At 67.8% G+C, this 112,327-nt stretch carries 110 protein-coding genes and 1 tRNA gene (1 of these 111 cut by a window edge); 47 read left to right on the top strand and 64 right to left on the bottom strand.

Annotation, left to right across the window (positions count from 1 at the left end):
• Window positions 1–284, bottom strand: partial view of an SPOR domain-containing protein gene (locus BM162_RS13245; protein WP_093422764.1) — the start only. It extends 547 nt beyond the left edge of the window; only the first 284 of its 831 coding nucleotides appear in the window; it begins with the start codon at window positions 282–284; the stop codon falls past the left edge of the window.
• Window positions 285–477: 193 nt separating this feature from the next.
• Here BM162_RS13245 and BM162_RS13240 point away from each other — a divergent pair.
• A tRNA-Ser gene (locus BM162_RS13240) sits at window positions 478–567 on the top strand.
• A 236-nt stretch (window positions 568–803) separates the two neighbouring features.
• Here the strand turns inward: BM162_RS13240 and BM162_RS13235 are convergent.
• Window positions 804–1,469: a lysozyme inhibitor LprI family protein gene (locus BM162_RS13235; protein ID WP_093422762.1), complete on the bottom strand. Its 666-nt coding sequence runs from the start codon at window positions 1,467–1,469 to the stop codon at window positions 804–806.
• Window positions 1,470–2,227: 758 nt separating this feature from the next.
• Here BM162_RS13235 and BM162_RS13230 point away from each other — a divergent pair.
• The 3 genes from BM162_RS13230 to BM162_RS13220 all read left to right on the top strand — a co-directional run bounded on the left by BM162_RS13230 (window position 2,228) and on the right by BM162_RS13220 (window position 6,050).
• Window positions 2,228–3,382: a glycine cleavage T C-terminal barrel domain-containing protein gene (locus BM162_RS13230; RefSeq protein WP_093422759.1), complete on the top strand. Its 1,155-nt coding sequence runs from the start codon at window positions 2,228–2,230 to the stop codon at window positions 3,380–3,382.
• Between the two features lie 203 nt (window positions 3,383–3,585).
• Window positions 3,586–4,404: an enoyl-CoA hydratase gene (locus BM162_RS13225; RefSeq protein ID WP_093422756.1), complete on the top strand. Its 819-nt coding sequence runs from the start codon at window positions 3,586–3,588 to the stop codon at window positions 4,402–4,404.
• Complete coding sequence (locus BM162_RS13220; protein ID WP_093422754.1) at window positions 4,401–6,050, top strand: acyl-CoA synthetase; 1,650 nt, start codon at window positions 4,401–4,403, stop codon at window positions 6,048–6,050. The genes BM162_RS13225 and BM162_RS13220 overlap by 4 nt, the downstream gene beginning before the upstream one ends.
• Before the next feature lie 68 nt (window positions 6,051–6,118).
• On the opposite strand, the gene BM162_RS13215 is transcribed toward BM162_RS13220, so the two are convergent.
• From BM162_RS13215 to paaG, 24 genes are all read right to left on the bottom strand, one after another.
• On the bottom strand, window positions 6,119–7,645 hold the full coding sequence (locus BM162_RS13215; RefSeq protein ID WP_245759265.1) for a class I adenylate-forming enzyme family protein: 1,527 nt from the start codon (window positions 7,643–7,645) through the stop codon (window positions 6,119–6,121).
• On the bottom strand, window positions 7,642–8,628 hold the full coding sequence (locus BM162_RS13210; RefSeq protein WP_093422751.1) for an NAD(P)H-dependent flavin oxidoreductase: 987 nt from the start codon (window positions 8,626–8,628) through the stop codon (window positions 7,642–7,644). The genes BM162_RS13215 and BM162_RS13210 overlap by 4 nt, the downstream gene beginning before the upstream one ends.
• A gap of 17 nt (window positions 8,629–8,645) precedes the next feature.
• On the bottom strand, window positions 8,646–9,437 hold the full coding sequence (locus tag BM162_RS13205; protein ID WP_093422749.1) for an oxepin-CoA hydrolase, alternative type: 792 nt from the start codon (window positions 9,435–9,437) through the stop codon (window positions 8,646–8,648).
• Window positions 9,434–9,859, bottom strand: coding sequence for a PaaI family thioesterase (locus BM162_RS13200; RefSeq protein ID WP_093422746.1), 426 nt, complete (start codon window positions 9,857–9,859; stop codon window positions 9,434–9,436). Before BM162_RS13200 ends, BM162_RS13205 begins: the two co-directional genes overlap by 4 nt.
• A gap of 3 nt (window positions 9,860–9,862) precedes the next feature.
• Complete coding sequence (locus BM162_RS13195) at window positions 9,863–10,993, bottom strand: acyl-CoA dehydrogenase family protein (RefSeq protein ID WP_093422744.1); 1,131 nt, start codon at window positions 10,991–10,993, stop codon at window positions 9,863–9,865.
• Window position 10,994: 1 nt separating this feature from the next.
• Window positions 10,995–12,191, bottom strand: a complete 1,197-nt coding sequence (locus tag BM162_RS13190; RefSeq protein WP_093422741.1) for an acyl-CoA dehydrogenase family protein — start codon at window positions 12,189–12,191, stop codon at window positions 10,995–10,997.
• Between the two features lie 14 nt (window positions 12,192–12,205).
• Window positions 12,206–13,381, bottom strand: a complete 1,176-nt coding sequence (locus BM162_RS13185; protein WP_093422739.1) for an acetyl-CoA C-acyltransferase — start codon at window positions 13,379–13,381, stop codon at window positions 12,206–12,208.
• Window positions 13,382–13,393: 12 nt separating this feature from the next.
• The gene (locus BM162_RS13180; RefSeq protein ID WP_093422845.1) at window positions 13,394–15,484 is read right to left on the bottom strand and encodes a 3-hydroxyacyl-CoA dehydrogenase NAD-binding domain-containing protein; all 2,091 of its coding nucleotides are present in this window, start codon (window positions 15,482–15,484) and stop codon (window positions 13,394–13,396) included.
• A gap of 73 nt (window positions 15,485–15,557) precedes the next feature.
• Entirely contained in the window at window positions 15,558–16,388 is an 831-nt protein-coding gene (locus tag BM162_RS13175; protein WP_093422736.1) for an IclR family transcriptional regulator, read from the bottom strand.
• Between the two features lie 7 nt (window positions 16,389–16,395).
• On the bottom strand, window positions 16,396–17,733 hold the full coding sequence (locus BM162_RS13170; RefSeq protein WP_093422733.1) for a TRAP transporter large permease: 1,338 nt from the start codon (window positions 17,731–17,733) through the stop codon (window positions 16,396–16,398).
• A 2-nt stretch (window positions 17,734–17,735) separates the two neighbouring features.
• Window positions 17,736–18,245: a TRAP transporter small permease gene (locus BM162_RS13165; RefSeq protein ID WP_093422731.1), complete on the bottom strand. Its 510-nt coding sequence runs from the start codon at window positions 18,243–18,245 to the stop codon at window positions 17,736–17,738.
• A gap of 79 nt (window positions 18,246–18,324) precedes the next feature.
• A complete protein-coding gene (locus BM162_RS13160) occupies window positions 18,325–19,377 on the bottom strand; it encodes a C4-dicarboxylate TRAP transporter substrate-binding protein (RefSeq protein ID WP_093422730.1) in 1,053 nt (350 codons plus the stop codon).
• Between the two features lie 275 nt (window positions 19,378–19,652).
• On the bottom strand, window positions 19,653–20,252 hold the full coding sequence (locus BM162_RS13155) for a phenylacetic acid degradation protein PaaY (protein WP_093422727.1): 600 nt from the start codon (window positions 20,250–20,252) through the stop codon (window positions 19,653–19,655).
• Window positions 20,252–22,297: a phenylacetic acid degradation bifunctional protein PaaZ gene (paaZ, locus tag BM162_RS13150; protein ID WP_093422725.1), complete on the bottom strand. Its 2,046-nt coding sequence runs from the start codon at window positions 22,295–22,297 to the stop codon at window positions 20,252–20,254. Before paaZ ends, BM162_RS13155 begins: the two co-directional genes overlap by 1 nt.
• A gap of 1 nt (window position 22,298) precedes the next feature.
• On the bottom strand, window positions 22,299–23,372 hold the full coding sequence (locus tag BM162_RS13145) for a 2Fe-2S iron-sulfur cluster-binding protein (RefSeq protein WP_093422723.1): 1,074 nt from the start codon (window positions 23,370–23,372) through the stop codon (window positions 22,299–22,301).
• The gene (paaD, locus tag BM162_RS13140) at window positions 23,372–23,857 is read right to left on the bottom strand and encodes a 1,2-phenylacetyl-CoA epoxidase subunit PaaD (RefSeq protein WP_093422721.1); all 486 of its coding nucleotides are present in this window, start codon (window positions 23,855–23,857) and stop codon (window positions 23,372–23,374) included. The genes BM162_RS13145 and paaD overlap by 1 nt, the downstream gene beginning before the upstream one ends.
• A gap of 4 nt (window positions 23,858–23,861) precedes the next feature.
• Window positions 23,862–24,611, bottom strand: a complete 750-nt coding sequence (paaC, locus tag BM162_RS13135) for a 1,2-phenylacetyl-CoA epoxidase subunit PaaC (protein ID WP_093422719.1) — start codon at window positions 24,609–24,611, stop codon at window positions 23,862–23,864.
• Window positions 24,611–24,895 carry a 1,2-phenylacetyl-CoA epoxidase subunit PaaB gene (paaB, locus tag BM162_RS13130; RefSeq protein ID WP_093422716.1) on the bottom strand — a complete coding sequence of 95 codons (285 nt, stop codon included), beginning with the start codon at window positions 24,893–24,895 and terminating at the stop codon, window positions 24,611–24,613. The genes paaC and paaB overlap by 1 nt, the downstream gene beginning before the upstream one ends.
• Window positions 24,896–24,900: 5 nt before the next feature.
• On the bottom strand, window positions 24,901–25,872 hold the full coding sequence (paaA, locus tag BM162_RS13125; protein WP_093422713.1) for a 1,2-phenylacetyl-CoA epoxidase subunit PaaA: 972 nt from the start codon (window positions 25,870–25,872) through the stop codon (window positions 24,901–24,903).
• Window positions 25,873–25,884: 12 nt separating this feature from the next.
• On the bottom strand, window positions 25,885–27,096 hold the full coding sequence (gene pcaF / locus BM162_RS13120; RefSeq protein WP_093422711.1) for a 3-oxoadipyl-CoA thiolase: 1,212 nt from the start codon (window positions 27,094–27,096) through the stop codon (window positions 25,885–25,887).
• Window positions 27,097–27,243: 147 nt separating this feature from the next.
• Window positions 27,244–28,095 carry a PaaX family transcriptional regulator gene (locus tag BM162_RS13115; protein WP_093422709.1) on the bottom strand — a complete coding sequence of 284 codons (852 nt, stop codon included), beginning with the start codon at window positions 28,093–28,095 and terminating at the stop codon, window positions 27,244–27,246.
• A gap of 58 nt (window positions 28,096–28,153) precedes the next feature.
• Window positions 28,154–29,467, bottom strand: a complete 1,314-nt coding sequence (paaK, locus tag BM162_RS13110) for a phenylacetate--CoA ligase PaaK (protein WP_093422706.1) — start codon at window positions 29,465–29,467, stop codon at window positions 28,154–28,156.
• A gap of 53 nt (window positions 29,468–29,520) precedes the next feature.
• Entirely contained in the window at window positions 29,521–29,949 is a 429-nt protein-coding gene (paaI, locus tag BM162_RS13105) for a hydroxyphenylacetyl-CoA thioesterase PaaI (protein WP_093422703.1), read from the bottom strand.
• Window positions 29,946–30,743, bottom strand: a complete 798-nt coding sequence (gene paaG, locus BM162_RS13100; protein WP_093422700.1) for a 2-(1,2-epoxy-1,2-dihydrophenyl)acetyl-CoA isomerase PaaG — start codon at window positions 30,741–30,743, stop codon at window positions 29,946–29,948. Before paaG ends, paaI begins: the two co-directional genes overlap by 4 nt.
• 156 nt (window positions 30,744–30,899) lie before the next feature.
• Between paaG and BM162_RS13095 the strand changes: the two genes are divergently transcribed.
• The 7 genes from BM162_RS13095 to BM162_RS13065 are packed head-to-tail and all read left to right on the top strand — an operon-like array spanning window position 30,900 to window position 38,029.
• Entirely contained in the window at window positions 30,900–32,045 is a 1,146-nt protein-coding gene (locus BM162_RS13095; protein WP_093422698.1) for an ABC transporter substrate-binding protein, read from the top strand.
• Window positions 32,046–32,055: 10 nt separating this feature from the next.
• Complete coding sequence (locus tag BM162_RS13090; protein WP_093422695.1) at window positions 32,056–32,928, top strand: branched-chain amino acid ABC transporter permease; 873 nt, start codon at window positions 32,056–32,058, stop codon at window positions 32,926–32,928.
• Window positions 32,928–33,875, top strand: coding sequence for a branched-chain amino acid ABC transporter permease (locus BM162_RS13085; RefSeq protein ID WP_093422693.1), 948 nt, complete (start codon window positions 32,928–32,930; stop codon window positions 33,873–33,875). The genes BM162_RS13090 and BM162_RS13085 overlap by 1 nt, the downstream gene beginning before the upstream one ends.
• Window positions 33,872–34,660, top strand: coding sequence for an ABC transporter ATP-binding protein (locus tag BM162_RS13080; RefSeq protein ID WP_093422690.1), 789 nt, complete (start codon window positions 33,872–33,874; stop codon window positions 34,658–34,660). Before BM162_RS13085 ends, BM162_RS13080 begins: the two co-directional genes overlap by 4 nt.
• Complete coding sequence (locus tag BM162_RS13075) at window positions 34,653–35,351, top strand: ABC transporter ATP-binding protein (RefSeq protein WP_093422688.1); 699 nt, start codon at window positions 34,653–34,655, stop codon at window positions 35,349–35,351. Before BM162_RS13080 ends, BM162_RS13075 begins: the two co-directional genes overlap by 8 nt.
• A gap of 22 nt (window positions 35,352–35,373) precedes the next feature.
• Window positions 35,374–37,362, top strand: coding sequence for a 3-hydroxyacyl-CoA dehydrogenase NAD-binding domain-containing protein (locus tag BM162_RS13070; RefSeq protein WP_093422685.1), 1,989 nt, complete (start codon window positions 35,374–35,376; stop codon window positions 37,360–37,362).
• 4 nt (window positions 37,363–37,366) lie between these two features.
• Window positions 37,367–38,029, top strand: a complete 663-nt coding sequence (locus BM162_RS13065) for a TetR/AcrR family transcriptional regulator (RefSeq protein ID WP_093422683.1) — start codon at window positions 37,367–37,369, stop codon at window positions 38,027–38,029.
• 204 nt (window positions 38,030–38,233) lie between these two features.
• Here BM162_RS13065 and BM162_RS13060 read toward each other — a convergent pair whose 3' ends face one another.
• The gene (locus BM162_RS13060) at window positions 38,234–38,707 is read right to left on the bottom strand and encodes an Lrp/AsnC family transcriptional regulator (protein WP_245759264.1); all 474 of its coding nucleotides are present in this window, start codon (window positions 38,705–38,707) and stop codon (window positions 38,234–38,236) included.
• A 141-nt stretch (window positions 38,708–38,848) separates the two neighbouring features.
• Between BM162_RS13060 and BM162_RS13055 the strand changes: the two genes are divergently transcribed.
• Genes BM162_RS13055 through BM162_RS13035 form a run of 5 tightly spaced genes read left to right on the top strand, consistent with a single transcriptional unit; the run spans window position 38,849 to window position 46,315 of the window.
• Window positions 38,849–42,313, top strand: a complete 3,465-nt coding sequence (locus BM162_RS13055) for an indolepyruvate ferredoxin oxidoreductase family protein (protein ID WP_093422680.1) — start codon at window positions 38,849–38,851, stop codon at window positions 42,311–42,313.
• Window positions 42,314–42,366: 53 nt separating this feature from the next.
• The gene (locus BM162_RS13050; protein ID WP_093422678.1) at window positions 42,367–43,326 is read left to right on the top strand and encodes an ABC transporter substrate-binding protein; all 960 of its coding nucleotides are present in this window, start codon (window positions 42,367–42,369) and stop codon (window positions 43,324–43,326) included.
• Window positions 43,327–43,381: 55 nt separating this feature from the next.
• Entirely contained in the window at window positions 43,382–44,329 is a 948-nt protein-coding gene (locus tag BM162_RS13045; RefSeq protein WP_093422675.1) for an ABC transporter permease, read from the top strand.
• The gene (locus tag BM162_RS13040) at window positions 44,326–45,120 is read left to right on the top strand and encodes an ABC transporter ATP-binding protein (protein WP_093422673.1); all 795 of its coding nucleotides are present in this window, start codon (window positions 44,326–44,328) and stop codon (window positions 45,118–45,120) included. Before BM162_RS13045 ends, BM162_RS13040 begins: the two co-directional genes overlap by 4 nt.
• 10 nt (window positions 45,121–45,130) lie before the next feature.
• A complete protein-coding gene (locus tag BM162_RS13035) occupies window positions 45,131–46,315 on the top strand; it encodes an amino acid aminotransferase (protein ID WP_093422670.1) in 1,185 nt (394 codons plus the stop codon).
• A 129-nt stretch (window positions 46,316–46,444) separates the two neighbouring features.
• On the opposite strand, the gene BM162_RS13030 is transcribed toward BM162_RS13035, so the two are convergent.
• Window positions 46,445–46,984: an autoinducer binding domain-containing protein gene (locus BM162_RS13030; protein WP_093422668.1), complete on the bottom strand. Its 540-nt coding sequence runs from the start codon at window positions 46,982–46,984 to the stop codon at window positions 46,445–46,447.
• 43 nt (window positions 46,985–47,027) lie between these two features.
• Between BM162_RS13030 and BM162_RS13025 the strand changes: the two genes are divergently transcribed.
• Together BM162_RS13025 and BM162_RS13020 are read left to right on the top strand one after the other, a co-directional pair.
• Entirely contained in the window at window positions 47,028–47,681 is a 654-nt protein-coding gene (locus tag BM162_RS13025; protein ID WP_245759263.1) for a helix-turn-helix transcriptional regulator, read from the top strand.
• A 61-nt stretch (window positions 47,682–47,742) separates the two neighbouring features.
• Window positions 47,743–48,861 (top strand): THUMP domain-containing class I SAM-dependent RNA methyltransferase, encoded by a 1,119-nt coding sequence (locus BM162_RS13020; RefSeq protein ID WP_093422664.1) that lies wholly within the window; start codon window positions 47,743–47,745, stop codon window positions 48,859–48,861.
• Here BM162_RS13020 and BM162_RS13015 read toward each other — a convergent pair whose 3' ends face one another.
• Window positions 48,862–50,061: an MFS transporter gene (locus BM162_RS13015; protein WP_093422661.1), complete on the bottom strand. Its 1,200-nt coding sequence runs from the start codon at window positions 50,059–50,061 to the stop codon at window positions 48,862–48,864. It lies immediately after the preceding gene.
• Window positions 50,062–50,157: 96 nt separating this feature from the next.
• Between BM162_RS13015 and BM162_RS13010 the strand changes: the two genes are divergently transcribed.
• The 4 genes from BM162_RS13010 (at window position 50,158) to BM162_RS12995 (ending at window position 54,010) form a co-directional block, all read left to right on the top strand.
• The gene (locus tag BM162_RS13010; RefSeq protein ID WP_093422659.1) at window positions 50,158–51,063 is read left to right on the top strand and encodes a LysR family transcriptional regulator; all 906 of its coding nucleotides are present in this window, start codon (window positions 50,158–50,160) and stop codon (window positions 51,061–51,063) included.
• 141 nt (window positions 51,064–51,204) lie between these two features.
• On the top strand, window positions 51,205–52,920 hold the full coding sequence (locus tag BM162_RS13005; protein ID WP_177215153.1) for a TadE/TadG family type IV pilus assembly protein: 1,716 nt from the start codon (window positions 51,205–51,207) through the stop codon (window positions 52,918–52,920).
• Window positions 52,917–53,432 carry a TadE/TadG family type IV pilus assembly protein gene (locus tag BM162_RS13000; protein WP_093422653.1) on the top strand — a complete coding sequence of 172 codons (516 nt, stop codon included), beginning with the start codon at window positions 52,917–52,919 and terminating at the stop codon, window positions 53,430–53,432. The genes BM162_RS13005 and BM162_RS13000 overlap by 4 nt, the downstream gene beginning before the upstream one ends.
• Window positions 53,432–54,010 (top strand): TadE/TadG family type IV pilus assembly protein, encoded by a 579-nt coding sequence (locus BM162_RS12995; RefSeq protein WP_177215152.1) that lies wholly within the window; start codon window positions 53,432–53,434, stop codon window positions 54,008–54,010. Before BM162_RS13000 ends, BM162_RS12995 begins: the two co-directional genes overlap by 1 nt.
• Here BM162_RS12995 and BM162_RS12990 read toward each other — a convergent pair.
• Genes BM162_RS12990 through motA form a run of 3 tightly spaced genes read right to left on the bottom strand, consistent with a single transcriptional unit; the run spans window position 54,007 to window position 55,522 of the window.
• Window positions 54,007–54,426, bottom strand: a complete 420-nt coding sequence (locus BM162_RS12990; protein WP_093422648.1) for a flagellar FliJ family protein — start codon at window positions 54,424–54,426, stop codon at window positions 54,007–54,009. The two genes, BM162_RS12995 and BM162_RS12990, sit on opposite strands and share 4 nt — an antisense overlap.
• A complete protein-coding gene (locus BM162_RS12985) occupies window positions 54,423–54,659 on the bottom strand; it encodes a hypothetical protein (RefSeq protein ID WP_093422646.1) in 237 nt (78 codons plus the stop codon). Before BM162_RS12985 ends, BM162_RS12990 begins: the two co-directional genes overlap by 4 nt.
• Window positions 54,656–55,522: a flagellar motor stator protein MotA gene (gene motA / locus BM162_RS12980; RefSeq protein ID WP_093422644.1), complete on the bottom strand. Its 867-nt coding sequence runs from the start codon at window positions 55,520–55,522 to the stop codon at window positions 54,656–54,658. The genes BM162_RS12985 and motA overlap by 4 nt, the downstream gene beginning before the upstream one ends.
• Window positions 55,523–55,627: 105 nt before the next feature.
• Here motA and BM162_RS12975 point away from each other — a divergent pair, with 105 nt between their 5' ends.
• From BM162_RS12975 to BM162_RS12945, 7 genes are all read left to right on the top strand, one after another.
• A complete protein-coding gene (locus BM162_RS12975) occupies window positions 55,628–56,707 on the top strand; it encodes a hypothetical protein (RefSeq protein ID WP_143096158.1) in 1,080 nt (359 codons plus the stop codon).
• A 143-nt stretch (window positions 56,708–56,850) separates the two neighbouring features.
• Window positions 56,851–57,174, top strand: coding sequence for a MucR family transcriptional regulator (locus tag BM162_RS12970; protein ID WP_093422639.1), 324 nt, complete (start codon window positions 56,851–56,853; stop codon window positions 57,172–57,174).
• 128 nt (window positions 57,175–57,302) lie between these two features.
• The gene (locus BM162_RS12965; RefSeq protein WP_093422636.1) at window positions 57,303–57,746 is read left to right on the top strand and encodes a Ros/MucR family transcriptional regulator; all 444 of its coding nucleotides are present in this window, start codon (window positions 57,303–57,305) and stop codon (window positions 57,744–57,746) included.
• A gap of 63 nt (window positions 57,747–57,809) precedes the next feature.
• Window positions 57,810–58,805 carry a flagellar motor protein MotB gene (locus BM162_RS12960; RefSeq protein WP_093422633.1) on the top strand — a complete coding sequence of 332 codons (996 nt, stop codon included), beginning with the start codon at window positions 57,810–57,812 and terminating at the stop codon, window positions 58,803–58,805.
• Between the two features lie 217 nt (window positions 58,806–59,022).
• The gene (locus BM162_RS12955) at window positions 59,023–59,781 is read left to right on the top strand and encodes a hypothetical protein (protein ID WP_093422631.1); all 759 of its coding nucleotides are present in this window, start codon (window positions 59,023–59,025) and stop codon (window positions 59,779–59,781) included.
• A gap of 106 nt (window positions 59,782–59,887) precedes the next feature.
• Window positions 59,888–61,264, top strand: a complete 1,377-nt coding sequence (locus BM162_RS12950; RefSeq protein WP_143096157.1) for a flagellar hook-length control protein FliK — start codon at window positions 59,888–59,890, stop codon at window positions 61,262–61,264.
• A gap of 11 nt (window positions 61,265–61,275) precedes the next feature.
• A complete protein-coding gene (locus BM162_RS12945) occupies window positions 61,276–61,953 on the top strand; it encodes a flagellar hook assembly protein FlgD (RefSeq protein WP_093422625.1) in 678 nt (225 codons plus the stop codon).
• Between the two features lie 2 nt (window positions 61,954–61,955).
• Here the strand turns inward: BM162_RS12945 and BM162_RS12940 are convergent, their stop codons facing one another.
• The 5 genes from BM162_RS12940 to flgF form a co-directional block, all read right to left on the bottom strand.
• On the bottom strand, window positions 61,956–62,516 hold the full coding sequence (locus BM162_RS12940; protein ID WP_093422623.1) for a hypothetical protein: 561 nt from the start codon (window positions 62,514–62,516) through the stop codon (window positions 61,956–61,958).
• Window positions 62,517–62,603: 87 nt separating this feature from the next.
• A complete protein-coding gene (gene flgH / locus BM162_RS12935) occupies window positions 62,604–63,359 on the bottom strand; it encodes a flagellar basal body L-ring protein FlgH (protein WP_093422620.1) in 756 nt (251 codons plus the stop codon).
• Entirely contained in the window at window positions 63,356–64,015 is a 660-nt protein-coding gene (gene flgA, locus BM162_RS12930) for a flagellar basal body P-ring formation chaperone FlgA (protein ID WP_093422618.1), read from the bottom strand. The genes flgH and flgA overlap by 4 nt, the downstream gene beginning before the upstream one ends.
• Before the next feature lie 4 nt (window positions 64,016–64,019).
• A complete protein-coding gene (gene flgG, locus BM162_RS12925; RefSeq protein ID WP_093422615.1) occupies window positions 64,020–64,805 on the bottom strand; it encodes a flagellar basal-body rod protein FlgG in 786 nt (261 codons plus the stop codon).
• Between the two features lie 25 nt (window positions 64,806–64,830).
• Window positions 64,831–65,577: a flagellar basal-body rod protein FlgF gene (gene flgF, locus BM162_RS12920; RefSeq protein ID WP_093422611.1), complete on the bottom strand. Its 747-nt coding sequence runs from the start codon at window positions 65,575–65,577 to the stop codon at window positions 64,831–64,833.
• 178 nt (window positions 65,578–65,755) lie between these two features.
• Between flgF and BM162_RS12915 the strand changes: the two genes are divergently transcribed.
• The 4 genes from BM162_RS12915 (at window position 65,756) to BM162_RS12900 (ending at window position 71,426) form a co-directional block, all read left to right on the top strand.
• Window positions 65,756–67,480 (top strand): hypothetical protein, encoded by a 1,725-nt coding sequence (locus BM162_RS12915; protein WP_093422609.1) that lies wholly within the window; start codon window positions 65,756–65,758, stop codon window positions 67,478–67,480.
• A 110-nt stretch (window positions 67,481–67,590) separates the two neighbouring features.
• Window positions 67,591–68,898: a flagellar hook protein FlgE gene (locus BM162_RS12910; RefSeq protein WP_093422606.1), complete on the top strand. Its 1,308-nt coding sequence runs from the start codon at window positions 67,591–67,593 to the stop codon at window positions 68,896–68,898.
• Window positions 68,899–68,923: 25 nt separating this feature from the next.
• A complete protein-coding gene (flgK, locus tag BM162_RS12905) occupies window positions 68,924–70,336 on the top strand; it encodes a flagellar hook-associated protein FlgK (RefSeq protein ID WP_093422604.1) in 1,413 nt (470 codons plus the stop codon).
• A 7-nt stretch (window positions 70,337–70,343) separates the two neighbouring features.
• Entirely contained in the window at window positions 70,344–71,426 is a 1,083-nt protein-coding gene (locus BM162_RS12900; RefSeq protein ID WP_093422601.1) for a flagellin N-terminal helical domain-containing protein, read from the top strand.
• 6 nt (window positions 71,427–71,432) lie between these two features.
• On the opposite strand, the gene BM162_RS12895 is transcribed toward BM162_RS12900, so the two are convergent.
• Window positions 71,433–72,185 carry a response regulator transcription factor gene (locus BM162_RS12895; protein ID WP_093422598.1) on the bottom strand — a complete coding sequence of 251 codons (753 nt, stop codon included), beginning with the start codon at window positions 72,183–72,185 and terminating at the stop codon, window positions 71,433–71,435.
• 176 nt (window positions 72,186–72,361) lie between these two features.
• Between BM162_RS12895 and BM162_RS12890 the strand changes: the two genes are divergently transcribed.
• The 6 genes from BM162_RS12890 (at window position 72,362) to BM162_RS12865 (ending at window position 76,009) form a co-directional block, all read left to right on the top strand.
• On the top strand, window positions 72,362–73,486 hold the full coding sequence (locus tag BM162_RS12890) for a flagellar basal body P-ring protein FlgI (protein ID WP_093422843.1): 1,125 nt from the start codon (window positions 72,362–72,364) through the stop codon (window positions 73,484–73,486).
• Window positions 73,486–73,785, top strand: coding sequence for a rod-binding protein (locus tag BM162_RS12885; protein WP_093422596.1), 300 nt, complete (start codon window positions 73,486–73,488; stop codon window positions 73,783–73,785). Before BM162_RS12890 ends, BM162_RS12885 begins: the two co-directional genes overlap by 1 nt.
• Before the next feature lie 5 nt (window positions 73,786–73,790).
• Window positions 73,791–74,198, top strand: a complete 408-nt coding sequence (locus tag BM162_RS12880) for a hypothetical protein (protein ID WP_093422593.1) — start codon at window positions 73,791–73,793, stop codon at window positions 74,196–74,198.
• Between the two features lie 131 nt (window positions 74,199–74,329).
• A complete protein-coding gene (locus tag BM162_RS12875; RefSeq protein ID WP_093422591.1) occupies window positions 74,330–74,728 on the top strand; it encodes a flagellar biosynthesis regulator FlaF in 399 nt (132 codons plus the stop codon).
• 7 nt (window positions 74,729–74,735) lie between these two features.
• A complete protein-coding gene (locus tag BM162_RS12870) occupies window positions 74,736–75,182 on the top strand; it encodes a flagellar biosynthesis repressor FlbT (RefSeq protein WP_093422588.1) in 447 nt (148 codons plus the stop codon).
• Entirely contained in the window at window positions 75,179–76,009 is an 831-nt protein-coding gene (locus tag BM162_RS12865; protein WP_093422586.1) for a DUF1217 domain-containing protein, read from the top strand. The genes BM162_RS12870 and BM162_RS12865 overlap by 4 nt, the downstream gene beginning before the upstream one ends.
• Here the strand turns inward: BM162_RS12865 and BM162_RS12860 are convergent.
• From BM162_RS12860 to fliF, 7 genes are read right to left on the bottom strand one after another with little or no spacing between them, the layout of a single operon-like run.
• Window positions 76,003–76,863, bottom strand: a complete 861-nt coding sequence (locus tag BM162_RS12860) for a hypothetical protein (protein WP_093422583.1) — start codon at window positions 76,861–76,863, stop codon at window positions 76,003–76,005. The two genes, BM162_RS12865 and BM162_RS12860, sit on opposite strands and share 7 nt — an antisense overlap.
• Window positions 76,860–77,906 (bottom strand): flagellar motor switch protein FliG, encoded by a 1,047-nt coding sequence (locus BM162_RS12855; RefSeq protein WP_093422581.1) that lies wholly within the window; start codon window positions 77,904–77,906, stop codon window positions 76,860–76,862. The genes BM162_RS12860 and BM162_RS12855 overlap by 4 nt, the downstream gene beginning before the upstream one ends.
• Window position 77,907: 1 nt before the next feature.
• The gene (locus tag BM162_RS12850; RefSeq protein ID WP_093422578.1) at window positions 77,908–78,201 is read right to left on the bottom strand and encodes a hypothetical protein; all 294 of its coding nucleotides are present in this window, start codon (window positions 78,199–78,201) and stop codon (window positions 77,908–77,910) included.
• Between the two features lie 4 nt (window positions 78,202–78,205).
• Window positions 78,206–79,039, bottom strand: a complete 834-nt coding sequence (fliP, locus tag BM162_RS12845; protein ID WP_093422576.1) for a flagellar type III secretion system pore protein FliP — start codon at window positions 79,037–79,039, stop codon at window positions 78,206–78,208.
• Window positions 79,040–79,064: 25 nt separating this feature from the next.
• On the bottom strand, window positions 79,065–79,481 hold the full coding sequence (fliN, locus tag BM162_RS12840) for a flagellar motor switch protein FliN (RefSeq protein ID WP_245759262.1): 417 nt from the start codon (window positions 79,479–79,481) through the stop codon (window positions 79,065–79,067).
• Complete coding sequence (locus BM162_RS12835; protein ID WP_093422573.1) at window positions 79,474–80,151, bottom strand: FliH/SctL family protein; 678 nt, start codon at window positions 80,149–80,151, stop codon at window positions 79,474–79,476. Before BM162_RS12835 ends, fliN begins: the two co-directional genes overlap by 8 nt.
• A 4-nt stretch (window positions 80,152–80,155) precedes the next feature.
• Complete coding sequence (gene fliF / locus BM162_RS12830; protein WP_093422571.1) at window positions 80,156–81,907, bottom strand: flagellar basal-body MS-ring/collar protein FliF; 1,752 nt, start codon at window positions 81,905–81,907, stop codon at window positions 80,156–80,158.
• A 146-nt stretch (window positions 81,908–82,053) separates the two neighbouring features.
• On the opposite strand from fliF, the gene BM162_RS12825 reads away from it, so the two are divergent.
• The 4 genes from BM162_RS12825 to BM162_RS12810 are packed head-to-tail and all read left to right on the top strand — an operon-like array spanning window position 82,054 to window position 84,592.
• A complete protein-coding gene (locus tag BM162_RS12825) occupies window positions 82,054–82,635 on the top strand; it encodes a flagellar basal body-associated FliL family protein (protein ID WP_093422568.1) in 582 nt (193 codons plus the stop codon).
• 10 nt (window positions 82,636–82,645) lie between these two features.
• Window positions 82,646–83,593, top strand: a complete 948-nt coding sequence (locus BM162_RS12820; RefSeq protein WP_093422566.1) for a flagellar motor switch protein FliM — start codon at window positions 82,646–82,648, stop codon at window positions 83,591–83,593.
• On the top strand, window positions 83,577–83,963 hold the full coding sequence (locus BM162_RS12815; protein ID WP_093422563.1) for a hypothetical protein: 387 nt from the start codon (window positions 83,577–83,579) through the stop codon (window positions 83,961–83,963). Before BM162_RS12820 ends, BM162_RS12815 begins: the two co-directional genes overlap by 17 nt.
• Window positions 83,960–84,592, top strand: a complete 633-nt coding sequence (locus BM162_RS12810) for a MotE family protein (protein WP_093422560.1) — start codon at window positions 83,960–83,962, stop codon at window positions 84,590–84,592. The genes BM162_RS12815 and BM162_RS12810 overlap by 4 nt, the downstream gene beginning before the upstream one ends.
• A 128-nt stretch (window positions 84,593–84,720) precedes the next feature.
• Here BM162_RS12810 and BM162_RS12805 read toward each other — a convergent pair whose 3' ends face one another.
• The 8 genes from BM162_RS12805 to BM162_RS12770 are packed head-to-tail and all read right to left on the bottom strand — an operon-like array spanning window position 84,721 to window position 90,949.
• Complete coding sequence (locus BM162_RS12805) at window positions 84,721–85,845, bottom strand: EscU/YscU/HrcU family type III secretion system export apparatus switch protein (protein ID WP_093422557.1); 1,125 nt, start codon at window positions 85,843–85,845, stop codon at window positions 84,721–84,723.
• A 6-nt stretch (window positions 85,846–85,851) separates the two neighbouring features.
• Window positions 85,852–86,607: a flagellar biosynthetic protein FliR gene (locus BM162_RS12800; protein WP_245759261.1), complete on the bottom strand. Its 756-nt coding sequence runs from the start codon at window positions 86,605–86,607 to the stop codon at window positions 85,852–85,854.
• Window position 86,608: 1 nt separating this feature from the next.
• Window positions 86,609–88,708, bottom strand: coding sequence for a flagellar biosynthesis protein FlhA (gene flhA, locus BM162_RS12795; RefSeq protein WP_093422554.1), 2,100 nt, complete (start codon window positions 88,706–88,708; stop codon window positions 86,609–86,611).
• A complete protein-coding gene (locus tag BM162_RS12790) occupies window positions 88,705–89,487 on the bottom strand; it encodes a transglycosylase SLT domain-containing protein (RefSeq protein ID WP_439332834.1) in 783 nt (260 codons plus the stop codon). The genes flhA and BM162_RS12790 overlap by 4 nt, the downstream gene beginning before the upstream one ends.
• Window positions 89,484–89,753 (bottom strand): flagellar biosynthetic protein FliQ, encoded by a 270-nt coding sequence (locus BM162_RS12785; RefSeq protein WP_093422549.1) that lies wholly within the window; start codon window positions 89,751–89,753, stop codon window positions 89,484–89,486. Before BM162_RS12785 ends, BM162_RS12790 begins: the two co-directional genes overlap by 4 nt.
• Window positions 89,754–89,780: 27 nt before the next feature.
• Complete coding sequence (gene fliE, locus BM162_RS12780; protein ID WP_093422546.1) at window positions 89,781–90,110, bottom strand: flagellar hook-basal body complex protein FliE; 330 nt, start codon at window positions 90,108–90,110, stop codon at window positions 89,781–89,783.
• Between the two features lie 10 nt (window positions 90,111–90,120).
• Entirely contained in the window at window positions 90,121–90,531 is a 411-nt protein-coding gene (gene flgC / locus BM162_RS12775; protein WP_093422544.1) for a flagellar basal body rod protein FlgC, read from the bottom strand.
• A gap of 19 nt (window positions 90,532–90,550) precedes the next feature.
• Entirely contained in the window at window positions 90,551–90,949 is a 399-nt protein-coding gene (locus BM162_RS12770) for a flagellar basal body rod protein FlgB (RefSeq protein WP_093422541.1), read from the bottom strand.
• Window positions 90,950–91,018: 69 nt separating this feature from the next.
• Between BM162_RS12770 and BM162_RS12765 the strand changes: the two genes are divergently transcribed.
• On the top strand, window positions 91,019–92,362 hold the full coding sequence (locus tag BM162_RS12765; protein WP_093422539.1) for a FliI/YscN family ATPase: 1,344 nt from the start codon (window positions 91,019–91,021) through the stop codon (window positions 92,360–92,362).
• A 6-nt stretch (window positions 92,363–92,368) separates the two neighbouring features.
• Here BM162_RS12765 and BM162_RS12760 read toward each other — a convergent pair whose 3' ends face one another.
• A complete protein-coding gene (locus tag BM162_RS12760; RefSeq protein WP_093422536.1) occupies window positions 92,369–92,632 on the bottom strand; it encodes a hypothetical protein in 264 nt (87 codons plus the stop codon).
• Between the two features lie 130 nt (window positions 92,633–92,762).
• Here BM162_RS12760 and BM162_RS12755 point away from each other — a divergent pair, with 130 nt between their 5' ends.
• Entirely contained in the window at window positions 92,763–93,599 is an 837-nt protein-coding gene (locus BM162_RS12755; protein WP_093422534.1) for a universal stress protein, read from the top strand.
• Between the two features lie 51 nt (window positions 93,600–93,650).
• On the opposite strand, the gene tdh is transcribed toward BM162_RS12755, so the two are convergent.
• Both tdh and BM162_RS12745 read right to left on the bottom strand, forming a co-directional pair.
• Window positions 93,651–94,691 carry an L-threonine 3-dehydrogenase gene (tdh, locus tag BM162_RS12750; RefSeq protein ID WP_093422531.1) on the bottom strand — a complete coding sequence of 347 codons (1,041 nt, stop codon included), beginning with the start codon at window positions 94,689–94,691 and terminating at the stop codon, window positions 93,651–93,653.
• Window positions 94,688–95,878: a glycine C-acetyltransferase gene (locus tag BM162_RS12745; RefSeq protein WP_093422529.1), complete on the bottom strand. Its 1,191-nt coding sequence runs from the start codon at window positions 95,876–95,878 to the stop codon at window positions 94,688–94,690. The genes tdh and BM162_RS12745 overlap by 4 nt, the downstream gene beginning before the upstream one ends.
• A 152-nt stretch (window positions 95,879–96,030) precedes the next feature.
• Between BM162_RS12745 and BM162_RS12740 the strand changes: the two genes are divergently transcribed.
• On the top strand, window positions 96,031–96,834 hold the full coding sequence (locus tag BM162_RS12740) for a glucose 1-dehydrogenase (RefSeq protein WP_093422526.1): 804 nt from the start codon (window positions 96,031–96,033) through the stop codon (window positions 96,832–96,834).
• A gap of 2 nt (window positions 96,835–96,836) precedes the next feature.
• Here the strand turns inward: BM162_RS12740 and BM162_RS12735 are convergent, their stop codons facing one another.
• The 4 genes from BM162_RS12735 to otsB (BM162_RS12720) form a co-directional block, all read right to left on the bottom strand.
• Window positions 96,837–97,331, bottom strand: coding sequence for a hypothetical protein (locus BM162_RS12735; RefSeq protein ID WP_093422524.1), 495 nt, complete (start codon window positions 97,329–97,331; stop codon window positions 96,837–96,839).
• Window positions 97,331–99,181: a glycoside hydrolase family 15 protein gene (locus BM162_RS12730; protein ID WP_093422522.1), complete on the bottom strand. Its 1,851-nt coding sequence runs from the start codon at window positions 99,179–99,181 to the stop codon at window positions 97,331–97,333. The genes BM162_RS12735 and BM162_RS12730 overlap by 1 nt, the downstream gene beginning before the upstream one ends.
• Window positions 99,182–99,387: 206 nt before the next feature.
• Complete coding sequence (locus BM162_RS12725) at window positions 99,388–100,779, bottom strand: alpha,alpha-trehalose-phosphate synthase (UDP-forming) (protein ID WP_093422520.1); 1,392 nt, start codon at window positions 100,777–100,779, stop codon at window positions 99,388–99,390.
• On the bottom strand, window positions 100,779–101,501 hold the full coding sequence (gene otsB, locus BM162_RS12720) for a trehalose-phosphatase (RefSeq protein WP_245759260.1): 723 nt from the start codon (window positions 101,499–101,501) through the stop codon (window positions 100,779–100,781). The genes BM162_RS12725 and otsB (BM162_RS12720) overlap by 1 nt, the downstream gene beginning before the upstream one ends.
• 290 nt (window positions 101,502–101,791) lie before the next feature.
• Here otsB (BM162_RS12720) and otsB (BM162_RS12715) point away from each other — a divergent pair, with 290 nt between their 5' ends.
• Window positions 101,792–102,595, top strand: coding sequence for a trehalose-phosphatase (gene otsB, locus BM162_RS12715; RefSeq protein ID WP_093422515.1), 804 nt, complete (start codon window positions 101,792–101,794; stop codon window positions 102,593–102,595).
• 3 nt (window positions 102,596–102,598) lie between these two features.
• On the opposite strand, the gene glgX is transcribed toward otsB (BM162_RS12715), so the two are convergent.
• From glgX to BM162_RS12695, 4 genes are all read right to left on the bottom strand, one after another.
• Complete coding sequence (gene glgX, locus BM162_RS12710) at window positions 102,599–104,686, bottom strand: glycogen debranching protein GlgX (RefSeq protein WP_093422512.1); 2,088 nt, start codon at window positions 104,684–104,686, stop codon at window positions 102,599–102,601.
• Between the two features lie 28 nt (window positions 104,687–104,714).
• On the bottom strand, window positions 104,715–108,011 hold the full coding sequence (gene treS, locus BM162_RS12705; protein ID WP_439332835.1) for a maltose alpha-D-glucosyltransferase: 3,297 nt from the start codon (window positions 108,009–108,011) through the stop codon (window positions 104,715–104,717).
• A complete protein-coding gene (locus BM162_RS12700; RefSeq protein WP_093422507.1) occupies window positions 108,011–109,984 on the bottom strand; it encodes an alpha-1,4-glucan--maltose-1-phosphate maltosyltransferase in 1,974 nt (657 codons plus the stop codon). Before BM162_RS12700 ends, treS begins: the two co-directional genes overlap by 1 nt.
• Window positions 109,985–110,188: 204 nt before the next feature.
• Window positions 110,189–111,763 (bottom strand): phospholipase D-like domain-containing protein, encoded by a 1,575-nt coding sequence (locus BM162_RS12695; RefSeq protein ID WP_218153094.1) that lies wholly within the window; start codon window positions 111,761–111,763, stop codon window positions 110,189–110,191.
• Window positions 111,764–112,327: the final 564 nt, after the last annotated feature.

Raw genomic sequence — 112,327 nt, 5'->3', positions numbered from 1 at the left:
CCGTTGGTCTCGTTACGGATGATCACGCGCTCCGGGTCGGTCACGTCCGGATGCGCCACCCAAACGCCGCCGAGCGACGGCCGCCCGTCCCACAGCCCGGCCTCGGTCACCTGGAAGATCTCGGGCGCCTCGACGTCGCGCTCGACCAGCCGTTCGGCCGGCGCATCGGCACCGGTTGCACCCGACCCGGGCCGCGGCAGGAAGCCCGGCCCCTCTTCGCACGCCGAGAGCATCATCGCGCCGCCCAGCAGGATGGCCAGCCGCACCGTGTTCCGTTTCGCCATGTCCGCCCCCTTGCGCGGCAGTCCCGCGCCGTCGCCGCCTTGCCGGCGGCCTGTCTGCCCGATGCCGCCGCGCGCCCGCGCCGCGACGAGCGAGACCTTATCCCGCCGCGCCGTACAAGAAAAGCCTCGCCCCGCGTCCCGGCGACGACCCGCCCTTCCCGAATCGCGGCGCCGCGGGTATGCGAGTCCGACCGGAGGAGTGGCAGAGTGGTCGAATGCACCGGTCTTGAAAACCGGCGTGCGTGAAAGCGTACCGTGGGTTCGAATCCCACCTCCTCCGCCACGCAAAGCGAATTTGCCGTTTAGCTTCGGCCGCTTCGAAGGGTTGGGGTGGGCCTTCGTTCCCCGTTTTGTCCGCCTATACGTTAGTGGTATTGGTTCCAGCCGTTGCAATATGGGCCGCGATTTGTTCCTTGGCTGCGTTGGCAGGCTGGTGTGGTAGGCGCTGAGGAAGGCTTCCCCTTGTTCTAAATGAAGGTCCCAAGGGCCACCCAGTTGCCCGGGACGAGCGGACGCAGGCTAGCATGGTCTCTCTCCAATGCCGCCGACGAACGGCTGCCGGACCTCAGGCACGCGTGCGGAGAGAGGCATACGGAACTCGCCGATTTGTGCACGAGCGCCGCAGTAGGCGGCTTTGCATGCCGCCGGTGACTCCGAGCGCACGATGATGTCGCTGCCTTCCAGCGTTAGAACAAGCCGGCAGTCTGCATTAGATGCGATCCAGCGTGTCCCGGTCTTCACGGCCTCTAGCACCGGCGTGGCACAGGCGTGGTCTCCAGAGAAGAACATGAAGTCAAAGCGGAGAGTTTCTCCGATTTCCTCGACGCTCATCACCTTGCGGTCTGCGCAATAGAGGCCGGTCAGGCCGTCTGCGGGCGCGAAAGACAGCTGCGCGATGCGTGTGCGCATGGCGTCGGCGAGGCATGACCTGGTTCCGCCGCAGGCGTTTCGCCGTGCAAGCCAAAGGCGCTGCTCTTCAAGGATGCGGTCGCGGCGCCCGGTGGGTTGCCCGGTGCGAGCGGAGCGATAGGCGTCCGCCATTTGACGATCGAGAGCCGCAAGGGTTGCATCGGCGCAGATAGCTTTTTCCACATCGGTCGCAGCGAGGGAGCAGTCGAAGCTCGCCTGTGCTTGTGCGCTACCTGTAAACACTGCCGTCGTTAAGAGGGCGAAAAGGAGCTTCATTGGAATACCGTGGATGAGAATAAGTCTCCCGTCAGCTTACGGCATCAACCGATAGAAACAACCGGCCCTGCCGCCACTTGGACGCAGCCTGTCTCGATGAGCTTCACGTTCATTCGCTCCGCCCAGCGGAGAAGCTTGCTCATGTGCGCGGTGCACGTGCATTCCGCGAACGCATCATGCAGCGCCACAAGCGGACCATACGTGCGCCAGTGCATGCAATTCGATTTCGCCGCCACTCTACTGATAGCCCGGCTGCCAGCTCATTTCTCGCGAAGCTGGTCGGCCCGTCGAGCTGCGCGATCGCAAGCGTCCTTCGCTGAGATGGATGGTCAGGGTCGTGGCAGCGGCGGCAGGCGAAGACTGCGCCGCCGTCGAACAGCGTGACGCGCCGGCCACAGCCGAGATCCGGACTGCGGAAACAGATGGGCTCGCCGTCGAAGTGGCACGGCGTGCTGTCCAGCGTCACCGGATGGGCTTCGGCTGTCCACTCGCTGACGCCGCTCCGGTGAAGATAGTTAAGGCGAACGTAGCCTGCGCCGACGCCCCTGCCGGTTTGTGCGCGTGGCCTGTCGTTTTTGCCGAAGTGTCCTTGCCCGGCGACGCGTATTCGCTTCCTCAGCGCGGCATGATGCCTGCGCATGCTGCACCGGGTAGCGTAAGGTCGCAACGGGATCGCGCAGGGAGGCGACGGAAAGGTGACCGCGTAGGGGTGTGACGGCAGCGCCTTGTTTTTCGGCCTGAGGAGGGTCCGTGAAATTATGACGGCACAGATTTTCGATTTCGGCACGCAGATCCGCAAGTCGCCCTATTTCGACGCGACCGTGCGCTGGGGCGCCAGGGCCTTTTCGGTCTATAACCACATGTACATTCCGCGCGATTTCGGCGACCCGGAACAGAACTTCTGGAACCTCGTCGAGCGCGCGATTCTGTGCGACGTCGCCGTGGAGCGGCAGGTCGAGATCTCAGGTCCGGACGCCGCGCGCTTCGCCCAGATGCTGACGCCCCGCGACCTGTCGAAAATGGCGGTCGGGCAGTGCAAGTACGTCCTGATCACCAACGCGCAGGGCGGCATCCTGAACGATCCCATCGTGCTTCGCCTGTCCGAGAACACCTTCTGGCTGTCCCTGGCCGACAGCGACATACTGCTCTGGGCGCAGGGGCTTGCCCTGCGTTCGGGCCTCGACGTGACGATCAGCGAACCGGACGTTTCGCCTTTGCAGCTCCAAGGCCCCGCCTCGCGCGACGTGATGCAGGCGCTGTTCGGCGATGACATTCTCGACCTGCGGTACTTCTGGCTGCGCGAGCTCGAACTCGACGGCATTCCCCTGATCGTGTCGCGGACCGGCTGGTCCAGCGAGCTTGGCTACGAACTGTACCTGCGGGACGAAACACGCGGCGACGAGCTTTGGGAGAAGATCATGGCGGCGGGCCGGACCTTCGGGCTGCAGCCGGGCCACACCTCGACGATTCGGCGGATCGAGGCCGGCATGCTGTCCTACCACGCGGACATGGATGCGCAGACCAACCCGTACGAGCTTGGCCTGGGCCGGCTCGTGGACCTCGACACCGACGCGGACTTCGTCGGGAAGGACGCGCTGACCCGGATCCGCGACGAAGGGATCAGCCGCAAGCAGGTTGGGCTGGTGATCGATGACGCGCCCCTTGCAGGGCCGAACACGCGGTTCTGGGCCGTAACGAAGGACGGCACCACGATCGGCAAGGTGACCTCCGCGGTCTACTCTCCCCGGCTCGCTCAGAACATCGCCCTGGCCCTGATCGCGGCAGAACACGCGGTGCTCGGACAAGAGGTGCAGGTGCGAATGGACGACCAGAGCGTGCGGGCGGAGATCGTGGACCGGCCTTTCTTCGACCCGAAGAAGACGCTGGCGGTGAGCGCGGCCAAGGTCGCGTGATCGCCTGCCCCGGGGGGCGCATCCGCGTCCCGGGCCACGACGGGCGCGGGTCTCGACGGGTGACGGCTGCGTCGTGCATGCTGTCACCGGCGGCTCGGTTTGCCGGGAGGGGCGCGGGGAGAAGGGTCACCACGCTCCGGGCGGGTGCCGACTGGTCGCGTCGCGACGGCACAGCCGTGGCATAACGTTTTGGAGGAGCATCAATGTCCCACGAAGCAGACACGGCCGCCGTCGCGCCGGTGGTCCGCACCGATGCGGACGGCGTTGCCGTCCTGACGCTGAACGAACCGGCGTCGATCAACGCCCTGTCCGAAGCGATGCTGGCCGCCATCTCGGACGGGCTTGACGAGATCGCGCAGGACCCGTCGGTCAAGGCCGTGATCCTGCGGAGCGCGGGGAAGCATTTCTGCGCCGGGCACAATCTCAAAGAGATGAGCGCCCGCAGGTCCGATCCCGACGGCGGGCGGCAGTATTTCCAGGATCTCTTCGCCACCTGTTCAGCCATGATGCTGAGGGTGGTGCGGCTGCCGCAACCGGTGATCGCCGAGGTCAAGGGCATCGCAACCGCCGCCGGCTGTCAGCTCGTCGCCTCCTGCGACCTGGCGGTCGCGTCCGAGGAGGCGCGTTTTGCAACATCCGGCGTGAATATCGGGTTGTTCTGCTCAACACCGATGGTGGCGCTGTCGCGCAACGTACCCCGCAAGATGGCGATGGAGATGTTGCTGCTCGGCGAATTTCTGTCGGCGGATCGGGCGGCTGAGATGGGCCTGCTCAACCGTGTCGTTCCGCGCGACGCGTTGGAGGAAACGTCGCTGGAGATCGCCCGCGCCATTGCCGCCAAGTCGCCTGCCGCGATCCGAATCGGGAAGCGCGCGTTCTACGATCAGGCCGAGATGCTGTTGGAAGAGGCATATGCCTTTGCAGGTCGCATCATGGCCGAGAACATGATGGCCCGCGACGCCGAAGCCGGGATCGGCGCATTCACCCGCAAGGCCCCCATGCCCGAGTGGACGGGCGAATGACCTACGCCGGCCCCGAGCTCGACCGCTGCGCCGCGAACCACGCTGAGCTGTCGCCGGTCTCGATCCTGAAGCGGGTGGAGCGCGTGCATCCCGAGTTGCCCGCGCAGATCCACGGCACCATCCGGCGGAACTGGGGCGAGGTCGCGGGGCGGTGCAAGCGGCTGGCCTCGGCCTTGGCAAAGCGGGGCATCGGCAACGCCGACACGGTCGCGCTGATCGCTCCGAATATCCCCGAGGCGTTGGAATGCGCGCTGGCCGTGCCGATGCTGGGCGCCGTGCTGAACGCCAACAACGTGCGCCTCGATGCCGGGACCATCGCCTATATCCTCGATCACGGCGAGGCGAAGGTGCTGCTGGTCGACACCGAGTACTCGGCGATGGCCGCCGACGCGGTGGCGCAGTGTGGCCGCGACCTGCTGGTCGTGGATATCGAGGATACGCAGGGCCCGGGCGGTGAGCGGATCGGCGCCCTGACGTACGAGGATCTGCTGGCCGAGGGCGATGCAGACTTCCCCTACCGCCTTCCGGACGACGAGTGGGATGCGCTCGCGCTGAACTACACGTCGGGGACCACCGGCCGGCCGAAGGGCGTCGTCTATTCCCACCGCGGCGCCTGGACGAACGCGGTGAACAACGTCGTCACGTGGGAGATGCCACATCACCCGGTCTATCTCTGGACTCTGCCGCTGTTTCACTGCAACGGCTGGTGCTTTCCCTGGACGATCACGCTTTTGGCGGGCTGCCACGTCTTCCTGCGCGCGCCGCGGGCCGACGAGATCTATCAGGCCTTTGCCGAGCATGGCGTGACGCATCTCTGCGGCGCTCCGATCATCATGTCGATGATCGCCGGGGCGCCGTCCGAAGACAGGCGCGACTTCCCCCAGACGATCAGGATGATGACCGCCGCGGCTCCGCCGCCCGCCAGGATCATCGCCGGGATGGAGGCAATGGGCATCTTGATCACCCATGTCTACGGGCTGACCGAGGTCTACGGGCCGGCCGTCGTCTGCGCCGAGAAGCCGGATTGGAGCGACCTCCCGCTCGAGGACCGCGCGCGGCTGAAGGCGCGGCAGGGCGTGGCCTATGAATTGCAGGAGGATGTCCTCGTGCTGGACCCCGGCACCGGACAGCCTGTGCCGTGGGACGGCGAAACCCAGGGCGAGATCGCCTTTCGCGGCAACATCGTGATGAAGGGATACCTGAAGCAGCCCGACGCGACCGCGAACGCCTTCAGGGGCGGCTGGTTCTGGTCCGGGGATCTCGCCGTGCAGCATCCCGACGGCTACGTCGAGATCCGCGATCGCGCGAAGGACATCATCATCTCGGGCGGGGAGAACATCTCGTCCATCGAGGTCGAGAACGCGATCCACTCGCACCCCGCGGTCGGACAGGTCGCAGTGGTCGCCATGCCCGATGCGAAATGGGGCGAGGTCCCTTGCGCCTTCGTCGAACTTGCCGAGGGCGCGACGGCGACCGAGGAGGACATCCTGACCCACGCCCGAACCCGCCTCGCGGGCTTCCAGAAGCCCAAGAAGATCGTGTTCGGCGACCTGCCAAAGACCGCGACCGGCAAGATCAGGAAGAACGAGTTGCGAGACGAAGCGAAGGGGCTTGCGCAGGAAGCGAGCGGGGCGGGCCAAGGCTGAACCCGCCAAGAGCGGCGCCGTCAGCGCGCCCTTCCGTCACGCTTCTTGAAGAATGGCCACACTTCGCCCTACGCCGGTTCGGCAAGGCGATCTGCGAAGTGGCTCAGCAGCTTGTGCTTGAGAATCTTGCCCGTTGCGGCCGCAGGCAGCGCCTCCACGATCAGGATCCGCGAGGGGCGCTTGTAGCCGGTAAGGCGACCGGAGGCGTACTCTGCCAGGTCGGCCGCGGTCACCGCGTCCGGGTCCTTCACCTGGCAGAAGGCCAGCACTTCCTCGTCGCCCTGCACCATGCGCCCGATCACGGCCGACTGTACGACCGCGGGATGGTCGTTCAGCGCGGCTTCCACCTCGGGCGGGTACACGTTGAAGCCGCCGCGGATGATCAGCTCCTTGGCGCGGCCGACGATGTGCAGGCGTCCTTCGGCGTCGATCCGGCCGAGATCGCCCGTGCGCATGTAGCCGTCCCCGGTGATCGCCTGGGCCGTCGCGTCGGGGTTGCGGAAATAGCCCTTCATGATGTGCGGGCCCTTGGTCTGCACCTCGCCCACGCCGGGCTCTTTGCCGATGCTTTCATCCAGCCGGATGTCGACGCCGGGCAGGGGCGGGCCGACCGAAATGTCCGGATCACCGATCGCGTTCCGCGTGCCCGAGACGCCCGCGGTCGTCTCGGTCATGCCGTAGCCGTTCTGAAGCGGCAGGCCGTAGAATGCCTCGGCCTTGCGCTTCCAGGCTGGATCGAGAGGGGCTGCTCCGGACGAGACGTAGCGCAGGCGGTCGGAATCCAGCCGCGCGTGCCCGTGCTCGGCCGCGTAGGACATCAGCAGCGCATGCATCTGCGGCACGGCCGGCACGACCGTGGCGCCGCGCCTGAGCGCATTATGGAGCGCCTCGGGCGTGAAGCGCCGGGCCAGTTCGACCGTGCAGCCGGTCAGCGCCGACGCCATCAGCATGGAGGCCAGGCCGAAGACATGCGTCAGAGGCAGCGCTCCGTAAACGTGATCCGCTGCGGTGAGGTCGCGCAGATCCCGCGAGGCATGCGCCGCGAAGATCAGGTTGCCGTGGGTCAGCATGACGCCCTTCGGGTCGCCGGTCGTGCCCGTGGTGTAGAGGATCACCGCGACCTGCCCGTCGCCATCCTCGACAGGTTCGCCCGAGCCGGCATCCGCTTCGAGCAGATGGACGGCGCCGAAGCCGGTCTCCACGCGGGACGCGCCCGCTGCCTCGGCGTGGCTGGCAGCCTCCTTCGAGACGTGGCTGGTGTAGAGCGTCAGGCGCGGCTGGGCATGGGCGGTGATGCGGGCGATTTCGGCCGCGGACATGCGCGCGTTCACCGGCACCGCCCAGGCATTCAGGCGGCTTGCCGCCATGACCGCGACCGCGACGGCAAGACAGTTCTCGGCCACTACCAGGATGCGATCGCCGGGTCCAACGCCATGGCCCGACATCAGAGCCGCGCCCTCGTCGACCAGCGCTGCATAGCCGCGCCAGTCCACGCGGGTGCCGTCGGTGTCGATGATCGCGACGGCGTCCGGGCGGGCCGCGACATGCGGTTCGATCATCTGGTGAATGCGGGTGAAGTCGGTCATCTGGGTCATTCCTCCCCTGCGGGCGCGGGCCTCAATCGTGCAAGCGCGGTGCGGGCATCCTCTTCGAGCGTGGCGGCAATGGCCTCGAACGGCTCCGAGCTTTCGACGAAGCCGAGTGCCTGTCCCGCCGACAGCATCCCGCGTGACGTGTCGCCCACCCTGTAGGCCTCGCGACCGATGCGGCCCGAGACGTAGGGCATCAGCTCCTCTATCCCGATCTCGGGCTTTTCCCGCTCGAGCCGGGCGACGATTTCGGTGGTTTCGTTCTTGAGCGTGCGGATCGTGTTGCGCACGCTCGACATGGTTAGCGCCGTGTCCCGCTCGCTCGCGGCAACGAGCGCGTCCTTGTAGCCCGCGTGGGCCCGGAGCTCGGACGCGGCGAGGAAGCGGGTTCCCATCACGACGCCCGCTGCACCGGTCGCGAGGGCCGCGACGATTTGCGCCCCCGTCCCGATGCCGCCGCCGATCAGGTAGGGCACGGTCAGCCGCCGTTCCGCCAGCGACAGGTTCACCATCGAGCCGACCAGGTCCATGCCCGGATGACCGCCGCACTCGGCACCCACGATGGCGACCATGTCGACGCCGACGCTCTGTGCCTTCACGGCGAAGCGGACCGAGGGAACCTTGTGCACGATCGTGACGCCCGCCTCTTTCAGCAGCGGCACGTACGGTTCGGGGTTGCGGCCCGAAGTCTCGACGACCTTGATGCCTTCGTCGATGATCAGGCGGAAGACGTCTTCGGTCTTCTCGCCCGGCACCAGCTTCGGCAGCATCGAGACGTTGACGCCGAAGGGCCGGCCGCCGGCCAGGTCACGGCAGCGGGCGATCTCGGCCCGCAGGTCGCCGGGCTCGGGAAAGCTCGCAGCGGTGATGAAGGGCAGCAGGCCGGCCTTCGCGGCGGCGGCGCAGTAGTCGGCGTCCGAGAGCCACATCAGGCCGCCCGCGACGACGGGCAGGCGCAGGCCGAAACGTTCGGTCAGCGGTGTCTTCATGGCCGGGTCCCCGGGGGTCATGACGGCTCCCGCCGCTTGGCGAACGCGGGGCGGCGCTTTTCGAGGAAGGCGCTGATGCCCTCCTGTGCCTCGGGTCCCGCGACCGCAGTCGCCATTGCGTCGCGCTCGGCGTCGAGCAGCACCGCGAACGGCGTCTCCTCTGCCAAGGCGACAAGCGCCTTGATCCGCGACTGCGCGGCGGCAGGCCCGGCCGCGATTCGGTCGGCCAGGTCCATGGCCGCCATCAAGCTTTTGCCGGTGGCGCAGAGCCCGTTGATCGCGCCGAGTTCGGCCAACCGTTCTGCCGTCACCGGCGTGCCGAGAAGCAGCATCTCGGAGACCAGCGCCCTCGGCAGCCGCTCGGTCAGCGCCGCGCTGAGCCCGCCATCGGGCGTCAGTCCGGCCCTGACATACGCCGCCGTGATGTTCGCGCCGCGCGCCGCGAGGACGAAGTCGCAGGCGAAGGCGAGCGAGGCCCCCGCACCCGCCGCGCCGCCCTCAACGGCGGCGATCCATGGCACCGAGGACCCCCGGATGCCCCGGACAAGGTCGTGCAGCGCCTCGATGCGGGCATGGCGCTCCGCCTCGGGCAGATCGCGCCGCGTCGCGAGCAGGTTCAGGTCACCGCCCGCGCAGAAGAAGCCGCCCGCGCCCCAGAACGTGACGGAGGTCACGCGGGGCTCCTCGGCCAGCTGGGTTGCCTCCGCCAGCGCGTCATAGAGGTCGTCCGACAGCGCATTGCGCCGCGCGGTGTTGTCGTTGACCACGACGAGCCGGTCGCCGCGATCCTCGACGCGGGCGAGGCTCATGCGTCGCCTCCCTTTTCCATCTTCTCGCGCGGCACGCGCTTGAAGACTCCCGTGGCGGTGGCGATCAGAGTGCCGCCGTCGGCCTCGAGCCGGGCCTCGATGAACAGGAGCGAACGCCCCCCGCCCGTGACGCGGCCGGTTGCAGTGATCCGCTGACCGACACGGGCGGGGCCGACGAAATTGGTCGCCATCGAGATCGTCAGGAACGGCGAACGACCGGTCTCGTCCACCGTCAGGCTACCGGTCGCGCCCATGGCGTTGTCGAGCATCAGCGCCGCGATTCCACCATGCAGCACGCCGTGGCGGTTCGCATGCGCCTCGGTTACGTCGAGGATGCAGCGCGCCCGGCCGTCGCCCTGTCCTACGTCCAGCACGTAGCCCAGCGTCCGCTGGGCCCCCGTCTCGTTCTCGATCAGCGCCATGGTTCAGGCCGCGCTCAAGCGGATGAAGCGCTCGAGGTGGTAATCGGTGTCGCCGAAGCGGTGATCGACCATGGTCAGGCGCTTGGCCAGGTGCCCCAGCGCGTATTCCTCGGTCATGCCGATGCCTCCGTGCAGTTGGATCGCCTCTTCGACAACCAGCCGAGCGACCCGGCCGATCAGGTTCTTCGTCGCGCTGACATGCCGTTCCCGCTTCACGCGATCCGTTTCTAGATGGCCGGCCAAGTTGATGACGGCGGATCGCGCCTGCTCAATCTCGATCAGGACGTCGGCCATGCGGTGCTGGAGCGCCTGGAACTTGCCGATGGGCTGGCCGAACTGCTTGCGCTGCTTGAGGTAGTCAACGGTCAGGCCGCGGATCGACTCCATCAGGCCGAGCGCCTCGGCGCAGATCGCGCAGGTCGCCCGCGCGGCGGCTTCCTCGATTGCGGGGAAGGCGGCGCCCTCGGCACCGATCAGCGCGTCCTGCGAGACGGTTACCCCGTCGAGCGTCACCTCGCCCGCGCGTCCGCCGCCGTTCAGCGGGTAGTCGCGGATCGCGAGGCTCTCGGCATCGGCCGGGACGAGGAAGAGCGAGATGCCTTCAGCGTCGGCCGTGTCGCCGCCGGTCCGGGCCGAGACGACGAAGGCGTCCGCCGCGCCCGCATGTTCCACCACGGTCTTGCGGCCCGTGAGGCGCCAGCCGTCGCCGTCGCGGGTGGCGGTGGTCTCCACGTGATCGAGATCGTATCGCGCGCCGGGCTCCGAATGGGCGAAGCCGAGGATCGCACCGCCGATGACTTCCTCGACGCGCGCCTTCTGCGCCTCGCTCCCCTCAGCGGCGAGCAGCCCGCCCGCCAGCACGCCGGAGGCGATGAGCGGCTCGAAGGCACCCGCGCGGCCGATCTCTTCGAAGACGACGGCGAGGTCGAAGCCCGCGCCGCCGAAGCCGCCGTCCTCTTCCGAGAACAGCGCCCCGATCACGCCCATCTCGGCCAAGCCGGACCAGAGCGTTTCGGAATGGCCCGCCTCGCTCTCGGTCGCGTTGGCCAGCATCTCGGGGGTGACGGTGTCGCCCAGGTAGCGCCGCAGGCTGTCCTGCAGCATCTGGCGTTCTTCGGTCAGCTCGAAATTCATGTCAAAGCTCCAGGATCGCCTTCGAAATGATCTGGCGCTGCACTTCGTTGGAGCCGCCGTAGATCGAAAGCTTGCGATTGTTGAAATAGGCCTGTGTGGCCGGCAGCGCGTAGTCCGGGCCGACGGGTTCGACATTCGAGCCCTCGTCCAGCGCCTCGGACACGAAGGGCAGAGCGTAGGGACCCACCGCCTGCCGCGTCAGCGCGTTGATCTCCTGCCGGATGACGGTGCCCTTGATCTTGAGCATCGAGCTTTCCGCGCCGGGCGCCTGTCCCGCCGCCGCCGCCGCGATGGTGCGCAGGTTGGTCGTCGCCATGGCCATCAGGTCGATCTCGACCTGCGCCAGCTTGGCCGCGAAGAACGGGTTCTCGATCAGCGGCCGGCCCCCCGACTTTTCCAGCCGGGCGATGCGACGCAGGTTTTCGAGCGCGGTGTTGGCGAAGCCGACGCCCGCGATGTTGGTCCGCTCGTGGGTCAGGAGATACTTGGCGTAGGTCCAGCCCTTGTTCTCCTCGCCGACGAGGTTCTCGACCGGAACCTTCACGTCCTGCAGCCAGACCTCGTTCACCTCGGCCTCGCCGTCGATCAGGACGATGGGACGGACCTCGACGCCGGGGGTGTTCATGTCGATCAGGAGGAAGCTAATGCCCTCCTGCGGCTTGCCCTCCTTCGAGGTGCGCACGAGGCAGAAGATCATGTCCGCGTGCTGGCCGAGCGTCGTCCACGTCTTCTGTCCGTTGACGATGTAGTGGTCGCCCTCGCGCACCGCGGTCGTCTTCACGGCTGCGAGGTCCGAGCCTGCGCCGGGCTCGGAATAGCCTTGGCACCACCAGTCCTCGCCGTTCAGGATGCGCGGCAGGTAGTGGTCCTGCTGTTCCTTCGAGCCATATTTCATCAGCACGGGGCCGAGCATGTTCAGACCAAACGGCACGATACGCGGTGCATGGGCGCGGGTGGTCTCTTCCTCGAAGATGTGGCGCTGCACGGCGTCCCAGCCGGTGCCGCCGAATTCCTTCGGCCACGTTACGCCCAGCCAGCCGCGCGCGTTCAGAATGGCGTGCCATTCCTCGTAGTCGGCCTTGGTCAGGCGCTTGCCGGTCGCGACCTTGTCGGACAGTCGCGCGGGAAGCTTCTCGTTCAGGAAGGCGCGGACCTCTTCGCGGAAGGCCTTCTGCTCGTCGGTATAGGTGAGATCCATGTGTCTCTCCGTTTTCAGAAAATCTCGAACAGGCCGGCCGCGCCCTGTCCGCCGCCCACGCACATCGTGACGACGCCGAGCTTGGCGCCACGGCGGCGGCCCTCGATCAGCAGGTGGCCCGTCATCCGCGCGCCTGTCATGCCGAAGGGATGGCCGACGGCGATCGACCCGCCGTTGACGTTGAGCTTGTCGTTGTCGATGCCCAACCGGTCGCGGCAATAGATGGCCTGCGAGGCGAAGGCCTCGTTCAGTTCCCACAGGTCGATGTCGTCGACGGTCAGGCCGTTGCGCTCCAGCAGGCGGGGCACGGCGAAGACGGGGCCGATGCCCATCTCGTCGGGCTCGCACCCGGCGACGGCGAAGCCACGGAAGCGGCCCAGCGGCTCGAGCCCGGCGCGCTCGGCCTCCCGGGCGTCCATCATCACCAGCGCCGCCGCACCGTCCGAAAGCTGCGAGGCGTTGCCGGCGGTGACCCACTTGCCTTCGCCGCGGACGGGCTGAAGCTTGGACAGCGCCTCGAGCGTGGTGGACGGGCGATTGCATTCGTCCTGCGCGATGGTCGCCTTGACCTCGGAGGTCTCGCCGGTCTCCTTGTCGGTGACCTGCTTCGTGACCTCCATCGGCACGATCTCGTCGTCGAAGCGCCCGGTCTCCTGAGCGGCCGCGGTGCGCATCTGCGACTGGTAGCCCAGCTCGTCCTGCGCTTCGCGGCTGATGCCGTAGCGCTCGGCCACGATGTCGGCGGTGTCGATCATCGGCATGTAAAGGTCGGGCTTCACTTCCTCGATCCAAGGATCGCGCGCGCTGCGCGGCGGGGGCTGGATCAGGCTGATGCTCTCGACGCCCCCCACGAGCACGGCCTTCGCGCCCTCGTCCGCGATCATGTGGCCGCCCATGGCGACCGCTTGCAGGCCGGAGGCGCAGAAGCGGTTCACGGTCGTACCCGCGACACAGACGGGCAATCCGGCCCGGATCACGGCCTGCCGACCGATGTTGCCGCCCGTGACATACTCGGGATAGCCGCAGCCCCAGATCGAGTCCTCGATCAGGGCAGGATCGATGCCGGACCGCTCGACGGCATGCCGGGCCACGTGGCCGGACATCGCCGCGCCGTGAGTGAGGTTGAAGCTGCCGCGGGCCGCCTTGCCGATGGCGGTGCGGGCGACGGAGACGATTACGGGATCGGACATCTGTCTTCCTCCTCAGCCGTTCAGGCTGGCGAAATTGCTGTTATCGGAAACGAGCCGCTGCAGGAGCGGGGCGGGTTGCCAGAAGAAGTCATCCTCTTGGGCATACGCCTCGATTTCCGCCAGCAGCGCCGGCAGACCGGACTGGTCGGCCCAGAACATCGGGCCGCCGCGCCAACGCGGAAAGCCGTAGCCGTAGAGGAAGGTCACGTCGACATCGAGCGGACGGCGGGCGATGCCTTCCTCCACCACGCGCGCGCCTTCGTTGACGAGGGCGGCCATGTAGCGGCGCTGGATCTCCTCGTCGATAAAGTCGCGTGGCGTGACGCCGTGTTCGGCGCGGGCCTTGTCGATCAGCGCGAGAACCTCCGGGTCCTCGGTTCCGCCGCGCTTGCCCTCCTCGTAGATGTAGTAGCCGCGCCCGGTCTTCTGGCCGAGGCGGCCGAGGTGGTAGAGTTCGTCGGCCCAGGTCGGAACGATGTCGCGCGGGTCGCGGGTGGCGGCCCGGCGCTGGCGCGTGGCATAGCCGATGTCGAGGCCCGCAAGGTCGCCCATCTCGTATGGGCCCATCGGCCAGCCGAAGGCCTTCACGGCGCGGTCCACCTGATATGGGCTCGCCCCGGCGAGGACCATGCGGTCAGCGGCGGCGCGGTACTTCGACAGGATGCGGTTGCCGATGAAACCGTCGCAGACGCCGGCGCGCACGGCCGTCTTGCCCATCCGCCGGGCCAGGGCGAAGGCCGTCGCGGTCACGTCGGGCGCGGTGCCGTCCGGCACGACGACCTCGAGCAGCTTCATCACGTGGGCTGGTGAGAAGAAGTGCAGGCCGATCACGTCGGAGGGCCGAGAGACCGAGGCCGCGATCTCGTTCACGTCGAGATACGAGGTGTTGGTCGCCAGCACCGCGCCCGGCTTCATCACCCTGTCGAGTTCCTCGAAGACCTGTTTCTTGACGTCCATGTCCTCGAAGACCGCCTCGATGGCGAGATCGGCCCCGGAGAGCGCGTCGTAGTTCGTCGCCGTGCGAAAGGCGTCCGCGAGGATCGCCTCGCGCTTGTCGGCGGAGAGCTTGCCGCGCTTGACGGCGCCGTCGAGGTTCTTGCCGATCGTGCCGGCGGCCTTCTCAGCCGAGGCGTCGTCGCGCTCGATCAGCGTGACGTCGAGCCCGCGCAGCAGGGCCGCGGTCGCGATGCCCGCGCCCATCGTGCCGCCGCCGACCACGCCCAGCTTCGAGACGTCGCGCGGTTCGACACCCTCGATCTCGGGCAGGCGCGAGACCTTGCGCTCGATGAAGAAGGCATGGATCAGGCCGGCGCGCTGCGGTGTCTCCATCATCTCGGTGAAGATGCGGCGCTCCTCGTCCATGCCCTCGGCGATGGGCAGGCGCGTGGCGGCTTCCACCGCGTCGATCGAGGCCAGGCGCGCAACCTCGCCCCGGCTCTTCTTGGACCAGGCGGCACGGGCGGCTTCAAGCGCGGCGGCGTCGTGCGCGGGGCAAGGAATTTGCCCGACCGGGCGGGGCGCGGCGCTGCTCTCGACCAGTTCACGGGCATAGGCGAGGCCCGCTTCGCGCGGATCGCCCTCGGCCAGCCTGTCCGCGAGGCCCAGCTCGACAGCCTTTTCCGCCGGGACCGTGCCGCCGGCGGGGATGATGTCGAGCGATGCGGCGATGCCGATCAGACGCGGCATGCGCTGTGTGCCCCCCGCTCCGGGGATGACACCCAGGTTGACCTCCGGCAAACCCAGCTTCGTGCCTTTCATGGCGACGCGGTAATGCGCACCGAGTGCGATCTCGAGACCTCCGCCAAGCGCCGAACCGTGCACCGCGGCGACAACCGGCTTAGGGCTGTCCTCGATCCTCTGGACGACGCGCGGCAGCCACGGATCGCGTGGCGGCTTGCCGAACTCCGAGATATCGGCCCCGCCGATGAAGAGCTTGCCCGCGCCGACGATCAGCGCCGCGTTCGCCTGCGCATCCGCTGCGAAGCGGGTCATCGCGTCCCACAACCCTTGGCGCACGGCTTGCCCCAGCGCGTTCACGGGCGGGTTGTCGATGGTGATGACGGCGATGCCGTCCTCGAGCTCATAGGCGACCGGGTTCGTCACGGGTCGTTCCTCCTTCATCTGGCGGCCGTGCCGCCGGCATGTCTTCTGTCGCCGCCGGGCGGGCGGCGTCGTGTCATCCGCGCATCGTCAGGGTCGAACTCTGGCCCATGATGCGCTCGAGTTCCTGGACCGCAGCGTTCAGCCGGGGGCCAAGATCGTCTCGCATCCGCTCGAGGCTCAGATCGGCGGGCATGGCGCCGCAGGTGAAGATCACCGGCTCGGACAGGTCGCGCGACTGGAAGGGCCGGGCGACTGCGTGGATGCTGGGCGCGAAATACTCGTCCGGGTTGGTGATGACGAAGCCCTGCGCCAGCAGTTGGCCCCAGGCCCCGCGCCGGATCTCGGCGGCACGCTCGGCTGTCAGTCCCCGGTCGCCGGCGATCGTCTCGACCGCGCTCTTGAACGCCGCTTGGGAAAGCGAGCCGAGCAGCGCATGACCCGAGGACGAGCCGTGGAACGGGACGCGGTGTCCCACCTCCAGCCAAAGCGAGGACACGCCGCGCGGCCGCCAGGTCTTGACGATAAGCAGCTTGCGATCGTCGCGGACGAGAAGCAGCGACAAGGTGCCGGTCTCGTCCGCGACGCGCTGCATGATGGGCCCGGCCAGTTCCACGAACGAGATCGAGGAAGACGCCACGTTTCCCAGAGCCAGTAACGCGGGGCCGGGGCGGTAGCGGTCGTGCCGCTGCGCGTGGTTCAGGTAACCCAGCGATTGCAGCGTAAACGTCAGCCGCGAAACGGTCGACTTTGGCAGGCCCGTGCGCTCCGAGATCTCCGCGTTCCCAAGCCCGTCGTCGGAGGGTCGGAAGGCGCGTAGGACGGAAAGACCCCTCGCCAGCGTCGTTGCGAAGCGGCGGTCGGTTTCGGGGGCGGACGAGCTGCGTGTATCGGATGTGTCCTGCATCACGGCCTCACATGGATGTGGGTATGAGCAGCGACAGGATCGGGAAGGCCATGATGAGGGCCAGTACGATCACGTCAACGCTCAGGAACCTGAGGATGCCCGAGAAGATGCGGTCGATCGGAACCTCCTTGCCGACGACACCCGAGATGACGAAGACGTTCAGCCCCACGGGTGGCGTGATCAGACCGATCTCCAGCAGCTTGATGACGACGACGCCGAACCAGATCAGGTCCCAGCCGTAGCTTTCGACGAAGGGAACCATCAGTGGCAGCGTCAGCACCATGATCCCGATCGGATCGAGGAACATTCCCAGGATCAGGTAGATGACCGCGATCGAGACGAGGACCAGGAATACCGACAGCTCGGCCTCGGTCACGTAGCCGACGATCTCGGACGCCACGCCCGTCAGCGCAATGAAGGCCACGAAGATCTTGGCGCCGGCAGCGATGAAGAAGATCGACGTTGTCTGCACGACCGTCTCGCGCAGGCTTTCCCATAGCGCCGAGACCGTCAGCTTGCGTTGAGCGAAACCGATGAGGATCGTGGCGGAGACGCAGACCGCCGCAGCCTCGGTCGCGGTGAAGATACCGCCGTAGATGCCGCCCACGATGATGATGAAGAGGGCGACGGCGGGCCAGGCCTCGATGGCCGCCTGCGCCCGTTCACGCCCGGTGATCGTGCCGGTGAAGGCCGGCGCTGCCGCGGGATCACGCCGCACCCAGACGTAGATCACGAGGACGAAGCCGGCGAGCGACAGAAGCCCCGGGATGATCCCGGCCAGGAAGAGCGCGGAAATCGAGGTCTCGGTGAAGATGCCGTAGATGATGAAAAGGACCGACGGCGGGATCAGAGAGCCAAGCGTGCCACCCGCCGCGACCGAGGCCGTCGCCAGCCGCTTGTCGTAGCCCATCCGCAGCATTTCCGGCGAACAGATGCGCCCCATGGTCGAGGCGCAGGCGATGGAGGACCCTGTGATCGCCGAGAAACCGCCGCAGCCCATGACCGAGGCCATCGCCACCCCGCCGGGCACCGAGGCCAGCCAGACGCGGGCGGCGTGATAGATCTTGGTGGTGATTTCGGCGCGGTAGGCGATGTGACCCAGCGCCACGAAAAGCGGGATCATCGACAGGTCGTATGAGTGGATCAGGTCGAAGGAGTTCGAGAAGACCAGGCTCGACGTAGGGGTGATCGCGCGCTCCGGCATGAAGGTGCCGGTCCGGAAGGCGAAGATCACGAAGGTGCCGATGCTCGCCACGCCCGCCAGGGCGAAAGCGATGGGCACCCGCAGGCCGAGCAGCAGGATCACTGTCGCGAAGGCGACGAGGCCGACAAGGGTTCCGTCCATGTTCAGACCTCCGGTCCGTGGCCTGTCTCGGCCAGCGGCTCGCCCCGGCGCATCGCGCGCAGGTCGTGGAAGACCATCAGCGCAAGGCGGACCCAGCAGAACGAGATGCCAATTAGGAAGATCACCCGGCCTGGCCATTTCGGCAGGTTCAGGTCACCGAAGAAGTAGCCGCCGGAGGTGAACGTGTGCGTCATCTCGCGCCAGCCGGCCCAGAGGAGCGGCGCCAGCGCCAGCAGGCCGAAAATCGAGCCGAAGACGATCAGCGCGTCGCGCCCCCGCGGGGGCAGACGGTTCGAAATGAATTCGACCACGATATGCGCCCGGTGCGCGGTGGTGGCGGCCAGCGGCAGGATGACTGCCGCGACCATGAGCTCGCGCACCATGACGATGGTGTCGGGCACGCCCGAATTGAACACGGCGCGCAGGATCACCGACACGGTGATCAAAAGGCCGAGCCCGAGAACCGAGATCACGGACAGATCGACCAGCAGGCGCTCGACGCGGCGCAGCATGGAAACCTCGCGGAAGAAAGGGGGCAGGGTCGTCGTACCGCGCGCCGTGGACCGGCGCGCGGCTGTCGCGGCGGGAGGATCAGCCCTCTTCGCGCTCCCAGGGATAGCCGAGCTCGTCACGCTCCTGCGCGTACTTGTCGAGCAGCGCCTGGTACTCTTCGAGCATCGCCTCGCCGTCGAGCCCCATGCCCGATACCTGCTCGACCCACTCGTCGATGTACTTCTTGCCGCCTGCGACGAGCTTCTGACGCTCCTCGGCGGGCAGTTCGATGATCTCTACACCGGCCTCGCGCATGGTCTCGATCGCAGCTTCGTTGTCCGCGGTGATCAGGCGGCCCAGTTCGTCGGACATGTTTTTCCCGGCCTCGAGCAGGATCTCCTGCGCTTCCGGGGCGAGCCGGTCGAAGGCGTCCTTGTTCATGAAGACGCCGAGCGCGCCGGTCTGGCCCCAGTTGAGCAGCGTGTAGCTGTCGATGACCTCCTGCTGCTTCAGCGCGGCGGTCGCGTAGGAGTAGGTCTGCGAGCAGTCAATCAGGCCGCTGTCGAGACCCTGATAGGCGTCGTAGATCGACATCGGCACCAGGTTCGCGCCCATGTCGCCGAAGGTGTCGCCGTAGGCGCCCACGCCGCGGATCTTCAGGCCCTCGATGTCCTCGACCGAGCGGATCGCGGTGTCCTTGCAGCCGATATGAACGGCAGAGGTCGTGAACGTGCCGAGGTAGACGAGGTTCTGGTCAGCGAGGTGCTTCTGGATGCCCTCGTTGCTGCGCATGATGTCGTCGGTGGCCTTCATGCCGACCCAGGCGTCGGAGTTCTCGAGCGGCATGTCCGCGATGCGGTAGGGTGCCATCTCCTGCGGGAAGTAGACCGCGATGATCGTGCCCATGTCGGCCACGCCGTCAGCGATGCCCGACAGCGCCGCGCCGGCCTTGAAGAGCGCGCCGCCCCACTGGATGTTCAGCGAAAGGTCGCCGCCCGACATTTCCTCGACCTGCTCGGCGAAGAAGTTGAGCGACTCGCCGCGCGCTCCGCGGTTGGGCCCCGCCTCTCCCACAAAGAGGGTCTGCGCATTCGCCGCGCCCGCACCCAGCATCAGCGCGCCCATGAGGGCGTACTTTACCGATCTCGCCATGGTTTCTCCTCCCAGTTCCACTATGCGAAATTGCCTTCCGCAGTATCGAACTTCATGGAACGCTTCGGGTCAAGCCCTCGCGACCCTCACCTGAGGGCAGGCAACGGGGTCGTGCTGATCCTCGCCGACCGGTCCGGCCGGAGTCGCGAACGAGAGTGGGGGGCGAAGGCAGGGGAGTTACCGCCAGTGCTGACCGTCGCCTCCGGCGTCCGAGCGGAATGTTGGGGAAGTGCGGCCGCAGTGGCCGCCGCGTCCCGCGCCGAGCTTCGGCCTCGTCAGGTCGCTAGATATTTTGGATCGTAATCCGGCGCAGCGATACGCCCGCGGTCCGGTTCGGCCTCGCTCAGAGGCTCGGCTTCGACCAGCTTGGTGCCGGCCTCGGCGGCGAGGCGGCCGTAGATGCCGGTGCCCTGCGTTTTCCAGGCGACCTCCTGCTCGGTCAGCTGGCGCACGACCTTGGCCGGCATGCCGACCACCATCGATCGGGGCGGGATCTCCATTCCCGCTTTCACGAAGGCCAGCGCGGCGACGATGCTTTCCGCGCCGATCACCACATCGTCCATGACCACCGCGTTCATGCCCACCATGGCGTTGCGCCCGACACGGCAGCCGTGCAGCACCGCGCCGTGGCCGACATGGCCCATCTCCTCGACTACGACGTCCTTGTTGGGGAAGGCGTGCATGACGCAGGTTTCCTGCACGTTCGCACGTTCGCCCACGATCACCCGGCCGAAGTCGCCGCGCAGGGTGGCGCCGGGGCCGATATAGGCCCCGGCTCCGACATGGGTGTCGCCGATCAGCACGGCCTCGGGGTGGACGAAGGCCGAGGGATGCACGACGGGCGTGAATCCATCGTAGGCATAGACGCGCGCCATCAGAGCTCGCGCTGGGTCTTCGACACCAGCGTCAGCACGTCGTATTGCGCGACCACCTCGCCGCCGTCGCGGGTCACGGTGCAGTCCCAGCGGACCTCTCCATACTCCTCGGTCTCGCGCGGCGTGATCTGCTTGGCAGTAAGTTGCACCTGCAACGTGTCGCCCGCGTTCACCGGGGTCATGAAGCGCAGGTTATCCACCCCGTAGTTCGCCAGCACCGGCCCTTCGTCGGGCTGCACGAACATCCCGGCGGCGAAGGACACGATCAGGTAGCCGTGCGCGACGCGCCCCTCGAAGAACGGGTTCCGCTTCGCGGCGTCCTCGTCCATGTGGGCATAGAACGTGTCGCCGGTGAAGTTGGCGAAGTGCTCGATGTCCTCGAGTGTGACCTGGCGCGGGGCCGTCACGATGGTGTCCCCGATCTCGAGCTCGGCCAGCGACTTGCGGAACGGGTGCACGTCGGTCTCGTGCCGCGTTGCTCCCGGCATCCACTTGCCGACCACGGCGGTCAGCAGGTCGGGCGTGCCCTGGAGCGCCGTGCGCTGCATGAAGTGCTCGACCGCGCGCATGCCGCCAAGCTCCTGACCGCCGCCCGCGCGGCCGGGGCCGCCGTGGATCATCTGGGGCAGGGGCGAGCCGTGGCCGGTGGAGGTCTTGGCCGAGCCGCGGTTGCCGAACAGCACCCGGCCGTGCAGCTTCGCGATGCCGAGGCCGAGGGTGCGCGCCGCATCCGCGTCGTCGGTGAAGACCGAGGCGACGAGCGAGCCTGCGCCCTTGTTGGCGATCGCGACCGCCTGCTCGGGGGTATCATAGGGCATCAGCGTGCAGACCGGGCCGAACGCCTCGACCTCGTGCGGGGCGACGGCATTGAGCGGGTCGTCGCAGACCAGCACGCAGGGCGCGCAGAACGCGCCGTCGGTCGGGACCTCGCACTGTTCGATGACGATGCGGGCTTCCCTGGCCAGCGCCTCGATGGCCGAGCTGACTTCGGCCACCTGGTCGGCCGAGGCGAGGGGGCCCATGCGGGTGCCCTCGGTGCCCGGATGGCCGATGGTGGTCTTGGCGAAGCGGGCGCGCAGCGCCTCGGTCACGGCCTCGACCCGGTCGGCGGGGACGATGGCGCGGCGGATGGCGGTGCACTTCTGGCCCGCCTTCACCGTCATCTCGCGGTGGACCTCCTTGATGAAAAGGTCGAACTCGGGGCTGTCCGGCGTCACGTCCGGCCCGAGGATGCAGGCGTTGAGGCTGTCGGCCTCGGCGGTGAAGCGGACCGAGTGCTCGATGATCGCCGGGGTGTTGCGCAGCTTGCGCGCCGTGGCGGCCGAGCCGGTGAAGGTCACGACGTCCTGGCAGGTCACCCGGTCGAGCAGGTCGCCGGTCGAGCCGCAGATCAGCTGCAACGCGCCCTCGGGCAGGATGCCGAGTTCGAGGATCTTGCGCACGCAGAGTTCGGTGACATAGGACGTCTGGCTCGCCGGTTTCACGATGGCGGGCATCCCGGCCAGCCACGTCGGAGCGAGCTTTTCGAGCATCCCCCAGACCGGGAAGTTGAAGGCGTTGATGTGTATCGCCACGCCTTCCAGCGGGGTGAGGATGTGCTGGCCGATGAAGCTGCCGTCCTTCGACAGCATCTCCGGGTTGCCATCCGGGATGACGTGGCCGTTGGGCAGCTCGCGCCGGCCCTTCGAGGCATAGGTCAGCAGCGTGCCGATCCCGCCGTCGATGTCCACCCAGCCGTCGCTCCGGGTCGCGCCGGTGAGCGTGGAGAGTGCGTAGAGCTCCTCTTTCTGCTCCATCAGCGCGAGGCCGATCTGCTTCATCATCAGCGCGCGCTCGTGGATGCGCATCTTGCGCAGGGCCGGGCCGCCGACGTTGCGGCCGTGGTCCAGTGCGGCCTGCATGTCGAGCCCGGTGGCATCGACGCGGGCGACCGGATCTCCGGTGGCGGCATCGACCATGACCTGCCCGTCGCCCTGACCCGCCTGCCAGCGGCCCGCCAGGTAGGATTCCAGGCGCCGCGGCTCGGTGCGGTTTGCGTCCAGCATGTCAGTGTCCTTCGTATTCGATGGTGATCTCGTCGCTGACCGGGTAGCACTGGCAGGTCAGGACCAGCCCGGCTTCGACTTCGTAGTCTTCCAGCGCATAGTTCTGCGCCATCTCCACATCGCCCTTCTTCACGCGGCCGATGCAGGTCGAGCAGACCCCGGCCTTGCACGAGAACGGCGCGTCGATGTCGTGTTCGCGGGCGGCTTCCAGAACCGACTGCCCCTCGCGCGGCATCTCGAACGTGTGGGGCGCGCCGTCCATGATGACGGTCGCCTTGACCATGTTGCCGGCCTTGCGCGCGGCCTCGGCCCGCGCCTTCAGCTTCGCGCGGCCGGGCTGGGCGGCGCCGAACAGCTCGAACTTGATGCGGTTCTTGGGCATTCCGGCCTCTTCCAGCGCCGAGGCCACGTCCTTCATCATGCCCTCGGGGCCGCAGATGAACGCCATCTCGGCCGTGTCGGGACGCACCCAGGGGCCGAAGAGCGCGTGGCACTTGTCGGCGTCGATGCGGCCCGAGAACAGCTCGATCTCCTGCGCCTCGCCCGAGAAGACGTGGATCACGTTGAAGCGGTCGAGGTAGCGGTCCTTCAGGTCGCCCAGTTCACGCCGGAACATGACGGACGAGACGCTGCGGTTGCCGTAGACCAGCGTGAACTTCGCCTGGTCGTTGCCCGACAGGATCGACTTGATGAGCGACAGGATCGGTGTGATGCCGGACCCGGCTGCGAAGCCCAGGTAATGCTTGCCCCCGGTCTCCTCCTCTGTGCCGAAGCGGCCCTGCGGCGGCATGGCTTCGAGGGTGTCGCCGATGTTCAGATCGCCTTTTGCGAAGGTCGAGAACGCGCCGCCCTCGACCCGCTTGATGCCCACGCGCAGCCCTTCCTCGGGCGTGGCGCAGATCGAATAGGAGCGGCGCAGCTCCTCGCCGTCGAAGTCGCGCCGGAAGGTCAGGTACTGGCCGGGACGGAAGCGGAAGCGGTCGGCGTCCTCGGCGCGGGGGGCGAGCGTGACAACAACCGCGTCGCGCGTGTCGTGGTTGATGTCGGTGACGGTGAGCGGGAAGAAATCTTGCATCAGATCGCCTTGAAGTAATCGAAGGGTTCCAGGCAGTCGCGGCAGCGGAACTGCGCCTTGCAGGGGGTCGAGCCGCGCTGGCTGATGACCTCGGTGTTGTCCGATCCGCATTGCGGGCAGGCGGCATTTTGCGCGCTCAGCATCCCCGCGCAGGTGGCCGCGCCCTGCTGCGGCGGGGCGATGCCGTAGGCGCGCAGCTTCTCGCGCCCCTCGTCGCTGATCCAGTCGGTCGTCCAGGCGGGCGACATCTGCTGGCGCACCTTCACCTTGTCCGCGCCTCGCTTCAGAAGCTCGGTTTCGATATCCAGCGCGATGATCGCCGTGGCCGGGCAGCCGGAATAGGTGGGCGTGACGGTGACGACGAGCGTGTCGTCCTCATATCCCACGTCACGGACGATCCCCAGATCCACGAGCGAGATCGCCGGGATCTCGGGGTCGGGGATCTGGGCCAGCCAGTCCTGAACGGTGCTCAGATCGGGTTGCATGGTGTTACCAGCGTGCGCCGGGATAGGTCCGCTGAAGCGACTGCATCTCGGCCAGGATGTAACCCATGTGCTCGGTGTGGATGCCGTCGCGCCCGCCGGTGCGGCGGAGGCGGGTCTCCGGGATGGTCAGGGTCGCGCGGGCGAGCGTCGCCTGCGTCTCGGCGTCGAACGCCTTGGCGATCAGCGCCGGGACGGGCGCGATGCCTTCGTCGGCCATCTGCGCGTCGACCTCGTCGGTCGCCAGCAGGTCGGCGGTGAAGGGCCACAGCCAGTCGAGCGCGTCCTGCATCCGCTTGTGGCTCTCCTCGGACCCGTCGCCCAGCCGCACGATCAGGTCGCGCGAGCGGTCGAGGTGATAGCGCACCTCCTTCACCGTCTTCTGGGCCAGTCCGCGCACGCCCTCGTGCGAGGACTTCGCCAGTTCCTCCTGCATGGGCAGGTGCCAGGCGTCGAACAGGTACTGCCGCATCAGCGCATGGCCGAAGTCGGTGTTGGGCTGTTCGACAAGCAGCGAGTTCAGGAACTGCCGCTCGGGGCGCAGGAAGGCCAGGTCGTCGGGCGTGCGGCCCTTGCCCTCGGCCTCGGCCGCGAGCCCGTACCAGAGCTGGGTCTGTCCGATCAGGTCGAGCCCCATGTTGGCGAAGGCGATGTCCTCTTCCAGCACCGGCGCGTGGCCGCACCACTCGGCGGTGCGCTGGCCGAGAATAAGGGCGTTGTCGCCCATGCGCAGGCAGAAGGTGACGAACGCGTCCATCACATCGCCCCCACTTCCTTGGGGATATCGAAGAAGGTCGGGTGACGATAGACCTTGCTTTCCGACGGCTCGAACATCGCGCCGGCCTCGTCGGGGTTTGAGGCGGTGATCTTGGCGGATTCCACCACCCAGATGCTCACGCCCTCGTTCCGGCGGGTATAGACGTCACGCGCGTTCTTCATCGCCATCTCGGCGTCGGGCGCGTGCAGGCTGCCGACGTGCCGGTGCGACAGGCCGTGCTGGCCACGGATGAAGACTTCCCAGAGGGGCCATTCCTTGCTCATATCCCTCACTCCGCTGCGATGGGGGCAGACTGCTTCTCGGCGTGGGCCATCAGGCCTTCGCGGAACCACGCGCCGTCGTCCCAGGCCTTCTGGCGGGCTTCCAGGCGTTCGCGGTTGCAGGGGCCGTTGCCCTTGATGACTTCCATGAACTCGTTCCAGTCCGGCTCGCCGAAGTCGTAGCCGCCCTTTTCCTCGTTCCAGCTCAGCTCGGAATCCGGAACGGTCAGGCCCAGCCACTCGGCCTGCGGCACGGTCTGGTCGACGAATTTCTGGCGCAGCTCGTCGTTGGTGTTCTGCTTGATGCCCCAGCGCATGGACTGCTCGGAGTGCACCGAGTCCTTGTCCGACGGGCCGAACATCATCAGCGACGGCCACCACCAGCGGTTCAGCGCGTCCTGCGCCATCGCTTTCTGGTCCTCGGTGCCCTCGACCAGCGCGCGCATGATGTCGAAGCCCTGGCGCTGGTGGAACGACTCTTCCTTGCAGATGCGGATCATCGCGCGCGAATAGGGGCCGTACGAGCAGCGCTGCAGCGGCACCTGGTTCATGATCGCCGCACCGTCCACCAGCCAGCCGATGGCGCCGATGTCGGCCCAGGTCAGCGTGGGGTAGTTGAAGATCGAGGAATACTTCGCCTTGCCGGCCAGAAGCTGCTCCGTCATCTCGTCGCGGCTGATGCCCAGCGTCTCGGCCGCGCAGTAGAGGTAAAGCCCGTGGCCCGCCTCGTCCTGCACCTTGGCCAGCAGGATCGCCTTGCGCTGCAGGGTCGGCGCGCGGGTGATCCAGTTGCCCTCGGGGAGCTGACCCACGATTTCCGAGTGGGCGTGCTGACCGATCTGGCGGATCAGCGTCTTGCGATAGCCCTCGGGCATCCAGTCCTTTGGCTCGATGCGGATGCCGTCGTCGATCCGCTTCTGGAACGCGACGTCCTGTTCACTTGTCTCGGCTTTGCCGGATTCGACGAGTTGAGCGTACATGGTCGAGCCTCCTCAGGAGTTGACGGCTTCGATGATCGTGGCGATGCCCTGGCCCACGCCCACGCACATGGTGCAGAGCGCGTAGCGCCCGCCGCGGCGGCGCAGTTCGTAGGCGGCGGTCGTGATCAGCCGCGCGCCCGACATGCCCAGCGGGTGGCCGATCGCGATGGCCCCGCCGTTTGGGTTAACGTGCGGGGCGTCCTCAGGGATCCCCAGGTCGCGCAGAACGGCGAGCGACTGGGCGGCGAAGGCCTCGTTCAGCTCGATCACGTCCATCTGCTCGAGCGTCAGGCCGGTCTTCTCCAGCACCTTGCGCACGGCCGGAACCGGGCCGATGCCCATGACGCGCGGCGACACGCCGGCGGCGACGGTCGAGATCACGCGCGCCATCGGGGTCAGGCCGTATTTCTGCGCGGCTTCGGTCGAGGCCAGCAGCAGCGCGCCCGCGCCGTCGTTGACGCCCGAGGCGTTGCCGGCGGTCACGCTCAGGTCCGGGCCGTTCACGCCGCGCAGTTTGGCGAGCTTGTCCACGCCGGTGCCGGGGCGGGGGTGTTCGTCGGTGTCCACGACGATGGGATAGCCCTTGCGCTGCGGGAGCGTCACGGGAACGATCTCTTCGGCGAACAGGCCCTTCTCCTGCGCCGAGGCCCAGCGGGCCTGGCTTTCGGCGGCGAAGGCGTCCTGGTCGGCGCGCGAAACGTTCCAATCCTCGGCCACGTTGTCGGCGGTCTCGGGCATGGAGTGCGTGCCGAAGTTCTTGGCGAGCTTCGGGTTCACGAAGCGCCAGCCGATCGTGGTGTCGTACATCTCGGCCTTGCGCGAGAAGGCGGTCTCGGCCTTGCCCATGACGAAGGGCGCGCGGCTCATGCTTTCGACGCCGCCCGCCACGATCAGGTCGTAGTCGCCGGTCTTGATGCCGCGCGCGCCCATGCCGACGGCGTCCATGCCGGATCCGCACAGGCGGTTGATCGTGGTGCCGGGCACCTCGACCGGCAGGCCGGCCAGCAGCGCGGCCATGCGCGCGACGTTGCGGTTGTCCTCGCCGGCCTGGTTGGCGCAGCCGTAGATCACGTCGTCGACCTTCGACCACTCGACGCCGGGGTTTCGCTCGACCAGGGCGGCGATGGGAAGGGCGGCCAAGTCGTCGGCGCGCACCGACGACAATGCGCCGCCGTAGCGGCCGATGGGGGTGCGGATCGCGTCGCAGATCAGTGCGTCAGTCATGGAATCTCCCGTCACGCCAACTCCTCGGCGTTGGTCTGGATGTAATGCATCACGCGATACATTGGAAGGGGGTAAAAGCGTGATGTTTTCGAGTGGGGCTCAGGCATGTGCTAGCACGAGGCGAGCGTCACGGGGCGCCGTCGCCGTTCAGGTGTAGGACAGATCCGCGATGCGGCGCGCGATGCGCGTAGGGTCCGCGACTAGCGATCCCGAACGATTCACGAAGGTGTCGGCAATTGCGGCGTCGGCGGCGGGCGACAGCGCCAGGTAGAGCCGGGCGAACAGCCCGCGCGCCTCGGGGCCGCGCCAGGTGTCCGGGACCATGCCCAGCGGCAGGGCCGGGTCCGACAGCGCGATATCGCGGAACACGTGCACCAGCAGAAGCCGCAGGCCAAGCGCTTCCTTCGGTTCGCACTCGATGCCTTCGAGAGGGGCGAACCCGTCCACGAACCGCTCGATCCGTTCGGCCAGCGCGTCGAGGTCCCAGGCTCCGCGCGCCAGTTCGGTCAGGTCGTCCTCGGTCGTGGCTCGGAAGTGGATGCCGTGCAGGTCCGGCACGGGCTGACCCCTGTCGGGCAGAATCGCGAGATGCGGCTGCGCCATTCCGAAGCGCAGGCGGGTCAGGCGGTGGACCATCGCCTCGCGCTCCGGCCCCTGCGGCAGCAGGACCAGGTGCCAGCCCTTCAGCGGCTCGGCCCGCGGGCGGCGATAGATGTTGCGCGCGGCGTGCCGGAACTCGGTCTCGGCGTGCGGGGTCAGGCGATAGTAGCTTTTGCGCCCGACCTTCTCGCCCTCGATCCGGCCCGAGGCGGTCAGCCGCGACACGGCGGTGCGCACGCGGCTTTCGCTGATGCCGGTGGCCGCGCAGGCCTCGATGATGTTGCCCATCCAGATCTCGCCGCCACGCGGCAGAACGACGTCACCATAGAGGGTGACAATGAACGACCCGGCACTCACCGGGAAAGTGTCGAGAATGCGGGCGCTTACGTCGGACGGCATGCGGGTCTCCGGGTGGCGCGGCGGTTGTAACCGTCTGCACGCCGCCCGGCAATCAAGCTCACCTGTCGGGCCGCTCGTCACGGACCCGCTTGGCCTTGCCCTCGGACCGGGGCAGCGCGCCGCATTCCACGACCTCGATGATCGACGAGACGCCGACCACGCTCTTGATGTGGTGCGACAGCTCCTTCATCGCGGCCTCGCGCTGGGCGTCGGACGCGCCGCTCTCCTTGCACTCGCAGCGCACGGCCATGGTATCCATCCGGCCCTTGCGCGACAGCACGATCTCGTAGTGCGGGGCGAGGTCCGCGCACTTGAGGATCTGCTCCTCGATCTGCGTCGGGAACACGTTGACCCCGCGCAGGATGATCATGTCGTCGCTGCGGCCCGTCACCTTCTCCATCCGCCGCATGGACCGGGCGGTGCCGGGCAGAAGGCGGGTCAGGTCGCGGGTGCGGTAGCGGATGATCGGGAAGGCCTCCTTGGTGAGCGAGGTGAAGACCAGTTCGCCCTGCTCGCCGTCCTCGACCGGCTCCCCGGTCTCGGGATTGATGATCTCGGGATAGAAGTGGTCTTCCCAGATGTGCAGGCCGTCCTTCGTCTCGACGCATTCTTGCGCGACGCCAGGCCCCATGACCTCGGACAGGCCGAAGATGTCGACGGCGTCCATGTCGAAGGACTCCTCGATCTCCTTGCGCATGGCATTGGTCCAGGGCTCCGCCCCGAAGATGCCGGTCTTGAGGCTGGAGGCGCGCGGGTCGAGCCCGGCGGCGCGGTAGGCGTCGAGGATCGACAGCAAGTAGGACGGCGTGACCATGATGATCGACGGCTTGAAGTCCTCGATCAGCGTGATCTGCCGCTCGGTCATGCCGCCCGAGACAGGAACCACGGTGCACCCCAGCCGCTCGGCTCCGTAATGCGCGCCCAGCCCGCCGGTGAACAGGCCGTAGCCATAGGCGACGTGGCAGATGTCGCCGGGCCGGCCGCCGGCCGCACGGATCGAGCGGGCGACGCAATCGGCCCAGGTGTCGATGTCGTTCTGGGTGTAGGCCACGACGGTCGGCTTGCCGGTCGTCCCAGAAGAGGCGTGCAGGCGCGCGATCTGGTTCTGCGGGACGGCGAACATGCCGAACGGGTAATTGTCGCGCAGGTCCTGCTTCACGGTGAAGGGGAACTTGCGCAGGTCCGACAGCTCTTTCAGGTCGTCGGGATGCACCCCGGCCTCGTCGAACTGCTTACGGTAGAAGGGCGAGCCCTCGTAGGCGCGGCGCAGCGTGTCCTTCATCCGGGCGAGCTGGAGCGCGGAGATCTCGTCGCGCGAGGCGGTCTCGATCGGGTCGAGCCCTGCGGGGTCCTGGGCGGTTCGGGTCAGCATTCTGTCCTCCCTCGATCGGCGCCCTCCCGGCGCCGGGTTGAGCTGCGGCGGGGTCAGTCCGCCTCGAAATGGGTGCCGGGCACGGTACGGGAATGACCGCGGAAACTGGCCACCAGCGTGCCGTCGGCGCGCTTGACGAAGATGTCGTAGAGACCCGATCGCCCGGCCCGCGTCACCTCGGTTCCGGTGGCGGTCAGGACGTCGCCTTCCATCGCGGGGGCGTGGAAGGTGACGCCGCAATTCTGCGCGACGACCTTCTGGTTATACGTGTTGCACGCAAAGGCGAAGGTGCTGTCGGCCAGCGTGAAGATGAGCCCGCCATGCCCGATGTCCTGTCCGTTCAGCATGTCTCGCCGGATGGTCATGGTCATCTGCGCGTAGCCTGGCGCGACTTCGACAAGCTCCATGCCGAGCGCGCGGCTGGCCTTGTCGTTTGCCCACATGGCCTGCGCCGAGCGTTCTGCGATCTCTTGCGGGGTCATTCCGGCTTCCCCGTGAAAACCGGCGCGCGCTTGTCGGTGAAGGCGCGCACGCCCTCGGCGTAGTCCGGGCTGAAGCCGGCCTTGCGCTGGAGTTCTCGTTCCAGATCGAGGCTCGCGTCCAGACCCTGTTCGCCGGCGGCGTGGACCGCGCGCTTCGTTAGGCCGTAGCCATAGGTCGGACCGGCGGCGAAGTGCCGGGCCAGCGCGCGCGCCTCCTCCATCAGGTAATCGTCGGGGACGGCCTTCCAGATCAGGCCCCACTCGGCGGCCTTGGGCGCGTTCAGCGGCTCCCCTGTCAGCATCAGTGCCTTGGCGCGGGCCTCGCCCAGAAGCCGGGTCATCGTCCAGGTCCCGCCGGTGTCGGGGACCAGCCCCAGCTTCGCGAAGGACTGGATGAACCGGGCGCTTTCGGCCGCCAGGACGATGTCGCACACCAGCGCCAGGTTCGCGCCCGCGCCGGCGGCGACGCCGTTCACGGCGCAGATCACCGGCTTCTCGAGCGCGCGGATCTGTCTGACGAGGGGATTCCACAGGTTGCCGATCGTCTGTCCGAGATCCGGCGCGCCGCCCTCGGCATCGGGGTGCCGCTCACCCAGGTCCTGCCCGGCGCAGAAGCCGCGACCGGCGCCCGTCAGCAGGACGCAGCGAACCGCGTCGTCGCTTTCGGCGCGTGAAAACGCCTCCCGCAGGAGAGCGTGAAGTTCGGGCGTGAAGGAATTCAGGCGGTCGGGGCGGTTGAGGGTCAGCGTCAGTACGCCGTTCTCAAGCTCCTGCAAAAGCACGGGATCGCTCATGTCGGGGTCTTTCTTCTCCTCCGCACGGCCAACCTGTCACGGCTGTGACCGCTTCGTCGAAAAAACGTGTTGCATAAGCCGACCGCGTGGTCAATGAATTAAGCGTTACAAATTCCGGAGCGCATCGGATGATGTGTGACGATTTGGGAGGAGCACATGACGAAGACGAAACTCATCGCCGCAGGCGTGTCCGCGCTCGCGCTCAGCGTGGCGTCCCCGGCGCTCGCGCAGATCAAGATCGGCGCCTCGCTCGCCGTGACTGGCCCGGCCGCCTTCCTGGGTGACCCCGAGGCAAAGACGCTCGAGATGCTGGTCGAGGAAATCAACGCGCAGGGCGGCATCAACGGCGAGGAGGTCGAGCTCGTCCTCTATGACGACGGCGCGGACCCGAACAAGGCGCGCACCTTCGCCACCCGTCTGATCGAGGAAGACGAGGTCGTGGCCGTGATCGGCGGCACCTCGACCGGCGCCACGATGGCGATGGTTCCGCTGTTCGAGGACTACGAGATCCCGTTCATCTCGCTCGCGGGCGCGGTCGTGATCATCGAGCCGACCAAGGAATACGTCTTCAAGACGCCGCACACCGACCGCATGGCGTGCCGCAAGATCTTCGAGGACATCACCGCGCGCGGGCTGTCGAAGGTCGGCCTGATCTCAGGCACCGGCGGCTTCGGCAAGTCGATGCGCGAGCAGTGCATGTCGGTGGCCGAAGAGTCGGGCGTCGAAATTGTTGCGGATGAAACCTACGGCCCGAATGACGCCGACATGACCCCGCAGCTGACCAACATCGCGGGCACCGACGGCATCGAGGCCATCGTGAACCCCGGCTTCGGCCAGGGCCCGGCGGTCGTGACCCGCAACTACGACCAGCTCGGGATCGAGGTGCCGTTCTATCAGAGCCACGGCGTGGCCTCGGACAGCTTCATCGAGCTCGCGGGCGACGCGGCCGAGGGCGTGCGCCTTCCGGCGACGCCGCTGCTGATCCCCGACCAGCTGGCCGAGGACGACCCGCAGCGCGAGCCGGTGCAGAGCTATATCGCCGCCTACGAAGAGCAGTATGGCGAAAGCCCATCGACCTTCGGCGGCTATGCCTACGATGCCTTCCACCTGCTGGTGGACGCGATCGAGCGCGCGGGCTCCAGCGATCCGCAGGCGATCCGCGACGCGCTCGAGGAAACCGAAGGCCATGCCGGCGTGACCGGCGTCTACACCTTCGGCCCCGACGATCACCTCGGCCTCGACCTGTCGTCCTTCCGGATGCTCGAAATCCAGGACGGCGGCTGGGTGCCGGTCGAACAGTAAGAGGCGGACCTTGTCGGAGCTTCTGCAATTCCTCGTCTCGGGGGTGACGGTCGGCGCGATCTACGCCGCCGTCGCCCTCGGGTTCACGATGATCTACAACGCCAGCGGGGTGGTGAACTTCGCCCAGGGCGAGTTCGTCGTGATCGGCGGCCTGACCGCTGCCTTCCTCATCGCCATGGGCGTGCCGGTCTTCCTGGCCGCGGTCCTCGCGGTGGTGGCGGGCACGGTCGTGGGCATTCTCCTCTATCGCCTGGCGATCCGCCCGGCGCGCGAGGCGCCGCTGGTGTCGCTCATCATCATCACGATCGGGGCGAGCATCTTCCTGCGCGGTGCGATGCAGATGGTCTTCGACAAGCAAATCCACCGATACGACGGCTTCTCCGGCGAAACGCCTCTGCGTTTCGCCGGGGCCACCATCCTGCCGCAGAGCCTGTGGATCATCTTCGGCAGCTTCGCGGTCTTCGTCTTCCTCGCCTGGTTCATGTCCCGCACGCGGGCAGGGCGGGGCATCAGGGCGACGGCCTCGAACCGCTTGGCCGCCGCGCTGGTGGGGATCAACACCCGCTGGGCGATGAACCTCTCGTTCGCGCTTTCGGCCGCCGTCGGCGCGCTGGCGGGCGTGCTGTCCACGCCGGTGACCTTCACCAGTTACGATGTAGGCGTCCTCATCGCGCTCAAGGGCTTTTCCGCCACCATGCTGGGCGGCGTCGGCTCGCCGCAGGGCGCGCTGGTAGGCGGGCTGCTGATCGGCCTGATCGAGTCGCTGACCGCCGGATACATCTCGTCCGACTACAAGGACGCCGCGGCCTTCATCGTCATCCTCGTCGTTCTGTTCGTGCGGCCCGAGGGCCTGTTCGGCAAGAAACTCACGGAGCGCGTGTGATGAACCCTGCGCTGCGCACCTTCCTGATCCTCGCTGCCCTCGTCGTGGCCGGCGCGCTGATCTTCCCGTCGAGCTACTACTATCGCGTGGGCACGCTGGTCTGGATCAACACGCTCGCGGTCACCGGCATCGTGGTGCTCTTGGGCTACGTGGGCCTCGTCAGCCTCGGCCACGCGGGCTTCTTCGCCATCGGCGCCTATGCTACCGCCATCCTGCCGAGCTATGGCGTGCCCTCGGTCCTCGCCGCCATCCTCGGCGCGGCGGGAGCGGGGCTGCTGGCGGCCATCGTGGGCCGCCCGATCCTGCGGCTCTCGGGCTATTACCTCGCCATCGCCACCCTCGGCCTCGGCATGCTGATCTGGATGGTCCTGTCGAAAGAGGCCTGGCTGACCGGTGGACCCGACGGGATGACCGTCATGGGCGCGAACGCCCGCGACCTGTTCAAGCTCGTCGGCCTGAACCTGCGGTCGGCGGAATCCTGGTACTGGGTCACCGGCACCTTCGCCGTCCTGGGCGCGGTGCTGGCGGTGAACCTGGGCAACAGCCCGTGGGGCCGGGCGCTGCGGGCGATCCACGACAGCGACGTCGCGGCCTCGTCCCTCGGCATCGACGTGGCCAAGGCGAAGTCGATGGCCTTCACCATCTCGGCCGTCTATGCCGCCGTCGCGGGTGCGCTGCTGGCGCTGGCCAACGGCTATATCACGCCCGAGGTCGGGGGCTTCATGCACTCGGTCGAGATGGTGACGATGGCGGTCCTCGGCGGGGCGGCGTCGGTCTTCGGCGCGCTGGTCGGCGCGCTGATCCTGACGGCGCTGCCGCAGGTGCTGACGGTCTTCGCCGACTACGAACACATGATCCTGGGCGCGGTCATGGTGCTGACCATGATCCTGATGCGCCGCGGGCTGGTCCCGGCGCTCGTGGACCTTGCCAAACGGAGACGGAAATGAGCCGCCTCGACATCGAAGACCTCGGCATCTCGTTCGGCGGCATCAAGGCCGTGGACGGTGTCACCTTCTCGGCCGGCGCGGGCGAGGTGACGTCGATCATCGGCCCCAACGGCGCCGGCAAGACCACGCTCTTCAACCTCGTCAGCGGCGTCTACACCGCCGACACCGGGCGGGTGGGGATCGACGGCACCGACGTCACCGGCAAGCCCCCGCACCTTCTGGCGCGGGCGGGCATGGCGCGGACATTCCAGAACTTGCAGGTCTTCCCGCAGATGACCGCGCTCGACAACGTGATGACCGGCTGCCACATGATCGAACGCTCGAACCTGCTGGCCGATCTTCTGGGCCTGCCGTCGAGCCGCCGCGAAACCGCCAAAAGCCGCGAGGCCGCGCGCGAGGCGCTGCGCCGGGCGGGGCTTGAAAAGCTGGCCGAGCGCCCGGCGTCCGAGCTGTCCTATGGACAGCTCAAGCGGCTGGAAATCGCCCGCGCGCTGGTCACCGGCTGTGACATCCTTCTGCTCGACGAACCGGCGGCAGGCTGTAACGCCGTCGAGACGCGCGAGGTGGACGACCTGATCCACGGCATCGCGCAGGAGGGCAAGGCGGTGGTGCTGATCGAGCACGACATGCGGCTGGTCATGCGCATCTCGTCGCACATCGTGGTGCTCGACCAGGGCCGCAAGATCGCCGAGGGCCGGCCGGACCAGATCCGCAACAACCCCGACGTGATCGCCGCCTATCTGGGCGCGCACGGCGCCGCCGAGGCGGAGGCCGCCAATGCTTGAGGTCAAGGGACTCGTCACCGCCTATGGGCCCATCGAGGTGCTCCACGGCATCGACCTGACCGTGAACGAGGGCGAGATCGTCACGCTCGTCGGCGCGAACGGGGCGGGCAAGACCACGCTCATGCGCTGCATCTCGGGCGTGCAGCCGGTGCGCGCGGGCTCCATCCGGTTCGAGGACGCGGACCTGACCCGCGCCCCCGACCACGCCCGCGCGGGTCTGGGCATCGCCCATTCGCCCGAGGGGCGACAGATCTTCGGCGACCTGGAGGTCGAAGAGAACCTGCGCCTGGGCGCCTATCACCGCACTGACGACATCACCGCCGATCTCCAAGAGGTCTATGAGCTGTTCCCGATCCTGCGGGACAAGTGCCTGCAGCCGGCGGGCAGCCTATCGGGCGGCCAACAGCAGATGCTGGCCATCGGCCGCGCGATCATGGGTAAGCCCAAGCTGATGCTGCTGGACGAGCCATCGATGGGCCTCGCCCCAGTTCTGGTGGACCAGATCCTCGAGGTCATCACCACGTTGCGCGACCGCGGCGTGACGCTGCTCGTGGTCGAGCAGAACGCCTTTGCCGCGCTGTCGATCGCCGACCGCGGATATGTCATGGAGACCGGCAAGATCACCCTCTCGGGCCGTGCCCGCGACCTGATCGCCGACCCGCGCGTGCGCGAGGCGTATCTCGGCGCGTGAGACCAACCAACAGGAGCATCGCATGAGCCTCGTCACCACCGAGCACCGCGACGGCATCGCCATCCTGACCGCTAACAACCCGCCGGTGAACGCGCTCGGCCATCCCCTGCGGGCCGCGCTGGCGGAGGCGTTCGCCGCGCTGGCCGCCGAGACACCCCGGGCGGCCGTCCTGCGTTGCGCCGGGCGGACGTTTTTCGCCGGTGCCGACGTGCGAGAATTTGGCCAGCCGCCCCAGCCGCCCGCGATCTACGAGGTCGCCGCGCAGATCGAAGACTTGCCGTTCCCGGTCGTCGCCGCGATCCACGGCGGTGCGTTCGGCGGCGGGCTGGAACTGGCGCTCGGCTGCCACGGGCGTGTGGCCGAGGCCGGCGCCAAGCTGGGCTTTCCGGAAGTGACGCTGGGCATCATCCCCGGCGCGGGCGGCGTGGTGCGCTCGGCCCGCCTGCTGCCGCCCCGCGATGCCGTGGACCTGATCACCACCGGCAAACGCATTGACGCGGGCGAGGCGCAGCGCATCGGGCTGGTGGACCGGGTGTCCGAGGGCCTGCTGGAAGACGCCATCACGCTCGCCCGCCAGTTGGCCGACGACATGCCCGTGCCGATCTCGAAGCGCGACCACCCCGAGGTGCCGAGCACCGACTTCTGGCCCGCACAGGAGGCCGACGTCCGGCGCAACGCCAAAGGCGTCGAGGCGCCGCTTGTGGCGCTCGACATCCTCCAGCGCGCGTATGCCGAGGATTTCGAAACCGCCCGCCGGGCCGAGCGCGCCGCCTTCGAGCGGCTGCGCGACGGCGAGCAGGCGGCTGCGCTGCGCCACGTGTTCTTCGCAGAGCGACAGGCGGCGAAGACCGCGAAGGGCGAGGGCGCGAAGACGATCGAGACAGCGGGCGTCGTCGGTGGCGGCACGATGGGTGCGGGCATCGCCACGGCCTTCCTGCTGCGCGGCCTGATGGTCACGCTGGCCGAGACCTCGGGCGAGGCCGCTAACGCCGCGCGCGAGCGGGTCCAGAAGGCGGTCGGCGCGGCGGTGAAGCGCGGGCTGGTGCAGGACGCGGACGTGGTGATGGCGCGCTTCTCGGTCACGACCGAGTACGACGCCTTCTCCGACACCGATCTGGTCGTCGAGGCGGTGTTCGAGGATCTCGACGTCAAGCGACAGGTCTTCGCCCGGCTCGAGGACGCGGTGCGCTCCGACACAATCCTGGCAACCAACACCTCGTACCTCGACCCGCGCGAAATCGGCGACGTGCTGCGCGACCGCAGCCGGTTCATCGGGCTGCACTTCTTCAGCCCCGCGCAGATCATGAAGCTGGTGGAGATCGTGCCGGTGCCCGAAACCTCTGACGCCAGCCGCGCCACCGCATTCAAGCTGGTCGAGCGGCTGGGCAAGGTCGGCATCCGCGCCGGAATCTGCGAAGGCTTCATCGGCAACCGCATTCTCAAGCGGTATCGTGCCGCGGCCGAGGAGCTCGTGCGGCAGGGTGTGCCGGTGGCCGAGATCGATGCCGCCATGCGCGACTTCGGACTCGCCATGGGCCCGTTCCAGATGCAGGATCTCGCCGGCCTCGACATCGCCTTCCTGCAGCGGGAAGCTGCGCGGAAGGCCGGGCAGGACGTGCCCGATGGCCTGAGCGACGTGCTGGTGCGCGCCGGGCGCAAGGGGCAGAAGACCGGCGGCGGCTGGTATGACTACCGCGAAGGCGACCGCACGCCGCACCCGTCTGAAGAGGTCGCGCGCCTTCTGGCCTCTCATGTGAGAGGGAGCGCGGACATGGTGCGCTCCGACATCGCAGAGCGGCTGGTGGCCGAGATGGCCGAGGAGGGTGCGCAGATCGTGGCCGAGGGCATCGCCGACGATGCGGGGCAGGTCGATCTGGTCGAACTTCACGGCTACGGCTTCCCGCGCTGGCGCGGCGGGCCGCTGTTCCACGCCGAGCGGCAGGGTGCGGCCGAGGTCGAGCGGGTTCTGGGGCGCGCCCCGGCCCCGGCGCTCGCCGGGCTGCTGACCTAGGCGGATGGCGCGGCCCCGGGCGGACGACTACGCGGACAAGCGCGCGGCCATCCACCGCCGCGCCGCTCAGACGCTGTCCGAGGCCGGCGGCCGCGCGTCGATGTCCCGCATCGCCGAGGATTGCGGGATCTCGAAGGCGCTGCTCTATCACTACTACAAGAACCGCGACGCTCTGATCTCGGACATCCTGTGCACCCACCTGCGCGAGATCGACCGGGCGCTGGCCAAGGCGTGCGAGGGCCGGGCGGGGGCCGACCGGCTGCACTGCCTGTCGCGCACGCTTCTGGCGCTTTACGAGGACGCGGACGACCTGCACCGATTGCAGCTTGGGGCGCTCGGCAAGCTGCCGGAAGAGGACGCGCGAAGAATTCGTACGCTCGAGCGGGTCATCCTCGACCGTTTCCGCGCCGCGATCCGCGAGGTGGCACCGGACCTCGACGGGGCCGGGATGACGGCGGCTTCCATGTCGCTGATGGGCATGCTGAACTGGGTGTTCACCTGGTTCCGGCCCGGCGGCGCCCTGACCCGCGATGAGTTCGCCCGCCATGCCACCGACATGCTTCTGCGGTCGCTGGAGGAGGCTCCGCGCGAAAACATTCGTCGCACCGAAGAGCCCTGCCAAGACGTAAGGAGCGTGCGCACCAAGTCCGCCACCGCCCGCCGCTGACGTTGAAATGAGCGGGGGCCCGGCTCGTCCCGAAGCTCGGGGCAGTCTGACGCATGGTCAGGTGGATGCGCGCGACGGCCTCCGTCCTGCTTCATCCGGACATCGGTGACCGCAGGCGCGCGGCTCGCCAAGCGCGCCCCGGCCACTCCATGACCGCCACCGAGCCATCCGCTCGGAGGTAACCTGCGCCTGATCAGCCGCCCCTCAGACCGGCAACGATACCGACGGCTTGAGGTCACGCACGACGACAAACGTCTTTACGTGGCCGACATGGGGCTGGCGGAACAGGAAGTCGCTCATGAAGCGGTCATAGGTCTGCAGGTCCTCGGTCACCACGTGCAGAACGTAATCGGCGTCGCCGGTCGTGGCGTAGCATTGCGTCACCTCGCGCCGCGCCGTTACCGCGTCGACGAAGGCGCGCACGACCGAACCTTCATGGCTGTTGAGCGAGACGTGCGCGATGGCGGCGAAGCCCAAACCCAGCCGCGCCGGGTCGATCCGGGCGGTGTAGCCGGCGATCACGCCCGCTTTCTCGAGCGCCTGCACCCGCCGCCAGCAGGCCGAGGCCGACATGTTCACCCGCTCGGCCAGTTGCTGGTTGGTGATGCGGCCGTCCGCCTGGAGCGCGCGCAGAATCGCGCGGTCGGCGTCCGTCAGCTGGTGCACGGTATTCGTCACGTCCTCCTCCCCGGAAAGGACTTTCCGCCGATCAGCGTATTCCTGAAAGGCCTCTCCGTCACGGGGCCGTCACAGGGTCCCGAAAGACAACCCATTTCGCAGTAATCGGGGAAGATCACTGGTGCGAATGGGAGGAAATCGATGAGCGATCAGGACGCCGTATCGGCGATCGACAGCTATGAGCTGGCGGACCGCTACACGCACCGCGAAGGCAGGGTTTTTCTGACCGGCACGCAGGCGCTCGTCCGCGTGCTGCTGGACCAGAGACGCCGCGACCGCGCGGCCGGGCTGAACACCGCGGGCTACGTCTCGGGCTATCGCGGGTCGCCGCTGGGCGGCGTCGACCAGGAGCTGACGCGGGTTGCCAAGCTGATCGCCGAGCACAAGATCGAGTTCCTGCCGGCGGTGAACGAGGATCTTGCGGCCACCGCCGTCCTCGGCTCCCAGCAGGTCGAGACCGACCCGGACCGCACCGTCGAAGGCGTCTTCGGCATGTGGTACGGCAAGGGCCCCGGCGTCGACCGCTCGGGTGACGCGCTCAAGCACGGCAACGCCTACGGCTCGTCCCCGCACGGCGGCGTGTTGGTCGTGGCCGGCGACGATCACGGCTGCGTCTCCTCCTCGATGCCGCACCAGTCGGACGCGGCCTTCCTGTCGTGGTTCATGCCGGTCCTGAACCCGGCCAACGTGGCCGAGTTCCTGCCCTACGCCGAGTACGGCTATGCGCTGTCGCGGTTTTCCGGGATGTGGGTCGGCTTCAAGGCGATCTCGGAAACCGTCGAATCCGGCATGTCGGTCGAGCTTCTGCCGCCGCGCGAGTTCGTGACGCCGGACTTCACCGCGCCGGAGGGCGGCTTGCACTATCGCTGGCCCGACCTCCCCGGTCCGCAGATCGAGACCCGGATGGAGGCGAAGAAGGAGGCCGTCCGCGCCTTCGCCCGCGCCAACCCCCTCGACGGCGCGATCTGGGGGCACGACGCCCGCTACGGCATCGTGACGACCGGCAAGGGGCATCTCGACCTGATGGAGGCGCTGCGGCTTCTGGGCATCGATCAGGCGCGGGCAAAGGAAATCGGGCTCGACGTCTACAAGGTCGGCATGGTCTGGCCGCTCGAGCATCACGCGGCGCTGGCCTTTGCCGAGGATAAGGACGAGCTGCTGGTCGTCGAGGAAAAGCGCGGCATCATCGAAAGCCAGCTCAAGGAATATTTCTACGACTACCCGGGTCGCAAACCCGGCCGCATGGTCGGCAAGCGCGACGAGCACGGTGAGCGGTTGATCCCGTGGACGGGCGAACTTACGGCGACCGAACTGGCGAAGATCGTGGCCAAGCGGCTCGACGCGCAGATCGAGGGGCTGGACCTGTCGGCCCGCGCCGCCCGGCTGGGCCAGAACGTGCCGCAGATCGCCGTACCGGGCGCGACGCGCACGCCCTATTTCTGCTCGGGCTGCCCGCACTCGACCTCGACCCGCGTGCCCGAGGGCAGCCAGGCGATGGCCGGCATCGGCTGCCATTTCATGGCGAGCTGGATGGACCGCGACACGACGTCGCTGATCCAGATGGGCGGCGAAGGCGTGAACTGGGTCAGCCGGTCGCTGTTCAACGGCAAGAAGCACATCTTCCAGAACCTGGGCGAAGGCACCTACTACCACTCGGGCTCGATGGCGATCCGGCAGGCGGTGGCCGCCGGGACGAACATCACGTTCAAGATCCTCTACAACGACGCCGTCGCAATGACCGGCGGACAGCCGGTGGATGGACCCGTTTCGGTGCAGGCCATCGCGCACGAGATGAAGGCCGAGGGCGCGGGGCGCATCGCGCTGGTGTCGGATGCGCCCGAGAAGTTCGATCGCGAAGACTTCCCGGCCGGAACCACCATCGACCATCGCGACGAGCTCGACCGCATCCAGCGCGAACTGCGCGAGGTGCCGGGCGTAACCGTGCTGATCTATGAGCAGATGTGCGCGACCGAGAAGCGCCGCCGCCGCAAGCGCGGGCTGATGGAGGACCCCAAGACTTTCGCCGTCATCAACGACCTCGTGTGCGAGGGCTGCGGCGACTGCTCGGTCGAGTCGAATTGCCTGTCGGTGGAGCCGAAGGAGACGGTGTTCGGCCGCAAGCGGCAGATCAACCAGAACACCTGCAACAAGGACATGTCCTGCCTCAACGGCTTCTGCCCCAGTTTCGTGACCGTCCGCGGCGCGACGCTGAAGAAGAAGGCCGCGGGCAGAGCAGACGACGCTTTCGACCGGCTGGCCGAGCGGCTCGTCGCGCCCGAAATGCCGAAGCTGCGCGAGCCCTACGACCTGCTGGTGACCGGCGTTGGCGGAACCGGCGTGGTGACCGTCGGCCAGGTTCTGGCGATGGCCGCGCATCTGGAGGGCAAGGGCGCGAGCGTGCTCGACTTCATGGGCTTCGCTCAGAAGTTCGGGCCGGTGCTCAGCTACCTGCGCTTTGCGCCCAAGCCCGAGGCGCTGAACCAGGTGCGGATCGAGGCGACCGAGGCCGACGCAGTCATTGCCTGCGACCTCGTCGTCAGCTCCTCACCCAAGGCGTCGGCCACCTATGCCGAGGGCCGCACGCGGATGGCGCTGAACCTCGCGCAGATGCCCACGGGCGACTTCACGCGCAACCGTTCGGCCGACCTTCGGTCCGAGGAGCGCCGTCGCCGCATCGCGAAGACGATCGGCGAGAACAACCTGCGTGCCTTCGACGCCAACCGCGCGGCCGAGGTGCTGATGGGCGACAGCGTGTTCGCCAACGTCATGCTCATGGGCGCAGCGTGGCAGATGGGCCTCGCCCCGGTCAGCGAACCGGCGCTGCTGCGCGCGCTCGAGCTGAACGGCGTGGCGGTAGAGAAGAACAAGCGTGCCTTCGCCTGGGGCCGTCTGGCGATTATCGCCCCCGAGGAGGTGGCTGAGCTGATCGCGCCGAAGCCCGACATGGACGCGGACCTCGACGCCGTGATCGAGCGGCGGGCCGCTTTCCTGGCCGAATACCAGGACGAGGCCTGGGCCGAACGCTACCGCTCTCACGTCGACGCCGTGCGACGCGCCGAGGAGGCTGCGGGCGGCTCCGGGTCGCTGGCCGAGGCCGCGGCGAAGGGCCTGTTCAAGGTCATGAGCTACAAGGACGAGTACGAGGTTGCGCGGCTTCACACCGAGACCGGCTTCATCGCGGGACTGTCCGAGAAGTTCGAAGGCAACTTCACTGTCGAACACCACCTCGCCCCGCCGCTTCTGCCGTCGGGCACCGACCGGCGCGGCCGGCCGCGCAAGCGCCGCTTCGGCGGATGGGTGCGCAAACCGATGTCCCTGCTCGCCCGGATGAAGCGCCTGCGCGGTACCGCCTTCGACCCGTTCGGCCGCACCGCCGAACGCCGGATGGAGCGCGAAATGATCGGAGAGTACGAGCGCCTGCTCGACCGGCTGACCACGAACCTGCGACACGACAACCTGCAGGACGCGGTCCGCATCGCCGGCATGATCGACGAGATCCGCGGCTTCGGCCCGGTGAAGGAAGAGGCCGCGGCGCGCGTCCGGCCCGAGATGGAAGCGGCGCTCGTCGAGTACGAGACCGCGACCCCCGAGCGTAAGGCCGCCTGAGCGGCGGCCGCGCCACAAAACCCAAACATCCAAGACCCTAGGGAGGAATCCGGATGAAACCCCTGTACCTTGCCGCCGCGCTCGCGGCCGGCGTCTCTGCGCCCGTGTTCGCGCAGGATGACGTGAAGACCGTCGCCGTCAGCCAAATCGTCGAGCACCCGGCGCTCGACGCCACCCGCGAAGGCCTGCTGCGCGGGCTGGAAGAAGCCGGCTACACCGTCGGCGAGAACCTCGAGTTCACCTACCAGACTGCGCAGGGCAACCCGGCGGTCGCCTCACAGATCGCGCGCAAGTTCGTGGGCGACGCCCCGGACGTGCTGGTTGGCATCTCGACGCCGTCGGCGCAGGCTCTGGCTTCGGCCACGTCCGAGCTTCCGGTGGTCTTCACCGCCGTGACCGACCCCGTCAGCGCCAAGCTGGTGGACAAGATGGAGGCGCCGGGCGGTAACGTCACCGGGCTGTCGGACATGTCGCCGGTCGGCCAGCACCTCGACCTGATGAAGGAGATCAAGCCGAACGCGACGCGCGTCGGCGTGGTCTACTCGCCGGGCGAGTCCAACGCCGCCGCGTTGCTCGAGATGCTGCGCAGCGAGGCCGAAGGCCGTGACCTCGAGATTGTCGAGGCCGCCGCCGTGACCTCGGCCGACATGATGACCGCCACTCGCTCGATCGCCGGCGAAGTCGACTTCATCTACGCGCCGACGGACAACAACGTCGCCAGCGCCATCAAGACCATCGTCGCTGTGGGCGAAAGCGCGGGCGTCCCCGTCTTTGCGGGCGCGAACACCTACGTGCCCGAGGGCGCGACGGTCGGACTGGGCTTCGACTACGCGCAGATCGGAGAGCAGACGGCGGACTACGTCGTGCAGATCCTCGAAGGCGCGAACCCCGCCGACATGCCCGCCACCGTGGCGAGCGGCTCGGACCTCGTGCTGAACCTCGGTGCCGCCGAGAAGATCGGGCTCGAGATCCCGCAGTCGGTGCGCGACCGCGCGACCGAAGTAATCGAGTGACACCTGTCGGCCGGGCCGCAGGGCGGCCCGGCCACCGCCTCTGGGAGGAGACCCCATGACAGTATTCGCATTCCTCGGCGCGCTCGAGCTCGGCCTGATCTACGGCCTGGTCGGCATCGCCGTCTTCCTGACCTTCCGGGTGCTCGACTTCCCGGACCTGACCGTGGACGGCAGCCTGCCGCTGGGCTCGGCCGTGGCCGCAACGCTGATCGTGAGCGGCGGCATCGGGGCCATGGCGCCCTGGGTGGGGCTGGTCGCCGCGTTCCTCGCCGGTGCCTGCGCTGGCCTGATCACCGCATTCCTAGCCATCCGGTTCAACATCCTGAACCTGCTCGCGTCTATCCTGACCATGATCGCCGCCTACTCGATCAACATCCGGATCATGGGTCGCCCGAACCTGCCGGTGCTGGGGGAGGAAACGATCATCTCGCAGACCGCGCCGGCCTTCGCCGCGATGGACGTGGGGCAGGACTTCGCGCGCGTGCTGCTGGTTCTGGCGGTTGTCGCCGTCGCGGCGTGGCTGATTATCCGGCTGCTGGCGTCCGACTTCGGCCTCGCCATGCGCGCCACCGGCCAGAACTCGCGCTTCGTGCTGGCCAACGGCGGCTCGTCGGCGCTGTGCACGTATGTCGGTCTGGCGGTTTCGAACGGGCTCGTGGCGATGGCGGGCGCCATCTTCACCCAGCTCAACGGCTTCGCCGACGTGAACGCCGGCGTGGGCACGATCGTCGTGGGCCTGGCCGCCGTGATCCTGGGTGAGACGCTGGTGGGCAGCCGCAAGATCTGGGTGCTGATCGTGGCCTGCATCATGGGCTCGATCCTCTACCGCATCGCGATGGCGTTCGCGCTCAATACCAGCTCGCTCGGCCTGCAGGCGTCAGACCTCAACCTCGTCACCGCCGTCATCGTCGCGCTCGCGCTCGTTGCGCCGAAAATGCGCAAGAGCGGCTTCAAGGCCCCGCGGCCCCGCCTGTCGCTCCAGAAGAAGGTGCCCGCCAAATGATTTCGCTCAGCAACATCGTCGTCACCTTCAATCCCGGCACCGCGCTCGAGAAGCGCGCTCTGCGCGGCGTGTCACTCGACATCCCTGAAGGCGAGTTCGTGACCGTCATCGGCTCGAACGGCGCCGGCAAGTCCACGCTGCTTGGCGTGCTGGCCGGCGAGACTCCCGTGACATCGGGCAGCGTCATGATCGACGGGCGCGACGTGACGGCGCTGCCGGTCCAGAAACGCGCCGACGACGTGGCGCGCGTGTTCCAGGACCCCAACGTCGGCGTCTGCGGACCGCTGTCGATCGAGGAGAACCTCGCGCTGGCCATGATGCGCGGCAACGCGCGCGGCTTGTCCCGCGCGCTGACCGAGGAGCGTCGCCAGCAGTTCCGTGAGCGCCTTAAGGTGTTGGGCATGGGGCTTGAGGATCGGCTTGGCGACCGCATCGGCCTCCTTTCCGGGGGGCAGCGGCAGGCGCTGAGCCTGCTGATGGCGACCTTCGCGCCCAGTCGGATCCTGCTGCTCGACGAGCACACGGCGGCGCTCGACCCCAAGATGGCGGATTTCGTGATCAACCTGACCCGCGACCTGATCGCCGAATTCGGGCTGACCGCAATGATGGTCACCCACTCGATGGGCGACGCCCTGTCTTGCGGCACGCGTACCGTAATGATGCACGGCGGTCGCAAGCTTATCGACATTCAGGGGGGCGAGCGCGAGGGGATGACCCCGGCGGACTTCGTGGCGCTGTTCTCGAAGACGCAGGGCGACGATTTGACCGACGACAGCCTGCTGCTGGCATAGGGGGACCGGGATGTTCGAAGCTCTCAAACCCGGTCAGCCCGATCCGCTGCTGGCGCTGATCGCCGCTCATGCCGCGGATCGGCGGGCTGACAAGGTCGACCTCGGCGTCGGTGTCTACCGCGACGCCGAGGGCCGCACTCCGGTGATGCGGGCGGTGAAAGCCGCCGAACACCGGCTGGCCGAGACGCAGGAGACCAAGGCCTACCTTGGTCCCGCGGGCAACGCCGCGTTCCTCGACGCGATGGCGGATCTAACCTTCGGCGTAGCGCGCCCCTCGCCAGAACGGATGGGCGCGCTCCAGACGCCCGGCGGCACAGCCGCGCTGCGCATGGCGGCCGAGGTCGTCCGGATCGCCGATCCGGCCGCCCGCGTCTGGCTGCTGGAGCCGACATGGCCCAACCACCCGCCGATCTTCGCCGCCGCCGGTCTGTCGATCGAGCGCATCGCCTATGCTCCCGCGCCGGGGGCGCGGCCGGACGTGGCGGCCATCCTCGATGAGCTGCGCGACGCTCGGCCGGGGGACGTGGTGGTCCTTCAGGGCGCCTGTCACAACCCGACCGGGCAGGATCTCACTGGCGAGGACTGGGCCGCGCTGGCCGCGTTCCTCAATCGCCGCTGCCTCGTGCCGCTGATCGACCAGGCGTACCAGGGGCTCGGCGACGGTCTGGACGCCGACGCCGCCGGACTGCGGTACCTGGCGGGCCGCGTGCCCGAGATGCTGGTGACGGTGTCGTGCTCGAAGAACTTCGGCCTGTACCGCGAGAGGACCGGGGGCGTCTTTGTCCTGTCCGAGGGAGACGGCGCCGCCAACGCGGCCGCCGCCGTCGCGCGGGAGGCGCGGGGCATGTACTCCATGCCGCCTGATCACGGCGCGGCGCTGGTGGCCGAGATCCTCAACGACCCGGACCTCGCCCGCACCTGGCGGGAGGAACTGGAGACAATGCGCGTCCGCCTCGCCGATCTGCGCAAGGCGCTTGCCGCCTCGCACCCCGCGCTGGAGCCAGCGGGCACCGGGCGGGGCATGTTCGCGCTGCTGCCGATCAACCCCGACGGGGTCGAGGCGCTGCGCACGCGGCACGGCATTTACATGCCCGGCAACGGCCGCATCAACATCGGCGGCCTGCGCCAGGAAACCCTGTGGCAGGTGGCGGAGCATCTCGGGGCGGCGTGCCTGCCGACGCGGTCCGCCGCCTGATCCCAAAGGGGAGCGGGTCGATGCCCGCTCCCTCGGATTCGCTGTTGGAAGGGGCCTTCGTTCTTCTCTGAGGGGGCTTTATCGGGTCGCCACGATCCAACGACCGGCCCGGACAGGCGCCGCTTCCCTCTATGATGTCTTCCCCGCGCAACGTACCAGCAGCGCCTGCATCCCCTCAGGCGCGCCGCCCTCCAAGTTCGTGATTTCGTGAAGGTCCTTGAAAGAGGACATCAAGCGAGCGATCTCGCTAATGGTGAACTCGCGGTCCGAGCGGGCGAAGCCGCAGACGGAGCGGCTGCCGCCTGCCTCGTATCCACTCGCCACGCCATGACACAGGCCGAAGCGGCTGGCGCGGTGCAAGACGTGTTCGCCGGCCGCGTCACACGGCAGATCGGACCAGCGGCACGGAGTGGTGTTGGCGAAGCTCCAGGCGACGACGGGGTCCTGCATCACGAGACCTTCGCGGGAATAGACCTCGGTCCAGCGCGCGTCGTAGGTGCGCAGCAAGAGACGCGGCGTCGAATAGCGCACATGGAAGCCGAGGGCGTATCCGGCGGTCGCGAGCGAATTCATCTCTGCCAGGCAAGCCTTCACACGCGCTTCGAGCTTCTTCACCGAATAACCTTCACTGTCGAGGCGGGGCGCCGCTTGCGACGGTGCCTGTTCCATGGCAACAATTTATGCAGCAGGAAATCGACGGCAAGACAACACGTTGAGAGCGCACCTTCGATCCTCATCGGCCGCGGCTACGCCGCTGGGAAGCGGCGGTCTTGATCCCGACGAGCTGCAAACGATTGCACCCGGCGGCCACTACCTTGCTCTTCGCGTCGGATTTGCCTTCCCCCGGGAAGAGATCAACAATCTGCCCGAGCCGTGGGTCGAACGCTACACCAGCGCGCGCATGATGCTGCAGGACCCCGTGATGCGCTGGCTCTATGCCAATATTGGCGCTGTGCGGTGGAGCGAGATCGGCCTTGAGGACCCGGCGGGCATCCTTGTAGAGGCGCGCGCCTTCGGCCTGCGCTTCGGCGCTGCCGCAAGCTGCTTCGACGCCAACGCGGACGGAGAGCGGTCCTACGGTATCTTCGTGCGCCGAGACCGCGAGTTCAGCGATGGTGAAATCGAGCGGCTGGCGGCGCATGTCGTGGCCCTTCATGCCGCCAAGGCCGCGCCGGCAAGCCTGACCGAGGGCGAGGTCGAGGTGCTGCGCCTGTCAATGCAGGGCTTGCGGATCAAGCAGATCGCGTATGCGCTGGATTTGAGCGAAAGCGCCATCAAGCAACGCATCAAGAGCGCACGCGGCAAGCTGGATGCGCGGACCGGTCTTCAGGCCGTGTCGCTCGCGCGCGAGTACGGCCTGATCTGACGCGCTTCGCTTGCAGTGTTTTCCCGTCGCCGCCCCTCACGTCTTGCGTTATTCGGGGCGTATGGAAACAGGTGATCCCTTCGAGATATTCCTTGCCGCCACACCGGGGCTGGAGGAGGAGTTGAGGGCCGAAGCCACCGAGAAGGGCTTTTCCGCTCCGAACGCCGTGCCGGGCGGTGTGCTCGTGCAGGGCGGCTGGCCCGAGGTCTGGCGGGCGAACCTTGAACTGCGCGGCGCCGGGCGGGTGCTGGCGCGGGTGGCTTCGTTCCGGGCGATGCACCTGGCGCAACTCGACAAGCGGGCGCGCCGGGTGCCTTGGGCCGAGTTCCTGCGTCAGGACGTGCCGGTGCGGGTGGAGGCGACCTGCCGCAGGTCCCGCATCTACCACGCCGGCGCAGCGGCGCAGCGCATCGAGCGCGCGATCCGCGAGGAGCTGGGTGCGCCTGTGTCAGTGACAGGCGAGCTGCGGCTGACGGCGCGCATCGAGGACGACTTGTGCACCATCAGCCTCGACACCTCGGGCGAACCGCTGCACCGGCGCGGCCACAAGGAGGCGGTCGGCAAGGCGCCCCTGCGCGAAACGCTCGCCGCCCTGTTCCTGCGCCGCTGCGGGTTCGACGGGCGCGAGCCAGTGGTCGACCCCATGTGCGGCTCGGGTACCTTCGTTCTCGAGGCGGCCGAGATCGCGGCCGGGCTCGCCCCCGGCCGATCACGTTCCTTTGCCTTCGAGCGATTGGCGAGCTTCGACGCCGAGGCCTGGGCGCAGGCGCGGCAGGCCTCGGATGAAACGGAGCCGCCGGCGGCGCGCTTCTTCGGCTCCGACCGAGACGCGGGCGCCGTCCGCTCCTCGCAGGCGAACGCCGAGCGGGCGGGCGTGGCGGCGTGGACGGAGTTTCGCCAGCAGGCGGTCAGCGATCTCAAGCCGCCCGAGGGACCGCCGGGACTGGTGATGGTCAACCCGCCCTACGGTGGGCGGATCGGCAACCGGAAGCTCCTGTTCGCGCTTTACGGCGCGCTGGGCGAGACGTTGCGCACCCGGTTCCGGGGCTGGCGGGTCGGCATCGTCACGAACGATCCGGGGCTGGCGAAGGCGACGAAGCTGCCGTTCCTGCCGCCCGAGCCGCCGGTACCGCATGGCGGGCTGAAGGTGACGCTTTTCCGCACCGGCCCGCTGGGATGATCAGCTCTCGACCGTGTGGGGCGACGGGCCGCGCGGCGAGGCCAGCGCGATGCCCGCGGCGATGGTGACAAGCGCTGCGCCGAAGGCGAGGAAGCCGCCCGACAGCCCCAGCCATGCGGCGAGCGGGGCGGAGAGGAAGGGCGAGACGAACTGCCCCGAGAAGATCGAGGTCGTCAGCATGCCCGAGGCGCGTCCGCGGTGGGCGGCGGGAACGCGGCTCATCATGTAGGTGCTGAAGTTCGGCATCATCGCGCCCATTCCCGCCCCGGCGATCATCGTTCCGGGCAGCACGCCCGCCAGCCCGCTCGCAAGGGACACGACAGCCAGCCCGGTGCCCATCAGTCCGAAACCAAGCGCGAAGACCTGCGCGCCCGACAGCACACGACGGAGCCTGCCATAGAGCATCGCGCCGGGAATCGAGACGAGCGTCGCGCTCGCCATCGCGGCGGCGGCGGCGTTCGGGGAGCCGATCCCCATGTCGGCCAGCAGGAATGGCAGGCGGGTCGGGATCAGGTAGAACGACACCATGAAAAAGAAGGCGGCGGCATAGGCCGGCGCCACCGCCCGCCACGGGAAGGGCTGGTGCGGCGCAGGAGCGTCTCCGGCCGCGTTCGCGTTGCCGGGGCGCGTATCGACCGACCTCAGCGCATGCTGCACCATGACGGCGATCGGGATCGCGGCGAGGTAGACGAGGAAGGGCATCCGCCACCCGAGCCCGGCAAGAACGCCGCCGAGCGTGATGAACACGACACCGCCCGCCGCCATGGCGCTTGATTGCAGTCCGATGAAGCGCTGACGTGCCGGGCCCTGCCACAGGTCGCCCGCCAGCGTGATGGCCAGCGTCATTGTGCCGGCCACCCCGAGCCCCAGAACCGCGCGGCCCACGAGGATCCCTTCGATCGACGACAGGAACAGACCGGACACGCCGCCGAGCGCATAGACGACCATCGACACCGCCAGCATGCGGCGGCGGTTTAGCCGGTCGGCGAGCCACCCGACCAGCGAGGCCGCCAGGATCACGAAGAGCGAGGGCAGGGTGACAACCAGCCCGGCGAGCGTGCGGATGCCGGGCACCTCGGCGAAGTGCGCCTCGAGCCCCGGCAGGCCGGGGGAGATGGTGGCGTTTGCCATCACCGTCAGGCTCGACGCGGCGAGCACGGCGACGGTGACATAGGCGGAGGGAGCTCTGTCCGGCTGCATGAACGGTATCCAGTGGTGGGAGGGTCTTGCTGCTGGTTATGGTTTCGCACAAGGTCGTGGACAAGGCCGCGCAACTTGCATGGATCGTGCAGGATCATGGACAATGAGATGTACCTTGCCGCGCTCCGGGTGTTCCGCAGCGTCGTTCGCACCGGCAGTTTCGCGGGGGCGGCGCGGGCCATGCGGCTTCCCAAATCGACGGTCTCGAAGCGGGTGCGCGATCTTGAGCGGACGCTGGAGGTGCGGCTGATCGAGCGGACGACGCGCCAGATGCGCGTGACGCCCGAGGGCGACCTGCTGGCGCAGCGCGCCGACCGGCTGCTGCACGAGGCCGAGGACATCCGCCGCGACATCGGTCTGTCGAACACAGAGCCGGCGGGGCATCTGCGCATTGCGGTGCCCAGCTTCTTCGGCGTGCACTTCATGGGCCGTGTCGGCCCGAGGTGCCGCGCGCTCTATCCCGACCTCACGCTCGAGTTCGTGTACTTGGATCGCCTGCCCGACCTGCTTGAAGAGGGGTTCGACGGCGCGATCACCTACGGTCCCCTCTCCGACAGCGATCTCGTGGTGCGCACGCTGGTCACGGGCCAGTTCGTTCCCGTGGCCGCGCCGGGCCTGGAGGGCGTGTCGACGGTGCGGGAGCCCGAGGATCTGAGTGCGGTCGAGGCGATCACGCTGGGCCCGCGCCGCAACAGGTGGACCTTTTCGCGCGCAGGTGAGACGCGCGAGGTCGCGGTGACCGGCGCCATGACCTTCGGTTCGTCCCTCAGTTGCCGCGACGCCGCGGTGGCGGGCGGCGGCGTCACCATGCTGCCCGAGTTCGTCGCCCGAGAAGAGATCGCGGCCGGGCGCTTGGTCCGGCTGCTTCGGGACTGGGTAGGGATGAGCCGGCAGATTGTGTTCGTCTACCCCTCGCCGCAGTCGGTCACCGCTCGTCTGCGCGCCTTCCTCGACCTTCTGGTCGACGACCTTGCCGCCCACGGGCGCGGCGACGGCCCCTGAGAAACGCGGCGAAAGCGCGGCGAAAGGTGCCGCGGATGAAGCAAATTGCCGCCTGAAAGTCGGACCATTTCCATGGTCAAAGACTGGCGGGACGACGAGTCGCGAGTGCCGGAGAGAGATTTGGCGAAGCACGATACTAGAATGGGGACGAAACGCCGCCTGCGGCGCTTCGGGCGCGACGAGTCCGGCGCGACCATGATCTTCTGCCTCTTCATCTTCGTGATGATGATCCTCGCGGGCGGCATGACGGTGGACTTCATGCGGCTCGAGGACCGGCGGGTGCATATGCAGGCCACGCTCGACCGGGCGCTGCTTGCCGCCGCGGACCTCGACCAGGTGCGTCCGGCCGAGGAGGTCGTCTTTGACTTTCTCGCGCGGGAGGGGTTCGCGGAGGATAACGTTGCGGTCGAGGTGAATGAGCATCTTGCCGGTCGGACGGTCAGCGCGCGCGTCCTGACTGAGACGCCGACCTTCTTCCTGCACATGATCGGGATGGATACGCTCGCGGTTTCGGCGGGCGGCCAGGCGCGCGAAGAGGTGCCGCATGTCGAGATTTCGCTTGTTCTGGATATCTCGGGCTCGATGCGGTGGAACGGCCGCATCGACTATATGAAGGACGCGGCTAAGAACTTCGTGTCGTCCGTGCTGGACCAGTCGGTGGATGACCGGGTTTCAATCAACGTCATCCCGTATGCCGGCCAAACCAATCCGGGGCCGCTGATGTTCGACTACCTCGGTGGCGAGCGGCCGAAGATCAAGACGGATTACTTCCCCGAGTGGGGCCAGGACATCTCGAATGTGATCGTATACTTCGACGAGAGTGGCGACGGCCGCATTGATGCCGCGGCCAAGATCGACGGGTTTCCTGACGGCGGCACGGCGCAGCATGTGAGCAACGATCTGGACGACTTCTTCGGCTCGATGGTCGAGTACATCGGGCAGCAGGACAGGCGCTTTGCGGACGCGGAGGTGATAGGCGCCTCGATCAAGGGCGGAAATCAGACGACACGATACTACCACGTCGCGGACACGCCTGCGTACACGACGCCCACGGACAACAATGGCAGGCTGCCCTACTATCAAAGGGCGGAGCTTTCCTATGTGAAGTTCGACGCCGACGAGGGCGGAGAAGAGCTGATCATCGACAGCTCGTGCATTGAGCTGGGCGAGGGCGACTTCGACTACCCCGGCATGCCGAACGACGGCAGCTACGATCAGGTGCCGCACTTCATGTACTGGGACATTGCGGCGTCCGTCATGGACTGGGGCTGGTGCCCCGAAGACGACACCGCAATCCAGTACGCCCGGCAGGACGAGGCGGAGTTGCACGACTTCATCGACGGGATTCGAATGCACGACGGCACCGGCACACATTACGCCATGAAGTACGCGCTGGCGCTGCTCGATCCCGAGACGCGCGGCGCCTTCGAGCATCTGGCCGAGAACGGGCTGGTGCCGCAGGTCTTCAGCGACCGACCGCACGCTTGGGAAGACGAGGAGACGGCGAAGTACATCGTCCTGATGACCGACGGCGAGATCACCGAACAGTACCGCCCGACCGACCCTTGGGCCCAGATCAACTGGACCAGGGAGCTGGCCGCGCAGCCCGGACACAAGCGCGACCGGATCAGCGAGGCGGACGAGAACGTGGCCAGCTTCTTTGAGGCATGCGATCTGAGCAAGGCGCACGGCGTGACCGTCTTCACCATCGCCTACGAGACGTCGGCGGCGGGCGAGGACGAGATGCAGAGGTGCGCGAGCAGCGCGTCGCACTTCTTCGACGTTGACGGGCTGGACATCGCCGACGCGTTCTCGGCCATCGCCGCGCGGATCAACCAGTTGCGGTTGACCCAATGACGCGCCGTTTCCTCACCGAGACCAGCGGCTCCTCGACGGTCGAGTTTGTCATCCTGTTCCCCGTCCTCATGGCGCTGTTCATGCTGGCCTTCGAGCTGGGGCTGCTGGGCGTGCGCGACGTGATGCTTCAACGTGCCACCGACCTCACCGTGCGGGACCTGCGGCTGAGCACCGGCAACGCTCCGTCCTACGAAAGCATCCGCGACCGCATCTGCGACCGCGCCCTGATCATCCCTGAGTGCCAGTCGTCGCTGCGCATCGAGATGCAGCCGGTGCCGGCCTCCGACTGGGCGAATATCGCGGGCGACGCCAAATGCGTCGATCGCAGCGCCGAAGTGAAGCCCGCCAACGTCTTCGTGCCGGGGCAGGAGAACGAACTCATGCTCATCCGCATCTGCGCGCTGTTCGACCCGATCTTCCCGACGACGGGCCTGGCCTATCGCCTGCCCAAGAACGGGCAGGGCGAATACGGCATCCAGGCCAACGCCGCCTTCGTGACGGAGCCGCAATGATGCGCCGTGCGCTGCAGGTCATACGCCGCTTCACGAAGCGTGAAGAAGGCAGCCAGACGGTCGAGTTCGTCCTGATGCTGCCGTTGCTGCTTTGGGCGGTCGGCGCGCTCTACGTCTACATGGACGCGTTCCGCATGCGCAGCGTCGCCACGAAGGCCGCCTATACCGTGGCGGACATGCTGTCCCGCGAGACGAACGTGATCGACCAGGACTACCTCGATGGTGTGCACGGCGTTCTGAACTTCCTCAACGGCTCAAACGCGAACACCCGGCTTCGGGTCACCGTCGTGTCCTGCGACGCAGACTGCGAAACGGACGAAAGGCGCGATCTGCGCGTCCGCTGGTCGCACAGCACGGGGAGTACTCCGACTCTGACCGACGGCGATCTTGACCAGCCGCCCTACAGCGTCCGTATTCCCACCCTGGTTCAAGGCGAAGACCTGATCCTGGTCGAAACCGAGGTCGATTACGAACCGGCCTTCGCATTCGGATTGGCGGCGCTGACCTTCGACAACCTGATGAACACGCGCCCGCGCTTTGCCCGCGCGCCGTGCTGGGAAAACTGCGTGGGCTCCTAGCGGTCCCAGCGCAGCAGCACCTGTTCCTCCATCCGCTGCGCCTCGCGCCGGTCCCGGTCGCGGGCCGCCCGCGCGCGGGTGGACGACAGCACCGCGCTCACGCTGTGCAGCTCGGCATAGCGTTCGCGCACTGCATCCTCGTACCGCTCTGCCTCTTGCTCGAGCTTCGCGATCTCCTGCTCGGCCGCCGCGATCTCGGCCCGCATGGAGCGCAGGAAGTCGGCGAGGTACGGCGCGCCCTCCAGCGTCAGTCCGTGGGTTTCGTCCACCAGCCGTGCCTTCAGCGTGTCGCGGTGGCGCGCTTGCTCGGCGATGCGGCCGCGCAGCAGACCCAGTTCGCGGGCCTCGACCTCCATCTCGTGCCGCCTGAGCCGTTCAAGCACATCCAGCGCCCGGATGCGGCGCGACTCGCTCACTCCGCCGCCTCAAGCGCCTGTTCCTCGTCGGCGGCGTTTTCCAGCTTCACCAGTGCCGCACGCATCCGTTTCAGAATATCCTCGGGCAGCGGGTTGCGAAGGGGCGGGGGCGTGACACGGATCGTGCCACCGTCCTCTTCTTTCGCCTCGGGGTCAGGCGCAGGCGTCGCCGCGACCACGGGCAGCGCCATGCACAGCAGCAGGACGAGCGCCGTGGCCGCGGGTCGGATCATGCCGCCGCCAGTTCGCGCTGGGCGGCCTCGACCTGGTAGAAGTCGGGCTGCTTGTCGGTCGGGATGTTGCCGCGCCCGATCTCGATGCAGATGTTCGGCGGGTGGTTGGCAACCATCGCCACGAAGACGTCGCGGATGATGAGGTAGAACGCGCCGTCCTCGTCCTCGATCTGCTTCAGCCGGCCCGCGATGGGCTGGACGATGCAATAGGCCAGGAACACGCCCAGGAAGGTGCCCACCAGCGCGCCGCCGATCATGCCGCCCAACACCTCGGGCGGCTGGTCAATCGAGGACATGGTCTTGATGACCCCCAGCACCGCCGCGACGATGCCGATGGCCGGCAGGCCGTCCGCCATCGTCTGGATCGCGCCGGCCGAGGCCACTGCCTCGTGGTGGTGCTTCTTGATCTTGCGGTTGATCACGTCCTCGGTGGCGTACTTGTCGTCGAAGCTCATCGACAGCATCCGGAAGCTGTCGGTGATCAGCTCGGTGGCGAAGTGATCGGCGACGATGCGGGGATAGCGTTTAAAGATATCGCTTTCGGACGGCTTCTCGATATGCTCGTCGAGCGCCAGGATGCCCTTTTGCTTGTAGAGCCGCGTGAGCTCGTACATCAGGTTCAGCAGGTCCGAGTAGTCCTGCGCCTTCCACCTGGGCCCCTTCATCACCTTCCCGATGCCCTTCCCCGAGCTTTTCAGGACCGAGAAGGAGTTGGCGATCACGAAAGCGCCGATGGCGCCGCCGCCGATCATCATCCCTTCGAAGGGAAGCGCGTGCAGGACGATATCCATCTTCCCGCCCGACAGGATGAAGCCGCCGAAGACCAGGCCGAAGACGAGTACGATGCCGAGGATCAGTGTCATAAATATATCCGGAATGCCGGGCGTTTCGGCATGCATAATTGACAATTGATCAAGCACAAACAAGAGTGACGGCGACCATAGTTCATGAACAAGGCGCATTGTGCGATGTCGGCGACAGACTGCTTCGCCTACTTCCTGGAGGAGCATGAGCTTCGCGACGTCCTGCGCGACTGGCCGGCGCGGATGAGCCTCGCGCTGTGCCTGGACGATTCCGGCACCTGCGAACTGGTCGTGTTCCACGAGGACGAAAGCGATCGCATCCTTGAGCGGGTAGGCGAGGTTCTTCAGCGGCCGCTCGGCGCCTTTGCGGTCGCGCCCGAGGTTGAGGGATATCCGACGCGCCGCATCCTGTTCTCGGAAGAACGGCAGCTTCTGACGTTGGTGGCCGAGACCGATCGGTTGAGCGAGATCGCCTCGGACTACGCCATCAACTTCAACTTCGCCCGCGAGGAGGGGCTCGATCCGACGGACCTGACGCGGCTGGCCGACCGGCGCGAGGGCGCGGAGTGGGAGGCGCCGTCGATCTCGGGCGTATCCACGGGGGGCGGTCCGGCGGCAGCCGGCTCCGGCGGGCTGGGCCATTTGCCGCCGGGCTACGTGCGCGCGGACAGGGACACACGGCCGGAATGCGACTTCGTCCCGGGACGGCTGTCGCTACACGGTGGACGTGTGCGCGTGACGCTTGAGCCCGCGCTGGCGGACGAGGACAGGGTGCCGACGCTCGTGCACGACGTCGCCTTCCGCGAGGATTTCGCCCGCTTCGTGCTGCCGCGCGACGCGCTGGGCGCGGCGTGGCAGGCGGGCGGCCCGGCTGTGCTGGACGTGCCGGCCGAGCTGTTTCCGCAGGCGCTGATCATGCAGTTCGCCCGCAGGCCGCGCGCGGCCAATGTCACCGTGACGCCGCAGGCCGTCTTCGTCACGCCCACGCGCGCAGTCGAGACGTCGGAGCCCGAGGCGCGGACCGTCCTGCGTTCGCAGCGCCGGCGCAAGATCGTCACGCCGTTCCGACTTGCCGCGGTCGCGCTGGCGGCGCTTGGGCTGGCGGGCGGCGAGTGGGTGGCACGTCACGATGTGATCAGTGAGCGCGCCCCGCAGGTCGCGCGGCAGGTGCAGCCGGGCGCGGCGCAGGATCTCGTGCTGTCGTCCCTGCTTGAGCAGAGCAACGGTCAAGGCCGGCTGCGCTGACCGACGGACGCAGCGTCATCCGGCGCGTGCAGGGCTCGCCCGTCGATTGTTCATGCTTCGGAAAGATTCGTTGAAGTTATTTTAACCCTTCCTGCTGTAGAGCTTGCCGAGGTTCACGGAATGGTGAGAAAAGGGCAGGAAAGATGGTGCGCCGCGCTTCGCCGCAGACAGGGTCGCTCCGCCCGCTGTTTCCGGGGCGGCTCCGCGCATGGCTGGGTCGCCGAAAGACCGAGGCGCCGCCTGTCCCCGCCGTCCCGATCGAGGAAAGCGTGCACCGCAGCTTCCTTGTCTGTCTCGAAACCGGCACACGGCTCGTCCTGCTTCGCCGCCACTTGCAGGAGCGGCTGCGAATGACGCCCGAGGAGTATCGCGCGAAATGGGGTCTGCCGCCAGAATACCCTATGGTGGCCGCCGCCTATCGGCAGCGCCGGGGGCAGGTCGTTCCGGGCGAGGGAACCAAGGATTGATCTGGACATTGCTCACTTGTCGGCAACACTTCGCAAGAAGTGCTTGGACAAGTTTGACAACGCGGGACGCCGGCAAAATACTCCGGGTTTGAACATGTCCCGGTTCTTGATCTGGCGCGAGGTTCCCCATGGCGAAAGCTGATCCCAACGACGCGGTCGCGACGATTGTCGCCGCCTATGCCGGGCGCCAGGACGTGACGGCGGACGACATCGTGGCGCTGGCTGCGCGGCTGAAGCACCACTTCGCCGAAGGGTCCGCCGAGGCCGGAGAGGCGCCGGCCGACCCACGGGCGCGTCCCGCCCCGGCCATCGCGCCCGAGAAGGCGGTGACCGAGGACAAGGTGTTCTGCCTGTGCTGCGGGAAAGGCTTCAAGATGCTTAAGCGGCACCTGGGTGCCGAGCACGGGCTGACCGAGGCGGAGTACCGCCAGCTTTTCGGCTTGCCCGAGGATATGCCGCTGGTCGCGCCGAATTACAGCCGGCAGAAGGCGAGCTATGCCAAGCGTGCGGGCTTCGGCAAATACGAGCGTGCACCGCGGGACGGGGCGACGCAGGGCGAAGGCGTCTCCTGAAGACGCCGGCGCGGGTGCGCCCGCGTATGACGGCGACCGCCCGCACAGAAGGCGGAGGCGTGAGTGGCAGGCAAGAAGAACGAGCAGATCATCATCAAGCGTGTCGAGGACGACGCGCACGACGCGCATCACGGCGGCGGGTGGAAGGTGGCATATGCCGATTTCATGACCGCGATGATGGCGTTCTTCCTGCTTCTGTGGATCCTCGCGGCCTCGGACGAGGAGAAGCTGCGCGGCCTCGCCGACTACTTTACGCCGAGCCTTTCCGAGGCTGGCGGTCGGGGGCAGGGTCTGCTTGAGGGCACCGTCCTCGGCCCCGAGGGCACGATGAGCGGGACGGAGGGTCCGCAGAGCGAGGTGCAGCTTCCCAGCTTCGGGCAGGAGAACCCGCTCGCCGTGTTCGACAGCCGCCTGCGCGACCAGGAGCCGAACGTCGTCGTCGAGTACGAAACCGTCCCCGACGGCGTGAAGCCGGGCGAGGCCACGCCGGGTGCGGAGAAGGCGGCCGCAGAGCGGCGCGACGTCGTGCCGGACGGCGAGGACGAGCAGAAGGCCGAACAGCAGCGAACGTTCGAGGCGCTGGAAGAGCGGATCGAGAAAGCTGTGACGGAGACGCCGGGGCTCGCCGACTTCACCGAGAACCTGCTGATGCAGCGCACGCCCGAGGGGCTGCTGGTACAGGTCGTCGACCACGAGGGGCGGTCGATGTTTGAACGAGGCAGCGCCCGCGTCGGAGATGGCACGCGAGGCCTGTTGCGCATCGTGGGGGAAGCGGTTGCCGACTTGCCGAACGCGATCGTGATCTCGGGCCACACCGACGCCGTGCCCTTCGCGCGCCAGACCGGCTATGGCAATTGGGAGTTGTCGGCGGACAGGGCGAACGCGACCCGGCGGGTGCTCCTGGATGCGGGTGTCGCGCCGTCGCGCATCAGCCGTGTCTCGGGTCTCGCGGCGACGCAGCCGCTGAACGCCGACGATCCCGAAGCGCCGGAAAACCGCCGGATCAGCGTGCTTCTGGAGTACATGGAGCAGGAAATCCCTGCGCAAGAGGCAGAATAAGCGATCGCGACGTTCCGCCGTTGAGCGGGGATGCGAGGCGAAATTCTGCCGAGAAAAGAATCGCTTCCGGAATCTTCGGGCACTAGATGTCGATGTAAGATCCGACGAAGCTTCGGGCATTTAGAGGAAATTCATTAATCAAGTCTTTTCACAGAGTATTGTAGCTAGTTATAGTGGTTGCGGGAGCCAAGCTGCTGGCGACCAGGGGATGAGCTACATGCGCGACAGCGAACTTCTACAGGCGATCTGGCGCGGCGAGCTGTGGCCAGCGCAAGGCGACGGTGCGCGTCAAGCCGGGCGGCTGATGCGGGCGTTGCTGCCGGTCCGGACCATCCGTCTGGCTGCGGGGCGCGGCGTCGACCGGGCGCTGATCCTGCTTGACGAGACCGAGCTGATGCCGGCGCTGCCCTTGGGCGACGTGCTGGCCGAAGAGCTGGACCTCGACGTTCCCTACGGTTCGCTGGTCGTGGTGGAAGAGGCCGATCTTCTGACGGCCCCCGTGGATCGGGATGATCTATCCTATCACCTCGGCGCGCTCGTGGGCGAGGTGCTGACGATGATCGTCCGGCGCGGCCTGTTCCCGCTCGAAAGCGAGTCCGACGCGCTGTACGTGATGGCGTGCTCGTATCACAGGATGGCGGCGGGGTCGGGGCTGCAGCTTCTGGGCCTCGTGCCGAACCCGTTCCGCGCCGGTCTCGCCGCCTCTCTTGGCGCCTACTGGACCGGCGCACGGTCCAGCCGGACCGAGATGAGCGGCCTGTTCCTCACGCCCGACTTCCTGGGATGCCCGAAGCTGCGCGGATTCCTATCCGCCTCGGATGCCGGTTTCAGCGCACCCGATCCGGCGCGGGTGCCGGCCGACCTGATGCTTTTCCCGGGGGGCACGCGAACCTTCCCGGAATGGCTGGGCTTGGTCGAGGCCGCCGTGCGCGCCGAATGCGCGGCGCAGGCGCGCCGCCAGAACGCGGACGTTTGACAACACTTCGGATCAAGTTTCCCTTCGCCGTTGCCGGAATAGTCCTTATCTGTTCTTGATGCTTCAAGTACAGTGGAGCCTTCGGCATGAACGGCAGCGTAACACCGTGGACCTGACAGCGCTCTTTGGCATGGGCGCGACGGCGGCCAGGCAGGTTCCGCGCGGAGCGGCGCAGGCTAGTGGAGACGTCTTCGCAGCCCTGCTGCACGCCTCGCAGGGCCAGCCGACGGCGTCCGTGGACGCGCAGGAACCGATCACGGCGCTCGGATTTCCCGAAGGCACGGACGTGCCGGCAGCGACCGCTCTTCTGGGTGAGACGCTCGAGGCGGTCGAGCAGGGGTTGCGGGCGGAGCTCGAAGCGCTGCCACAGCCGCCCGCGCGGAAGGATGTCGCCGTGGCGCTGGCCGACGCCGCGCAGGCGCTCGTCGGCAGTCTGGAGCAGTTCGACCGCAGCACCGGAGGTAACTCCCTTTCGCTGCTGGTGGCACAACTGGAAGCCGGTGCGGATCGGGCGCCCCACGCGGGCAACCCGCAAATGTTCCCGTCCGTCACACCGAACGGCACTGCCACCACCGCCGCGACCCTGTTTCAGGACGTGCGGGCGGCGCTGGGCCTGCCCCCTTCCGAGGCCGTCGGAATGCACCTCCCGGAGCCCGCTCGCGGTACAGGCTGGCTGTCGCTCGCGGGGGCGATGGCCCCGGAGGCGCGTGCGCCAGAGCAGCGGTCTGTTCCGGCCGAGGGCTCGGCGGCTCTGGCGGTTTCGCGGGCGGAAGGTGCTGTGCCGGGAGCCACGGGTGGAAAATCCGTCCCCGCGCTGGCCACTCAGTCGTTAGCAGCCGGCCCGGCAGGAACGCCGACCGGCACCACCGAGCTTCCGACGAATGCGCAGGAGGTGGGCAAGCAACACGCCCAGAGGCCCGCTGGCCTCGCCGTGTCGGTGTCGCAAGCCATCCCGCCGTTGAGCGAGTCGGGCGAGGGGCAGATGCGCGCCGCCTTCGCCGCGGCGGTGCAGGCGGCGGAGGCGCAGCAGAGGGCCGCGCCCGCCTCGGAAGCGGCCGTTCGGCAGGAAGGCGCGCGGCCGCCGAGCGAGCTTCAGCAGAACCTCATGGGGCAGATCCGCAAGACGAGCTTCAGCGAAGGCACCACGCGGATCGAGCTGACACCGCGCGGCCTGGGCGGGCTGGAGATCGAGTTGCAGCCGGCCGAGGCCGGCAAACTGCGCGTCGTGATCAGGGCCGAGAACCCCATGGTCCTGCAGGCGCTGCGCAGCGACGGCGACACGCTGATGTCGATGCTGGGCGGCCGTGGGTCGGGCCAGAACGGGGCGGAACTGGACTTCCAGCAGTCCGGGCGCAACGCGGGCGGTCACACCTTCGGGCAGACGGCAGGGCCCTCGGCGGAGGAAGAGGAAGAAGTCGCAGCACCCGTGGCGGAGCGAACTGGCGCGATAGCGGGCGACGGGCGGCTGGACATATTCACCTGAGGACAAGCGGAATGGCGATCGACAGCACCATTACAACGGCCACCGGGAGCGCCGCGGCGGGGACGTCCCGGGCGCAGAACTCGATGAACACGCTTGGCGCGGACTACGACAGCTTTCTCAAGCTGCTGACGGCTCAGGTGGCCAACCAGGACCCGCTGGAACCGATGGACTCGACCACCTTCGTGTCGCAGCTTGCGCAGTTGAGCCAGGTGGAGCAGTCGATCGTCACGAACTCCAACCTCGAAGACATCGCCACACGGCTCGCCAGCGCCCAGGCGCTTGCCGGGGTGCAGCTGATCGGGCGCGAGGTGGCCGTCCCCAGCGACCGGATCGAGTTGGTCGACGGTGCGGCCGAGTTCTCGTTCGAGCTTTCGGGAGAGGCGGAGAGCGTCGAGCTGCGCATCCTGTCGGAAGACGGCACCGAGGTGCAGACCATCGACGACCTGCCCGTGTCGGCGGGCGAGCGGCACGCGGTTGCCTGGGACGGAACTGACCGCTCGGGTCTGCCGGTGCCCGACGGCACGTTCCGGGTCGAGGTGGTGGCGCAGGATGCCGAAGGCGAGCCGGTGTCCTATACCGGGTACAGCCGCGCGCGAGTCGAGACGCTGAGCTTCAGCGACGGCCAGCCCACGCTGGTGCTGAGCAACGGCGACGAGACGAACGCCGCGCTGATCGAGCGGGTGTTCTGAGCCTAGCTTCTCGGCACGTCGGTCTTGAACAGCGACAGGAACAGCACGTCCTCGACATCCGCGAAGTCGCGGCGGATGTCGGTGCCGATCTCCTTTGACAGAAGTTCGGTGTCGATGGCGGCGCCGGCCATCATCTCGCCGCTCGCCGCGCGCGCCATGGATTGCAGGATCGCGTCGCGCAGGCGCGCGGCGTGCTCGCCCACGCGATAATGCTCGGCCCGTCCGGCACCGACCGAGACGCCGAAATCGGCGACGACGTAGGTCACGCTGCGCGGCTTGTAGACCGGGACCGTCATGCGGCCCAAGTTCACTACCTGCTGCGGGGGCTCTGCCGGCGTTTCGGCGTCCTCATCTGCAGTATGGCCTTCCGCCGCCGGCGCGACCTCGTTGGGCGCGGCAGGCTGCTCGGCCCGCGCCTCGAGGTAGGCGCGCGCATCGTCGTCATCCGATGCCTTGGGTGCGGGGACGGAGGCTTCCGCCGGAAGCAGCATCGGGCCGGCGCCATAGCCGGCGGCGAGGCTGAGCATGGGGAGGGCGGCCATCAGAAGGGTGGTCTTCTTCATCGTCGGTGACATCCGGGTTTGCGGTCAGCGCCCAGTATGTCACCGCAATCTGTCGCGAATTCTGTCTTCCTGAGGCAATAATTCGCGTCAGTAAGGCAAGATGATGTCCATGACGTCCTCGCCGTAAGACCGCTGCTGCGCGCGCGACAACTCTCCGCGGCCGCCATAGGCGATACGCGCCTCGGCGATTTTCTCGTACGGAATGGTGTTGTTCGTCTGGATATCCTGCGGGCGGATGATGCCCGCGACACGCAGTTCGCGCAGTTCCTGGTTCACCTTCACCTCCTGCCGGCCGGCGACGACGAGGTTGCCGTTTGGCAGCTCCTGCACGACCAGCGCCGCGACCTTGAGGTTGATCGTCTCGAACCGGTTGATCGAGCCGGTGCCGTTGACGGCGGTCGAAGAGCTAAGGTCGACAAGGTCGCCGGTGGGCAGGTCCTCGGGGCCGACGCCGGGCAGGATCCGGTCGATCTGCGTGCCGTAGCCGAAGAAGTTGGGCAGCGGCAGCTGGCTCGCGCCCTCTCGCTCGCGGCTCGAGGCGTTGCGCAGCTGCGCCTCGTCCTCGATGCTGATGATGATTGTGAGGATGTCGCCCACGTCGGTGGCCCGCTGATCGGCAAAGAAGCCGGCCGAGTCCCTCTCCCAAAGTGACGCGCGCTCGGCGCGGTACGGCAGGCGCGGGGGCTCGGGTTCGGGCATCGGCACGCGGACCCGCGCCTCGGGGATCGTCGTCTCGTCCACGACAAGGCTCGACACCTCCGGGTCCCGATCGAAGGGCGAGGGGGTGCCGCAGGCGGCGAGCGTGACGGCAAGGCCGAGCGGGACAAGCGGCGTGCGTCTCAATTGATGACCTCCACGACGCCTTCACCGGTGGCGATGCCGACGAGAGACGTGTTGCTGACGAGATTGACGATCTTCACTTCCTGCCCCCGGTGCGCGTCGGCCAGCGCTCGCCCCGGCGCGCTGAGTTCGAGCCGCCCGTCGCGGAAGCGGATGGCGACCCGGTCGCCCCGGTCGATGACCAGCGGCTGCATCACCGATTGCGCCATGACCGGGCGGCCCTGGCTGAGCACCCTGCGCACCTGCATTCCCACGAGGTCATCCATACCCGTCACCGCAAAGGCGCCGACACGGCCGTGGGGCAGGCGGACCACCTTCAGGTCGGCCTCGGACAGGATCTCGTCCGGCATGATGCGGCGCAGCGGGACCGGCACCGGCACTGTCAGCAGGGCAAGCCCCGAAATGCGGCGAACGTCACCCTCCGGCAGCACGGCATTGGCCACGAACTGTCCGGTCGAGGTGTCCATCCAGAAGGCCGACAGCATCACCGCGTCCAGATCGCCGCCGCCCTGCACTGTGATCTCGAACTCGCCGGTGTCGGGCAGGCCGGTGCCGTAGCTTTCGCGGGCCTTCTCCTCGATCAGCACGTTCAGCGCCTCGGCCCCGGCGAGGGCGGGGCAAAGCAGGAGCGCGGTCAGGAGGGTGATCAGGCGGCGCATGGCGTCACTTGATCTGGTTTGCCGTGGACATCATCTGGTCGGCCGTCTCGATCGCCTTCGAGTTCATCTCGTACGCGCGCTGCGCCGAGATCAGGTCGGTGATCTGCTGGATGATGTTCACGTTCGACCCTTCCAGGTGCCCCTGGCGGACGACGCCCACGCCCGGATCGCCGGGATTGGCGGGAAGCGGATCGCCCGACGCGACGGTCGCCATCAGCAGGTTGTTCCCCGTGGCGCGCAGGCCGCCCTCGTTGACGAAGGTCGCCATGGTGACGCGACCCAGCTCGACCGGCTCGGGATCGTTCTCGACATAGGCGGTGACGGTGCCCTGCTCGCTGATCTCGATGTTCACCGTGTTCTCGGGTACGTTGATACCCGGGTCGACCTCGTAGCCCTGCATGGTGACGAGCTGCCCCTCGGCATTGACCTGGAAGCTACCGTCGCGCGTGAAAGCCTGCGCTCCGTCGGGCATCAGGACGGTGAAATAGCCCTTGCCGTCGATGGCCAGGTCGAGCGGGTTCTCGGTCGCGATCATCCCGCCCTGCGTGTTCAGCCGCACGGTGCCGGCGGTCTGTACGCCAAGGCCCACGTCGACCCCGGTGGGACGCGCGGTGCCCTCTTCCGAGGTCAGTGCGCCCTCGCGTTCGAGCGACTGGTAGATCAGGTCCTGGAACGCTGCCCGGCTGCTCTTGAAGCCCGTCGTGTTGGCGTTGGCGATGTTGTTCGAGATGACGTCGACGTTGGTTTGCTGTGCCAGCATTCCCGTCGCTGCGATGCCAAGCGCTTTCATGGTGCGGTGTTCCTTTCCCGTCCCGTCACGTGGTCTGGCCCAGACGCCGCAGGGCGTCCTTGCGCAGGTCGTCCTCGCTGCCCATCAGCTTGACCGACCGTTCATAGGCTTTCTGGATGTCCATCATGCGCGTCATCTCGACGATGGGCTCAACGTTGCTGCCCTCGACCGCGCCCTGCACGACGGTGGTGCCGATGGCGGGGACCGGCTGGGGCAGATCGCCTTCGCCCGGCGGGACGAACATGCCCGCGCCGATGCGCTCGAACGACTGGATCTCGGGGACGTCGAACAGGCCGAGTGCCGCGATGACATCGCCCTGCGGCGTGGTGATCGCGCCGTCGGCCGAGATCGTCACCTCGCCGTTCAGATCGGGCGGCAGCGCGATGGGGCCGCCGCCGGCGTCGAGCACCCGCGCCCCGCTCAGCGTCATCAGGTTGCCCTGCGCGTCGACCGTGAGGTGGCCGTCGCGGCCATAGGCCCGCTGCCCCGTCGGCGTGAGATAAGACAGCCACCCATCGCCCTGCACCGCCACGTCGAGCGGGTTGCCTGTGTGGGTGATCGTGCCCTGCGTGCCGTCGAGGTACGAACCCTTGTCAAGCACGAAGCTGGTCCCGTCACCGCTGCCCGACTCGGTGTGCATGTAGGACTCGAAGACCACGCGCTCGCCCTTGAAGCCCGCAGTGTTGGCGTTGGCCATGTTGTTGGCCGACACTTCGAGCGCCCGGCGCATCGCGCTTGCGAGAGAGATGGAGACGTAGGTCGAATTATCCATGCTTGGGCGCGGCGTCTTCCGTCTGGATCTTGTTGATGCTTGTTGCGAGCACGGCGATTCTGTAGCCTGTTCTTGTATGAAGCAAGTAAAATAACCGGATCCCGCACGCATGATGCGACTTGTTCTTCCGTTGTGCTTGGCTTGCGCGACAGCGGCAGCGGCGTCCACGGACGCGCCGGTGCAGCCGCGGGCCGCGCTCGGCGAGGGGGAGGCGCGGGCAACCCGGCCGGTGGCGGGCCTGCGCCTGCCCCAATACGAGCGGGGCGAGTTCCTGGAGCATCGCGCGGCGCTGGCGGACGCCGTCTCGGCCCCCGATGCGCCCGAGGCCAGGTTGCACGGCGCTGCGCTCGACCTCGCCGCGCTCTACCTCTCGCACGTCATGCTGCACGAGGCGCGCTCGGTCCTCGACGCGCTCGACCCCCAGGCGCTGCCGTCGTCGCAGGCGGATCGCTGGCGTGCCCTCGATGCGGTGCACGCGGTGCTCGCGCCGGGCGGCACCTTGCCTGGATCAGAGGCTTTCGCCGGCTGGCCCGAGGCCGCGCTCTGGCGGGCCGTCAGGCACCTGCGCGCGGGGAACGACGCGCAGCTCGCGACGCTCGAAGAAGTCGTGGCGCAGATCGACGCGCTACCCACGGCGCTGGCCGAGTACCTGCTGCCGGATCTGCTCGAGGCCGCCATCGAGGCCGAAGCCTGGGCCCCCGCGCGCGATCTTGCCGCACGGATGGAGGCGATTCCCGCTCTGCAAGCTGCGCCCTCCTATCGCTTCCTGCTGGGCCAAGCGGCCGAGAGCGGCGGGCAGCTTGTCGCCGCCTTCGATAGCTACGTGGCGGCGGCACAGGAGGCGGGCGTATTCGCGCAGCGCGCGCGGCTGGCGCTGGTCGAACTGGGGCGGCGGACGGGCGCGTTGTCGCCGCGCGAGGCCCGCGAGATCCTGGACCTGAGCCGGACCCTGTGGCGCGGGGACGTGCACGCCCTGCACGCCCTGCGCGAGATCGTTGAGATCGACCTGGAACTTGGCAACACTGTCTCGGCGCTCGAGGTGCTGGCCCAGATAGGTCGGGACTTCCCGGATAGCGAGGCGGCGGCCCTGGCGCGGCAGCAGGCGCGAGCGCTGATGGAGGATTATTACGGGCGGGGCGCGGAGGGTGAGATGCCGTTGACGGAATTCCTCGCAGGCCACCAGCGCATTGCGGTCGATTACCGCTTCGACCAAACCTTCGCCGCGCAGGGCGAACGATTCGCCGACCGCTTCCGCGCGGCCGGCGCCACGGCCGTTGCGGCGCGGGAATACGGGCTGGTGCACGACTACCTTGCCGCGGCCTCGGCTCTCGGCCTGCAGGACGTGCCCGTCGCCCGGCTCGATGCGCTTCGGCTGAAGCGGGCCGAGGCGCTGATCGACGGCGGACGGTACGCCGAGGCCGCGGCGTTGCTCGACCGTGCCATCACCGCACCGGGTCTGCGCGACAGGTGGAACCACCTCAAGGCGCGTGCCAGTGCCGAGGCGGGCGAGGTCGACGGCGTGCTGGCGACAAAGATGGCGCGCCCCTCGCCGGACTACCTGCGGCTCATGGCCGAGGCCCGCTTCGCACGGGAAGAATGGGCGGCGGCGCAGGATCACTACGCCGCGCTGTGGCGCACGCTGGGCGCTGGGCTGCCGTTCGAGGACGCGGTGAACCTCCTCCTCTCCGCCCACCGTGCCGGTGATGCGGACCTGGCCGCGGAAGTCGCCGAGGCGTTTCCGGATGCCGCGCAGTCGCGGCGCTGGTCCGAGGTCGCAGCGGATCTCTCCGGCACGGTGCCCGGCGTTCTGCCGCTGCGGGCGCAAACGGCGCGGGACCGCGTGGCGCGGGCGGAGCGAACCCTCGAGGCGCTGGGGGAGCTGGAGGCGGGCGCGTCCGAGTGATGCAGGGATAGCGCATGCGGGAAATAATTCTGTCCTTGTATCCTCAGAGGCATTTTCTTGACTATCCTGATTAAAAAGCCCGTTGAGCCGAGCAGAAGAGGTAGCAGTTCATGAGTATCACGAACGCCATGCAGACCGGGGTGAGTGGTCTGCTTGCGACATCGACGCGTGTCGGGAAGATCTCGGACAATATCGCCAACGCGAATACCGACGGCTACAAGCGCGTTTTCGCCGACCTCGTGACGATGTCGACGACCTCGGGCCCCGGCTCGGCCGGGCCGCAGGGCGTGCGGGCGGTGCATGGTGCGGATCTCGAAACCGCGGGTACGTTGCGCCAGACGTCGCGGGCGACGGACCTCGCGATCTCGGGCGACGGGTTCTTCACGGTCTCCAAGAACCCGAACGACCCGGTCGAGTCGAACTACATGCTCACCCGCGCCGGTTCGTTCTATCCGGATGCCGATGGAAACCTCCAGAACGCGGCGGGCTTCTATCTTGCGGGCTACCGGGTCGGTCCCGATGGCGCCCTGGGTCAGGTCGACCGGTCCGGCTTCGGTGATCTGTCCACCGTCACGCTCGGCGGCGCCGAGCTGGCGGGGCGGCCGACCACCGAGATAAGCCTGAAGGGCAACCTGCCCTCGCAGGAGACGGGCGTGGCCACGCCCGGTGATCCGTTCGTGTCGTCGACGGAGTTTTACTCGCCCCTGGGCGAGGCGCAGCGCCTTCAGTTTTCCTGGCAGCCGGGCGCGAATGACAACCAGTGGCAGCTGACGATCAGCGACGACGCGGGCGTCGACTACGGCTCGGTGCAGGTGGACTTCCACGATTCCGGCGACTTCGCCGGCTCGCCCAGCCTCTATTCGAACGCGACGGGCCTCGCCGCCGCGCCTGCGGGTTTCGCCTTTGACCCGGCGACGGGGCAGGCGACGATTACCGTGGACAACGGCGCGGTCCCGCAAGAAATCACCGTGTCGCTCGGCGCGCCCGACACGATCGGCGGGATGACGCAGTTCTCCGGCGACTACTCGCCGCCCGAGATCATCGGCGACGGCTCGGCCAGCGGATCGCTCGTGCGGATGGAGATCGACCAGTCGGGAACGATGTACGGCATCTATGACAACGGCAACCGCGCCGCGCTGTTCAGCATTCCCGTGGCCCAGGTGACCAACCCCAACGGCTTGGTCGCGGCCGACGGTAACGCATATTTCCTGTCGCGGGAGTCCGGCGCGTTCCGGATGGTCGAGGCGGGGCAGGGGTCGGCCGGGTCGATCGCGTCGGGTGCGCTGGAAAGCTCGAACGTCGAGATTGCGCAGGAGTTGACCGACCTGATCCAGACGCAGCGCGCCTATTCGTCCAACGCCAAAATCGTCACCACCATGGACGAGATGCTGGACGAAACGATGCGGCTGAAGCGTTAAACCGGGTGGCTGACGGAGCGGCGGCGTGAGCATTTCCAGCGCGATCCTGACGGCCCGCAGCGGGCTCGTGGCGACCGAGAAGTGGGCGCAGACCACGTCCGAGAACATCGCGAATGCGGGGCGGGAAGGTTATGTCCGCCGCGGCGTTTCCCTGTCCGCGCGCGCGGGCGGCACGGTCGAGATCACCGGGATCAGCCGCGATGTCGACGCCTCGCTCGACCGGATGCACCGGGGCGAAGTCTCGCGTATCGCACGGCAGGAGACGCTGGCCGCCTCGCTCGAGGCGCACGCGGCGCATCTGGGCGAGCCCGGCGATGCATCGTCTCTTTCGGGCCGGCTGACCGACCTGCAGGGGGCGTTCGACCTGCTTTACAACGACCCCGGCAACGAAGCCGCGCAGCGCGGCGTGCTCGATGCCGCCGAAGCCCTGAGCGGCGAATTGAACGGCGCGTCGGAGTCGCTCGACCGGGTGCGCCACGACAACGAGCGCGGCATCGCGGCGGACGTGGCCACGGTGAACGACGCGCTTGAGCGGCTGTCGGACCTCAACGGGCGGATCGCGCTCGAAGGCGGCGCGACCGCGCGGCGCGCGGCGCTTCAGGACGAGGTGGCGCAGGAGCTCGACGCGCTGTCGGAGATCGCGGACCTCCGGATATCTCTGGACGTGACCGGGCGCACGAACGTCCACTTCTCGGGCGGGGCGGCGTTGCTTGAGGGGACGACGGTCCAGACGCTGACCTACGACGCCGCTACCGGTCGCCTTCACGCGGGCGGCGTCGACGTCACGCCTGGCACACAAGGCGCGCGCGGCTTCTCCGAGGGCCGTCTGGCGGCGCGGTTCGATCTGAAGACCCAGGTCCTGCCGCGCATGGGGATGCAGCTTGACGAGTTCGCGCGCGTGCTCGTCGAGGGGTTCGAGCAGGCGGATGCCTCGCTCGGAGCAGGGCAGGCGGGGCTCTTCACCGATGCCGGAGCGGCCTTCGACGCGGGCGGTGTCGCGGAGCTGGCGGCGCGGATCACGGTAAACGACCTCGCGCGACCCGAGGCGGGCGGGCAGTTGTCGCGGTTGCGTGACGGCATGGGCGCCACCGGGCCGGGGGTGGACGGCGATCCGAGCCAGATCGGCGCATTCGCGGCGGTGCTCGACCAGCCGCAGACCTTCGACGCCGGCGCGGGACTCGGGGCCGAGGTGGCGGTGTCGGACTACGTGACCAACCTGATCGCGGACCAGCAGCTCGTCCGGACGACGGCGCTGGACCGGCGCGACACCATTGCGGCCGGCGCCGAGGCGATCGAGGCGGCACGGATGAACCTGCAGGGCGTCAACGTGGACGACGAGCTGCAGCAACTGATGATGATCGAGCAAAGCTATGCCGCGAACGCGCAGATGATGACGGCGCTGGGCCGGATGCTCGACACCCTGATCGAGGCGGTGTGAGGTCGCTATGAGCAGCATCGTGAACACGTTTTCCTCTTACTACGCGGGCCTGAGCCAGCGCCGCACGGTGGCCGAGCTGAACGGCGAGCTTACCCGCGCGGCCGAAGAGGTCTCGACCGGGCTGAAGGCGGACGTCTACCGCGCGCTGGGGCGCCGGTCGGCGGAGTCGCTGTCGCTGCACGACGGCATTCGCCGGACCGAGGACTTCGTCACCTCGAACACGCTGCTGTCGGGACGGCTCGACATCGCGGCCTCGGCGCTCAAGAGCGTGCGGGAGACGGGGCAGGAGGTGCTGGACCTCGCAGCTTCCAACCGCTCAGCGCCCAGCCACACGGCGACCACGTTGCAGAGCACGGCGCGCGCCGCGCTCGAGGCGCTCCAGCCGCAGTTGAACGCATCCTACAACCGCACGTCCCTGTTCGCCGGCACCGCGACCGCCGGCGCGCCCGTCCAGCCGTGGTCCGAGGTCAACCCGGGCACGGGCTTGTCCCCGCAGGAGGTGCTTGAGGGCGTCGTGGGCGGCGGCTTCGCCGATGCCGCCGACGCCGCGGCGAAGGCAGCCGAAGTCGCTGCGCTTTTCGACGGGTCGAACGCAGACCGGCCCGAGCGGAACTTCAAGGCGACGTTCTATAACGGTACACCACAGGCGCAGGCGGACGGCACACCGTCGCCCCGCCAGTCGGCGCGGGTCGCCGAGGACGAAACGCTGGAGTATGGCGTGCAGGCCAACGACCCGGCCTTCCGCGACCTGTTGCGCGGGCTGTCGATGATGGCGGCGGTCGACGTTTCGCGTATCGAGGACCCGAACGCCTATGCCGCCTGGATGGAGGAGGCCTTCGACGCGCTGCAATCCGGCACCCAAGGCGTTCTGGAGGCCGAGACGCGGCTGGGGGCGCAGCAGGCGCGGCTGGAGCGGACGCTGACGGGTCAGCAGGACCGGATGGCGCTTTACAACAGCCAGGTTCTCGAGCTTGAAGGTGTCGATCCATACGAAGCCGCGTCGCGGATGAGCGAGCTTCAAACGCAGCTCGAGGCCAGCTATGCCGTGACGGCGCGGCTGTCGAAGCTTTCGTTCCTGAACTTCATGTAAACCGGCTCACCCGGCCTCGGCCAGTTGCGGCGCCGGGGCGGCGCAGGTCACGGCGAGGGACCCGACCTCGACCGAGACCGGCGGCGCGATGCGGTAGCCGCGGCCGTGCACCGTCTCGATGTAGTGGTGCCCGCTTTCGGTGTTGGCCGAGATCTTCTTGCGCAGCTTGTGGACGTAGACGTCGATCACCTTGTCGAACGGCTGATCTTCGGACAGGCCATAGACGGCTTCGTAGATCGCGTTCTTGCTGACCACCCGGTGCGCGTTCAGCGCCAGGTGCTGGAAAATCGCGTGCTCGCGCCGGGACAAGTTCACCGTGCGGTCCGAGATCTCGGGGTCGCGGCCGTCGAAATAGGCGGTGATCTCTCCGATGGCGACGCTTTCGGCGGCGTGGCCGAAGGCGCGGCGGTTGACGCTGTTGATGCGCGACACCAGCTCTGCCCCCTTCAGCGGGATGACCAGGTCGTCGTCCGCGCCCGCGTCCAGCATCCGCGCCGCATCGCCCGAGTTCCGGAAGTCGCGCAGGACGAGCACCGGGCCCTGGCATCCAGCAGCCCGCAGCCTGCGCACGTGTTCGGCTGTCACGGGTTGCGCGGCCAGCAGGAACGGCCGCGTGTCGGCGCCTTCTGCTGTCACAAGGGACAGGTCGCCCCTGAAGAAGTCGTCCTCGACCGGGACCGGGATCAGGCGCGCGTTCTCGAGTTCGAGATACAGACCGCCCCGACGCTCCGCCCGCGGCTCAAAGACATAGATGTGCATCGTGCATCCCGCCCGTCTCGTGCAGAGGGCCCCTGAAACCGAAGATGTCGAACGGTACCCATCCTGTGCATGTATAGTCAAGGAAACCGCAGCCTTATGTTGTTAAAACACATGATTTACTTGTTGTCTGGCTAAGTCTATTCTTGCTGCAAGCAATCGGGGACGAGATCGGGGACATGTCTGGCCTGTCGTATGTGTCGCGGTTTCTGCGTGGATTTCTTGTGGTGCTGGTGCTGGTGCTGGTGCTCGCGCCCGCCGCGCAGGCGGACGTGCGGATCAAGGACATCGCGACCTTCGAAGGCGTCCGCGGCAACCAACTGGTGGGCTACGGGCTCGTCGTCGGGCTGAACGGCACTGGGGACCGGCTGCGCAACAGCCCGTTCACGCAGAAGTCCATCGAGGGGATGCTTGAGCGGCTGGGCGTCGGCAACCTTTCCGAAGACGAGATGAAGACCGAGAACACCGCCGCGGTCATGGTCACCGCAATGCTGCCGCCGTTCGCGCGGCTGGGCGGGACGCTCGACGTCGTCGTGTCGTCGCTGGGCGATGCCTCGTCCCTGCGGGGCGGCACGCTGATCGTGACGCCGCTGACCGGCGCCGATGGCGAGGTCTATGCCGTGGCACAGGGCCCCATCGCGGTGGCCGGCTACGCGGCGCAGGGGGCCAACGCCTCGATCGTCGAGGGCGTGCCGACGGTGGCCCGCATCGAGAACGGCGCAACGGTCGAGCGGGAGGTCGATTTCGCCTTCAGCAGCCTCGACAGCGTGCGCATCGCGCTGCGCGTTCCCGACTTCACCACTGCCGAGCGCGTGGAGGACGTCATCAACAACGCGCTGGGGCCGAACACGGCGACGGCGCTCGATCCGACCACCATCGAGGTCCGGCCGCATGACAAAAGCGACATGCCCGAGGTGCTGGCCCGCGTCGAAAGCCTGCGCGTCGATCCCGACAGCGTGGCCAAGGTGGTCATCGACGCACGCTCGGGCACGATCGTCATCGGCTCGGACGTGCGCATCGACAAGGTGGCTGTGAGCCAGGGCGGCCTGACCGTCATGGTGCGAGAGGATATCGAGGTCAGCCAGCCCGAGCCGATCTCGATCGGCGAAACCGTCGTGGTGCCCCAGACCACGGTCGCGGTCGAGGAGCGGGAGGCGAAGTTCACCGTACTCGAGGGCGACGTGAGCCTGCAGCGGCTGGTGGACGGGCTCAACGCCATCGGCGTCGGCGCGGCCGAGACCATTTCCATCCTCCAGGCAATCAAGGCCGCAGGCGCACTGCACGCGGATCTGGAGATCATCTGATGCAGGTCGGCCCGAAGCTTCCGCTGATGCCGCAACAGGCGGCAGAGACGAAGCCCGCCGCGCCGGACAAGGCGAAAGACGCGGCGCGCGAGTTCGAGGCGGTGTTCCTGACGCAGGCGGTGGAAGAGATGATGCGCTCGGTTGATTTGGGCAGCTTCGGCGGCGGCCATGCCGAGGAGACGTGGCGCAGCTTTCTGGCCAAGGCCTTTGCCGACGAGATTGCGGCGCAGGGCCTCACCGGCATTTCCGACAGCGTCGAGCGCGCCATCGGCGCCTATCGCACGGCACAGAAGGACTGACAGGCATGGCTGACGCATTCGATCCCGACCGCGCGGAAGCGGCGCTCGACGTGCTGATCGCGCTGGTGCGCGAGGAGGTGGAGGCGATCCACGCGGGCGACCTGCAGGCGGTCGCCGACCTCTATCCTCGCAAGCGCGACAAGATGGAGCATGCCGAGACGCTGCTGCGCGGTCTGGCCCCCGTGCTCGCCGACGCGCCGCACACGGCGCTGCGGGCGAAGGTGGCGACGCTCAAGGAGCTGGTTGCCGAGGACGAGCGGCTGCTGGCGCGGGTCACCGAGGCGACGGGCGAGGTCGCGGCGGAGTTGCGCCGGATACGCGATCGCCACGGGCTGGGCGGGCTCTACGGTCGGGGCGGGCAGCGCCGTGACCCGGGGGCAACACCGCGCGCACGACTGGATCAGAGCTTCTGATTTCCGCCTAACTTCAGCCATTTCCGCCGCCTAGGGTCGTCCCGGGCTGGCGTCACGTGCTGGAGCGGCGGTCCGGAGCAGTAACGGAAAAGCCGCGCAGAAACGACGCGGCCAGAGGGGAAGCAGAAGGCATGAGCATCGCGGCGTACAAGCGGACGATCCGGGAAAGCGAGAGCCCGCGCCAGATCGAGCGGCGCATTCTGTCTCGCATCACCGGCGAGCTGGAGCAATCCGCGCATGATTTCGACGCGGCAGATGGGCGAGGGCCACGGCTCGAGCTGCTGGCGGGCGGGCTGCGCGACAGCCTGGCCGAGAACCAGAAGATTTGGGGCGCGCTCAGGAACGACCTTGCCGACGCGGGAAACCGGCTGCCGCCGGAGCTCCGCGCCTCGCTCCTGTCGCTGGCCATGTGGGTCGAGCGGCAGACGACGCGCGCCCTGGGGGGCGAGCCGGGGGTCGGCGCGCTGGTCACCGTGAACCGTCACGTGATCGCGGGCCTTTCGGGCGCGGCGCCCAGTCCGCAGGGGTAAGGCGACCATGGCACTCAAGCTGACCCTGAAGCCCAACGAGCGCATCATCGTCAACGGCTGCGCCATCCGCAACGCCGACCGCCGTCAGGTCCTGACCATCGAAAGCCGCGCAGATGTGGTGCGGGGGCACGATCTGCTGGAACCCGACGGCGAGGCCACGCCGGTGCGCAAGGCCTATTTCCTGATCCAGACCGCGCTGATCCGGGCCGACGTGCGCGAAAAGATCGTGCCGATTATCCAGACCCAGCTTGCCGACCTGGCGACCTGCTTCGGGCCCGAGACCATGGGCCACGTGTTCGAGGCCGCGAACTTCGTCAGCATGGGCGACTACTACAAGGCGATGCGCTCGCTCCGCCCGGTGATGAAGCGCGAGGAAGAGGTCTTCGCGCACGTCGCGGCGGCGCAGCCGCGCGACGAAGTGGCGCCGGACGAACTGGACGGGGCCGAGCCGTGATCCCGCTGTCCGGGCTGGGCACGCAGATGTCGCTCAAGCTTGTGGACGCGACCCGCGACCGCCAGATGCAGTCGATCGAGAGAAGCCCGGTCCACGCGCGCGCCATCACCTCCTTCCGCGAACGTATCGCCGATGTGCAGACGGTGGACCAGCTGATCGAGGATCAGGAACTCTATGCCTTCGTGATGCGAACCTACGATCTGGAGGATCAGATCTTTGGCAAGGCGATGATGAAGAAGGTCCTGGAAAGCGACATCGACGACCGCACGGCTCTGGTCAACCGCCTGACCGACCCGCGCATCCGCGACCTCTACAAGGGCATGGGCTTCGAGACCGTCGACGGCAAGACGACCAGCAGCAACACGCTCGACCCCGCCTGGCAGGAGGCGATGATCGACCGATACCTGGACCGGCAGTTCATCAACGCGCAGGCCGAGCAGAGCGAGACGGTCGGCATCGCGCTTGAAGTCCGTCAGAAGGCGGGCGAGATCGGCAGCTGGCTCGACGTGCTCAAGGATCGCGACGTATCCAGCTTCTTCCGCACGGCGCTGGGGTTGCCGGACTCGATGGTGCAGCTCGACGTCGACCGCCAAGCTGCGCTGTTCGCCCGAAAGTTCGACATCGAGAAGCTCCAGGATCCGAAGGAGCTGGAAAAGCTGACTCGCAAATACGCGGCCATCGCCGACGCGAAAGGCGGCACGGCGGTCGCCGGGAACGCGGCCGTCCAGTTGATGCAGGGAGCGGTGAGCGCGGGCAACGGCGGGGCTTTCGTGCCCATCACGCTCGACATCACGGCGATTACGGCGCTGCCGCGGCGGACCTACTGAGCGTCTGCCGCGCGGCCGACGGCGTGGGCGAACTCGAACGTCATGCCCCCGGCCTCGGCCACCCGCCTCGCCAGGTCCTCGACCGAGCGCAGAAGCGCGTCGGGCAGTAGCGCTTCGCTCAGCAGGTGTAGCGAAAGCCGGTCGCCCTCGCGCACCGCGTTCAGTCGCAGGAGGCCCGAGAAGGCAAAGCTCACCTCAAGCAGAAGGTGCGTGCGCCGGTCGTCCCTGTCCTGCGTCCACTGCGCATAGTTCAGCGTGCCGCCGTCGAAGAAGGGCATCGTCCACCGCAGGAAGGCCGGGTCCTCGACCGGTCGCGCCGTCGCCGTGTCGAGCGCCGCGCGCGCCGCTCGCGTCAGCCGTCCGTCCACTGCGGCGGAGCGGGTGCCGCCCGGCGGGACGAGCCCGCGCAGGGTGCCGTCGCGCAGCACCACCGGGAACAGGGCCGCGATCGCGGCGAAGGCGGGCGATGCGGTCGAGGGGAAGACGACGCTGAGCGTCTGCGTCGCCTGAAGCTGTGTCGTGCCGCCGGGCACGACCGGCGGAAGCTCGGCCAGCGCCGGGGGCAGCGCCACGCGCGGCGGCTCGGGCGGCATTGACGAGCGGGCCGTGGGAAGCGGCGCGGGCTCCGCCTGCGGGCGCAGGTCCGCCCGGTTGCCGTCCACCCGCAGCCGTACGCGGGCGCCCACGTCGGCCGAGCCGCCGGGGATGCGCAGCAGCAGAGAACCCGAGGGCGTGTTCAGGCGCATCGTGCCGTCGGCGAAGGATTGCACGACCGTGCCGGTGATCCAGCCCGATCGCGCGGGATGATTGGCCGCCAGCGCCGAGATCAGGCGCGCCGCCGCGTCCGCGCTCACTCGATCAGCTCGTCGTCGTCATCGTCGAGCGGCAGGCGGATTTCCTCGTCCTCGGCCAACTCCTTGGCGAAGTCGACCATCGCCGCCTGCGCCACGCGCACGTCGCGCCCCCGAACGGGGCCCATCGAACTCATCTCGTCGAGCAGCATGTCGCGCGATCGCGCGGGCAGCACCGACAGGAAGTGGTCGCGCACATCCTTGCTGGCGCCGCGCAGGGAAAGCGGCAGGACGTTGCCGTCGACCCCACGCATGACGCGGGCGAGGTCCTGCGCCTCGAGCTTCACCAGGTCCTCGAACGTGAACATCTTCTGCTTGATGGCGCCGAACGCCTCGGGCACCCGCTCTTCGAGCGCGGGCGAGATACGGTCGAAGGCGTCCCGGTCCAGCTTGTTGAACAGGTCGGCCATGCGTTGCTGCATGTCCGTGGCGGTCGGGTGCGCCGCGTCGGCCATGATGTCGCTTTTGAGCGTCTCCTCGATCTGACGCATCATGTGCAGCGGCACCGCTTCCATGCTGATCATTCGCTCGGCGATGTCCTGCATCTTCTCGGGGCCCAGCAGCGGCAGGACGCGAGCCGCCACATCGGGCTGCACATTGCTCAGGATCGCCGCCGCGGTCTGCTCGTGTTCGCCCTTCAGGTAGTTGGCGATGACGCTTTCGTTCAGCGCGCCGAAGCGCTTCCACATGTCCCGCTCGCGCGCGAGCCCGCCGGCTTCCTTCAGGATCTCGCTGACCTGCGTGGCCGGGAGGAACTTGCTCAGCATGGCCTCGGCGGCGGCGTACGATCCGACGATCCCGCCGCCGTGGGTCACGGCGTCGGTGTATTCGCCCATCACTTCCTCGACCTGCTCGGACGAGATCATGCCCAGCCCCGTCATCGCGCGGGTGATGCGCTGGATATCCCGGTCTTCGAGCTTCTGCATCAGCTCCGAGCCGCGCTTTTCGCCCAGGCACAGGAACAGGATCGCCGCCTTTTCCGGGCCGCGCAGCCTGCGGCGTGCCGCCTTGCGCTCGTCGGGTCGCTTGAGGGCCGTGGTCGCCATGTCAGCCTGTCCTTTCTGCGTCGCCGGTCGGGCCGCCGGTGCGGCTGTCGTGCTGAAGCCGTGTCTCGTGCCGGGCCAGAAGGTCGAGCAGTGCCGCCAGCAGCAGCACCATCCGTGCGTCGGCGGCCCCGCCGCTCGCGCCCATCCCGGCCACGACATGCGCAAGCGCGGCAGGGTCGGCCACGTCGATCCCGTCTTCGTCGGCCAGCGCCAGCACCTCGCCGCCCAGCGGATGGCGCAGCAGCTCCTGTCGGAGCAGCTCGTCGACGTTCACCGTCTGGGCGGTTCCGCTCATCCCGTCATCCTCCGCCCGCCATGGGCAGGTAGCTCTCCATCAGGCTGCCCGCGAGCATGTACCAGCCGTCGATCAGCACGAAGAAAATCACCTTGAACGGCAGCGAGATCAGCACCGGCGGCAGCATCATCATGCCTGCGCTCATCAGTACCGAGGCGACGATCAGGTCGATGGCCACGAAGGGCAGGTAGATCAGGAACCCGATTGAGAAGGCGCGCCGCAGCTCCGAGATCATGAAGGCGGGCACCAGTTCGCCCCAGCCGGCGTCCTCCAGCGTGGCGGCGGGCAGGGGCTCTTCCACCTCGTCGCCGGCCGAGCGTGCGGCGATGTCGCGGAACAGGGCCAGGTCCTCGGGCCGGGTGTTGACGTACATGAACTGCTTGAACGGGTCCGTGATGCGCGGGAACGCCTGCTCTTCCGTGATCGCGTTGTCCAGCAGTGGCTGCAGGCCGTCCTGCCACGCGTCCTCGAACACCGGCTGCATGACGAAGAAGGTCATGAACAGCGCCATGCTCGACAGCACCATGTTGGGCGGCGTCTGGTTGAGCCCCAGCGCCGAGCGCAGCATCGAGAAGACGATGACGAAGCGCGTGAAGCTCGTCATCACGATCAGCAGCCCCGGCGCGATGCTGAGCACCGTCATCAGCGCGATGAGCTGAAGGATGCGCCCGCTCAGCGACGCGGCCTCGTCCGAATCCGGCGCGGCGTCGCTCAGCGTCTGTGAAATCGCGTCGAGGAAGCCGCCGGCCTCCTGCGCGGGCGCGGGCGCGGGCGCGACGAGCGCCACGGTCGCCAGCGCCACGAGCGCGGCGATATGAAGGCGCGCGATCAGCGTCACGCTCCGGGCTGTGCGGCGGGGCGGGTCATCGGCGCTCAGAGACGTAGTCCTTGACGATCTCGGTCAGCGTGACGCCGATGCGGTCCTCGCCGACCTTCACCAGGTCGCCGCGCGCCACCAGGCGCTCGTTGACGACGACCTCGACCGGCTCGCCGATCTTCTTGTCCAGTTCGATCACCGAGCCGCGGCTGAGTTCCAGAAGCTGCGCGATCGGCATGCGGCAATGTCCAAGCACGATCTGCACGTTCAGCCCGACGTTCAGCATCGCGTTGATGTTGCGGCCACCCTCGGCGCCGTCGAGCTGCCCGCCGACCATGTTCTCGATCACGGTCGCGCCTTCGCCTTCGCCCTCTCCAATCTCGGGGAAGACGTCGGTCCCGGCCGGGCGGGGGGCGTCGCTGTCGGACGTCGCGTCGTCTTCCGGTGTCTCGTTTTCAGCCACGTGTCATGCTCCCGGTGGTGTTCGTCTGTTCGGCGGCTGCGCCCGCGCCGCGCGCGCGCAGGGCGCCGAGGATGCGGTCGCAGACCTCGGCGAAGCTGTAGTCCATGAAGCCGTTGTCCCACTCCATGCGCGCATCGCCCTCGCCCAGCCCTTCGTCGCCGATGATTTCCAGCGGCCCGCGCGCGCCGCGCTCGTGCCACGCCGCCTCGATCCGGGGGCGGAGAGCGGCAAGCGTATCGGGCGCAAGCCGGATGCGCACGGTCGCGCTGCCGAGCGCGAGGCGCAGCGTGTCCTCGACCTGCTCCCGCGCGCGATCGCGGGCGCGGGTGCGCAGGAATTCGGGGAAGACCTGCTCGCAGACCGACAGGACGAAATCGACGACCTGGGCTTCCAGCGCTGCGCGGTGCGCGGCGGCATCGCGCAGCAACGTCTCGAGCTGCGGAACGAGGGTCTCGAGCGCCTCGGCGTGGCGGGCGAGGAGCGTGTCGCGCATCTCGGCCGCGCCCGCGGCATGGCCTTTGGCCCGCCCGGCCTCCTGTCCCTCGGCCCGCGCGGCCTCGATGGCAGCGGCGAGGTCTTCCTCGGTATAGCGGGCGCGGGCGGCGCGCTCTTCGTGCGCGCGCGCCGCGGCGTGTTCCTCGTCGAAGTCTCTGCAGAAGGCGGGGTGCACGGGGTCAGGCCTCCTGAAGCCAGCCGCGAACGACGTTTAGCGTCTCGTCCGGGTGCGACTCGGCGAGCTCGCCAACCGAGTTCAGCCGTTTACGGTCGACGCCGCCGTGCACGGCGGCCAGACGAACGACCTCGCCGTCCTGCACCGGGTCCAGCACGTCGCCCGACCGCGCCTCGGCTCCCGCGACCGGTGCGGCGAGCGCGGTGCCGCCCCCGGCGGGCGCAATAGCCGTCTGGCCGGCCTGCGGTTGGAGGGCGCCGGGCGTCGCGGCGATCTGCGCCTGCTGTGCCGCTGCCTGCTGTCCCTCTGCCGTCAGCGCGGGATAGCCCTGCGCGTCGGAGGTCAGCGCCGGCGTCTCGTCCTCGATCTTCTTCGGCTCGATGAGCGCGCGGAGGGGCCGCATGCCGAAGAACAGGATCAGCGCCATCACCGCCAAGGCGAACAGGCCGCGCAGGATGCTGGGCAGGCTGTCCGAGATCACGGCGGCCATCGACCGGCCGACGGGCTCGCCCAGTTCCATCGAGTAGTCCATGAACCGCAGGCTGTCGATCGAGACGGTGTCGCCACGCGCCTCGTTGAAGCCGATGGCGGTCTTGACCAGCTCGCCAAGCCGTTCGAGCTCTTCCGCCGGGCGCTCGCGGTATTCGACGTCGCCGTTGGGAAGCGTGTCGTAGATGCCGTTGACCAGGACCGCGACCGACACCCGTTCGATATCGCCGGGCTCGCGCGTCGTCTCGCTTTCGGTCGATCCGATCTCATAGTTGACGATCTCGTCGGTGCGGGTCCGGCTGTTGGTCGATTGCGGGCCGTTCGCACCGCCGTCCTGCAGCTCCTCGGGCAGGTTGTTGCCCACGCCGACCTCGCCGCTGGCGTTCTCGCGGTCCTCGACTTCTTCCTCGCGCGTCTCGATCGAGCGGGCGACCTGCTGGCTGGGATCGAAGCTGCGCGAGACGACGACCTCGCGCTCCGAGGTCAAGTCCACGCTCACCTGTACGCGCGCGTTGCCCGCGCCCACGCGCGCCGTCAGGATCTGCGAGACGTTGCGCGCCATCCGTTCCTCGATCGAGGCGCGGACGCTTTGCAGGGTGATGTCGGACGTGCCGTCGCCGTCTTCGGCCAGGATTGTCTCGCCCGTGGCCGACAGCACGGTAACGCGGCCCGGCGACATCTCGGGCACGGCCGAGGCGACGAGCGCGCGGATGGCCTGCCCTTGCCGGCGCGAGATCGCGTGTCGCGCGCGTCCGCGCACGATGACTGAAGCGCTGGGTTCGGGCCGGTCGCGCGAGAAGGCCTCGCGTTCGGGCAGGACGAGGTGCACGCGCGCAGCATCGACGCCGTCGATGGTTTGGATGCTGCGGGCGAGTTCGCCCTCGAGCGCGCGCAAGCGGTTCACGCGCTGCATGAACGTGTTCATGCCGAGACCGCTGGCGTTGTCGAACAGTTCCCACCCCGGCACGCCCTGGTCGGGCAGGCCCCGTTCGGCCAGCGACATGCGCGCGCGGGCGAGATCCGTGCGCGGCACACTTACAGTGGTGCCATCGGGCGACACGTCGACCGCGAAGCCCGCCTGTTCCAGCGTGCTCACGATGTCGGCCGCGCCGGCCGGCGAAAGCTCGCTGTAAAGTGGCGCATAACTCGGCGCCATCACCGCGTTCAGACCGAACAGCAGCGCGGCGACAAGGCCCACTCCGGTGGCGCCGAGCGCGATAAGCCGTGTTCGCCCGAGCGACTTGAGATTGTCCAGGATCGCCTTCAAGGCTTCACCGATTTTGTTCTTGCTGCTCTGGGTTCATTAGGTCGAACTATTCTTGAAAAGCAAGCTTTCAGCTTCGTTTGTGCTTGCTATGAGGCTTGGTGGCTGGAATATTGTGGGGCAAAGGCAACGATAACCTATCGAGCAACATGAGCAGCAGCGCCAGCCCGGACGCGGCCGCCGCCGCAGAATACTCCACCCGCGGGACCTTCGTCCGGCGGGTGGGCGTCGTGCTGTTGCTGGCTTTCCTCTCGGCGGCGGCGCTGGCCGGCGGCATCGCCGCCTCGGTCGGGCCGCAGGCGCTGGTTGATTTCATCCTGCAACGCGAGCCGACGCCAGACGCCGCGCCGGCCCCGGAGGGCGCCGCGCCTGCGGACGAGGGGCATGGCGCGGAAGAGGAGACGGCGAAGACGTTCGCGGTGATGCCGTTTGACGAGATCATCGTGAACATCACCTCGACCACCGCCTCGGGCCGGCGCACGACGCGGTTTCTGAAGCTGAACGTGGCGCTCGTCTATGACGACAAGGCGCACGACGCGGGGATGATCGAGGAGCGTCTGCTTTACATGCGCGATGCCTTCCAGGACTACCTGAGGCTTCTGACCGAGCGGGACCTGCAGGGCAGCCTGGGCCTGACGCGGCTGAAGGCCGAGCTTCTGCGCCGCGCGCGCGCGGTGAGCGGCAGCGACGCGCCGCGCGAAATCCTCATCGCCGACCTGATCATCCAGTGAGGCGCATCAGATGAACACCCACGCCACGTCCGACGCGCTCAACCAGGCAGAAACGGTCGAAGAGCACATCATCCGGCGCGCCCAGCACAGCCACGAGAAGCTGCCGCTGCTCGAGGTGATCTTCGACCGGTACGCACTCGCGCTTGCCCCCGCGCTCAAAAGCTACACCGCCGCCGGGGCCGACGTCGAACTCAGGTCGTTCGAGTACATGAACTGTGCGCAGGCGCTTGAAAGCCTGCCGTCTCCCGGCTTCCTGGTCGTGACCGACGCCGAAGGCTGGCAGGGGCCGGTGCTGACATCGGTACAGCCCGAGCTCCTGTTCGCGGCGCTTGAAATCACGCTTGGCGGGCGGACCAGCCGCTCGAAGGCGTGGACGCCGCGCAGTTTCACGGCAATCGAGAAACGCCTGGGCACCAAGCTGTGCGAGGTTATGCTGCGGCAGCTGACCGAGGCGATGGAGCAGTTCGCCGAGGTCGCCTTCGCCGTCAGCCATGTCGAGACGACGCCGCAATCCATGGCGCTGGCCCCGCCGGCCAGCCCCTGCGCGCGGATCACGCTCGACGTCGCGCTCGAAGGGCGGGGCGGCGAACTGGTCTTCGTCCTGCCCTACAGCGCGTTCGAAGAGGTGCGGCCGGTTTTCGCGCAGACTTTCCTTGGGGGACGTTTGGGCGGGGACACCGGCTGGCGCGACGTGATGCGCGACCGGCTTCAGGACACCAACGTCACGTTGTCGGCGGTCCTGACGGAGCTGCGCGTGCCAATGTCCGACATGCTGGGCTGGCGCCCGGGCGAGACGCTGGATCTGGGCATCGACGCCGAGCATCCGGCGACCGTCGGCTGCGGCGGGCTGCCGATGTTCCGCGGGGCGGTGGGGCGCAGGAAAAACGGGTCGGTTGCGCTGAAGGTGACCGAAGAACTCAATGGAAACGGAGCCGACGACGATGGCGATACTGATTGATGCGCTGATCCTGGTGCTGTTGGCCGGCACCCTCGGCTACGCCTTCCTCGTAGACCGCCGCGTGCGTGCGCTGGTCGCGGCGCTAAGGGACCTGCAGCCGATGGTCGGCGAGTTCTCGGCCGCGGTGGATAAGTCCGAAAGCTCGGTCAAGCAGTTGCGCACGGCCGCCGAACGGCTGTCGGAAGAGCAGGCCGCGCCCGCAGTCGAGACCCGGCGCGAGCCCGAGCTGTCGGCGCCGAAGAGCGAGCAGGCCCCGTTCTTCCTGTCGACCCGGGGCGAGCGTCGGACCTCGCCCGGCGTGACCCGCGTGACCGGAAAGACCGACCTTGTGCGCAGTTTCTTCGAGCAGACGCGGAGCCGCGGCGCATGAGCCTTCAGCCGATGCGCCTGATGATCGGGACCCTGGCCTTCGCGGGGCTGGTGAAGGCCGGGATGATGCTGGGCGAGCGGCCGGAGCTTTTCGGCGAGATCGAGCCGCGCCGGCTGTTCGGCGCGGCCGAGGCCGCCGCGCCTTCGGCCCCGCAGGCCACCGCCGAGACGCTGAAGGCTGCCGCACCCGAGTCCTGCCCGCTGCCGGAAGAGATGTTCGAGGCCCTGGCGCAAGAGCGTGACCTGCTGGCCGACCAGAAGGAGCGCCTGTCGCAACGGCGCGCCGAGATCGAGCTGGCCAACGAAAAGCTGCGCATCGAAACGCGCCGCCTGGAAGAACTGAAGGTTGAGGTCGAGGGGCTTCTGGCCCGGGTCGAGCAGGCGCAGACGGCGGACGTGGATCGGTTGGTCGCACTCTATCGCAACATGAAGCCGAAAGAGGCTGCGGGCATCATGAACGACCTCGACATCGAGGTGACGGTCATGGTTCTCGGCACGATGTCCGAGCGCGACGCGGCCCCGATCATGGCCGCGATGTCGCCGGTCCGGGCGCGGGCGATCTCGAAGATCATCCTCGAGCGCTCGAAGCTGCCGGGTGACCAGGACCTGAACGGGGTTCGGCTTCAGTAGAAAATGGGCCCCGCCCTCGCTGTCACGCCCGCGGAAGCGGGCACCTCCTGCCGATGGGGTTCGGTTGAGCCACGTGTGCTGACGTCGACAGGTTCCTGCTTTCGCAGGCATGACAGGCGCCGGTCTTCTCAGTCCCGATCCCGCAGGCTCGATCCGGCCGGGGGGCGGCGGCGGATGTTGCGGCGCAGGTCGTTGACGTAGCCGATGATCTCGGCCACCGCCTGCCAGTGCTCGATCGGGATCTGGTCGTCGACCTCGACCATGTCGTGCAGCGCGCGGGCCAGCGGGCGGTTCTCGACCACCGGGACCTCGTGCGTGCGCGCCAGGTCGCGGATCTGGCGGGCCATGAGGTCGGTGCCTTTGGCCACGCAAACGGGCGCCGCGTCGACGCCCGCCTGATAGCGCAGCGCCACGGCGTAGTGCGTCGGGTTCGTCAGGATCACGCTCGCCGTGGGCACCGCCGCCGCGATGCGCTGGCGGGCCCGCTGGCGGCGAAGGTCCGTCCGCTTTGCCTTCAGCTGCGGGTCGCCCTCGGCCTCCTTGTGCTCGTCGCGGACCTCGCGCAGGCTCATGCGCTGTTTCTTGATCCACTGCGCCCGCTTCCACAGGATGTCTCCGATGGCGACGGGCACGAGGAACACGGTCGAGGTGATCAGCAAAAGTGACACTGCGCGGCGGATGTATTCCGGCAGATCCTCGGGCACAAAGCCGGGCGCGCGCCAAATGTCGGCGACCGCCTGCCGCCCGACGTAGAGGGCGATGGCCCCCACGACGAGCACCTTGGTGACGTTCTTGAGGAACTCGACGAGCGTGTCGGCCGAGAACATGCGCTTGAAGCCGGCAAGCGGCGAGATCTTAGACAGCTTCGGCCTGATCCTCTCGGGGCTCACCACCGTCTCGCCCTGAATGAGGACGCCGAAGGCGGCGCCCAGAACGAGGACCAGCAGCGCCGGCATCAGCGCGGCGGCAAGCTCGCCCGACAGCGAGCTCATCACGCCGCCGATGTCGCGGACGCCGGCAGACCCGGCACCGATCCTTACCTGTCCGGCGGTCGAGATCAGGTTCTGCAGCGTCTCGATCAGCCGCCCGCTCAGCGTCGGCAGCAGGAACACGGTCAGCACGAAAAGCGAGAACACCGTCATCGCGGTGCCGGTCTCGCGGGAACTGGGAACGTCGCCCTTCTGCCGGGCCTTGCGAAGTTTTCGCTCGGTCGGCTCTTCGGTCTTGCTGCTCTTGTCCTCGTCGTCGGCCATGGAACCTCAGAAGCGAAAGGTGCCGAGCCAGTCGGCGAACGGATCGAGAAAGCCGCGCAGCATGGCCGGAGCGGCGGCGATCAGCACCACGAATCCGGCGGCAATCAGCACGGGGGCGGCGACGAAGAAAACCGGCAGGTTCGGCATCATCCGGTTGGCCAGCCCCATTCCGACGTTGAGGACGAGCCCCATGACATAGAACGGCGCGGCGATCGAAATCCCGATGTAGAAGCTCGCGCCCGCCGCCTCGACCGTCTGCCACGCCAGGTCGCCGGGCATCAGGTTGCCCCAGGCGAAGACGTCGTAGGACATCAGGAACGCCCGGATGATCACGTGGTGCAGGTCGGTGACGAAGATCAGCGCGGTTGCAGCCAGCAGTAGCGCGGTAGCGATGGTGGTCGCGCCCTCGAAGGCGCCCATGTTCGGCGCGAAGGCGTTGGCTAGGCCCGAGACCAGCCCGACCTGGTAGCCCGCGAATTGCAGCGCGCTCATCAGGATGCGTGCCGTCAGTCCGATCCAGAGACCGACGGTGACCTCGATGGCCAGCAGCGGCAGGAGGAGGAGAGGTTCGTCCACCTGTGGCAGGCCGACTGGCGTGGCGGGGTAGAGCGCGACCGACAGTACGAGAGCCGCGAACAGTCGGTGGCGTACGGGCACCATCGCTTCGCCGAAGCCGGGCATGAAGATCATCGCGCTGCCCAGACGCGCGAAAACGAGCGCGTAGCCCATCACCTGCGCGGTCAGGAAGGTGCTCAGGTCCACCTCAGCCCCCGATGGTCGCCACTGTCCGCAGCGAGGCTTTCCTGTGGATCTCGTTGTGCGAGATCACCTGCGTCATCGGGCTGACCCGTTCGAGCATCGAGCGGACGAAGCTGCGCACGTCCGGGCTGACCATCAGCGCGGGCCACTGGTCTTTCTGGGCGAACTTCTGGATCTCCTGCCGCGCCTGCAACACGAACTCCTGCACCCGCTGGGGCGACATCAGAAAGTTGCGGTCGTCCCCGTTCACCCGCACCGCCTCGGCGAATTCGCGCTCCCATGCGGGGGACATGACGATGACCGAGACGAAGCCGGACTCGTCGGTCAGGCCATGGCAAATCTGGTTGGCCAGCCGCCGGCGCACGTGCTCGGTGATGGTGGTGACGTTGCTGGTCGAGCGGCCGACCTCGGCGATGGCCTCGACGATCAGGGGCAGGTTACGGATCGACACCCGCTCGGTCAGGAGCGTCTGAAGGACGTGCTGAACCAGGATTGCGGGCGAGGACGTGGAAAGGTCGGACACCAGTTTCTGATAGTCGCGGTCCAGCCCGTCGATCAGTTCGCGCGTCGCGCCATAGGTCAGAAGCTCTGGCATGTGCTCCTTGATGACCTCGGTCAGGTGGGTGGTGATCACGCTCTCGGGGTCGACGACGGTGCAGCCCATCCGCTCGGCCTCGGCCGCGTGCGCGGCATCGACCCACACCGCGTCGAGCCCGAAGGCCGGCTCTTTCGTGCGCTCGCCGGGCAGCGAGATCGGCGCCTCGGCCGGGTTGATGACCATCATGCCGGTGGGCCGGATGTCGCCGCGCACGACCTCCACTCCCTGGACCGAGATGGCGTAGGTGTTCACCGGCAGCGTCGGCTCGTCCTTGATCCGGACCGAGGGCAGGACGAAACCGTACTCGCGCGCGAAGAGGTTGCGCAGGCTGCGGATCTTGCCGGGCAGGGCGGCGTCGGGATTGCTCATCAGCGGGACCAGCGCATCGCCCATCTCGAGCCGCAGGTCGTCGACCTTCATGGTCTTCTGCACGCTGTCGTCCTCGGTCGCCTCGCCCGCCCGTTCGGCGGCGGTTCTGGCGCGGTCGGCCTCGGCCTCGGCCTGCGCGGCGTGGCGCTGCATCGCCCAACCGAGTCCGCTGAGCATGGCGGCGAGCACGGCGAAGACGAGGAAGGGAAAGCCGGGCAGAAGCCCGATGCCCAGAAGCAGCGCGGCGGCCATGTAGAGCGCCTTGGGAAACCGGCCAAGCTGGCTCAGCACCGCCTCGTTCGCCGCGCCCTCGGTTCCGCCCTTCGTGACGATGAGGCCGGCGGCCATCGACACGATCAGCGCCGGAATCTGGCTGACCAGTCCGTCGCCGATGGTCAGGACAGTGTAGTTGTTCGCCGCTGCGCCGACGCTCAGCCCGTGTTGCACGACCCCGATCAGGATGCCGCCGACCACGTTGATCAGGGTGATGATGATGCCGGCCACCGCGTCGCCGCGCACGAACTTCGAGGCGCCGTCCATGGCGCCGAAGAAGCCGCTTTCGTCCTCAAGCTCCTTCCGGCGGCGGCGGGCCTCCTCTTCGTCGATCAGGCCCGCGCCCAGGTCGGCGTCGATGGCCATCTGCTTGCCCGGCATCGCGTCGAGCGAGAAGCGGGCCGAGACCTCGGCGATGCGGGTCGAGCCCTTGGTGATCACTACGAAGTTGATGACCACGAGGATCGCGAAGATCACGATCCCGATCACGAAGTTTCCCGCGACGATGAAGCGAGAGAAGCCCTCGATCACGTCGCCCGCCGCGTTGGTGCCGGTGTGCCCCTCGCTGAGGATCAGGCGGGTCGAGGCGACGTTCAGCGACAGCCGCAACAGCGTGACGACCAGCAGGAGGGTGGGGAATGAGTTGAACTGCAGCGGGTTCGGGATCCACAGCGCCACCATCAGGATCAGCACGCTGACCGACAGCGACACCGCCAGGGCGAAGTCCAGCAGCATCGGCGGCAGCGGCACGAACAGCATCGCCAGTACCAGCGTCACGCCGATGGCGAAGCCGACATCCCGGTTGGCCAGGCCGAGCGACAGAAGGTCGGTGCCCGCGGGCCGGCTGCGGCGCGTGGTGCTCATTGTTTGCGCTCCTGCGGAGGCGGCGCGCGCAGGAACGCGGGCAGGACCGGTTGCAGGTCCGTGCTGGAGTAGATGGATCGCCGCGCGCCTTCGCCCCCGCTCAGCCCGGACGCCCAGATCGCCCCGGTGCTCGGCTGCGCCCGGTCGGGCGCGGGCGTGTCCGTTTGCGCGCGGGCGGCCTGCGCGCGGAAGCTCGCGATCCGGTCGTTGGCGACCGCGATGTTGCGGTCGAGCGAGGCGAGGTAGATGCCCCGCTTCTCGGGCGTGAACGAATGATAGGCTCCGGCCGCGTCGCGCCAGTCGCCGGTGCGCGCGTGCAGGCGCTTGAGGAAGCGCGCCGCGTACTCGGCGTTGCGCGCCGGGTCGAAGGCGGCGTTCAGGTCCGCGAACGCCTTTGGGTGCCAGCGCAGGTTGATCTGAAGGCAGCCGACGTCGATCGACTCCATCCCGTCCCGCTGCCGCTCGCGCACCCAGGCCATGGCGTCTTCGCGCGTGTCGAAGATGCGTCCTTCGCCCGCCGCGTTCGCGGCCCATGGCCAGACGGTCAGTCGCCCGCCCCGCGCCATGCCGGCTTCCTGGAGGCCGATCCCCAGAAGCAGGTTCTCGGGAATGCCGTGCCGCTCCTGCGCGGCGAGGATCTCCTTCACGCACGCCGCATCCTCGGTCACCGCCGCGGCGGAGGGTCGCGCGGCGGCGTAGAACCCGCTCCAGCCCGCCGGGGCGGGAGAGGCGGCAAGCAGCGCCGCCGCGAGGCAGGGAAGCAAGCGGCGCAAAGTCACAGCCCGCCGCTCACGATCAGGTCGAACACCTTGTCGGACAGGCCCTTCAGCGTGGCGTACATGAAGGGCAGGGCGGCCAGGAGGCCCAGGAAGATGGCGGCGATCTTCGGCACGAAGGTCAGCGTCATCTCCTGAATTTGCGTCAGAGCCTGGAAGAACGCGATCGCCAGCCCGACGCCGAGCGCCAGCGCCAGGATCGGGCCGGACCCGAGCAGGACCACCACGATGGCGTCCGAGAGGATGGCGTAGGTATCGGTCTGGTTCATGCGCCCTCACGCGCCGTCCGCGCGATATCAGATCGGCATGCGGAGGACTTCCTTGTACGCCTCGACGAACTTGTCGCGCATCGAGACGGCGACCTTGACCGTCGCTTCCAGCGCCACGGTCGCTTCCACGACGCTCTGGGTGTCGAGCTGGCCGGTCATGCCGGCCTGCGCCGCGACGTCGGCCTCGCGCACCGTGCGCACGGCATCGGCCGAGGCGGACTTCAGCGCCTCGGCGAAGCTCGTCGCCTCGCTCTCGCCGGCCTGCGTGGCGCGGTCTGCCGGGCCGCCGGTCAGCGACTGTGAACTACGATAGGCGCCGCGGACGAGGCCCGAGGAAATAAGCGTGCTGTCGGCCATCCTTCAGCCCCTACTTAAGAAGGTCGATCATCTGGCTGCGCATCTTCCGCCCGGCCTCGAACATGTTCATGTTCGCCTCGTAGCTGCGGGCGGCCTCGCGCATGTTGCTCATCTCGAGGATGGTGTTCACGTTCGACACCTTGACGAACCCTTCCTCGTTCGCGGCCGGGTGCGCGGGGTCGTACTCCAGTGCGAATTCCGATGTGTCGCGCCCGATCTCGCCGATCGTGACCATCGACGTGCCGGTGACGCGGTCCATCACCTCTTCGAACGAGATCGTCTTGCGGCGGTACGGATCGGCGCCGGGCGTGGTGCCCCGGGACTCGGCGTTCGCCACGTTCTCCGACACGACCTTGAGCCGCTCGCCTTGCGCGAACATGCCGCTGGCGGCGACGGATAGAATGGATCTCAGGTTGTCCATGTCCGAGTCTCCTCAGGTGTCAGCGATTGCTCGAGGCGGCCAGCGACAGAAGCTCATAGCCCTTGCGATAAAGCTGCGCCGCGAGTCGGTAGTTTTCGGCCACCTCGTTGGCGCGGATCGTCTGCTGTTCCAGCACGACAGTGTTTCCGTCGGGGCTCTGCTCCCACGCGGTTCGGTCCTCGTCGACGCGCACGCCGGTGCCGTCAAGGCTGCCGGCGCGGTGCGCCTCGTGCGTGCGGGCGAGTCCGGTGCCCGCGCGCGAGCCTTCGACCATCTCCTGGAACGAGCCGACGTCGCGCGCCTTGTAGCCGGGCGTGTCGGCGTTCGCGACGTTCTGCGAAATCACCTTCTGGCGTTCACTCAGCCAGCTCATCCGGTCCGAGGCCATCCGGAAGAAGGACATCGTGTCGAGCTTCATCGTGTGTCTTCCCCTTCGCTCTAATCATGTTTAGCATTATTTATACTTGATGACCACCGGATATATCCCATGAATACGGCGTTCTCGGAGCTTTCTACATTTGCTCGTTCCCTGGGCGGAGCAAGGATAGCCGGGCGCGTGAGCGAGGTTCTGGGCCTGAACCTGACCGTCGCGGGGCTTGAACGCGGGCTGGGCATTGGCGAGCGCTGCATCGTCCAAGGGCGCGGCGGGCCGGTGATGGGCGAGGTCGTGGGCATCGATGCGCGCGGCACGCACGTCCTGCCGTTCGGGACATGGCGGCACGTCGTCGCCGGCGACCGCGTCGAGGCGTGCGCCGGCGGCGAGACCGTGCGCCCGGATGCAAGCTGGGTCGGGCGCGTGGTGGACGCGCTGGGCCGTCCGCTGGATCGTCTGGGCCCCCTGCACGAGGGGACCGAGCCACGGCCGGTGCGCGCCGCGCCGCCGCCCGCCTTCGACCGGCGGCGGGTCGGCGCACGGCTGGATACCGGGATCAAGACCTTCGACGTGTTCACACCGCTTTGCCGCGGGCAGCGCATGGGCGTGTTCGCCGGCTCGGGCGTCGGCAAGACCAGCCTGATGGCGATGCTCGCGCGCAGTGCCGAGGCCGACGTCATCGTGATCGGGCTGGTGGGCGAGCGCGGGCGCGAGGTTCAGGATTTCATCCAGCAGGACCTGGGCCCCGAGGGGATGCGCCGGGCGGTCCTGGTGGTTTCGACCGGGGACGAGCCGCCGCTGATGCGCCGGCAGGCGGCGTGGACGGCGATGGCCGTGGCCGAGCACTTCCGCGACGCGGGGCAGCAGGTGCTGCTCCTGCTCGACAGCGTCACCCGCTTCGCCATGGCGCAGCGCGAAATCGGCCTGTCGGGCGGCGAGCCTCCCACCGCCAAGGGTTATCCACCCACGGTCTTCGCCGAGCTGCCGCAACTGCTGGAACGGGCGGGGCCGGGCGCGGACGGGGCGGGCGACATCACCGGCATCTTCACCGTCCTCGTCGAGGGCGGCGACATGGACGAGCCGGTGGCCGACAGCGTGCGCGGCATCATGGACGGCCACGTCGTTCTGGACCGGCGCATCGCCGAGCAGGGGCGCTATCCGGCCGTGAACCTTCAGGCCAGCATCTCGCGGATGCTGCCGGACTGCCACAACGAGGCCGAGTACGCCGTGCTGGACGCCGCGCGCCGGGCGCTGGGCAAGTACGCCGACATGGAAGAGCTGATCCGCATCGGGGCCTACCGCGACGGCAGCGATCCCGAAACCGACGCGGCCATCCGCTTCGCGCGTCCGGCCGGGCGGTTCCTGAGCCAGCGCAAGACCGAGACCCTGCCGGCCGCCGAGACCTTCGCCGAACTGGCGCGGCTGCTCGATGAGTCGGGCGTGACGCGGGCGGGCTGAGCGGCCTCAAGCCGCTGCGCGCAGCACCCTGAGCGCCGGGGCCAGCCGTTCGACCGGGCAGCGGTAGTAGCGCGCGATCTCGTCGTCGCTCAGCCCCAACTCCACCATGCACGCCAAAGCGCGGGCGGGATCTGGGCCCAGCACCTCGCGCAGAGGGGCCAGATCGGCGCCGGCTCCCTGCGGCATGGGTCGCCAGGCGCGGCCGGGGCCGGAAACGGCACCGGCGGGCGAGGTCGTGCGTGCGGTGCGGTGCGGTTCGAAATCCAGCAAATCAAATTCCTCCCTATGCGCGCACTCATCCCGCGAGGGCGCCTGTGCTGCATTGACACAAATCAATCTCAATCGTGTGACACCTGCTATTGTCGGCCATGGCCCGTAACGGCCAAGGGGGAATTTCGACATGAACATCAAGACCATCGCGGTAAGCCTGGTGACGGCGCAGGAGGCCGAGTGGCTCATGCCGTTGGCTTGCGACCTGGCGCGGGCGCATGGCGCGCATCTGACGGCGGTGCATCCGGCCGAACCCTATGTCCCGTATGTCGGCGTGGGAGAGGGCGTGGCCGCGCTTCCGGCGCCGGGCTTCCTGGACTGGCAGGAGGAAGAGACACAGGCGATCCGTGCCATCTTCGACCGCCATGCCGGGGCCGAGGACTTCCCGAGTGAGTGGCGGGCGCAGGACGTGAGCGTGCAGGGATCGGACGCCTACCTCGTCGATAGTGTTCGAGCCGCGGACATCGTGGTGACGGCACTGACCGAACCCGAGACGCGTCGCTCGGAACAGCACCGCCTGCAGGAGCACCTGATCCGCAACAGCGGCCGCCCGGTGCTGGCGTTGCCCAAGGGGGCGGACGTCTCTACACTGGGGGAACGCATCGCCATCGGCTGGAGCCGCACGCGCGAGGCGGCGCGCGCGGCGCACGACGCGCTGGCCTTCGCCGCGCCCGGCGCGCGGATCGACGTGGTGCATATCGGGCGCGACGGGGACGTGATGGAGGAGGGGACTCGCGACGACCTCGCCGCCGCCATCGACCGGCACGGCTTCCGGACCGAGGTGATCGAGCGGGACGCCGGAGTGGGCGAGACGGGAGAGGCGCTGCTGCGCGTGGCTTTCGAGACCGGCGCGACGCTCGTCGCCACAGGCGCCTTCGGCCACTCCCGCGCCTACGACTTCGTCATCGGGGCAGTGACGCGCTACCTGCTCGACAACGCCAAGGTGCCGGTGTTGCTGTCGAAGTGAGCGCGGCCGCGGGGGTACGCGCGGCGCGCCCGGTGCGGGCGCGCCTTGTCCTTAGGCCCAGTCCATCACCACCTTGCCGGCGCGGCCCTCGCGGATCGCGGCGAAGCCGTCCTCGTAATCCTCTGCCCGGATGCGGTGGGTTATAAGCGGCGAGAGGTCGAGGCCGGACTCGACGAAGGCGATCATCTTGTACCAGGTCTCGAACATCTCGCGGCCGTAGATGCCCTTGAGGTGGAGCATCTTGAAGATGACCTTGTTCCAGTCGATCTCGAACGCCGCGGGCGCGATGCCCAGGATCGCGATCTTTCCGCCGTTGTTCATCTTGTCGATCATGTCGCGGAACGCCGTGGCCGCGCCCGACATCTCGAGCCCGATGTCGAAGCCCTCCTTCATGCCGATCAGCGCCATCACGTCGCCCAAGTCTTCCTTCGAGGCGTCCACCACGTGCTCGAGCCCCATCTTCCGCGCCAGCTCGAGCCGGACGGGAGAGATGTCGGTGATCACCACCTTGCGCGCGCCCGCCCGTTTGGCGACGACCGCGCCCATGATCCCGATGGGGCCGGCCCCCGTCACCAGCACGTCCTCACCCACGCAGTCGAAGCTCAGCGCCGTGTGCACGGCGTTGCCGAACGGGTCGAAGATCGCCGCGATCTCGTCGGGCACGGTGTCGGGGATCGGCACCACGTTCGCCTCGGGGATGCACAGGTATTCGGCGAAGGCGCCGGGCCGCTGCACGCCGACGCCCACGGTGTTGCGGCACAGATGCCCGCGCCCCGCGCGGCAGTTGCGGCAGACGCCGCAGACGATGTGCCCCTCGCCCGAAACGCGCTGTCCGACGTGATACTGCGTCACCGCGCTGCCCAGCTCGGCGATCTCGCCGCAGAACTCGTGGCCCACGACCATCGGCACGGGCACCGTCTTGGACGCGAAGTCGTCCCAGTTGTAGATGTGCACGTCGGTGCCGCAGATGGCGGACTTGGTCACGCGGATCAGCACGTCGTTCGGCCCCGGCTCGGGCACCGGCACGCGCTCCATCCACAGGCCCGGCTCGGGCCTGGGCTTCACCAGCGCCTTCATCTGGTTGCTGCTCATTCGATCACCTTCAGTTCGCGGCCGACACTGGCGAACGCCTCGATGGCCCGCGTGATATCCTCGTCCGTGTGCGCCGCCGACATCTGCGTGCGGATGCGCGCCTGTCCCCGGGGGACGACGGGGAAGGAGAAGCCGGTGACGTAGATGCCTTCGTCCAGCAGTTTCGCTGCGAAGTCGCCGGTCAGGCGCGCGTCGCCCAGCATCACCGGGATGATCGGGTGACCTTCGCCCGCCAGCTTGAACCCGAGCGCCGTCATCTCGCGCCGGAACCGCTCCGAGTTGCGCACCAGCCGTCCGCGCAGCTCGCCCGAGGTCTCCACGAGGTCCAGCGCCGTCTGCGTCGCCGCCGCGATCACCGGGGCCAGCGTGTTCGAGAACAGGTAGGGCCGCGAGCGTTGGCGCAGCATCTCGACGATCTCGCGCCGCGCGGCGGTATAGCCGCCCGACGCCCCGCCAAGCGCCTTGCCCAGCGTGCCGGTCAGGATGTCCACGCGCCCCTCGACGCCGCACAGCTCGGGCGTGCCGCGCCCGTGCTCGCCGACGAAGCCCACCGCGTGGCTGTCGTCCACCATCACCGTCGCGTCATACTTCTCGGCCAGCTCGCAGATGGCGGGCAGGTTCGCGATCGCCCCGTCCATCGAGAACACGCCGTCGGTGGCGATCAGGCGGTGGCGCGCGTCGGACGCCTCCTTCAGCCGCTCTTCCAGTTTGCCCATGTCGTTGTTGGCGTAGCGATAGCGCTTCGCCTTGCACAGCCGCACCCCGTCGATGATCGAGGCGTGGTTCAGCGCGTCCGAGATGATCGCGTCCTCGGGGCCCAGGATCGTCTCGAACAGGCCGGTATTCGCGTCGAAGCACGAGGAATAGAGGATCGTGTCCTCCATCTTGAGGAAGCGGCTCAGCCGGTCCTCGAGCGCCTTGTGCACGTCCTGCGTGCCGCAGATGAACCGGACCGAGGCCATGCCGAAGCCGTAGCGGTCCAGCGCCTCTTTCCCCGCGCGGATCAGATCGGGGTGGTTGGCGAGCCCGAGATAGTTGTTGGCGCAGAAGTTCAGCACCTCGCCGCCCGGCTGGGCCGCGACATGGCCCGACTGCTGCGAGGTGATGATCCGCTCGCGCTTGGTCAGCCCTTCGCTCTCGATCTGGTCGAGCTCCTGCCGGAGCCTTTGGATCAGGCTGTCGCTCATCTCGTTTCCTTTCACCCGTCGCGCTGTTGCATCTCACATAAGCGCCTTCGGGCGGGAACGGAACGGCGTGCGGTTGCGGCGACGTGATCGAGCGGCCGGACCCTTGCCCCGTCGCGACGCGTTCCGGTTGGGCGAGACCAAGGGAGCCTGCCATGCCGTCCGACCGCCCGCTCGATCAACGCGTCGCCATCGTCACCGGAGCGAGTTCCGGCATAGGGTCCGCCTGCGCCGTGGCGCTGGGCGCGGCCGGGGCGCGGGTGGTCGTGAACTATCACGGCAGCGAGGACGGCGCGCAGGACACCGTGGCCGAGGTCGAGGCGCGAGGCGGGGAGGCTTTCGAGCACAAGGCGGATGTCAGCGACGAGGTACAGGTCGACGCGATGTTCGCCGAGGCGGTCCGCCGTTACGAACGGGTCGACATCCTGGTGAACAACGCCGGCATCCAGAAGGACGCATCAGTGCTCGACATGGAGGTGTCGGACTGGGACGCGGTGATGAACATCGACCTGCGCGGCAGCTTCCTCTGCGCCCGCGCCGCCGCCCGCCACTTCTGCGGGCGCGAGACGCATTGGACAGGCGCGGCGGGCAACATCATCTTCATGACCTCGGTGCACGAGCGCATCCCGTGGGCGGGCCACGCGAACTACGCCGCCGCCAAGGCCGGGACGGCCATGCTCATGAAGTCATGCGCACAGGAGTTCGGACACGAGCGCATCCGCGTGAACGCCGTCGCCCCCGGCGCGATCAAGACCGCCATCAACCAGGAGGTCTGGGAGAGCGAGGAGGGCCGGCGCGACATGCTGTCCAAGATCCCCTACGGCCGGATCGGGGAGCCCGAGGACGTGGCGAAGGCCGTGGTCTGGCTGGCAAGCGATGACAGCGACTACGTCCACGGCCACACGCTGATCATCGACGGCGGCATGACTCTGCATCCGCATTTCCGCGAAGGGGGCTGACCTCAGCCCACGTGGCTGTAGCCGAAGGCGAAGATCAGCCCGTAGAGCCCCTGCGCCAGCACCGTCGAGACCGGCGTGGCGCGGCCGTAGTTCAGCCCGAAGGCCCCCGGCGGTTCAAGCCGCCGCAGGGCGGACGGGCCGTCGTATTCGTTGGCAATGCGCGGATGCACGTAGGGCAGAAGCGGAAAGAACACGACCACCAGGAAGATCCCGTGGCCGAGGCCGGCCAGCAGCCCGACCCACCAGACCCGCCAGAGCGCGTCGAGCAAGAGCGCGTAGAGGGACGCGAAGAGCCACCCGCCCATCAGGTAGAGGACGTAGCCCAGGATCATCGCCCGCCGCCGGCTGCCGGTAACGTAGGTGCCGAACAGGAAGGGGAAGCTCAGGCGGCTGAATCCCATAACCTGCGCCCCTTCGAGAACGGTCGCCATGACGGCCGTCGAGACGAGTCCCCAGAAGACGACCGCCACCCAGTCCTGCAGCATCGCTTCGAGCATCAGGCGGCCTCCTTGCCCGCGCGTTCGGCGGCGTCGATGGCCAGCGCCGCGTTGATGACGCCGCAATGTGTCAGGGCCTGCGGGAAGTTTCCGAGCGCGTCGCCAGTCTCGGGGTCCACCTCCTCGGCGAAGAGGCCGAGGTCGTTGCCGCAGCCAAGAAGCGCCTCGAAACGCGCCCGCGCCTCGTCCACCCGGCCGCACTGCGCCAGGTATTCGGCCGCCCAGAAGCCGCAGATGCCGAACGCGCCTTCCTGCGACGCCCAAGGGTCGCTGCCGTGCTCGTAACGGCGCAGCAGGGGACCGTGGCCGAGCGCTTTGTCGATCTGCTCGAACGTGGACTTCATGCGCGGGTCGCAGGCATCGATGATCTTCAGGCGCGGCATCTCGAGTACGCTGGCGTCCAGGAAGTCCCAGCCGAAGGCGCCGGTGAAGGCCTGCCGCTCGTCGCTCCACGCCTCGCGAAGGATCGTCTCTTTCAGCAGGTGCGCCTCTGTCCGGAAGCGCTCGGCGGGCGCGTCGATCAGCCCTTCTTCGTCCAGTCGCAGCAGGCAGTCGAGTCCGGCCCAGCACATGACCTTGGAATAGGTCGTGTGGCGGCGCGGGCCGCGAAATTCCCAGATGCCGTCGTCGGGCTCGCGCCAGATTTCGCAGATGCGCTCGCCGAAGCCGATGAGAGCGCGCTTGTCGCTCGGCTCCAGCGGACCGCCGCCCTTCTCGACGTAGCCGTGCACCGCGACCACGACCGAACCGTAGACGTCGAGTTGAAGCTGCTCGGCGGCCGAGTTGCCGCGGCGGACAGGGCCCGAGCGGCGGTATCCTTCGAACTGCGGAAGGATGTGCTCGGTCAGCTTGGTGCCGCCGTAAAGACCGTAAAGCAGGCCGAGCTGCGGGCGGGTGAGTTGCGTGGCGTGCAGCAGCCAGTTGAAGAAGGCGTCCGCCTCGGCGGTCAGGCCCAGCCCGAGGAACGAGCGCAGCAGGAAATACGCGTCGCGCAGCCAGCAATACCGGTAGTCCCAGTTGCGCGCCCCGCCCATCGACTCGGGCAGGGACGAGGTCGGCGCGGCAACGACTGCGCCCGATTGGCTGAAGGTCATCAGGCGCAGCGCGAGCGCGCTGCGGTGGACGACGTCGGCGTAGGGGCCGTCATAGGCGATGCGGCTGCTCCAGCCTTCCCACCAGTCCAGCGTCCGGTCGCGCTTGTGCTCGCTTTCGGTGCGCAGGCGCGGGATGACGCCGATATCGCGGCAGGTGAACGAGAACGAGACATAGGCCGTTTCCCCCGCTGCGAGCCGCGTCCGCCCTTCGAGCCTGCCGCCGACCGTCTGTTCCACGTGAAGGTCCGTGCGCAGCAGGTGGAAGCTCGCGCCCCATTCAAAGGTCCAACCGATGCGGCCGCGCCGGCGCAGGCGGGGCGTCCCGCTCGCATAGCCCGGTCGCGGGGCGAAGATCAGTTCGACCTCGACCTCGCCGTCTTCGACTTCGAGCATGCGGACGATCTGGCGCTCGGGCTCGATCTCGCGCTGGGCGCCCTCGATCATGGGCATGAAGTCCGTCAGCTTGAGTGTGCCGGTCCGCGTCCGGAAGCGAGTTTCGAGCACAGGCGTGCCGTCGATGTAACGCCGCTGCACCTCGGCCTCCTCCACCGGGCCGACACGCAGCCGGCCGCCGTTGAAGCGGTCGAGCACCGCGGCGAAGACGGAGGGGCTGTCAAAGTCGGGCAGGCAGCACCAGTCGATCGAGCCTTGCTTCGACACCAGCGCGGCGGTGCGCGTGTCGCCGATCAGGGCGTAGTCGTTGATCGGCGGATAGCCTTGCTCGGTGCCTGGTTGGGCGGGCGCGGTCCCCTTCATGCCGCCCCTCCCGTGCGTCGCATCCAGAGGTGGTCGGGCCGAACAGAATGCGGCACGCGATCCCGAGCGGCACGGGACGCTGATGGCACGGTGTCGGGCAACATGTTCAGATCCCAGCCCCTTTCAGTCCGCCGGCGCGCGGCCCCTCGGACCGCGCGTACGAAAGATCAACCTGTGTCGTGCGGCGCAGGTTCCTGATCCGGGGGTCAGTCGCAGGAGCCTTCGGTCTCGGTGGCGAGGTTGACGGGGCAGCGGGCGAGGGCGTCGAGGTAGGCGCGGGTCCACCAGCGAATGTCCTGCTCCTGTACGCCGCGCATCAGCTCGCGGTAACGCGCCTTGCGCTCGTCCAGCGGCATCCGCAGCGCCTGCGAGATCGCCTCGCCGACCTCGTCCACGTCGTAGGGATTCACGATCAACGCATCCGGCATCTGCTCGGCCGCGCCCGCGAAGTTCGACAGGACCAGCACGCCCGGATCCTCCGGGTCCTGTGAGGCCACGTACTCCTTCGCCACCAGGTTCATGCCGTCTGCCAGCGACGTCACCAGCCCCACGTCGGCGCGGCGGTAGAGGGCGGCCAGCAATTCCCGCTCTACCGGCTTGTGGATATAGCGGACCGGCGTCCAGTCGATCTCGGAGTACTCGCCGTTTATCTTGCCGGTGAGCAACTCCATTTCGTCCCGGATCTCGCGGTAGGCCAACACCTTCTCGCGCGAGGGCGGGGCGATCTGCAGAAGCGTCGCGCGCGGCTCGTCCGGTTCACGGTGCTGAAGCCACGACTCCATGGCCTTCAGCCGGTTCACCAGCCCCTTCGAGTAATCCAGCCGGTCGACGCCGATGATCAGACGTTCGCCGTCGCCCAGCCGCAGCGTCGCGTCCGCCCGGCGGGCATCCGCGGCCTGAAGCATCACGTCCACGTCGATGCCGATGGGAAAGCTGCGTACCTGGGTCGTGCGGCTGCCGTACTTGGCCGATCCGTCCAGCAGCAGCTCGGCCTTCGGGTGACCGCGGAAGAATTCCAGGCACACGGCCACGTCGCGCTGAGTTTGCAGGCCGATCAGGTCGTAGCTCGAGATCCAGTCGATGAAGGTTTCATGGTGGGGCAGGGCAGGCAGGTCGGACCCGTTCGGAAAGGGGATATGCAGGAAATAGCCGACCCGGTTCTTCACGCCGAGCTCGCGCAGGAAGCAGGCGAGGGGGAAGAAGTGGTAGTCGTGCACCCAGACCCGGTCCTCCGGTTCCAGTATCTCGGCCAGCATGTGGGCCAGCCGACGGTTCACCCGCTCGTACCCGTCGGCGTAGCGCGACTCGAAGTCGATCAGGTCGGTGCGCCGGTGGCAGAGCGGCCAGAGCACCGAGTTCGAGAAGCCGAGGTAATATTCCTCCTGGTCCTTCGCCGTCAGTTCGAAGGTCAGCTTCTCGTAGCCCGGCGCTTCGTGGCGGGTGAACTTCTCGCTCGCAGTGTCGGCGTCCGTCTCCTGCGCGCCGATCCAGATGCCGCCGCGGTCAGTCAGCGCCTCGTGCAGCGCCACCACCAGGCCGCCCGATCCGGGGCCCTCTAGCGGGATGCGGTTCGATATGACGATCAGTCGACCTGCCATCACTTGCCTCCCGTCCAGTCGGCCAGCAGGGCGACGACGTCGGCCGGCGTGGCCAGCCGGTGCGGCGCGCAGCTCTTGCCCTCGCCGATCTTCACGGCGGTGCCGCCCTGTTCCAGCACCCATTCCATCGCCGCCTCGTCGGTGTGGTCGTCGCCGAAATAGGCGGGCGTGCGCCCGGCGAAGGGGGCGTCCCCGGCCAGCCGGGCTACCGCGCCGCGCTTGCTCACGTCCGCCGGGCGCAGCTCGCACGCCATCTTGGCGGGGCTCGGGACCAGCCCCTCGATACCGCGCGCGATCGTCTTGACCGCCGCGCGCACCTCGTCCTCGCGCTCCGGCGCGCGGCGGTAGTGCAGCACGACGCCCGCAGGCTTCTCCTCGACCAGAAGCCGGTCATCGCCTTCGGCGAAGGCATGGGCCCGCGCCGTAGCTTCGGCCACGGCGTCCGAGCCGGCCAGCGGATGCGACTCCAGTTCCCCATCGGCGAACCACTCGGCCCCGTGGCTGCCTACGATGGTGCCGTCGAAGCCGTGAAGAAACTTGCGCACGTCAGACACCGTGCGGCCCGAGATAATCGCGGTCGCGCCCCCCGTCGCCGCGGCCAGCGCGGCAAGCACGTCGTGTACGTGTGCTGGCACTGTAACGCCGTCCGGCGTCTCCACGATGTCCACCAGCGTGCCGTCGAAATCGAGAAAAAGCGCCGTCCGGTCGGGCGGCGGGAGCACCGGATCGGCTGTCTTCGCGAATGGCGGAGCGGCTGGGTTTGACACGGTCGTCCTTTCGGAAATTCCAGGAGCCGCGCACCGGTCTGCCCGGGCGGCTTTGCTAACGTAATCCGGCGGGTCGGGTGCAGGTTCCGTGGATGCGGCAGACGGCGCATTGATCCTGATCATGTGCGGAACCCGGGGCTTTAGGAAACTGTTTGTTGTCATGTTGCGGACGCCGGCCGATTCCGCGCCCGCGACGCCGCCCTGCACCCCACACTGGCCGGGCGGCACCAGGGAGGAAAAACCGAATGTACCCGCAGTTTTACGAGATGATGGGCTTCCAGCACCCTGGCGGGGTGTGCTTTGAAGGCTGCCCGCCCGCGCCGAATCTCTCGACGACGGCGCTTCTGATCGATTTCGACGGCACGCTGATCGACATGGCCGAAACGCCCGATCAGACCTTCGTGCCGAAGGAGGTGCCCGAGACGATGTCCCGCCTGGCGGAGGCCGCGGGAGGAGCGGTGGCCGTGATCACGGGCCGCAGCGTCGACGAGGTGCGCCGCCTGCTGCCCGGCTATACGGGTGCCATCGTGGGGGGGCACGGTGCCGAGGTTCTAGTCGGCACCGACCACTGGGTGCATCCGTTGGCGGGGTCGGAAACGGTCGCGAAGATGACGCAGATCGCGCACGCGCTTACCGCATTGGACCCGCGCCTGATCGTCGAGCCGAAGCCCGCCGGGGTCGCCGTGCACTGCCTGCGGGTGCCCGAGATGCACAGCCGCATCTGCAAGTTCATGGACGCAATTCGACAGCAGTTCCCCGAGTTCGACGTCTGCTGCGGCCGCCGTGCCGTCGAACTGCGGCCACGCGACGTGAATCGGGCCGACGCCGTGATCCGGCTGCTGGACCGCACACCGTTCAAGGGCCGGCGCCCCGTCTATTTCGGCGACGACCAGCTCGACGAGCGGGCAATGGAATACGTTGTCGGCACAGGCGGGTTCGCAATCAAGGTCGGCGACGCCGAAAGCTATGCCAGCCACCGGTTGCGCGGTTCGAAGGAGGTGCGCGATTGTCTTGAAGTCTGGAGCACGCCGCGCCGGAGCGCGGCGTGACGCCTACTGCGCCTCGCGCCACTCCAGCAGCAGGAGAGACCGTGGCGCGAGCGTGATCTCGCGCCTACGCTCAGTGCGTCGGCTGCGGGCGTTGGCGAAGCCGGCATCGGTATCGATCAGCTTGCGCCAGCCCTCTTCGCCCGCGGGCGGGAGCGCGAAGTCTCCCGGCTCATGGCCCGCATTCATCAGGATCAGCAGCTCGGTGCCACTCTCGCACAGGCTCAGCCCGAATATGAGGCGGCCGGGGTCTTCCCAATCCTCTGCTTCCATCGGCCGCCCCTCCGGGTTGAGCCACGCGACGTGACGACCGGTCAGCGGGTCCGGATCGGCGTGCAGGAAGCTGGACGCTTGAAGCAACTCCCGCGTGCGCCGCACGTCGATGACACCGCGCACGAAGCTTTCGAACTCGGCGTCGCGGGCGTCGGTCTGCCAGCCCAGCCAGTTCATCTCGTTGTCCTGGCAGTAGGAGTTGTTGTTGCCGCCCTGGCTGCGTCCGCGTTCGTCGCCCATCAGAAGCATGGGCGTGCCCTGGCTCAGCAGGAGCGTCGCGATGATGTTGCGGCGCTGCCGGTCGCGCAAGGCGATGATCTCCGGATCGTCGGTCTCGCCTTCCTCGCCGCAGTTCCAGCTCAGGTTGTGCGAGTGGCCATCACGGTTGTCCTCGCCGTTTTCCTCGTTGTGCTTGTCGTTGTAGGTCACCAGGTCCATCAGCGTGAAACCGTCGTGGGCCGTGGCGAAGTTGATGCTGGACCATGGACGCCGGCCCTTCTGACCGAACAGGTGCGCCGAGCCCAGAAGCCCGCCGGCAAGTTCGCGGCCGGTCCCCTGGTCGCCCTTCCAGAAGGCGCGCAGCGTGTCGCGGTACTGGTCGTTCCATTCGGCCCAGCCGGGCGGGAAGTTGCCCACCTGGTAACCATCGGGCCCGGTGTCCCAGGGTTCGGCGATAAGTTTCACGCGTGACAAAACCGGGTCCTGCCGCACGGCTTCGAGGAAGACGGCGTGCGAGGAGTAATCCTCGCGGTCCCGACCCAGCGTCGTGGCAAGGTCGAAGCGGAAGCCGTCGACGTGGCAGTCCTCGACCCAGTATCTCAGGGAATCCATCACCATCTGCAGCACGCGGCTGTTGCGCAGGTTGAGGGAATTGCCGCAGCCGGTGGTGTCGAAGTAGTACCGCGGGTCGTCGCCGAGGGTGTAGTAGCTGGCGTTGTCGATGCCCCGGAACGACAGCGTCGGGCCCATGTGGTTGCCCTCGGCGGTGTGGTTGTAGACCACGTCCATGATGACCTCGATCCCCGCCTCGTGCAGGCGGCGGACCATCAGCTTGAACTCGTTGATGCTGCCGTCCGGTGTCAGGAAGTGCGGGGCGGGTGCGAAGAAGCCAAGCGTGTTGTAGCCCCAGTAGTTGCTGAGCCCGCGCTCGATCAGGTGCCGGTCGTCGAAATAGGCCTGCACCGGCAGAAGCTCGATGGACGTGACGCCGAGCTTGACGAGGTGGTCGATCACGCGTTCGTCGGCCAGCCCCTCGAAGGTGCCACGATGCACTTCCTCGACGTCCGGGTGACGAGCGGTCATGCCCTTCACGTGCGCCTCGTAGATGATCGAGCGTGACCACGGGATGTCGGGGCGGATGTCCTCGCCCCAGGTGTGGGCCGGGTCCACGACGACGCATTTCGGCATGACGAACGCGCTGTCGCGCCGGTCGAAGCTCAGGTCCTCGCGCTTGTGCCCGATCTTGTAGCCGAAGACGGCGTCGTGCCAGCGCAGGTTGCCGCGCAGGGCCAGCGCGTAAGGATCCAAAAGCAGCTTGTTAGGGTTGAAGCGGTGCCCTTCTTCCGGGGCGTAGGGACCGTGGACGCGATAGCCGTACAGCTGCCCCGGACGTACGCCGGGCAGGTAGCCGTGCCAGACTTCGTGGGTGAACTCCGGCAACTCGATCCGCTCGATCTCGCGCCGGCCGCGAGCGTCGAACAGGCACAGCTCGACCTTCTCGGCATGAGCCGAGAACAGCGCGAAATTGGTGCCCGAGCCATCCCAATGGGCGCCGAGCGGGACGTCGAAGCCCGCCTCGACGCGCGATGTCGTTCGGCTCATGGGCGGTGCGCCTCCGTTTGCGGGCGGCTCATTGGCTCACCCCGCTGTCGTCGAGAAGCGCAAGCAGGCCTTCGAGCGGGATGTCCACCCAGGCCGGGCGCATCGACATCTCGTAATCGACCTCGTACGCGGCCTTCTGGATAAGGAAGAGGTCGAGCAGCGCGCGCTCGAACGCCTCGTCCGACGGATGGAGCGAGGCCGCGTCCATCTGTTCGCGGTAGGCGGACAGAAACTCGCCCTGCGTCGCGGCCCGCCAGCTGCTGACCAGCTCGGAGGTCTTGGCGGGGTCGCCGCCCTTCTCGATCCGGCGGCGCATGGCCGACCAGAGCGCATAGTCGAAGGAGCGCAGCATACCGGCCACGTCGCGCATCGGCGGGCTCTTGGCCCGGCGCTCCTCGAGCGAGCGGGATGGCTCGCCCTCGAAGTCGATGATCAGGACGTCGTTCTGCACCACGAGCACCTGGCCCAGGTGATAGTCGCCGTGGATGCGGCACTGCTGGCCCGACGGCCCCATGCTCTTGAGGGATTCCAGCCGCCCTGCGAGCGCGTCGCGGTGCTGCAGCACGCGCTGCGCCGTCTCCCGAGCCTCTTCGGGCAGCGCGTCGGTGTGGCTGGCCAGCCGTTCCATCGTGCGGGCGAACTCGGCGCGGACGGTATCGACCAGCGTCGCCACGTCCTCGGCGTCGATCGGCTCGGCCGAGAAGGCGCTGTCGGGCTTCCCGCTGGCGAGCGCAAGGTGCAGTTCGGCGGTACGGCGGCCCAGCAGGCGGCCGAGGTCGAGCGAACCGCCCATGACCGGCGACTCCGCCGGCGCACCTGGCTCGGTCTCGAGCGTGTCGAGGTCGCGCGTCTCCATCTCGCGGTCGAGCGCCTCGGTCACGTAGGTCCAGGCGTCGCCCTGGTTGGCGACGAATTTCGACGCCGCGGCGAGCGTGGTGACCGTCCCGTCGTTACCGACCCACTCAATCGTCCCGAGAAGGGGCGGACTGGCAGTGAACTCGGTCTCGGCCGTCAGGAAACGCGCGATCTCGATATCCGGCTGCGTGCCTTCCTGGAGACGGCGATAAAGCTTGAGGATGATGTCCTGGCCGAACGCGATCGAGGCATTGGATTGCTCGGCCGACAGGAGCCGGGCGTCGCCCTCCTCCTGGATCTCGTCCAGCCTGTCGGTCTTGCGAAACTCGATGCGGCCCTTGTCGCTTTCGAGCGTTTCCTCACCACGCAGGGCGTCGAGCAGGGCGTGCCCCATCGCTTCGTCCGCGGCACCGTCGAGCAGCGCGCCGACGCGGTTCGTGCGACGCAGCTTGGCCAGCGTTGCTGGCAGGCGCGGCGACAGGGTCAGCGCCGTCTCGTCCCAGTGGGCCGAGAGCGGTAGAAAGTAGCGCTGAGTCTCGCCCTCGACGTTGGCGTCGACGACCGAGATCATGTGCTTGCCGTTCGCAAGCTCGGCCAGTGGCGTCACGCTCACGCTGTTCAGCTTGCGACCCTTGCCGCCGAACCAGCGCTGGAGAGGCAGGAACTTCGGCAGCGTCTCGCGCTGGAAATCCTGTCCGGCGCGGCCGGCCAGCGCGGTGGAAATCTTGCCGTCACGGGTGGTCAGGGTCAGGAAGTCTGGCATGACGGGTGTCGCCGGCGTGTGCCACGACGGCGCCTCTTCTTCCTCGGCCAGCAGGAACCAGTAAAAGCCATAGGCCGGCAGGGTGACGAGGTAGGGCAGAAGACCGATGGGCGGGAAGGCGACCTGTCCCGTCAGCTCGATCGGCACGCGGCCTTCGAACTGCGACAGGTCGATCTCGACCGCCTGCGCCGAACGGGCGAGGTTCGCCACGCATAGCACGGCCTCGTTTTCAGACCGGCGGATATAGGCCAGCACCTTGCGGTTCAACGGATAGAGAAGCTCGATGTCGCCGCGGCCGAAGACCTGGTGGCGCTGGCGCACGCCGACCATCCGCTTCATCCAGTTGAGCAGCGACGAGGGGCTGGAATGCTGCGCCTCGACGTTCACGGCTTCATAACCGTAGACCGGGTCCTGGATCGTGGGCAGGAAAAGCTGCTGCGGCACGGCGCGCGAAAAGCCGGCGTTGCGGTCGGCGCTCCACTGCATGGGCGTGCGGACACCGTCGCGGTCACCAAGGTAATAGTTGTCGCCCATCCCGATCTCGTCGCCGTAGTACAGGATCGGCGTGCCCGGCATGGTGAACAGCATCGAGTTCAGAAGCTCGATCTTGCGCCGGTCATTCTGCATCAGCGGCGCAAGCCGGCGGCGGATGCCCATGTTGATGCGCGCGCGCTTGTCGGCGGCGTAGGTCTCCCACAGGTAATCCCGCTCGCGGTCCGTCACCATCTCGAGCGTCAGCTCGTCGTGGTTGCGCAGGAAGATGCCCCACTGGCAGTCCTCGGGGATGTCCGGGGTCTGGCGGATGATGTCGGTGATGGCGTGGCGGTCTTCCTGCGCGACGGCCATGTACATCCGCGGCATCAGGGGGAAGTGGAACCCCATGTGGCACTCGTCGCCCTCGCCGAAATAGGGGCGAGTGTCCTCGGGCCACTGGTTCGCCTCGGCCAGCAGCATCTTGCCTTCGTAGTGCGCGTCGAGGTCGGCGCGTATCTTCTTGAGCACCTGGTGTGTCTCGGGGAGGTTCTCGTTGTTGGTGCCGTCCCGCTCGACGAGGTAGGGGATCGCGTCGAGCCGCAGACCGTCGACGCCCATGTCCAGCCAGAAGTGCATTACGTCGAGCACTTCCTTCAGCACTTCGGGGTTGTCAAAGTTCAGGTCGGGCTGGTGGCTGTAGAAGCGGTGCCAGAAGTATTGTTCGGCCACCGGGTCCCACGTCCAGTTCGACGTCTCGGTGTCGTTGAAGATGATCCGGGTCTCAGGCCACTTCGTCGGGTCGTCGGACCAGACATAGAAGTCACGCTCGGGGCTGTCCTTCGGGGCGTTGCGCGCGCGCTGGAACCACGGGTGCTGGTCCGAGGTGTGGTTGATGACGAGCTCGGTGATCACCCGCAGGCCGCGGCGGTGCGCCTCGTCCACGAAGGCCTGGAAATCCTCCATCGTGCCGTAGGAGGAGTTGATCTCCTTGTACTCGGCGATGTCGTAGCCGTCGTCACGCAGGGGCGAGGGATAGAACGGCAAAAGCCACACGGCGGTCGCGCCGAGTTCCTGCACGTGGTCGAGGCGCTGCATCAGGCCCTTGAAGTCGCCGATCCCGTCGCCGTTGCTGTCCTGGAACGCCTTTACGTGTAGCTGGTAGATGACCGCGTCCTTGTACCAATCCGCGACCATGCCCTCGACGGCGGGTTTCAGGTCTGCCTTCGCGTCCATCATTGCGCACCTCCCTGCGGGATCAGTTTCCAGATCGCGTAGGGGCGGTCGTGAGGGTCAAGGTACAAGGTGTGGTCTTTCCCGTTCCAGGTGAAGAAATTGCCGTGAATGAGGTCCTGCACCTCGACCGCGCCGTTGTCGGGCAGGCCGAAGTGCCACAGCGGCACCTCGAAGCCGAACTCGGCCGGGTGGTGCGGGTCGAGCAGGACATGGAACAGCACGAAGCTGCCCGAGGTGTCGTCCATCTTGCCGTAGAACAGCACCCGGTCGTCGTGCGCCGGATAGAAGTGCAGGTTGGTGAAGTGCCGCATCGCCGTCTCTTCCTTGCGGATGCGGTTCATCAGCGCGATGTCGCCCTTGATGTTGCCTTCGGCGTCCCAGTCGCGATCCTTGATCTCGTACTTCTCCGAGTGGAGGTACTCCTCGCGGCCGGGCAGCGGTTCGCTCTCGCAGAACTCGTAGCCGGAATAGACGCCGAAGCTGCCGGCGAGCGACGAGGCCAGCACCAGCCGCGTGCGAAAGCCGGATCGGCCCGAGGTCTGCAGGAAGACCGGGTTGATGTCGGGCGTGTTGACGAAGAAGTTCGGCCGCATCGTGTGGCGGCATTCCTCGGTCGTCAGCTCGGTCAGGTATTCGGTCAATTCTTCCTTGGTGTTGCGCCAGGTGAAGTAGGAATAGCTCTGGTTGAAGCCCAGCTTGGCGAGGCGCTTCATCACCTTCGGGCGCGTGAACGCCTCCGACAGGAAGATCGCCTCGGGGTACTCCTTGCGCACCTCGTCGATGATCCATTCCCAGAACGGGAAGGGCTTGGTGTGCGGGTTGTCGACCCGGAAGCACAGGACGCCGCGCTCCGCCCAAAACAGGAAGAGGTCGCGGATCATCTCCCAGAACTCGGCGTTCGGCTTGCCGTCGTCCATGTAGTAGCGGAAGTTGACGATGTCCTCGTACTTCTTGGGCGGGTTCTCGGCATACTTGATGGTTCCGTCGGGGCGCCGCTCGAACCAGTGCGGATGGGACTTCACCCACGGATGGTCGGGCGAGGCGTTGAGCGCGATGTCGAGCGCGATCTCCAGCCCGTGATCCGCGGCCGCCTTCACCAGCCGGTCGAAATCCTCGAGCGTGCCGAGGTCGGGGTGCACGTCGAACATGCCGCCTTCGTCCGAGCCGATGGCGTAAGGACTGCCTACGTCGCCATGTTCGGCCGTCAGACTGTTGTTCTTGCCCTTGCGGTTCGTCCTCCCGATGGGATGTATCGGCGGGAAGTAGAGAACGTCGAATCCCAGGTCCCGCACGTAGGGCAGGTGGTCGATCACGTCGTCGAACGTGCCATGCTCCCCGTGCGGTCCGAGCGATCGGGGAAACAGCTCGTACCAGGCACTGAAGGCCGCAAGTTCGCGGTCCACCCAAACCGGCAGCGCCCGATGCGTGGTGAGGTTGGCGCGCGGGCCTATGCGCTTCATCAACGCCGCCGTCTCCTCGGACATCAGGATCTGGCCGGGCTCGTCGCTTTCGTCCACCGTCCTGCGCAATTCCTTGAGCTTGAGCGCGTCGTCGCCCCGCGGCCGGATCTTGCGCAGGAGGACCTTCGCCTCCTCGATCTCCACGTCGATGGCTTGCGCGGCGGCGATCTTCTTCGCCGTGTCACGGCGCCATGTTCCGAACAGGTCGCGCCAGGCGACGATCGTGAAGGTATGCGCGCCGATCTCGTGGAAGCGCACCGTCGCGGCCCACCGGTCGTTCTCGACATGGTGCATCCGCGTCTCGTGGCCGTCCTTTTCGCCCGCCTTCCGGGTGATCACGGCGGCCCCGATGACCTCGTGCCCGTCGCTGAAGACGTCGGCGAGGATCTCGAACGGCGTGTCGACGACTGTCTTGGCCGCGAACCGCCCGCCGTCGATCTCGGGCTCGATGCCCTCGATGGCGAGCCTGCGTGTCGCGTGGTCGCGAATAGCCTTGGCGACGGATGCATCCATGAAAGCGTCCCCCTTCCGAACCGTGCTTCGTCTCGAGCGTCCGCGTGGCGCTGTGCGCGAAGTCCTCGGCGTTCCCCATTATCGGTCGCCAAGACAACGGCAGCGGCGCCGCGCCGGTTCCCGCACCCCGTCCCGCCACGGTCGAGACAGGTTCAGTCGGCTGTGCCGCTGCGTCAAGCCCGCCGGAGCAGGGGCCGGCTGCGATCAGCCGCTACGGCGGCGCCGCCGGCGGACCGCGTTCCGAAGCGCGCCCGTGGCGAGCACAACCGCGAGTCCGGTGGCACCCGCAGTAACCCAAGCCGAAGGCGGAACCCGTAGGACCGCCTGCTTGGCAATGTGTGTCGCCCGCGATTCCAACTGCGCCGGCGTCTCGGGGTCGGCCACGCGGGCCTTCGTCACCGTTTCTTCCAGTGAGTTCACCTCGCGCCGCGGGATCGGCTCCAGGGACCGCCCGTCTTCACGGCGCAGCGTCTCGACCGTGCGCAGAAGCGACCCGGTCTCGGACAGCGTCTGCCGGATCGTGGCGGTGTCGGTGTCCAGATGCTCGGCCAGCAGATCGTCGCGCGCATCCGAGATCGCCGCCCGCTGGTCGTCGCTGGCCGCCTCCACCGCGACGTCGCATTCCGTGTCGAAGCCCATCGACCGGTTGTTGATGTTGGACGAGCCGATGCGCATCAGTCGGTCGTCCACGACCAGCACCTTGGCGTGGACATAGATCGGCTCGCGCGCGGCGTTGACGGGGTGGTATATCGCGAAGCGCCGGTGTCGGTCGGCGCGTGTGATCTCGGTCAGGCGCAAGTCGCGTGAGGTGCCCATCGTGTGCTGCTCGAGCCAGCCGAAGGTAGAGAGCGGGTTCACCACGACCACCTCGGGCCCGCCGCGCTCGGACAGCCGGGCCCGCAATGCGTCGCAGATGCTCTGTGACGCGAAGTACTGGCTCTCGAGGTAAATGGTATCTCGAGCCGACCAGATCGCGGCGAGGGCGAGGTTCTCGACCTCGTTCACGCGCGGCTGGTCGCGGTAAGGCGGCATCGTCCGCGCGATGCCGACGTCGACGTCTTCCATCAGGGGCGCAATGCATGTCGGCCAGCGGTCGCGATAGTCGCTCGGCGCGGGAAGGTCAGAGCCGGTCGCCCGCTGCCATCGCCGACGGGCGATCCGGCCGAGGTCCCGGGCCGCATCGCCATCCATGACGGCGGTCAAGTCGTGCCAAGGCCCGGACTCGCGGCCATCCGGTTGACGCCGCCGAGTGTCGCCGGGAAGATGTCCGCGCGTGTCCCACCGGTCGGTGGTCATGTCGATGCCGCCGCAGAAGGCCAGCGAGTCGTCGATCACCGCGATCTTCTGGTGATGCGCCGCCGACCACGGGTGATTGCTGTCGAAGCGCAGCTTGATCCGCTCGGACGCTTCGACGTCGAGCGCGATCATGGGAATTACCTGCGTCCCGAGATTGTACAGCACCGACATGTCCCAGCGCAGCACGCGGATGCGCAGGTGCGGCTTGCGCCGCACGAGGTACTTGAGAAACGGCCCCAGCCGGGTCGGCCCCTCGACGTCGTCTCGCCCGGGGGCGAGGTCGATACGCAGGTCGAAATCCCAGCCGACAAGCAGGATGGTGTCGTCTGCGGCAAGCATCGCCTCGCGCGCGGCGGCGAAATACTCGGCCGCATCGACGATCATCGCGAAGCGGTTGGCACGTGGCGTGCCGCAACAGGTCCGGCCCGGCTCCAGCAGCCGGGCGTTGCGCGGCTCGGCCCGGTTTCGGTCATACGCGGTCACTGGGTCCTCCGTTTCACGGCTCGCCGAGGGAACGCGACGCGATTCCGCGCGGTTCCTGCGGCTGTTCTGGGCGTTGAGTCGCGGTGGGCGCGAGTGCCGCTGGGGCAGGGCGTCGACGAGGCGTGTGCGTCGCCGGAGCGCCTTGGCAGCCTCGCTCCGAAAGTTACTCGCGGGCTCCTGATTTTGCGGCCGGTGACGTGGCTCGTGCCAGATATTGGGTCACGATCTGTCGTTTCGCAAAAAGTTGGTGTTTTTCGCCAGAAAGCGCTTGCGGGGTGTGGGTGTGATCCGTAAATAGCCCCTCACCGGCGGCGCTGACGCGCTGGCGGGCGTCAGACGGGGCGGCGGCGCGGGAGCGGGCTGCAGACGAGGCGGACTTTCGGGAGATGGGGCAGGCGGGCGCGCCGGACGAGTTAGGGCGCAGTCGGTCGGTTTTGTCTCTTGTGCTCTTTGATATCGCTGGTGACTGAAGAGATATGCGGGCGGTTTGGTCCAATCGATGGATCGACGCTCTGTATATCGGCTTCCTAGGCTTCGGCCGATGATGGAAGTGTCAGCTTCACT

Source organism: Tranquillimonas alkanivorans (assembly GCF_900115595.1).
GTDB lineage: Bacteria > Pseudomonadota > Alphaproteobacteria > Rhodobacterales > Rhodobacteraceae > Tranquillimonas > Tranquillimonas alkanivorans.
The sequence above is the reverse complement of the archived record's forward strand: the minus strand, read 5'-3'. Positions and strand labels throughout refer to the sequence as shown.

Coding starts and splice junctions, on each gene's coding strand:
- paaC (WP_093422719.1), bottom strand. CDS start 24,611: ATGGACGCGTTCGTCACCTTCTGCCTGCGCATGGGCGACAACGCCCTT.
- BM162_RS13080 (WP_093422690.1), top strand. CDS start 33,872: ATGAGCCGCCTCGACATCGAAGACCTCGGCATCTCGTTCGGCGGCATC.
- BM162_RS12745 (WP_093422529.1), bottom strand. CDS start 95,878: ATGAGCGACAGCCTGATCCAAAGGCTCCGGCAGGAGCTCGACCAGATC.
- BM162_RS12985 (WP_093422646.1), bottom strand. CDS start 54,659: ATGATCCGACCCGCGGCCACGGCGCTCGTCCTGCTGCTGTGCATGGCG.
- BM162_RS12910 (WP_093422606.1), top strand. CDS start 67,591: ATGAGTATCACGAACGCCATGCAGACCGGGGTGAGTGGTCTGCTTGCG.
- paaG (WP_093422700.1), bottom strand. CDS start 30,743: ATGAGCGATCCCGTGCTTTTGCAGGAGCTTGAGAACGGCGTACTGACG.
- BM162_RS12875 (WP_093422591.1), top strand. CDS start 74,330: ATGAGCATCGCGGCGTACAAGCGGACGATCCGGGAAAGCGAGAGCCCG.
- BM162_RS12785 (WP_093422549.1), bottom strand. CDS start 89,753: ATGAACCAGACCGATACCTACGCCATCCTCTCGGACGCCATCGTGGTG.
- BM162_RS13235 (WP_093422762.1), bottom strand. CDS start 1,469: ATGAAGCTCCTTTTCGCCCTCTTAACGACGGCAGTGTTTACAGGTAGC.
- BM162_RS13085 (WP_093422693.1), top strand. CDS start 32,928: ATGAACCCTGCGCTGCGCACCTTCCTGATCCTCGCTGCCCTCGTCGTG.
- BM162_RS12755 (WP_093422534.1), top strand. CDS start 92,763: ATGAACATCAAGACCATCGCGGTAAGCCTGGTGACGGCGCAGGAGGCC.
- BM162_RS12815 (WP_093422563.1), top strand. CDS start 83,577: ATGGCGATACTGATTGATGCGCTGATCCTGGTGCTGTTGGCCGGCACC.
- BM162_RS12735 (WP_093422524.1), bottom strand. CDS start 97,331: ATGCTCGAAGCGATGCTGCAGGACTGGGTGGCGGTCGTCTTCTGGGGA.
- BM162_RS12700 (WP_093422507.1), bottom strand. CDS start 109,984: ATGGATGCATCCGTCGCCAAGGCTATTCGCGACCACGCGACACGCAGG.
- BM162_RS13160 (WP_093422730.1), bottom strand. CDS start 19,377: ATGGCGAGATCGGTAAAGTACGCCCTCATGGGCGCGCTGATGCTGGGT.
- BM162_RS12810 (WP_093422560.1), top strand. CDS start 83,960: ATGAGCCTTCAGCCGATGCGCCTGATGATCGGGACCCTGGCCTTCGCG.
- BM162_RS12965 (WP_093422636.1), top strand. CDS start 57,303: ATGGCGAAAGCTGATCCCAACGACGCGGTCGCGACGATTGTCGCCGCC.
- BM162_RS13075 (WP_093422688.1), top strand. CDS start 34,653: ATGCTTGAGGTCAAGGGACTCGTCACCGCCTATGGGCCCATCGAGGTG.
- paaD (WP_093422721.1), bottom strand. CDS start 23,857: ATGCAACCCGATCTGAGCACCGTTCAGGACTGGCTGGCCCAGATCCCC.
- BM162_RS13045 (WP_093422675.1), top strand. CDS start 43,382: ATGACAGTATTCGCATTCCTCGGCGCGCTCGAGCTCGGCCTGATCTAC.
- fliE (WP_093422546.1), bottom strand. CDS start 90,110: ATGGCCGACAGCACGCTTATTTCCTCGGGCCTCGTCCGCGGCGCCTAT.
- BM162_RS12765 (WP_093422539.1), top strand. CDS start 91,019: ATGAATACGGCGTTCTCGGAGCTTTCTACATTTGCTCGTTCCCTGGGC.
- BM162_RS13200 (WP_093422746.1), bottom strand. CDS start 9,859: ATGGCGCTGATCGAGAACGAGACGGGGGCCCAGCGGACGCTGGGCTAC.
- BM162_RS13030 (WP_093422668.1), bottom strand. CDS start 46,984: ATGGAACAGGCACCGTCGCAAGCGGCGCCCCGCCTCGACAGTGAAGGT.
- BM162_RS12895 (WP_093422598.1), bottom strand. CDS start 72,185: ATGCACATCTATGTCTTTGAGCCGCGGGCGGAGCGTCGGGGCGGTCTG.
- BM162_RS12940 (WP_093422623.1), bottom strand. CDS start 62,516: ATGAAGAAGACCACCCTTCTGATGGCCGCCCTCCCCATGCTCAGCCTC.
- BM162_RS12885 (WP_093422596.1), top strand. CDS start 73,486: ATGCAGGTCGGCCCGAAGCTTCCGCTGATGCCGCAACAGGCGGCAGAG.
- paaK (WP_093422706.1), bottom strand. CDS start 29,467: ATGCTGACCCGAACCGCCCAGGACCCCGCAGGGCTCGACCCGATCGAG.
- BM162_RS12995 (WP_177215152.1), top strand. CDS start 53,432: ATGCGCCGTGCGCTGCAGGTCATACGCCGCTTCACGAAGCGTGAAGAA.
- BM162_RS13225 (WP_093422756.1), top strand. CDS start 3,586: ATGTCCCACGAAGCAGACACGGCCGCCGTCGCGCCGGTGGTCCGCACC.
- BM162_RS13175 (WP_093422736.1), bottom strand. CDS start 16,388: ATGCAGGACACATCCGATACACGCAGCTCGTCCGCCCCCGAAACCGAC.
- BM162_RS12970 (WP_093422639.1), top strand. CDS start 56,851: ATGGTGCGCCGCGCTTCGCCGCAGACAGGGTCGCTCCGCCCGCTGTTT.
- glgX (WP_093422512.1), bottom strand. CDS start 104,686: ATGAGCCGAACGACATCGCGCGTCGAGGCGGGCTTCGACGTCCCGCTC.
- BM162_RS13190 (WP_093422741.1), bottom strand. CDS start 12,191: ATGGATCTCACCTATACCGACGAGCAGAAGGCCTTCCGCGAAGAGGTC.
- flgC (WP_093422544.1), bottom strand. CDS start 90,531: ATGGACAACCTGAGATCCATTCTATCCGTCGCCGCCAGCGGCATGTTC.
- BM162_RS12805 (WP_093422557.1), bottom strand. CDS start 85,845: ATGGCCGACGACGAGGACAAGAGCAGCAAGACCGAAGAGCCGACCGAG.
- BM162_RS12955 (WP_093422631.1), top strand. CDS start 59,023: ATGCGCGACAGCGAACTTCTACAGGCGATCTGGCGCGGCGAGCTGTGG.
- BM162_RS13050 (WP_093422678.1), top strand. CDS start 42,367: ATGAAACCCCTGTACCTTGCCGCCGCGCTCGCGGCCGGCGTCTCTGCG.
- BM162_RS12890 (WP_093422843.1), top strand. CDS start 72,362: ATGTCTGGCCTGTCGTATGTGTCGCGGTTTCTGCGTGGATTTCTTGTG.
- BM162_RS13000 (WP_093422653.1), top strand. CDS start 52,917: ATGACGCGCCGTTTCCTCACCGAGACCAGCGGCTCCTCGACGGTCGAG.
- BM162_RS13210 (WP_093422751.1), bottom strand. CDS start 8,628: ATGAAGACACCGCTGACCGAACGTTTCGGCCTGCGCCTGCCCGTCGTC.
- BM162_RS13055 (WP_093422680.1), top strand. CDS start 38,849: ATGAGCGATCAGGACGCCGTATCGGCGATCGACAGCTATGAGCTGGCG.
- BM162_RS12945 (WP_093422625.1), top strand. CDS start 61,276: ATGGCGATCGACAGCACCATTACAACGGCCACCGGGAGCGCCGCGGCG.
- flgA (WP_093422618.1), bottom strand. CDS start 64,015: ATGCGCCGCCTGATCACCCTCCTGACCGCGCTCCTGCTTTGCCCCGCC.
- BM162_RS13035 (WP_093422670.1), top strand. CDS start 45,131: ATGTTCGAAGCTCTCAAACCCGGTCAGCCCGATCCGCTGCTGGCGCTG.
- BM162_RS12850 (WP_093422578.1), bottom strand. CDS start 78,201: ATGAGCGGAACCGCCCAGACGGTGAACGTCGACGAGCTGCTCCGACAG.
- otsB (WP_093422515.1), top strand. CDS start 101,792: ATGTACCCGCAGTTTTACGAGATGATGGGCTTCCAGCACCCTGGCGGG.
- BM162_RS13170 (WP_093422733.1), bottom strand. CDS start 17,733: ATGGACGGAACCCTTGTCGGCCTCGTCGCCTTCGCGACAGTGATCCTG.
- BM162_RS13070 (WP_093422685.1), top strand. CDS start 35,374: ATGAGCCTCGTCACCACCGAGCACCGCGACGGCATCGCCATCCTGACC.
- BM162_RS13040 (WP_093422673.1), top strand. CDS start 44,326: ATGATTTCGCTCAGCAACATCGTCGTCACCTTCAATCCCGGCACCGCG.
- BM162_RS13010 (WP_093422659.1), top strand. CDS start 50,158: ATGGACAATGAGATGTACCTTGCCGCGCTCCGGGTGTTCCGCAGCGTC.
- BM162_RS13115 (WP_093422709.1), bottom strand. CDS start 28,095: ATGCCGTCCGACGTAAGCGCCCGCATTCTCGACACTTTCCCGGTGAGT.
- paaZ (WP_093422725.1), bottom strand. CDS start 22,297: ATGCTGGACGCAAACCGCACCGAGCCGCGGCGCCTGGAATCCTACCTG.
- motA (WP_093422644.1), bottom strand. CDS start 55,522: ATGACACTGATCCTCGGCATCGTACTCGTCTTCGGCCTGGTCTTCGGC.
- BM162_RS12725 (WP_093422520.1), bottom strand. CDS start 100,779: ATGGCAGGTCGACTGATCGTCATATCGAACCGCATCCCGCTAGAGGGC.
- flhA (WP_093422554.1), bottom strand. CDS start 88,708: ATGAGCACCACGCGCCGCAGCCGGCCCGCGGGCACCGACCTTCTGTCG.
- BM162_RS13005 (WP_177215153.1), top strand. CDS start 51,205: ATGGGGACGAAACGCCGCCTGCGGCGCTTCGGGCGCGACGAGTCCGGC.
- paaA (WP_093422713.1), bottom strand. CDS start 25,872: ATGTACGCTCAACTCGTCGAATCCGGCAAAGCCGAGACAAGTGAACAG.
- BM162_RS13095 (WP_093422698.1), top strand. CDS start 30,900: ATGACGAAGACGAAACTCATCGCCGCAGGCGTGTCCGCGCTCGCGCTC.
- BM162_RS12820 (WP_093422566.1), top strand. CDS start 82,646: ATGAACACCCACGCCACGTCCGACGCGCTCAACCAGGCAGAAACGGTC.
- BM162_RS12975 (WP_143096158.1), top strand. CDS start 55,628: ATGTCGGCGACAGACTGCTTCGCCTACTTCCTGGAGGAGCATGAGCTT.
- BM162_RS12730 (WP_093422522.1), bottom strand. CDS start 99,181: ATGAAGGGGACCGCGCCCGCCCAACCAGGCACCGAGCAAGGCTATCCG.
- BM162_RS12855 (WP_093422581.1), bottom strand. CDS start 77,906: ATGGCGACCACGGCCCTCAAGCGACCCGACGAGCGCAAGGCGGCACGC.
- flgG (WP_093422615.1), bottom strand. CDS start 64,805: ATGAAAGCGCTTGGCATCGCAGCGACGGGAATGCTGGCACAGCAAACC.
- paaB (WP_093422716.1), bottom strand. CDS start 24,895: ATGAGCAAGGAATGGCCCCTCTGGGAAGTCTTCATCCGTGGCCAGCAC.
- BM162_RS13145 (WP_093422723.1), bottom strand. CDS start 23,372: ATGCAAGATTTCTTCCCGCTCACCGTCACCGACATCAACCACGACACG.
- BM162_RS13020 (WP_093422664.1), top strand. CDS start 47,743: ATGGAAACAGGTGATCCCTTCGAGATATTCCTTGCCGCCACACCGGGG.
- treS (WP_439332835.1), bottom strand. CDS start 108,011: ATGGACGCGAAGGCAGACCTGAAACCCGCCGTCGAGGGCATGGTCGCG.
- BM162_RS13220 (WP_093422754.1), top strand. CDS start 4,401: ATGACCTACGCCGGCCCCGAGCTCGACCGCTGCGCCGCGAACCACGCT.
- BM162_RS13195 (WP_093422744.1), bottom strand. CDS start 10,993: ATGAATTTCGAGCTGACCGAAGAACGCCAGATGCTGCAGGACAGCCTG.
- BM162_RS13165 (WP_093422731.1), bottom strand. CDS start 18,245: ATGCTGCGCCGCGTCGAGCGCCTGCTGGTCGATCTGTCCGTGATCTCG.
- BM162_RS13065 (WP_093422683.1), top strand. CDS start 37,367: ATGGCGCGGCCCCGGGCGGACGACTACGCGGACAAGCGCGCGGCCATC.
- BM162_RS12870 (WP_093422588.1), top strand. CDS start 74,736: ATGGCACTCAAGCTGACCCTGAAGCCCAACGAGCGCATCATCGTCAAC.
- BM162_RS13185 (WP_093422739.1), bottom strand. CDS start 13,381: ATGTCCGATCCCGTAATCGTCTCCGTCGCCCGCACCGCCATCGGCAAG.
- BM162_RS12740 (WP_093422526.1), top strand. CDS start 96,031: ATGCCGTCCGACCGCCCGCTCGATCAACGCGTCGCCATCGTCACCGGA.
- BM162_RS13230 (WP_093422759.1), top strand. CDS start 2,228: ATGACGGCACAGATTTTCGATTTCGGCACGCAGATCCGCAAGTCGCCC.
- tdh (WP_093422531.1), bottom strand. CDS start 94,691: ATGAGCAGCAACCAGATGAAGGCGCTGGTGAAGCCCAGGCCCGAGCCG.
- BM162_RS12770 (WP_093422541.1), bottom strand. CDS start 90,949: ATGAAGCTCGACACGATGTCCTTCTTCCGGATGGCCTCGGACCGGATG.
- BM162_RS13215 (WP_245759265.1), bottom strand. CDS start 7,645: ATGACCCAGATGACCGACTTCACCCGCATTCACCAGATGATCGAACCG.
- BM162_RS13015 (WP_093422661.1), bottom strand. CDS start 50,061: ATGCAGCCGGACAGAGCTCCCTCCGCCTATGTCACCGTCGCCGTGCTC.
- BM162_RS12825 (WP_093422568.1), top strand. CDS start 82,054: ATGAGCAGCAGCGCCAGCCCGGACGCGGCCGCCGCCGCAGAATACTCC.
- BM162_RS13205 (WP_093422749.1), bottom strand. CDS start 9,437: ATGAGCCTCGCCCGCGTCGAGGATCGCGGCGACCGGCTCGTCGTGGTC.
- flgF (WP_093422611.1), bottom strand. CDS start 65,577: ATGGATAATTCGACCTACGTCTCCATCTCTCTCGCAAGCGCGATGCGC.
- BM162_RS12880 (WP_093422593.1), top strand. CDS start 73,791: ATGGCTGACGCATTCGATCCCGACCGCGCGGAAGCGGCGCTCGACGTG.
- BM162_RS12900 (WP_093422601.1), top strand. CDS start 70,344: ATGAGCAGCATCGTGAACACGTTTTCCTCTTACTACGCGGGCCTGAGC.
- BM162_RS13155 (WP_093422727.1), bottom strand. CDS start 20,252: ATGGCGCGCGTCTATGCCTACGATGGATTCACGCCCGTCGTGCATCCC.
- pcaF (WP_093422711.1), bottom strand. CDS start 27,096: ATGACTGACGCACTGATCTGCGACGCGATCCGCACCCCCATCGGCCGC.
- paaI (WP_093422703.1), bottom strand. CDS start 29,949: ATGACCCCGCAAGAGATCGCAGAACGCTCGGCGCAGGCCATGTGGGCA.